The organism is Dyadobacter flavalbus, from assembly GCF_006149045.1.
Taxonomy (GTDB): Bacteria; Bacteroidota; Bacteroidia; order Cytophagales; family Spirosomataceae; genus Dyadobacter; species Dyadobacter flavalbus.
The window spans coordinates 288357-403699 of the sequence record NZ_VBSN01000049.1; the positions used below are offsets into that span (position 1 = coordinate 288357).

Below are 115343 nucleotides of genomic sequence, written 5' to 3' on the forward strand. Positions count from 1 at the left end.
CCTCACTGAAAAACTGACCCGTAGGCCCTTCTTCGCCGATCATGGCATATCGGGCAATGCGCATGCCGCCTTCTTCTGCGGTGCCCGTGCCACGGTGCCCGTTGAAATCAGTCGCTACAAAGCCGGGGCACACGGCGTTGACCTTAAACGGTGTGCCGCGCAGCTCGTAAGCCAGCGTGATGGTGAACATGTTCAATGCAGCCTTGGAAGCCGGGTAAACGGCCGCCTTGTGGCTGTAATATTTCCAGCCGGGATCGCTGTGCAAGGTTAAAGAGCAGCCGCTCGAAGATACATTCACAATACGCGGCTGCGGCGAGTTACGGAGCAAATCGATAAATGCCTGCGTTACCCGCACCACTCCATACAAATTGGTATCGAATACCTCGCGAAACTGATCCATATTGGCTTCCAGAGCCGACTGCGGCAATCCGCCGTTGATCCCGGCATTGTTAATCAGTACATCCAGCACCTGCGTCTTTTCTCCGATTGCAAGGCGGGCAGCCTGCACCGATACCGAATCGGTTACATTCAGCTGTATTGCCTCAGCATTTTCCAGACCTTCCTCTTTCAGCATTTCCAATGCTTTCAAACCGTTTTCCAGATTGCGGCTTCCCAGATATACATAATATCCCTGCCGAAGAAGCTGGCGGGCTGTTTCGAAACCAACACCTTTGTTGGCCCCGGTAATCAGAACTGTTTTCATAATTCGGATGAATTATTTATGGTATTCTCTTGCAAACTCCTTGATAAAATCCGTCAGCTTTACTTTGCCCAGCTTCGGTCTGTTGCGGTAATAATCTTCGTACAGACTGCCGCTTTGCTGCGCTGCCTGCATTTGAACCATACCGTTAGCGATCCATTCGTTCATACCGGCATCCAGCATGCCTTTCAGCATTTGTTCAGGCGGAATGACCTTCCATTTCAGATCAGGCATTCCGATTGCTTTTCCCAAGGCCGCGGCGATTTCATTCGGGGATATTTCTTCACTGGCCAGATAATGGACTGTTCTTCCTTCAAAAGGCTTTTCCATTTCTTCAGTGATGACGGCGGCAATGTCCAGCGGAGAAACCCAGGGCTCTTTCTGATCCCCTCCGTAGCTCTGAACAATAGCCCCTTGTGTTTTTATGGAATGTACGTATCTGTAGAGGTTGGTAAAAAAACCGACCGGCCGCATGAATTTTATGGCAGTGTCCGCAGGCAACTGTTTCAGGATGTTCTCGACGGTGTTGTGTAAATGAAGGCTGCCTGTTCCCTGATCCGTATGGGCGCCGATGCTGCTTAAATGTACAATACGCTTTACTCCTGCCCGTTCCACTGCCTGCCGGTAGTTATTTCCGATCCGGGTAAAAGCGGCAACAAAATCCACATCTTTGTCAAACAGGCTGCCGATGCCTTCCCATGCTTCCATCAGGTAAACGATGTCGGCCTCCTTGAAGGTGGCTGCTAGAAAATCTGCATCCTGTATGGTACCGATGGCTGCCTTTGCGCCTAGTGCTTCAATAGCTTTTTGCCGTTCAGCCTTGCTGCTGATAATGGTTACTTCATGTCCTTTTTGTATCAATTGCTCCGCCAGAGGCTTACTGATGTTCCCGAGGGAACCTGTTATTACAATGTTCATTTTAATGCTGTTTTTTGATGTTGCAAAGTTGTGCAGTCGTCAAAAAACAGATTTAACCAAATTGAGGAAGTTCATAACAAAATTGAAAAAAAGGTGCCCATAACAATTCTCGAACGACTTTCGCAGGCCGGTGCTTCCAGCAATCCGTTATGCCCGGATTCATCAGAACGTACGATACACAACCGGGCTCCGTTACACCGGATGATGATTTTACCCGGGAAAGCAGACTCATGCTTTTGCAAAAAAAGGCGGTGCAGATTTTTCCAAATCTGCACCGCCTCAATAAATTCAGTCAATGATAATCCAGCCTGGTCTTAACCGATTTTATGGGTATTGTGTTCGAAAGCATGACGGGAAGTAAAAAGGCCCGCACCCATCTCGAATATCCCCAGAATCAGGTGCGGAAGGTACACCTGGTCCGCAAAGCCAAGCAGCCAGGGCGACGCAGCCAGAAACAAGCCGGCGATCAGATCCATTGTCAGGTGGGTTGACATGGCCACTTTCCGGATCAGGCCGCCTTCATAGTCAGTCAGGGCCGAAAGCAGTATAATCATAAGCCCGATAATGATCATAACCCATGATGCATTCTCAATTTCATTGAAATGAAACAGCCAGGGCGACGCAATAAAAAGTACTCCGCTCAGATAGTCGAGTACGCCGTGAAATTTTGTGTTGATGAATCTCATAGTCAATTTGATGTTTAAGAATTAACAGTTAATCCGTTTCAGAAAAAAGCTGCTTTTAACATACTTGTTTTTCCAAGTGCATCTCGACTATAAATTACATGCCAGCGCATGACGATCTCATCAGGAAAGCATGATTTGCAACAAGATTTTTCATTTATCAGAAAGAAAATAAAAAAATTCAGCTTACGCCGTCACATTCCCGACCATTTCCAGCTTGGTTTTAACAAGTTCCGTAATTTTACAGGTTGCCTTCGGAAACACCTTTCTAAGGTCAATATCTTCGTTATACGTCAGTTCGGCTTTCAGTGAAGCCATAAATATATTTTTGATTTCAGTCGCGAGGTTTACCTTGCAAATTCCGTTGGAAATTGCCTGCTGTACCTGATTATGCGGCACGCCTGAGCTTCCGTGCAGGACAAGAGTTGCCGGGGTTTTCTCGGCAATGCTTCGCAGAAGACTGATATCCAGCTTTGGTTCCTGTTTATAAAATCCGTGTGCCGTACCGATTGCCACAGCAAGTGCGTCCACGCCCGTTTCTTCTACGAACGCCGCGGCTTCGTCCGGCTGCGTAAAACCTGTTGTGTGATGCGACTGGCCCAGTTTGGCAACGTATCCCAGTTCCGCTTCCACATGTGCATCATACCGTTTGGCACGCTCGACAACTTCTCTGGTCAGGCTGACATTCTGCTCAAAGGGAAGCTCGCTGCCATCAATCATCACTGAATCAAAACCCGCATCCAGACAACGCTGCACAAGTTCCACCGACCCGCCATGATCCAGATGTATCCAGCCTTCCACGCCAAATTCTTCCAGTCCGTTACGTCCGAGGTTCACTGCCGTTTTAAGGCCCATGTAGTCAATTGAGCTCTGGGTAAGTTGCAGAATAACAGGCTGTTTCATTTCCGCCGCCGCCTGCAGAACACCGTGCAGGGTTTCCAGATCGTAGTAATTTGTGGCCAGTAAGCCCTTTTTCAGCTGTGTTAGTTCGCGTAGTTTCTCTTTCAGTTTCATGACAGGCTTAATTCTATTCCCCAATAATCTTTTATGTTCTCATTTATTTTGTCAAGGTTACAAAATGCACCCGTGCCTCCGGCAGCCGTTGTATTCAGGGCACCCATCAGATTGCCTTCCCGCAGGCAGTCTTCCAGCGCAGCACCGGCCATGTATTTCTGGATAAATCCTGCATTAAAGGAATCGCCTGCGCCGATGGCATCCACAAAGTGCGTTACTTCAAAGGCCGGCATCGTTATCTGCTGCGTACTGCTAATACCGATACTGCCCTTTTTACCCATTTTCAGGGCAAGCGTATTCAGGTATGGCCTTATCTTTTCAATGGCATCGCTGATCGAATCCGTCCTTGTAAGTGCCATTAACTCCGATTCATTCGGCATGAACACATCCACGTACGGCAGGCAACGGGCATAATCGAACGCCCATTGCTCGGCGGGGTCCCACTGCATGTCCAGCGAAGTGGTCATGCCGGCACTCCGGGCTTTTATAAAAAGCTGCTCAATATCATTCTGAATCCCTTTCTGAAGAAAAAGACTCGATACATGCAGATGCTGGTAACCGACAGGCTCGTCAAAGGGAACATCGCTGATCGTCAGTGCATTCATGGCACCTGGATACGTTACATTGGCGCGATCCTGTCCATAGTTCAATATCAGGGTACATCCTGTCTTCTGATCCTGAAGTCTTTTTATATGGCGGCAGCTGACGGATTTCCGTTCGAGTTCCCGCAGTATGAAATCACCGAAATAATCCTGTCCCACAACCCCGCAAAAAGTAGTATCCGCACCCATTGCGGCACTGTTGGCAGCCATAATGGCCGACGAGCTGCCCAGGCACAAATCCATTTCATCTGCGATGATCTCCTTTCCCAATTGCGGAAAAGTCTGAATTTGATTTAAAAGAAGATCGACGTTCAGTTCGCCTACGACGAGTAATCTGGGATTTGCCATATGCTGTTCCTAACTATTGTATTCCGTATAAATATTCACTCCCTGCACGACCCTGCTGATGGATCCGGACAAGGACGGGCTGTCCGGATCAATGCCCCGGTGTACCGCGCTGTAATAGCCCAGCAACTGCCCGACAAGCGTTGCCGGAACGATCTGATAAGGGTTTTCCGGATCAATGTCCAGTTCTATCTTACTGCTGTGCGGCAATGCCAGCTCGTTTACACCCCCGATCTGCAGAGACTGGATTTCCCGTGCATCCCTTGAAATATCTTCCACCAGGTCCCGCTCGTAACGCATGATGTGCGGCTTTCTCGAAAACAGATAAACCATAAGCGTATGATCATTTACAATGGCCCTTGGTCCGTGCCTGAACCCCAGAAAAGAATCCGACATACACACCTGTTTCCCGTCTGTGAGTTCGAGCAGTTTCAGCTGACATTCTCTGGCTATGCCAAGGAATTCTCCCGAGCCCAGAAATACGACCCGTTCAAAGCCTTTCAGAACCAGCGCTTCCAGCAAGGACTTTTCTTCCAGAATTGTATTTCCCTGATCCACAATGCGTTGGATTTTATCCAGTTCCTTATCAAGAACGTCTACGTGAGCGACCAGCAGCACGCTTAGCAGCATACATGTAAAACTGCTTGTCATGGCCAGGCTCTTGTCATTTGTAGCCTCCGGCAGGATAATCCGGTATATAGTGCCAGGGGCTGCTGCGTTCATGTTTGCCAGCGCACCCTCGCTGTTACAGGTAATAATCAAATGATAAATTTCATCACAGAAAGCATCGGCCAATCTGACCGTTTCAACACTTTCGGGGCTGTTTCCCGAGCGCGCAAAAGAGATCAGCAGCGTAGGAACCGACCGGAGAAAAACCGTTTCCGGCTGAGTGACGATCTCCGTTGTCGGCACGGCCTGAACAGGTCTGCGCCATACTTTCTGCAAAGTTCCCTGCGCTGCATCGCCGATGTATCCCGAAGTGCCGGCCCCGGTCAGCAAAACGCGGAGGTTTTCCTTCTGCAGAATAGGATTTAGAAAACCGGCTATGCCTGCACTTTCCTGCCCGACTAAGTGATATACCTCTTGCCAAAGCTCGGGCTGTGACAGAATTTCTCTTTGCGTGTGTGCTTCCCCACCGCTTGTAAACTCACTTACTTGATTTTTTTGCATTATTCCTGCGGTAATTAGAAGACGGTTATTTTGTTCATAACTGAAAACTTTGTTACGACATTTCAAATTAAACATCATAAAACGAAAGTAAAAAGTATTTTTAAAGCTTTCATTTAATTTATTTATTCTTACTTATATATTGCGAGAAAAATAATAGCGTACTTTTAGCATGCAAGCGGCCGGAATGCCGGAATATCTTGCAAAAACAACTGCTACCTAAACCCCTTTTATGACCCCGACGGAATTGAATGCCTCATCACGAGGCCTCGTGACAGAAGACTTGTGCAAAATCAGAAAAGTAGGCGCAGCGTTGCTGTCTCCGGCAGGCAACAATCTCGTATACCACGTATCGGTAGCCGACATCGTTCAAAATGATTATCAAGACTTGATCATCCTATTGTCAGAGGACAGATCCACGAAAACTGTTTTAGGCCGGGGCACCGCACATGCATGGTCGCCGGACGGCAGCGAACTCCTGTATGAAACCGACAACGGAGAACTGCATATTTATACGGTACAAACTGCAACAAGCCGGTTTCTTGCACAACGCCATGATTCTTCATTCTTTTCCAATCATCTGGCACTGAAAAACTGCATCTGGTCGCCGGACGGACAGTATATTGCCTACCTGAGTGCTGACCTTTCACTAGCTGAGACAGAAAATAATGATGTCCGAGTAATTGATGACCTGCTCTACAAATCCAAAGGCGGACGGGGCAGGCCGGCATATTCCGACCATGCCTGTACGCACATATACCTTGTTCCGGCTGCGGGAGGATCACCGGCACTGCTCACTCCCGGTCCCTTTAACGAGCATTCCATTACATGGGCACCCGACAGCCGTCACATTGCATTCATCAGCAACAGAACAAGCCGGCCCGATGACATTCAGCAGAGCGATGTCTGGACGGTTGCTATCCAGACACTGGAAATCACCCGCCTTACACAACATACGGGCATGACTTACCAGCCTGCATGGTCGCCGGATGGCAGCCATATTGCCTTTCTGGCAGTTTCGGGGTACCTGGGCACCAATGACAGTACCGCCGAGGATACGCACATAGGCATGATTTCCGCTGGCGGCAGCCACTTCCGGTACCTGACCAAATCATTGGACCGAAGAATCGAGCATATCCGCTGGCACCCATCAGGAAAGCACCTTTTTTTCATAGCAGGCGACCACGGCGATACATCCATTTATCAGGTAAACATTGACAAAGAAGAAATCACAATGGTTCAGGGCGGCGCAGGCTGCATTTACGAGTTCTACCTCAACGGCTCCGGTGAAGATCTCGTGTTTATAAAGGCTGACACGAACCGGCCGGCCGAAATTTTTGCAACAAGCAGCCAGGGTACCGTCATTGAGCAGATAACGCAGGAAAATACAGCATGGATGGAAAATAAAACCCTGCAGCAAGCCGGAACTTTCCGGTTTCAGAGCTTTGATAACCTTTCCGTGCAAGGCTGGCTGATACCGCCTGTTGGCTTTACAGAAACACAAAAGTACCCGCTTATCCTTGTTATCCACGGCGGCCCGCATAATATGTTTGGCCACGATTTCGACGAACGCATGCATTTGCTGTCACAGGCTGGCTATGCCGTTCTGTACATCAATCCGCGAGGCAGCCACGGCTACGGACAATCGTTCTCAAACGGCACCATTATGAACTGGGGCGGCGGCGATTATCAGGATTTGATGGCCGGCGTTGACTTTGCATTGAAAGAAAACCCGTGGCTGGACGAAGAAAGACTTGGCGTGACAGGCCAGAGCTACGGCGGCTACATGACCAACTGGATCATTACCCAGACTTCCCGTTTCAAGGCAGCGGTGACGGACGGCGGGATAAGCAATCTGGTAAGTTTTGCAGGGACATCCCTGTATCATTCCCTCATGGAATCGGAATTTGGCGGCCGCGCTTACGAACGGTTCGATCTGCTGTGGCAGTGGTCGCCGCTGCGGAACGCAGGCCGGGCAGGCACGCCAACGTTACTCCTGCACGGCGAGACCGACAACGAGGTGCCTTTTTCCCAGGCCGAAGAAATGTATACAGCCCTTAAAAAACAGGGTGTGGACACCATACTTGTACAATATACAGGCGAAGGGCACGGCTGGCGGCCGGATTTGAGCCCCCGCAGCAAAGCCGACCTGAACGAACGCATGATCCGCTGGTTTGACACTTATGTAAAAGCAGCGGTATCCTGAATTTCAGGCTGTCATTTCAAATTTTACCCGACAAGAAATTTACAAAACAGAAGGAAATCAGCATTTCATGAGCAGCAGCAAAAACCATTGGCCAATTTACGTAATCATTCATGTCCTATTCATCGGAATATGGGGCGCAGTTACCGAAATTCCTGAGAAAAACGGCTTCCCTCCTACCCTTGGCTATGTCGTTTGGGCATTAACCATGATTCCGGCTGCCCTTGCCGCTCTGAAACTGAAGAACTGGAAGCTGGATTTCAATAAAGGCGCTGTGCTCTGGGGCAGTGCTGTCGGCCTTCTGGGAGCTGTCGGACAACTGGTACTTTTCTTTACCCTGCGCATTGCCCCCGCTTACCTTGTTTTCCCGATCCTCTCGCTGACGCCGGTCGTAACCATTCTGCTGGCGGTCGTGTTACTTCATGAAAAAACGGGTAAAAAAGGCTGGATCGGGATCATACTGGCGCTGCTTTCCATTTTCATGCTTTCCTACCAGCCTGCCGGTGCTGCACGTGCGAGTGGCTACACCTGGCTGCTGTTCACGGCCATACCGTTGCTTGCCTGGGGTGCACAGGGATGTATCATGCGGTTTGCCAATGAAATCATGTCTGCCGAAAGCCTGTATTTTTATATGATGGTATCCTCCATACTGCTTATTCCATTTGCTTTATACATGACCAACTTTGATCAGCCGATCAACTGGGGATTCAAGGGGCCTTATTTATCGGCCATCCTGCAATCGCTCAATGCCTTTGGAGCCCTGTGCCTGGTTTATGCCTTTCGCTACGGCAAGGCTATCATCATTGCGCCCATCACCACGGCACTTGCGCCGGTACTCACGGTTACCTTGTCGCTGGTCTTGTACCAGACCATTCCTCATCCAGTCATTATTGCGGGTATCGTACTCACCATTGCAGCAGCCCTGCTCATGGGATTTGAAGAAGCCAGCAACGCATAACGCGATTTAGACCAAGGTTGTTTTTTCGCGGCAAAAAAGGTTAATTAAAGGTCACAAAATTCGGCAATTATTACTATTAAAGCTATAATGAAAGAAAAAAGAAATAAAATGAAAATAAATACATTTCATAATTATTTCATTTTCGGCAAGTTTTATTTACATTAGCATAATCATAATGCAATGTATTCCTAAACCCTTATCCTTCATGGCATGTACCTCACTTATCCGGCCGTTTTTTACAAGCGCCGGATTGAAATGGCTTGCGGAGAAAGCTACTTTGTCATCCTTTCGGCTTTCCGGTACCCGTCTTGTACAACGATTGATCAATGAAAATGCCCCGTTTCCGGGTGAGGCCGCTTTTGCGGATGCATGGATCGTTGTAAAAGTCCCAACGCACAAGAAGTTTTCAGTAATGTAAATCTTCCGGATACCCCGGAAGCCTTATTGCATTGTTGTGACAAGATAAAACCAGTACCCGTTACCTAAACCCGCTTTTTATGAATTTTTGCTTTCTGAATGGATTGCGCTCAGCATCCTGGATTGCTGGCCTGCTGCTGATGGCAGGAACGGAAATGCTTTTTGCCCAGGCGCCTGCCGCTACCGACAAGCACGTTGCTTTTATTGAATACCCGGATTTTCCGGAGGCGCATTCCACCTGGGGTTCAATCGGGTACAATGCAGCTTCCAACACCGTACATATCGGCGTCACCAATCACCGCAACAACGTAGCCCTGTATACGTTTGATCCTGCGAAAAACACGATGACGCAAAACGGGTTCATCCGGGAAATGGCCAATCTGCGCACGTTTCAGTGGCAGGGAAAAATCCATTCCAAGATCGTAGCGTCACCCGACGGTTCCATTTATTTTACAACCGATGGCGGCGAGTCGCGTGAAGAATACCTGATGGAGCATCCGCAGGGCTACGCCGGAGGTTTTTTCATGAAATGGGACCCCAAAACGGGCGATCTGAAAAACCTTGGGCTGGGCATGCAATACGAAAGTATCAAGGATATTGACATAGACCCAAAAACAGGAACGCTCTATGGCATCACTTATCCGCAGGCGCATTTCCTCGTTTACGATCCGGCCAAAAACAAACTGCGCGACATGGGCCGCCTCGCCAGTTCGCACGTCCCCCGCGTACTGTTTACCGACTGGTGGGGAAACTGCTATTATGTAGACTGGCGGCAGCGTCTGGTCAAATACGAAAAAGACAGCGACAGCCTGGTATTTGCGCGGGAAAGCCTGCCTGCTTTTGAAGGCACACCCGGCTCAAAAATCATTACCGGCGTAACGGCTTATGCCAAAGACGAAGCGAAGGGAATCATTTACCTCGTCACCTACGGCGCCAAAGTAATCGCATTTCATCCGCAGAAAGAAGGCATTGGCAAAGTGGAAGACCTGGGCGGCGTCATCGATACCGGCAAGGGAGCAGCATGGGGGCCTTATGTGCCGAACCTGAACATCGGCAACAATGGCAAGCTGTACTACGTCATCGGCGGGCATGGCAACTATGTCCTGAAAGATAAAACGGTTTTGGTAGAACTCGATCCTGCCACGAAGAAAAAGACCATTCTGAGAGAATATCCGATCACTTCCATGACCGAAGCAACGGGCTCTGATATCAAAGACAAAGACGGGAATATGTACTTCGCCGGCCGGCGCGTCATTTCTGTCAAGGACGATTCCAGTGCACCCTTTCTGATCAAGTTCAATCCTGAAAAAGACATCCGGAAATGAAAAACCTGACTAAAAAAATACTTTTGCCGGCTTTAACTCTGACCTGTTCGGGCCCGCTGCTTGCCCAGTATACCTTTTTCACGCCCAAAGACGCATTTGCCATTGAAATTTCGCTGCCTAACAGTGCCGAAAAACGCTTGCCGATGTACCGCAATGCAATTACTTCCCTGCACGTGGATGGCGACCGGGTGCTGGGCGGGACTACTGCAAAAGAGGGACTATCGCCGTATCTGTTCATTGCATCCATCTCAAAGCGGACACTTGCAACCACGAAAGATCTTGGGGAAGCAGTTCCGGGCCAAAAGAGCATTGCCACGGGTTTTTGCAAGGGAACCGGCAATCAGCTGTATGCCGGCACACTGGCGCATCTGAAAAACAATCAGCAGACCGGGCATCTTTTACAGATCCGTATCGGCAACGGGGATGCCATCGAAGTGAAAGACCTGGGCACGCCTGTTCCGGGCGAAGGAATTTTTACGCTGCTCAGTAACAGCCAAGGCACTGAACTGTACGGGATCAGCTATCCGGGCGGACGGTTTTTCACCTACAACATAGCTTCGGGAAAAGTGCAGCTGTTTGACGAGATTTCCCCAAAAGCAGAAGAACTGAAAAACCTGCATGACTTTGCTTCCGAGCCGGACGGTTACCTGTGCAAAGCCCTTGTTCAGGACAATCAGGGGCTTGTTTACGGAAGTGCGCCGGGCAACAGGATGTTTGCATTCGATCCGGCCAAAAAGAGCTTTCAGTTTCTGGAAACGCCTTTGCCAAGCGTATGGGGACGGGAAGTACTCGGACAGGTGGAAGCCTGGGCCAAAGCACCCGACGGAAAACTGTACGGCGGCAATGCCGGTGACGGTCAGCTGTTTGTGCTGGACCCGGCCACCAAAAAAATCAAAAACCTGGGCAAACCGGTTATGATGAACCGGTTGCGGGCACTGGCTTTCGGGCGCGACGGCAAGCTGTACGGACTGGCCGGCGGCGCACCGGGTTACTCGCATTTGTTTTATTATGATGAAAAAGGCGCCGGTTTTGTGGATCTGGGCAATCCTGAATTCAAAATGGTGGAGCCCGGTATCGAGCAGGGCATATTGTGGCGCGGCTTTCAGTTGAGCACCCTGGCTGCCTCAGCCGACGGAAAATACATGGTTATAGGCGAAGACGAAGCACTCAGCCAGCTCATGATCTTTCCTGTTGCACAGTAAAAGCGGTAAGTCAAAAATTCCTGAACCAATTTAAATATGATCCGATTTGCAAAAGTAATCCTCTGTTTTATTGCCCTCACCGCATTAAACTGCGGGAATAAAACTTTCGGTGCTGATCCGTGGCGCCTGCGGGCACTGCCTTCGTCTGTCCGGCTCGATCCTGTCAACAATGAAATCATTGAACACCGTTTCAAAGGGGTTCCGTCCGGCCAGTCCGGGAAAAACAACCTGCTGGATAAAAACTGGATATACGACGGAAATGAAGTTGCACTGCACGGTGCACGCGGGGAATATGTGTCGTTTCAGCTGGTACTGACGAATGAATCAAACGAAGAACTGACCGGGATCAAACTCGATATGGCGCCGTTTAAAAACGAAAATACGGAGTTAAACATCAAGCCGGAGCTGTTTCTGGAATGGTCGGTGAATGTACAGAGCACCAGCACAGGATATCCCAAATCCACGCTGGGAAAAGGCTGGTACCCCGACGCTTTGATCCCGTTCAAATACATTCAGACCGACTCGGCGAATGTCCGGGGACGCTGGGTTTATCCGTTTACTTTGCCCGATTTCAACAACCGGATCAGCAACCAGCGTTCACAGATTATATGGGTGGATCAGTTTATTCCGCTGGATGCGCAGAAAGCACGGCCCGGTACGTACAAGAGCGTCATTACCGCTACTATCGGCGGCATGTCAAAACAGATTCCGGTCAGCCTCACCATCTGGAATTTCGAACTCCCGAATGAGAATCTTTTCAAAGCCAGTCTGCAGCACGAAGGTTTTCTGAGCCGGATGGATGAGAAGCAGGAACTGGCCGTTTATCAGCTGTTCAAAAGAAACCGCATTTCGCTCATGGACCCGACTTACGACCCGGAAATACAGGTGCTGAAAAACGGCAAGGTGGAAATACAATGGGAAAAATTTGACAAACGGCTGAAAAAATACCTTACCGGCCAGGCATTCACCAGGGCGCACGGATACAGCGACGGCCCGGGCTACGGCGAACCGCTTGAAACGTTTGCGCTTCCGTTCGACGTATACGGCAAGCACGACACAAAGGGCTGGCCGGATACCGGCAAACCGGAAGTAGAACGCAACGCTTCCAATCTGGCCATTTACACGAGCAGCATCCGGCAGGTACGACAGCATTTGTTGCCAATGGTCAATCCTGAAAAAACCGAACTGATGGTTTATCTGAACGGCCTGGATGAATCGTATTTTCCCGAAGCGTGGTCACGGATGGTTTTTTACGGTGATCTGTTCAAAAAGGAATATCCCGAAGCCAAATTCCGGGTGGACGGCGGTTACACCAAAGAAGCCATGGACGTAATCGGGAAATCCATTACCGACTGGGCATCCCATACGATCAACTATAATATCGACGAGGTAAAACAATATCAGCAAATGGGCATCAAAGACTGGCTTTACGGTCCGTTGCTGTACGAACACAAACTCAACAGCTGGGTGGGAAGCTCAACATTCATCGATCTGCCCCTGATTAATGACCGCGCGATCAGCTGGAGTTGCTGGAAATACAAAACCTATTCATGGATCAGCTGGGGTGTCGGCGCTGGCTGGGAAAGAGGCTGGTACGATCCCGAATCCTGGAAAGACTTTTACAAGGAAGCATCCGAGGCAGACGCAGAATTCACTTACCGGACATTCAACGGAAACGGTTCTGTCATCTACAAGCCCGGCATGGTGCCCAACGTATCGGAACCTTGCCCGTCCATCCGGCTGAAAACGATGCGCGACGGTGTGCAGGACTATGAATACCTGCGTCTGCTTGCGAAACTGGACGGCAATTCCAAACGTGCCGACGCGCTTGTCGATCAATTAATCAAAGAGCCGTTTGGCGACAAATCAATTGGGCAGCTGGATGTATGGAGCTACGATCAGGAACAATGGTACAAAGTCCGTATGGAACTGGCCGGGCTTATTTCCGAAAGCAAAAAATAACACAGACAATATTCCTAAAACCTCCATTTTTCTGCGTGAAGGCCCTTTCTCATTTCTCATTGTCACCATCAACTGCCGGAGTAGTACGTTCTGTACTGGCGCTGCTGGTCTTTTCACCTGCTTTACAAGCGCAAAAAGCCAGCATTACGGAAAAAGTACAGGTTATGAAAACCTACCCCTTTTCGGACCCGAACCCGGTGCCGGTCATGGGTGTTGGCAAAAAAGTCTCGCCTTTTTACCCTTACTACGTTTTTGATGGCTACACGGACAAGGGCACGGCCAAAAACTGGAAAATAGTAGAGCTGGAAAACCCCTACATCAAAGTTCAGGTACTGCCGGAAGTAGGCGGTAAAGTCATGGGTGCAACGGAGAAGTCGACCGGCGAGGAATTTGTTTATACCAATCACGTCATGAAATTCCGTTCCATCGGCATCCGCGGGCCCTGGACGAGCGGCGGCATCGAGCACAACTTCGGACTGGACCTCGGCCATGCGCCGTGGGCAGCCGCGCCGGTCGATTATGTCATGCAGAACAACCCCGACGGAAGTGTAACCTGCGTGGTGGGCGGCCTGGACCTGGCATCGCGTACGCAGTGGCGGGTTAAAATCGTATTGCCGAAAGACAAAGCTTATTTTGAAACGCAAAGTCTCTGGTATAACCCCTCGCCGCTTCATGACGCTTATCTTTCCTGGGAAAATGCGGCGTTCCGGGCTTCGGACGATATGCAGTTTTTCTTCCCGGGTACGCACCATATAGGTCATGACGGAAGTGCCGGCACCTGGCCGATTGATGAAAAGGGCGTTGATTTGTCGTATTACAAAAATGTCAATTCCGGCGGTGACAAGTCGTATCACGTCATGGGCACGCATACCAACTGGTTTGGCGGATACTGGCACGATCGTAAATTTGGTTTCGGTCACTGGGCTCCTTATTCCGATGCGCCGGGCAAAAAGTTGTGGATCTGGTCACGGGCACGGGAAGGTGCCATCTGGGAAGATCTGCTTACGGACAAAGACGGACAGTACATTGAGGCCCAATCGGGAGTAACATTCAATCAGGCCGCAGAAAGAAGCGGGTTTCACAGCCCGTTCAACCAGAAATCACTCGGGCCTTTTTATTCTGAAACAAAAACCGAATACTGGTTTCCGGTAAAAGCCACAGGCGGAATGGTCGATGCTTCGCCTTACGGCACGCTCCATGTCGAAACGCACGGTGACAGTATGAAAATCATTATCAATCCAATTTCCGCTATTCAGGATACCCTCAAAGTAACTGTGTCCGGGCAAAGTGTTTATCAGTCTCCGCTTGAACTCAAACCGATGGAACTGTATGTTAAAACAATTGCATTGGCCGGCAGTCAGAAACCTGTGAGAGTAACTGTTGGCAAAGACAGACTTGTCTATTCCTCGCAGCCGGAAAAAGTACTCGACCGCCCGTTGCTGTCTGCCGACAAACAGGATTTTCGCTCAGCGGAACGCCTTTTTGAACTCGGCGAAGATGCGCGGTCCATGCGCGATTACGTGCTGGCGCGTCAGTATTATCTGGATTGCCTTGAAAAAGAAGCCACGCACAGCGGTGCACGGATCCGGCTGGCCGAATTTCATTACAGAAAAGGAGATTATGCAAAAGGGCTGGAATTTGCCCGGCAGGTACTGGCCGAAAACACTTACCACGGGGGCGCCAATTACCTTTATGGTGCACTTTACCGCAAGCTGGGTGATCTGACAAAAGCGGAAGAAGCCATGGCGGTTGCCTCGTGGACCATGGAATACCGTTCAGGCGCCCATGCACAGCTGGCAGGTATCGCATTGCAGAAGCAGGATTTTGAAAAAGCCGAAAACGACGCCCGGAAAGCGCTGGACTACAACCGCAATAATCTTGTTGCATACCAGCTGCTGGGTACCGCGCTCCGGAAGCTGCATAAAACGGATCAGGCGGCACAGGTCTGGACGGATCTGCTGCATGTGGACCCACTGAATCATTATGCCCACTTCGAACAGTATTTACTTCAACCGTCCAAAGAAAAGCAGGCTGTTTTTCAGGATGCGATCCGCAACGAGCTGCCGCATGAAACGTATCTGGAACTGGCCATGGATTACATCAATCAGGGACAAAATCAAGAAGCGATGAAGGTGCTGCAACTGGCTCCCGCCTACCCTACGGTTTCCTACTGGCTGGCGTACCTCAACCGGGATTCGGCACCAGCAGAAAGCAGAAGATTCCTGAAACAGGCTGTTGATATGTCGTCTGAGCTGGTTTTTCCTTTTCGTCTGGAAACCATTCCGGTTCTTCAGTGGGCAGAAAAACAACTTCCTTTCTGGAAAAACCGCTATTATCTGGGACTGATTTACTGGCACATCGGCGATCCGGAAAATGCAAAAATGCAGTACATGGCCTGCAAAGACGAGCCGGACTATGCGCCTTTCTACATGGCCAGAGGGATTTTATTCCAGAACGATGCAGCCGCTGCGGCACAGGCGCAGCTTGATTTTGTAAAGGCCAATCAGCTTGATCCGAAAGAATGGCGCAGCTGGCATTATCTTACCGGTTTTTTCAATGCCCGGAAAATGCAGGACAAAGGACTGGAAAACGCCAGAACAGCTTACGAAAGATTTACGGAAAATCCGGTCATCGGGATCGATTATGCCAGGTCTCTGCTGCAAGCGGGTAATTTCAAAACCTGTCTGCAGGTGCTGGATAAAATCCGGGTCCTGCCGCAGGAAGGTGCGCGGGAAGGACATAACCTGTACGTCGTGGCCAACCTCGCGAGTGCGCTTGCAATGGCAGAAAACAAAAAATACACCGATGCCCTGAAGTCACTTGAAAAGGCGCGGTTATGGCCTGAAAACCTCGGCTCCGGCAAACCGCATGCACCGGACAACCGGCTTATTGACTATCTGGCCGCTTACTGCGAAACCCGGCTCGGCCACATACAGAAAGCCGGCCAGCATGCACAGGAAATTATGGATTATACGCTGAATCCGGATAAAGAGAGCAACCGCAATGCGCTGAACAATTACCTGGGCATACACTTGCTTCAAAATACAGGCAAACAGGCATTGGCAACCGAATTTCTGAACAACTGGAAAACGGAACAGGATTCACTGCGAAACTGGGAAATCACGCCGGGAACGGATGCGCCGGAAGTGAAATGGGTGATCGCCAGAGCACAAGACGACAACGTGCATGCGGACAGGCTGAAACAGGAATTATCGGAAAATAAAAAACTCAGCCTGACCACGCTCTTTTTCAGCATACTGGATCTGTCGGATACCGGCAAAAAGGAAGATTAAACCGTGCATCATGATTTTGACAAACCGCTTTACTAATTTGATAAAAAAGTGTAAATATCACCTGAACCGGAGCTCGCTACTCACGGGTTTGATGTTTGCTTTAGTGCTCGTAAATGCGCATGCCCAGCAGCTGCGGCCCAAAGGCATCATCGAAGACGGAATGCATTACAGCAAGGTATTCAGGGAAAACCGCCATTTCCGCCTGATCCTTCCGGCTGATTATCACCGGCATCCCGAGCGGCGCTATCCTGTGATTTACTATTTTCATGGCAATGCAGGCCGGTACAATGGCCCCGAAGAAGGCGAAGTTTCCCGTTCCGGCGAAGCACGCTACTATGATGATTTTAACGGAAATTTTGAACGCTGCGGGCCCGATTCGCTGGATAATTTTGCAAGTTATGTAGCCGATAATGATGTGATTATTGCCAAATGGGACGGATATGTGCCCGCGCAGTATCCGCGCCCGTACGACATTGCGCCGGTGAAAGAAGACAGGCAGTTTGCAGATTACTTTCCTGAATTCGTACAGTATGTGGATTCGCATTACCGTACAAAAGCTTACCGGGAAGCGCGGGCGGTGTCGGGACTGAGCATGGGCGGGTTTATGTCCATGCTGATTGCTTCCAAATATCCGCACCTGCTGTCGAGCGCTTCGTTTTTCTGTCCTTCTGCTTCGTTTACCGTCGGGCCGAAGGCTTTGCAGGTTTACACACCGTTCAAAGAAATGGGCCGCAATTTTGTGGGCTTGCCGATACGGATGCATCTGGGAAGCAAAGACTTTCTGCGGCAGCACGATCAGGAGATTGATCAGGCCTACAAAACCCTCGAACTGAACTACGAAAGCTGGCATTACGGAATAGGTTATTTCAGAGGTTTTCACAATGCAGTCAATATCAAAGGGCAGTTTGATTTTCATATGAAGTATTTCCGGATGCCGCTCGCGCGGCCTGAGAAATGGCATCATATTGATCTGTACCCGAGTTTCTCGGTCTGGAATTATGATGTAAGTACAAACCGGGACATCCCCGGATTCACCGTTCTGGACGATGTGCGAAAGGAAGGGTTCAGCTTGCAGACCAGAAAGTGGCTGCCCGACGGCCCGGCGGTTCCGAACCTGTCCGTACAAATCACAACCGACAGCATTTATCCGGCCAACACTCTTTTTGAATTGATCCAACTGGATGTACCCGTACGCAAAACCTTCCGGACAAGCGTGCGCAGCGACAGGAAAGGACGCATTCAGTGGCAGGGAACCGGCCAGCACAGCAACATCGGATTGTACCGTGCCGGCGATCCGGGCCACATCACCATGGCTGCCTATACGCTCGACTGGAAGATGCCGGGCATCGGCGATATAGTTTCGATTAGTCCGTTACTGTTTAATAAAGGCGGCGCTGCCGTAGACTCCGTCCGTATGGAACTGATCGCGCAGGATGAAGACGTGGAAGTAATGGACCCGGCCATTTCTGTCGGAAAACTGGGCCAGGGCGCCTTGCACGAAAAAACCGCTTTCCGCATTCGTTCCCGGCATGCCGGTCTGGATCGGGCCAAGCTGAAATTGCTGGTGAGTTATAACGGCAGAAAAGATCTGTTTTTACTGGAAGTACCTTTTTATTCGCCGGAAGCAACACTGTCCCATTTTGAAATTGCCGATGGCCGTCCTGTCAATCTGGAAGTGGAAGGAAAAACGCAAGTCGGAGAAGGAAATGGCAACGGGATCGCCAATCCCGGCGAATGGATCAGTATTTTCACCAGATCCGAACTGGATTCGCTGCATGATTTCGGGCTGCAGTTGTATACGGAAGATCCATATATAGCCACGGACGACCGGCAGATGCGCTACTTCGCCCGCAATGACTGGTCGGGCGCACAGCGATTGACTTCGCAGGTCAGGATCAGACCGGATTGCCCGGACGGACACGAAATCGCCTTTTACGGCACTTATGAATACCCTAAAAACGGCAACACGCGGCGCGACAGCCACGGGGCACATTCGTTTATCCGCGAGACAAAACGGGTTTCATTGATCGTAAAAGTGAAGAAATAAATCAGCCGGTTACGAATGCCGATTTCATGCCGGAACTAAATTATTGATTATGAAAAACCAGTTTCCCGATACATGCCGGATATCGGTTTATGCTTATGACGAAAACCTTGTGCTGGCCAGGATCTTGCAGATGTTCAGTAAAAGCCGGTTTGCGGTCAACTACATTCAGATTTTTGATATACAGGATGAGGAGCTGAAACTGATCATGATAGATGCGTCTTTTCCGAAAGAAATGGTGCCACTGATGCTGGAACGGATCGAGAAAATCATGGAAGTTCACAAAGCAGTTCCGCATTATTTTGAACAGAAAAAACGGTTCCTGGGACTTTACACGGTGCCCGCAGACTTCCGGGAAACGGCTCTTTTTCTTACTTTAAAAAACAGAGGCGTACAAATAAGCGCTGCGGCGGAGCATGTACTGGTTTTGCAACGGATTGGCGACGAAGAAGAAATAGCGGAAATATATCAGCTGCTGTCGGATGCCTGTGCAACCGTTTTTCACAAAAGCATGTGGCCGGATCTCGCCCGGCTTCCGGTCATTTCCGCCGGGCTGCCCGATGGCGCCGGAAGCTAGGCACACAAACTGCCCGTAGGCAAAATAGTAATATTATTGAATGTTGCTACCTTTACAACCTGGTCCGGGCAGCCGGAAGTTTCAGGCGCAAAAGATCAGTGAATTAATAAAAAGTAACCGAATAAACGGGTTGGTACCATGAAAAAGACTGCGCAACGTCGTTCGCTTATACTGCAGAAACTCGATGAGCTGGGCGAAGTGAATGTGAATGATTTGAGTGAGTTGCTGGAAGTAAGTGAAGTGACTATCCGCAATGATCTGGATAAGCTGGAAAACAGCAATTTACTGGTGAGGGCACACGGCGGCGCCTTCAAAACCAACAACATTGCCCTGACGGTTACTGAAAAAAGGAAGATCAATCATGACATCAAGCGGCTGATCGGCAGAAAGGCCGTGTCGCTGATCAATGAAGATGACAGCATTATACTGGATTCCGGCACCACTACTTTTGAAATTTCGAACAATCTTGAAAAATTCAAGAACCTGACGGTGATCAGCAATGCGCTGGACATTGTCAATAATCTGGCTCAATACGAAAACCTGCAGGTGCATATGCCGGGTGGATACCTGAAAGAATTTTCCATGTCGCTGGTCGGACCGATGGCCGAAAGGAATTTCAAGCAACTGTACTGCAACAAACTTTTTCTGGGTATTGACGGCATGAAGGCGAACACCGGTTTTTTCACCCACTACATGGAGGAAGCTCACCTGAACCAGATCATGATCGACATTGCCGAAGAGGTCATTATCGTCACCGACTCATCCAAGTTCAAGAAATCCGGCCTGGCGTTCATTTGCGGTTTTGACAAAATCAACAAAGTCGTTACCGACGACAAGATTGAAGATGCAGACGTAAAAATGCTCAGGCAGCACAATGTGGAAGTAATCATTGCGCATAGCTGATCTGAAATACGGTTTTAAAACCTGCAACTGCCGGTGTTATATAAAAAGGGATACAGCCCGGAAAATAGCCGTATCCCTTTTTGATTTACTGTCCTGCTGCCGCTTGTATGGATAGACGCATTATACACCAATCCTACGGATTTTATAACAATGATTCTTAACGGCACTAGGCATTTATATTTCCGGACTGTATCTTGAAGCGAATAAATAAATACAGAACAGCTACTGCTTATGATGATCGAAAAGGCTATACGGGACTATCTTCAGGCTTATAACGACAAAAATGTTCCGGCCATGCTAGAAGTTCTGGATGAGAAGATTGTTTTTGAAAATATCTCCAACAGCACAGGAATTGTTATCACAACAACCATTCAGGAATTTGAACAACTGGCAACGCAAAGCCTTGATTATTTTACCGAACGCCGGCAATTGATCCGGTTTCTGGTGATTGGCGGAGATTCGGCTGCGGTTGAAATTGATTATCAGGCTCGTTTGGCTGTGGATTTTCCGAACGGAATGAAAGCCGGCGATATGCTGCAACTGCGGGGCGTAAGCATTTTTGAAATGAAAAAGAACAGATTCACCCGGATCAGTGATTACAGTTGAGCGCAAGCGGAACAGTCATATTCCGCCTGAACAACATCATGCTCATTCCGGATGGTTAAAACCTGCACTGCACAAACCGGCTGTACTTCTTCGGCACTGCTGCTGTATACACGACTTTTGCGGTTGGTCAGCTGACGTTCATGGCTGATCGTTTGAGCAACAGGACCTTTACAACCTGTCATGAAAATTCAGGCATTCATGCCGCTGATGTTCACATACTCATAACATTGGGTGCATGATACCTTAATATACGGGATCTAGCTTTGCATTTTTATTCCATGTAAAAACAGACCCTATGATTAAGTATTCTACCATTCTAAAGGCGGGAATTCTTCAGATGCTGCTGCTCGGTACCATTCAGGTAATGGGACAAATCAGCATAAGCGGAAAAGTCACCGACCAGCAAACCGGCGAAGCCATTCCCGGCGCAAGTGTCATTGTAAAAGGAACCAGTTCAGGAACCGGAACCAATGCAGAAGGAACCTATGAACTGTCGGTTCCGGATGCCAGATCTGTGCTCATTTTTTCTTTCGTAGGATTTTCTACGCAGGAAATTGCGGTAAACGGGCAGTCCAAAATTGATGTCGCACTGAGTACAGACCTGAAACAACTGAATGAAGTGGTGGTAACGGCACTTGGAATTAAAAAAGATGTACGCAGAATAGGCGTTGCCATTCAGACCGTGGATGGAACGTCAACTGTCAAGGCCAGGGAACCGAATGCCATCAATGCGCTGGCGGGTAAAGTGGCTGGGCTTACAATCGGAGCGCAGCCTGAACTGCTGAGAAGGCCCAATATTCAGTTGCGCGGAAATACCGATGTATTGTTTGTCGTCGATGGGGTTCCTGTAAACTCGGATACCTGGAACGTAAGTCCGGATGATATCGAAACCTATTCGGTTCTGAAAGGAGCGAGTGCATCCGCATTGTACGGTTTCCGTGGAAAAAACGGCGCCATCCTGATTACGACCAAAAGAGGCACAAAAGACAAGCGCGGGTTCTCCGTGGACGTCAATTCATCCACGATGATGGACAAGGGTTTTTATTCCATTCCCAAAGTTCAGGATGAATACGGGCCGGGCGACCACGGCCGTTATGCCTTCGTTAACGGAGCGGGCGGCGGCCTGAATGACGGTGACTATGACGGCGGATGGGGCCCCCGGTTTGAAGGACAGCCGATTACGCAGTACGACAGCCCTGTGGACCCGGTTACGGGAGTAAGATCGCCCACGCCCTGGATCAACCGCGGAAAAGACAATTTGAGACGGTTTCTGAGACCCGGAATTCTTTCAACCAACAACGTGTCCGTTTCATCCACAGGCGACAAGTACAACCTCCGTTTTTCTGCATCGAATACTTTTCAGAAAGGGATTGTGCCCAACACAAAGCTGAACATTACAAACTTTAACGTTACCGGCGATTTCAGGTTTTCAAACAAACTGAGCTTTACTTCCAATCTTCAGTACAACCGTCAGTATTCCCCGAATATTCCGGACGTGAATTACGGGCCTAATTCCATCATATACAACATGGTATTCTGGGCAGGCGCCGACTGGAATGTGGACGATATGCGCAACTACTGGCAGCCGGGCAAAGAAGGCGTACAGCAGATTTATGCAGAATACCAGCGTTACAACAACCCGTATTTCATGAGCTATGAATGGCTGCGCGGCCATCAGAAATCGGATATTATCGGGCAGGCGGCCATGACTTACAAGATCAACGATTTCCTGGAAGCGACATTGCGGACACAGATAACCACCTGGAATTTATTCAGAAATGAAAAGATGCCTTATTCTGCCGGGTCTTACGGACGCGAGGAACGCAGGGGCGATTACCGGGAAGACCGCCGGAACCTGTTTGAGAACAACACAGACATTCTTGTAAAATTCGACAAAGACCTTTTTGAAGGTTTCAATACCAAGATCTGGGCCGGCGGAAACATCCGCAGCTTTGAGTACAGCTCGCAGTACGGCTCCACGGATTACCTGAACGTGCCCGGCCTTTACAATTTCAACAACTCGTACCGGCCGGTTAAAACATCCAATTTCAATTCCGCCATGCGAGTGAATTCTGCGTATTACTCAGCGGATTTTACCTTCAGGGATTATTTTACCGTATCCACAACCGGACGTGTTGACAAGCTTTCTACCCTGCCCGCAGGAAACAACACCTTCTTTTATCCGTCTGTGGCCGGCTCTACCGTACTTTCGGATTACCTTCCTGTTCCGGAAGTTATTTCATTCCTTAAATTACGCGCATCTTATGCCAACGTAAAAGATGGTCTGACCCGCTCAACGATCGGTACCACGCCTGCTTTGGGCGACGGCAATCCGCTCGGGTACGGAGATCAGTACTATTCGCCTTATGACGGTCCTACTTACCAGAATGCCGCTGTATATTCCACGCCGTTTGCTTACAACAACACCCCGGCGGCTTATTTTACCAATACGCTTAACAATCCGGGCCTGAAACCAAGCACAACTTCCCAAACGGAAATCGGACTGGATGTGCGTGTGCTGAGAAACAGGCTCGGGCTGGATATGACTTATTTTGTATCGCACGAGGGCCCGAGAATATTTGCCTTGCCGATATCTTCCACAACCGGCTACGAATCGTATCTGGTGAACGGTATCCAAACCAAAAAGACCGGCTTTGAACTGGCATTGACCGGCTCCGTTCTGGCAAACCCCAACGGCCTGAACTGGGATGTGGTGGCAAATTATTCCACTTTCAAGGAAGTACTTACGGACATTTATCCGGGTGTCAACGCATTGAATACGTTCTTCAGGGCAGGTGACCGGCTGGATAAATTCTACGGCAGGGCATTTGCCAGAACGCAGGACGGACAAATCATCAATGATGAATCGGGAAGACCTGTTTATCTGCCTGTTAACCAGTATCTCGGAAATATCAATCCGAAGTTTGTTTTCGGTATCAACAACAAGTTTGCCTACAAAAATGTAAATGTAAGCTTTCAGTTTGACGGCCGTATCGGCGGCGTTATTTCCAATTACGTGCAGAAACAGACTTTCCGTGGCGGCAGAAACGCCAAACTGGCTGAGGGTGCGCTGGGAGATGCAAGATACCAGGACTGGCTCGGGTTCAAAAACGGAGATCCTGACAATAAAAACTACATCGGAGAAGGCGTTCAGATCAGTAACGGCAAAGCGCTCAATTACGATGTGGACGGCAAAATCACCAACCTTGCCGAACTGCAGTTCGCTCCCAACACAACCAAACAGTATGTTCAGGACTGGGTAAGCCGGTATTACAACTCTGATGAAGGAAACCTGATGAGCCGTTCGTTTGCCATGCTGAGGGAAGTCGTTATCGGATATACCATTCCTTCCAAATGGCTTGTAAAAAGCAGGTTCATCCGAAATGCTTCCGTTTCGCTCGTCGGAAGAAACCTGCTATATTTTGCTGAAAGCAAGGATATTGACCTGAATCAGTATATATCCGGCGGAGAGTCCAGCCCGCAGACGCCTTCCATGCGCCGCTACGGAGTCAACGTTAATTTATCATTCTAATCAAGAATCAAAGAAAATTGAAATACTATGCTGACCATACGTGGAAACAAGATAAAATACCTCCTTTTTACACTGACTGCCCTCATAGCGACCAGTTGTAACCGGAGTTTCGAAGAACTGGAAAAAGATCCCAACCGGGCCATTTCGGCACCCGCTTCTCTGATCCTGCAGGGAATTGAATGGGACATGTACAACAATACCGGAAGACCGTTCTCCGCAGAAATGCGCTGGAACCAGTTTTATGCCATCAATTACAACTATTACGGCAACAATGAGTACCAGTGGTCATCGTTTACAAACCATTATTCCACGCTGAAAAACGTGGTGCAAATGGAGCTGGAACATAAGAAAACCGGCGCGGCAGACGTCAACGGGTATGCTGCACTGGGCAAATTTTTCCGGGCATTTTTTATGGACCAGATGTCGGCCAGAGCAGGTGATCTTCCCATGACCGAAGCCCTGACCGGCAGGACGAACCTGAATCCGAAATACGATTCCCAGAAGCAGATTTATACTCAGATCCTGTCCTTGCTGAATGAAGCCAACAGCGACATTACCGCACTGATTGCCAAAGGCGAAACAACAGTTGAAGGTGACTTTTACTTTGCCGGAAAACTCGCCAACTGGCAGAAAGTGATCAATGCCTTCAGACTGCGGATACTCATTCGCCTGAGCAAAAAACAGGCGGATGCCGATCTGAACGTGAAAGGACAGTTTGCAGAAATCATAAACAACCCGACCCAATATCCGTTATTGTCCGGCATGAACGACAATCTGCAGTTCGTGTCAAACAATTACAACAAGTATCCTTCCAATCCCGACAACTTCGGTTTTGATGCAACCCGCCAGAATATGGCTGCCACTTATGTCGGATTATTGTCTGCCCGCAAAGATCCGCGGGTGATGATCACCACGGAGCCGGCAGGAGCCCAGCTGAAAGCAGGAAAATCTCCGTCGGATTATTCTGCTTACGTTGGTGCGAGTTCCGGTGAAGACCTTTCAGACATGTCTGCAAAGGCGGGGATCAACAATGGTCCCGGGTATGCGCCGGGAGCCTATTCGTTTCAGAGCCGGTCGCGTTACTATTCCACTTACACGGGAGAAAATGTATTCATTGTGGGTTACCCTGAAATGTGTTTCAATATTGCAGAAGGGATCAATCGTGGCTGGACAACCGGTAACTCCGAACAGTGGTATCAGAACGGGATAAAAGCCTCCATGAATTTTTATGGCATCAAGGATGGCACCAACACGATGCAGTATTCGCGTACCGGAGGCAAGGAAGCCGGTGATTTCACAAGCTATACGGTTGATTTTAATTTTGATACTTACTATGCGCAACCTTTGGTGAAGTACAGCGGAAACAATGTGGCCGGTCTGGAACAGATCATAACGCAAAAATACCTTGCTTTCTTCATGAATTCGGGGCTGGAAGCCTACCTGAATTACCGCCGGACCGGTTTTCCCAAGTTCATGACAGGCGTTGGAACAGGCAATTCAGGAAGGATCGCCACGCGCTGGCAGTACCCGATTTCTGAACGTACAACCAATGCTGCCAATTACAAAGCGGCCATCGACAGCCAGTACGGAGGCAAAGACGACATCAACGATGCGGTATGGCTGGAAAAATAGCCGGTTAAAGTATAGAAAAATGTTGTCTCAGGCGCAGCTTTTCAAAGGCCTGCCTTGGACAAGCCGAAATACAGCAAACGGATGCGTTTGCTGTATTTTTTTGTAATAAAAGGCAAAAACTGATGATCACAAATACGTCTCAGTAGCATCAGAAAGCCCTTACATTGAAAAGCCGGTTTAAACTTTTCAGCAGGAAAACCCGGGGCCAGCTCAGTTGTCGTTCAGTGATTCAATTCCCTGTTCTTTAAGTTTCGCCAAAGCGTCTTTCATGACTTTTACTTGTTCTGCCGGATGGGATTGCCATACGGTAACTTCACCCACGACTTTAAACGGATGTTGCGAACGATACGATTTTGTCGGATTTCCCGGAAATTTTCTGTCCGTGAGATCCGGATCGTCTTCAATGGGCCCTGTTGCCTCCACCAGATAAATTCTCCCGCCCCCTTCTCCAAAGGCCAGCTCAGCGCCCCAGACAGCCGCATCCAGCGTTGCTGTCAGAAAAATATACGCGGCATTTTTTCTCTGGCCAAAGTTGGAATTAAAACCGGTTTGAATAAAGTCCCCGATTTTCAGGTCCGCTTTGGTTCCGTGAAAGTAGGTCTGAACAAACGGGCTTTGGGCATTTTTGTGTTCACCATTATTTTGTTCCATAGTCATTCAGCTGTTCCTGTTTGTTTTGTAAAACTAAACCATTTCATTTTGTTCCCGGCCAGAACTGCGCACATACAAGCCTTTATAATCCCGGAATTCATTTGTATGTTCCAAGTATAAGTTCGGTCACATAAATACCCTATCTTGCACTCAGATCCGGATAGTACCTGTTAGGAACATCAAAAAACCGCTTCAAAGCAAAGCAGCAGTAGATTCAGGTGCTGCGGCCTGTAACTTTGCAGCTGGCTCACCCGTTTCATTTGTATGAAGATCTTATTTTCAACAGTAATCATCATGATCATGCTTGCCTGTAACAAACCTGCGGATAAAGCATCAGTCAACACGGATACGACCGCTTCAGTTTCTGTAGAATCTGAAGTAAAACCGGATCAGCTGATAACGCCGGGAAAAGGCATCGGGCACCTGACGATCGGTTTGCCCGTTGACAGTGCCATTACGAGGCTGGGCCGTCCGGATTCATCGGACGCAGCCATGGGCAGTGCGCTGATGGCGTGGTATAGCAAAGATGCCGGCAAACATCGTACAGCCGTTTTTGCAGGCCGCAATATGGGCAACGAAGACATTAGCCGCATAAAAAAGATCATGGTAAGCTCGCCCTGGTTCAGAACCGGCGATGGCGTTGCAACCGGTACATTACTGACTGACATAAAGAGAAGTTACACGCTGAAACAAGTAGACGATCTCACTGCCCGGCAGAAAGGATTACAGGTTTTTGATGATAATGAAAAAGGAATCACCTTTGATATTGACAGTGCCAGCGGGAAATGTACGGCAATAACCGTGCATACAGCACACGAAAGCCCGCAAAGCTACATCAACATGCATTGAAATGCATTCTATTTATTTCAGCAAAATATGATTGGGCAAACTGCTTCCGGAAAGTGTACGGCTTTTTCAGCTTCATTCAGGTAAGCGTAAGTTTATTTTCAATTTACTAAAAACCCGTTAAAAAAGCACCCGGATGATTCCGGATGCTTTTTTAACGGATATGCTAAACTGCTTTATTTCACCACCACTACTTTCAGTACTTCCGACTTTGAAACGGACTGTACTTTCAGAAGATAAATTCCTTCATTCAAGGAAAGATCCGCAATGCTGATTTCGGCTTTTGTTCCTGCGTGCAGCAACTCATGCATTTTGATGTTGTACGCCCTTCCGGCTTCATTGAAAAGCTGCAAAGCAACAGCTTCCTGATGCTGGTTTCCGACCTGAAGCGTGAACTGTGTACGCACCGGATTGGGGTAAATGACAGAACTTTCCGCGCCTGATTCAGCAGTATTGTTGTCCACTTCTTCCGCGGCCAGCCTTGTAACAGAACTCACGGGCTCACTCGTATTGATGACCAGTTCCGGCCTGAATTGGGCATTCTCCCTGCTGTTGAATATGATCCTTTTGCCGCCGAATGTCTGATCAATCCGCAAGGTCAGCGTTTTGTCCCGGGCAAGCTGGGTTTTGGCAAATTCCGTTATACCGACTTCAAAGTATTCCGGTTTGCGGGTCACGCTCAACGTTCCCAATGCAGTTGTCACGCCGGTTGGCGCATTACTGGCAGTGATGCCGGTCTCGGTCCAGTCGTCATTATCCAGTCCTGCCACATTCAGACTGACCCTCGTATTCGCCTGATGGTTATAGCCGTAGATGCGAAATCTTGCACTGGTTATATCGCTGAAATTAGCCAGTGAGAATTTGAGAAATGATACCCGCTGCAGCTCCGGAACGCTCGTAGCTTTGACACTTAATGTAGGTTCATTTCCATAATTGGTATTGGCATTGATGCCATAACTTACATCCGCATCCGCAACCGGCGATAAAGTAGCTGTTGACATCGATCCAAGAAATTCCACCTCAATGGCCGACACGCGCGGCTTGTCACGCCTCTCCGATGTGGACCTGAAAGCCAGATTAAGAACACCGTCCATCACTTCTACTTCGAAAGTTTCCTGTACGGCACGCAAAGCCCTGCCTGCACGGCCGATGATGCTGTAATTGTTCAGTTTTACCGCTCCTTCGGCACTCACATTGAACAGGCGCCTGTTTATCTCGGCCGGACGGTTGGCATATACGCCCCAGTATACTTCGGCAAAATGGAGTGTCACTTTGACGATGCCGTTTGTAACCGGAATGTTGTAGTTGAAGTAATCCGAACTGCGTCCCGAACGGTACAGCTCGTCGTCCGTCGTGTTCAGAATGTCCACGTCAGCAATCGTGCTGGTGCGGTCTACACCGTCATAATAATTGTCCGCCTCAAAAACACGTCCGTCCGATGCAGTGTAAGCACTACCGCCTGCATTGATGCGGACGGAATTTACACCGCCCGAATTCACGACTTTCACCGTAACGGTTTCCTCATCATATAATTCCGGTACAGCAGCAACGCTGATTCTGACTACAAACTTGTAAATACCCGAACTTTGAGGTACCCAGCTGAAAACGCCACTGGATTTCCCGATCGTTGCACCTTTCGGTGCGCCTATCAGCGAAAACCGTTTTGTTTGTCCGATAGCCATTGTAGCCCTTGCCGTAAATGTAAGTGTATCGCCGGCTTTCAATTCCTGGTAAGGAATAGGATTCAGTACTGGCGGTGTGGTTACATCATTCACGTGAAGATTGACGTTCAATATTGCCCGTGCATAACCGGGAGAAGTTGCCGCCACATAGGAGGTATATTTAGCGGGTAAAAGACCTGCCGGATCCACTGTAAACGGTAAAGAACCACGCGAAGGTGCAGGAATCGTCAGCCAGTCAGCCTGTGACTTCCTGAGCTTTACAGCAGGCGTTCCTGTGTTGGCTGAAAGATTAACAGATTGCTCCGGCGTAGTGATGTTACCGTCATTGGTAAACTTGAGTAACCTGGAAGAAAATGCCAGTGCCTTGGTGTTGGTTTCTGAAACCAGCTTCACTACCCACAATTCCGTTTCATTGGATAAAGCCTCTATTCGGTCATTACCGGCAATGATGCCTGCCGCAGTTCCGCACAGCAGGTATCCGCCGTCCCATGCAGGAAAAGCAGCAATCAGCTGACTGTTGGTTTCTTTTGCTCCGCCAACGGTTTTGTCCCACACGATGGTTCCGGCCGGGTTTAGTTTTACAATCCAGTAGTCATTGAGTCCTTTTTTTGCTTCTGTCTTGTTGCCGCTTGCATTTGATGGGGAATTGCCACCGACTATATAGCCGCCGTCAGGAGTCTGCTTGACTGATTTAAGAACCTCGACCATTTCTCCTCCAAGCGTTCTGTCCCACTCTTTCTCTCCGTTTGCATTTATTTTAACGACCCAAAAATCATTGAAGCCGTTTCGGGGTTCGGTTTTGCTCATGCCAGCATTGGAATTAGAAATGCCGCCCAGGATGTATCCGCCGTCGGAAGTACGGTCCATAGACTGTAATGTTTCATCATTGGGACCACCGTAAGTCTTGTCCCACAGTTTCGCACCGTCCGGTGCCAATTGTACGATCCAGTAATCACTATATCCTTTGGCATCTGTTTTATCTCCGCTTTTCATGGAAGAAGAGGTACCGCCCAGGATGTAATTTCCGCTGGCAGTCTGATCCACATAAACCAAAGCATCTCTTCCCCTTCCTCCAATGGTTTTATCCCATTCTTTGGTGCCGTCTGACGCGACTTTAATAACCCAGTAATCGTAATCGCCTCTTCTGGCTTCAGACTTCATACCATCATTGGATGAAAGAGAAGTTCCACCAAGAATGTATCCGCCATCTTTTGTCTGCCTCAATGAATTCAGCGCATCTTCATTTTTTCCTCCATAGGTTTTGTCCCATTGTTTGGTGCCATTGGCCGAAATTTTGATAACCCAGTAATCTATAGAGGATGAATAAGCATTATTTGTTTTATCCTGGCCGTCATTGGAGTTGGAAGATCCACCCAGTAAATAGCCTCCGTCTGTGGTTTGAATAATTGCCTTCAGAATATCCTGTTTATTTCCGGAAAATGTTTTGTCCCACTCTTTATTTCCATCTATATCATATTTCGCAACATTGTAGTCTGAAAAGCTGATATAAGAAAGTGATCGTCCCACAATGATACCGCCATCATCCGTTGCGCATACGATGCTAGGTATGAAATCAGGAACAGGCCCGTAACTTTTATCCCATTCAATGGCAGGCTGTGCTACGAGTGAAGATGCGGCAAGCAGCAAAATGCCTAATTTTATCAAACAAAAATTCCAAAATCCGGATTGCTTTTGCCTGTGCCCGACAATTTCAATAATCCGTAAGTCAATGCGCCCGATGATCTGACTCAGGTCGGGAAAACAGAAAGTTGGTAAATGTAAATGCATAAATATTAACCGGTTATAATTTCAGGTGAGTATGTAACCATCATAAAGGCAAGCGTAAGTCTATCTCTGTTTACTACAAATCAATGAATAAAAGCACCCGGAAAATCCGGGTGCTTTTGAAAGAAAATAATCATTAATTTATTTATTTCACCACCACTACTTTCAGCACTTCCGACTTGGATACGGACTGTACTTTCAGAAGATAAATTCCTTCATTCAAGGAAAGATCCGCAATGCTGATTTCGGCCTTTGTTCCTGCGTGCAGCAACTCAGTTGTTTTGATGTTATAAGCCCTTCCGGCTTCATTGAAAAGCTGCAAAGAAACTCCTTCCTGATGCTGGTTTCCTATATTTAGCGTGAATTGCGTACGTACCGGATTCGGGTAAATAACAGAACTTTCCGCGCCAGTTTTAGCAGTTTCATTTGTCATTTCTTCCGCAGCAAGCCTTGTAACAGAATTCACGGGCTCACTCGTATTGATGACCAGTTCCGGCCTGAACACGGCATTTTCCCTGCTGTTGAATATGATTCTTTTGCCGCCGAATGTCTGATCAATCCGTAAAGTCAGCGTTTTGTCACGGGCAAGCTGGGCTTTGGCAAAATCGGTGATACTGACTTCAAAGTATTCCGGTTTGCGGGTCACGCTCAACGTTCCCAGTGCAGTCGATACGCCGGATGGCGCATTATTGGCAGTGATGCCGGTCTCGGTCCAGTTGTCATTATCCAGTCCGATCAAGTTCAGATTAACCCTGGTGTCGGCCTGGTAATTATAACCGTAGATGCGGAACTTTGCATTGGTTATGTCGCTGAAACCGGCCAGCGAGAATTTAAGAAAGGATACCCGGCGAAGCTCCGGTACGCTCGTCGCTTTGACATCCAATGTGGGCTCTTTTCCATAATTTGTATTGGCATTGACGCCATAACTGACGTAAGAATCCGCAACCGGCGTGATGATTGTTGGTATGGAATTAACAAATTCCACTTCAATGGCCGATACCCGCGGCTTGTCGCGCATTTCAGCTGTTGACCGGAAAGCCAGATTAAGAACACCGTCAATAACCACTACTTCGAAAGTTTCCTGTACGGCATTTAAAGGCTGGCCTGCGTGACCGATGATACTGTAATTGTCCAGCTTCACCACACCTTCCGCACTTACATTGAACCGGCGCCTGTCCTTATCGCCCGGACGGCCGGGATATACACCCCAGTAGGTTTCTGCAAAATGGAGTGTCACTTTTACAATGCCGTTTTTGACCGGAATGTTGTAGTTGAAATAATCCGAACTACGGCCTGAACGGTACAGTTCATCGTCCGTTGTGCTCAGAATATCCACGTCAGCACCAATCGTGCTGGTGCGGTCGATGCCACTGTAATAGTTATCCGCCTCAAAAATACGCCCGTCGGAGGTGGCGTAAGCACCGCCGCCTGCATTGATGCGGACGGAAGTTGCAGCGGCCGGATTCAGTACTCTTACGGAAATCGTTTCCTCATCATACAGTTCCGGTACCTGAGCAACGCTGATCCTGACTACAAACTGGTAAGTGCCCGCAACAAGAGGAGCCCAGCTGAAAACCCCGCTGGATTCGCCGATCGTTGCTCCTTCAGGCGCGCCAATCAGTGAAAACCGTTTGGTTTGGCCGTTTGCTGTTGTAGCCTTTGCTGTAAATGTAAGGGTATCCGGGGCAGTTACTTCCTTGTCTCCGATGGAATGTAATACAGGCGGTGTCGTTACATCATTAACATGCAGATTGACTTTCAGCAAAGCCCGTGCATAACCGGAAGCCGTTGCTGCAACGAGGGAGGTATATTTTTCAGGAGAAAGACCTTCGGGATTTACCGTAAAAGACAAAGAACCCCGTGCAGGTGCAGGAAGCGTCAGCCAGCTGACTTTGGAATTACTGAGGGTTACAGCAGGCGTTCCGGTATTTGCCGAAAGCGTAACGGATTGCGTTTGAGTCGTGCTGTTTCCGTTGCTAATAAACTTGAGTGAGCCGGAAGAAAATGCCAGTGCATTGGTGTTGGATTCTGAAACCAGCTTTACGACCCATAATTCGGTTGAATGGGTCATAGCCACCGTTCTGTCATTGCCGGGAACTATCCCTGCCGAAGTTCCGCACAGCAGGTATCCGCCATCCCATGCAGGAAAAGCACCAATCAGCTGATTGTTGGTATCCCTTGCCCCGCCAATGGTTTTGTCCCAGGCTATGCTGCCATCCGAATTTAATTTTACAATCCAGTAATCCGTAGATCCTTTACGTGCTTCTGTCTTGTTGCCACTTTTATCTGAACTGGAACTGCCCCCGACAATATAACCGCCGTCCGGGGTTTGCTTCACTGAAGCTAGAAGCTCTCTCCCTGTTCCTCCGAGTGTTTTGTCCCACTGTTTGTCTCCGTCTGCATTGATCTTTATCACCCAGTAATCAAGATAACCGAATCCATTTTCCGTTTTGTCCCCGCCGATCGGGGAAGCAGACTCGCCGGCGATGATGTAGCCTCCGTCGGAAGTACGGTCCATAGATTTCATGTTATCATAATTATAGCCGTTAAATGTCTTGTCCCATAACTTCGAACCGTTTGGTGCCAATTGCACAACCCAGAATTCATGATTGATTGCGTCACCATCCGTTTTATCTCCACTGATGCCTGAAAGTGAGGTACCGCCCAGAATGTAATTTCCGCTGGCAGTCTGATCCACATAAACCAGGCTGTCCGCCATATTTCCTCCGATGGTTTTATCCCATTCCTTGGTGCCGTCTGAAGTAGTTTTAATAACCCAGAAATCATGAGCACCTCTGCTGGATTCTGACTTTACGCCATCCCTGGATGAAAGAGAAATACCGCCAACCAGATAACCGCCATCCTTTGTCTGCTTCAGGGATCTTACATTATCAGCACGGCTTCCGCCATAGGTTTTGTCCCACTCTTTGCTGCCATTGGCCGAGATCTTGACAATCCAGTAATCCACAGAAGATGCAAAAGCATTATCGGTTTTATCCTGGCCACTATCCGAGTTGGAAGAGCCGCCAAGTAAATAGCCTCCGTCTGTGGTCTGAATGATTGTGTTCAGATTATCCCGTTTATTTCCGGAAAATGTTTTGTCCCATTCTTTATTTCCATTTACATTGTATTTTACAACAATGTAATTTGCATCGTCTGAAGGATACAGTGCCCGCCCTACAATGATACCGCCGTCATCGGTAGGACATACAATTTTGGGCTGCAGACCCGGAACGGGTTCATAAGCTTTGTCCCATTCAATGCCGGGCTGTGCCATAAGTGAAGATGCAGCAAACAACAGAACGCCTGATATCATCAAACACAGATTCCAAAAACCGGACCGCCTTAGCCGGTACACGGTGCTTTTTATCATTTGTAAATCAGGCTGCTGCCGGCTGATCAGGCCCGTATGGGCAAAACAGGAAGTTGATAAATGTAAATACATATTGATTAATTGGTTATAATTTCAGGTGAGTACGTAATGATTATAAAGGTAAGCGTAAGTTTATCTTTGTTTACTACAAATCAATGAATAAAAGCACCCGCAAAAATTCGGGTACTTTTAAAGAAAACAATCATTAGTTCATTTATTTAACGACCATCAATTTCAGCACTTCCGACCTGGAAACGGATTGTACTTTCAGAAGATAAATTCCTTTATCCAGCGAAAGATCCGCAATGCTGATTTCAGCCTTTGTTCCTGCGTGCAGCACTTCAGGCGTTTTCAGATTGTACGCCCTTCCGGCTTCATTGAAAAGCTGCAAAGTAACAGCTTCCTGATGCTGGTTTCCGATGTGAAGTGTAAACTGCGTACGAACCGGATTGGGGTAAATGACAGAACTTTCAGCACCAGCTTCGGCAGTTTCTTTTGGCATTTCTTCCGCGGCAAGCCTTGTAACGGAGCTGACTGGGCTGGTTGTTGCGATGATCAGCTCTGGCGGATAAACCGCATTTTCCCTGCTGTTGAATTCTACCTTAAATTCTCGATTCTTGTTATCCTGTACTCTGAAAGTTACTGTTTTATCACTTGCAAGTTGGGCCATGGCAAAAGTGGAAACATCCAGTTCAAAATACTTAGCCTTTCTCGACAAGTCAATCTGACCTAATGTTGTCTGAACACCTTTTGGCGCATTGTCCCATGTAATGCCTGTTTCTGTCCAGTTGTCATTATCCAGACCGATTACATCAACAAATAAGTTATTTCTGTTCACAGCACTTTGCGTGTATATACGAATCTTTGCACTGGTTATGTCAGTAAAAGCAGCTAATGAGAATTTGATATAGGCATGTCGTTTTTCAGAAGGTATGTAATAATATGATTCAACTTGTAAATTAGGCTCTTTGCCAAAATTTGCACCTCCTTGAGTACTTACTACATAGGAATCTGCAACCGGAGATAAGGGTGTTACATAAAGCGGCTGAAGCATTTCCACTTCAATGGCTGAAACACTTGGCTGGTCACTGATTTTAATAAAATCAAGGTTCAAACGGCCATCTGTAACAATAACTTCAAAAGTCTGCTTTACGGCAATCAACGGCCCTCCTGTTTTGGTTAGAATACTGTAATTACTAATTCTGCTCAGTCCTTCGGCAAGTACGCTAAACTTACGCCGGTCTGGCCTGGCAATACGTCCTGGATAAACGCCCCAGTATATTTCCGCAAAATGGAGTGTCACTTTCATTTTACCGCTGTAAACCGGAATGTTATAACTGAAACTTTCTGAACTGCGTGCAGACCGGTACAGTTCGTCATCCGCCGTATTCCGAATATCCACATTTGCAACGGAACTGGTGCGGTCAACTCCTTCAAAATACCGGTCGGCTTCAAAGAAATGGCCGTCGGCCGTCGTGTAGTCACCACCGCCTGCATTGATCCGGATCGGGACTACTTGCTCTGGTTCTGTTACTTTTACAGTTATCGTTTCCTCATCGGTTAATACCGGCGTAGTGTTACTGCTTACTTTAACGTTAAACTGATAAGTGCCTGAAACCTGCGGAGTTACCCATCTGAAGACACCGGTTGATGTATCGATTGCTGCTCCTTGCGGCGCATTTACCAATGAAAACTTTTTTGTTTGCCCCAAAGCCGACGTTGCCAAAGCTGTAAATCTCAGCACTTGTCCGGCGAGCAATTCTTTATTGCCAATCGGATCAAGCGTCGGCGGCGTAGTCACATCGTTAACCTGAAGATTGACCGTAATGATGGCCCTTGCATATCCGGGTGCTGTCGCATGAACAACCGCTTTGTATTTGCCGGGCTGAATACCGGTAGGATTTACTTTAAAAGGCAAAGAACCCAGCGACGATGTCGGCACAGGCAGCCAGCTGGCCAGTGATTTGTTAAGGGTTACAACGGGCGTGCCGGAACTGGCCCTGAGATTGACGGATTGCGTAGGCGTAGTCGTGTTTCCAGAATTGATAAATTGCAGTGAAGAAGCAGAAAATATCAGCTTTTTGGTGTTTGATTCCGAAACCAGCTTCACGATCCATGCACCAGATCCGGATGCGGTTTTATTGTTACCAAAGTCATAAATGTCTATATTTCCAATTAACAGCAACCCGCCATCCTTTGCCGGAAGCACCGAAACCAGATTGCTGGAAGAACGGGCAGCGGCACCAATAGACTTGTCCCATATCTTAGTGCCGTTTGCATTCAGTTTTACCAGCCAGTAATCCGTTTGCGATTTGAGCACCGTAGTTTTATTACCATTTTTGCCTGATACCGAATGGCCAGCAATTATATATCCGCCATCAGAAGTCTGTCTGGCTGTTCTCAACGTTTCATTATCGGTTCCTCCAAGCGTTTTGTCCCATTGCTTGATCCCGTCTGAATTTATCTTGACAATCCAGAAATCTGTTTCACCTAATCCCGGTTCTGATTTATCTCCTCCTTTTCCGGAATTCGAAGTTCCGCTCAGTAAATAGCCGCCATCGGTGGTGTGTTCCAGTGATACCAGCCGATCCTCATAGTTTCCACCGATTGTTCTGTCCCATTGCTGAGAACCATTCGGGGATAATTTTACAATCCAGTAATCTCCATAGCCCTTGGAATCTGATGTTTTGTCTCCGCTTCTTGGGGACATGGAAATTCCTCCAAGAATATACCCTCCGCCGGCAGTCTGGTCTACAACGGACAATTCATCATAGTTTGATCCGCCAATGGTTTTATCCCACTGCCTTGCTCCCGTTGAACTGATTTTAATTACCCAGTAATCCTGGTACTCCCCTTTTGGATCCTCCGTTTTAACATCGCTAGGTCCTGAGATAGAACTGCCACCAATGATATAGCCGCCGTCCGTGGTCTGCTTCATTGATTTCAGGATATCGGTACGGGTGCCGCCATACGTTTTGTCCCATTGCTTGGTACCGTTGGCGGAAATCTTTATTATCCAGAAATCGACATCCTCGTTGGAGTACGCATTTTGCGACTTGTCAAAACCGGCGTTCGAACCCGAAGTGCCGCCAAGCAAATACCCGCCGTCGGAAGTCTGGATAATGGATACGAGTTCGTCCGTACGGTTTCCGACAAATGTTTTTTCCCATTCCTTTACACCCGCCGCATTAACCTTGGTAATAAAATAATCGGTATCCGTTACACCAAACTGCACATTGCTTCCCAGCATGGCTCCGCCGTCGGAAGTACTGCATGAAGTGACAATGCTTGTTCCCGCAATCTTGTCCCATTCAATGGCAGGCTGTGCCAGTAGCGAAGATGCTGAAAGCAGCAAAATGCCTAATTTCATCAAACAAATATTCCGGAATCCGGATTGCTTTTGCCTGTGTCTGACACTCTTAATAATCCGTAAGTCGATGCGCCGCCGACTGATCAGGCGCGTATGGGTAAAACAGGAAGTTGGTAAATGTAAATGCATCATAATTAACCGGTTATAATTTCAGATGAGCATGGAATGATTATGAATGTAAGCGTAAGTTTATCTCTGTTTACTACAAATCAATGAATAAAAGCACCCGAAAAATCCGGATGCCTTCACAAGGAAATTTTTATTAACCTGCTTATTTGACCACCACTACTTTTAGCACTTCCGACTTTGAAACGGACTGTACTTTCAGAAGATAAATTCCTTCATTCAAAGAAAGATCCGCAATGCTGATTTCGGCTTTTGTTCCTGCGTGCAGCGATTCATGCGTTTTGATGTTGTAAGCCCTTCCGGCTTCATTGAAAAGCTGCAAAGCAATGGCTTCCTGATGCTGGTTTCCAACATGTAGCGTGAAATGCGTACGTACCGGATTCGGGTAAATGACAGAACTTTCCTCGCCGGATTCAGCAGTTTCATTTGGTACTTCTTCCGCAGCAAGCCTTGTAACAGAACCCACAGGCCCGATTGTATTGATGATCAGTTCCGGTCTGTTCACAGCATTTTCCCTGCTGTTGAATATGATCCTTTTGCCGCCGAATGTCTGATCAATCCGCAAGGTCAGCGTTTTGTCACGCGCAAGCTGGGCTTTGGCAAATTCTGTAATGCCGAGTTCAAAGTATTCCGGTTTGCGGGTCACGCTCAACGTTCCCAATGCAGTTGTCACGCCGGCTGGGGCATTACTGGCAGTGATGCCGGTCTCGGTCCAGTCGTCATTATCCAGTCCTGCCACATTCAGACTCACCCTCGTATCCGCCTGATGATTATAGCCGTAGATGCGGAATTTTGCACCGGTTATATCGCTGAAACCGGCCAGCGAGAATTTAAGAAAGGATACCCGGTGAAGCTCCGGTACGCTCGTCGCTTTAACGCTTAATGTGGGTTCATTTCCATAGTTTGTATTGGCATTCACACCATAACTGACATCCGCATCTGCAACCGGCGATATTGAAGTAGTATTGACAAACTCCACTTCAATGGCCGACACGCGCGGCTTGTCGCGCATTTCAGCTGTTGACCTGAAAGCCAGATTGAGAACACCGTCAATCACTTCCACTTCGAAAGTTTCCTGTACGGCACGCAAAGCCCCGCCTGCACGGCCGATGATACTGTAATTGTTCAGTTTGACCGCTCCTTCCGCACTCACATTGAACAGGCGTCTGTTTATCTCGGCCGGACGGTCGGCAAACACGCCCCAGTATATTTCGGCAAAATGAAGCGTAACTTTGACGATGCCGTTTGTAACCGGAATGTTGTAGTTGAAATAATCCGAACTGCGTCCCGAACGGTACAGCTCATCGTCCGTCGTGTTTAATATATCCACGTCAGCAATCGTGCTGGTGCGGTCGATGCCTTCATAATACTGATCAGCTTCAAAAACACGCCCGTCCGATGCCGTGTAAATACCGCCGCCTGCATTAATGCGGATGGCGGGCAGACTGGACGGGTCCGGTACTTTCACCGTAATGGTTTCCTCATCGGATAATTGCGGCAAATTGACGATACTTACTTTAACGACAAACTGATAAGTTCCCGGACTTTGAGGTACCCAGCTGAATACGCCGCTGGATGCCCCGATCGTTGCACCTTGCGGCGCGCCCACCAGTGAAAACACTTTTGTTTGCCCAAATGCGGAAGTAGCATTGGCCGTAAATGCAAGTGTATCGCCACGACTCAGTTCTTTGTCACCGATGGGTTCGAGCACAGGCAGCGTGGTTGCATCGTTTACGACAAGATTGATTTTCAGCAAAGCCCGCGCATAACCGGGAGACGTTGCCGTAACTACAGTTGAATAATTACCTGTTGAAAGACCTTTCGGTTTAACCGAAAACGGCAAAGTACCCCGTGAGGGTGCAGGAAGCGTCAGCCATTCGGCTCTGGTCTTTTTAAGGTTTACAGCAGGCGTTCCTGTATTGGCCGAAAGGGTTACGGATTGCGGTGGCGTAGTTGTACTTCCCGTATTCACATAATCCAGTGCTCCGGAAGAAAAAGCCAGGGCTTTGGTGTTGGTTTCCGAAAGCAGCTTAACCACCCATAAACCGCCTCCTGTCGAGAAAGCCGTTTTATCATTGCCTGACACTTCACTCGTCGTATTTCCGCACAGCAGGTATCCGCCGCCCCATGCAGGAATGGCGGCAAGCAGTTCACTGGAAGAATTTGCTGCACCACCAATGGTTTTTTCCCAGTCCAGTTTACCGGCCGAGGTTAGTTTTACAACCCAGTAATCACGGATTCCTTTCAGTCCTTCCTTCTTGTTGCCGCCTTTGCCCGATTCTGAGTCGCCACCAATAATATAACCTCCGTCAGATGTTTGTTTAATTGATTTTAGCAAATCATTCGCTTTTCCTCCAATGGTTTTGTCCCACAGCTTTTTCCCGTTTGCGTTTATCTTAACTACCCAGAAATCATCCCCGCCTATGCCTTTTTCCGACTTGTCCAAGCCAGGGCTTGGTGAAGCAGACTGGCCGCCCAATATGTACCCTCCGTCTGAAGTGCGCTGCATGGAAGTTAGTATGTCAAGATCAGGGCTTCCAATGGTCTTGTCCCAAAGCTTCAAACCATCTTTGGACAATTGTACAATCCAGTAATTATAATAATAGTACTTATTACCCCCTGTATAATCCGAGTTTTCACCACTGCTGGAAGAAACAGAGTATCCGCCCAGTATATAATTTCCGTTTGCAGTCTGGTCAACATAAACCAATTGATCATAATTTGATCCGCCAATGGTTTTATCCCATTCCTTTGTTCCGTTTGAAGTGATTTTAACAACCCAGTAATCGTATTCTCCTTTATTAATTTCTGATTTTACGCCACTTTCAGGTGAAAGGGAACTGCCGCCAACAATATAGCCGCCATCCGTTGTCTGTTTTAATGTAGTTAAATTATCTATACCGCTGCCGCCAAGCGTTTTGTCCCATTGCCTGGTACCATTGGCCGAAATTTTGATGATCCAGTAATCAGCACCTGAATAGCTGTTCTCAGACTTATCCGGGCCTTTGTTGGAGCCGGAAGTGCCGCCAAGCAAGTAGCCTCCGTCGCTTGTCTGAATAATCGCACTCAGCACATCGCGTCCTTCCCCTCCGTATACTTTATTCCATTCCTTTTCACCAGCAGCATTGTATTTGGTGACGGCATAATTCGAGGCCGTCGAGTTAACTGATTGCCCTACAATGATACCGCCATCATCGGTAGCGCATACCGTATTGGGTGTAAAATCAGAGCCGGGTTCATAGGTTCGGTCCCATTCAATAGCTGGCTGCGCAATCAGAATGGATGTTACAAGAAAGAACAATGCAACTGTTAAGAGCAATTTCTGCTTCTTTATTGCCTTGATGCAGACCGTTCCGCAAAGCTCTGAATAACGCAATTTTTCATGGAAAAGTAGATTCATAAGACAGGTTGAGTTTGATAACGAAAATAATTAATCGTAAAAAACATTAAGCTACAAGCATTTACCCATAATTGTATCTTTCCGTTTACTAAACGGAGCAAATACTACAAATATATTTTTGACATTAGAATGAGTTGGTAAAAGCTTTAAAAGGAGTTTAAGCTGAAAGCATTTTTCATTGCTGATGCGACTAGAAGTCTTTTCATTGGTTATCCATTGGGTTCAAGTAAAACTTGAAAGATTCCCGGCATGTCAAGAATGGTTCCGCTACCTGCATTACATGTTCAGGCGGCCCCGCCGGGGCCAACAAAGATCAAAAATGCATATTGCTACAAACAGGGAGCCGCTCTGCAGCCAGGCTGGATTCTTTTTGTTGAATTATATTCAAAAGATGCCAGTGCTTGTCCCGTAAACTTTTGGCACTTCTAAACAGCAGAAAATCAGCTTTCCTGCTCCGCAGGAGCTATCTGTTTGTAGAAAAAACAAGGCAACGGATTTTGTTGGCTCCTGCGGAGCCTCCTTGAATTTACCAGCCAATCAGGCGGCCCCGCCGGGGCCAACAAATACCAAAAATGCACATTGCTACAAACTGGGAGCCGCTCTGCGGCTGGGATGGATTTGTTTTGCCAAATTATATTAAACAAAACGCTGGTGCTTCTTTGAAAACATCAACAAACAATTTCAACTTCATGGCACTTCTAAACGCAGGAAAACCAGCTCCCAAGCTCCGCAGGAGCTACCTGTTTGTAGAAAAAACAAGGCAACGGATTTTGTTGGCTCCAGAGGAGCCTCCTTGAATTTGCCAGCCTATCAGGCGGCCCCGCCGGGGCCAACAAATACCAAAAATGCACATTGCTACAAACTGGGAGCCGCTCTGCAGCTGGACTGGATTTGTTTTGTACGCTGGCATTTAATGACTAGTATAGCTGCATAAGCTGCGATTTGCTCCAAAATTCTAAAGCCAGTTTCAAGCCGCTACTCACCCGATTATTGAACACAACAAACCGACTTCTGAATACAAGTTGTTTTGCGGTAGCGCGGACCTTTGCATTATCAAATCAATGCAGAAAAAAATATGAAATACACGTTAATAACCGGAGCATCGGGCGGGATTGGTGAAGCCCTGGCCAGAAAGCTGGCAGCAAGAAAGCACAACCTCGTGCTGGTTGCCCGCAGTGCACAGAAACTTGCTATACTCAGTAAAGAATTAATGGAAAAATACGGCATGCAGGCAGAATTTATAACCGCTGACCTCACCAAGCCGGAAGCCTGCTTTCAAGTTTTTGAAGAAACCCAGAGACAAAACTGGGAAATTGAAATGCTGGTAAACAATGCAGGAGTCGGTTCAGGCGGCGAATTTGCAGCACTTTCTCTGCAGTCGGAACTGGATTTGCTGCAATTGAACAATGCATCATTACTTGCGATGACACATCTTTTCCTGCAACCCATGCGCAGGCGTAAAAGCGGAACGATCATCAATGTTGCTTCAATGGCCTCCTTTATACCTGTTCCTTACATGGCTACCTATGCAGCCAGCAAGGCATTTGTGCGTTCGTTCACAGAGGCATTAACGCAGGAATGCAAGCCCTTGAACATCCGGGTTATGCTGTTTGCGCCCGGACTGACCAGAACAAATTTCAATGAATCCGCCGGTATCAATAATGAAAAGGGAGCTGGTCTGAGTTCTGATTATCAGACAGCTCCGACGCAAACACCGCAAGAAGTTGCTGACGAATTGCTGAAAGCTCTGGATTCAAAAAAACAGTTTCACATTTCCGGAAGCAGGAACCGTTTTGGCGCACGTCTGGCCGCATTACTGCCTAATTCGCTGATTACCCGTTTTATGGCCCGTTCGTACAGGAAAAAGTTGGGTTATTTGTAATTAACTTTGATGCACATGGAAACGACAGCAACAGTTCACATACAATCGATCAGTCAGCTGCACCAGCTTTTGCAGATGCCGAAGCCCAGGCACCCGCTGGTCAGTCTGATCCGGTTTGAAGATTTTCCGGAAATAAAAATTGAACAGCGGACAAGGCTCATTACGGATTTTTATCAGGTGACATTGAAAACAGAATGCCCCTGCAAAATACAATACGGCCAAAGCATATTCGACTTTGACGAGGGCGTGATGTCGTGCTTTGCGCCAAAGCAAGTAAGCTTTATTGAAAAGGATTTCACTTTTGCCAAAGCGGGCTGGCAGCTATCCATCCATCCGGATTTCCTGAGAACGTTTCCGTTAGGCAGCCGGATCAAATCGTATGGCTATTTTGATTATGCTGTCAATGAAGCGCTAATCCTTTCCGAAGATGAGCAGGAAACGATGAAAACCATTTTCCGGCAGTTACAAAAAGAATCCTTGCTGCCGATTGACAAGTTTAGCCAGGAAGTATGGATTGCCAATATTGAGCTGATGCTGACTTACTGCGATCGTTATTACAACAGGCAGTTTATCACACGCAAAGCCGCAGGCAATGATCTTCTGGAAAAAGTGGAAAAATTGCTGAACAGCTACTATGAATCCGACCAGCTCAACACCGGTTTGCCAACAGCCCAATTTGTAGCCGAATCATTGCATTTGTCGTCAAAATACCTGAGCGACTGCCTGAAGCAGCTTACGGGCAGCACCACCCAGCAACTGATCCACGAAAAACTGATCGAGCGTGCCAAGGAAAAATTATCGACCACGCAGAGTTCTGTCAGCGAGATTGCCTATGCATTGGGATTCGAGTATCCGCAATCATTCAGCAAGCTTTTCAAGACCAAAACCCGGCAGACTCCACTGCAATTCAGGGCGGGGTATAACTGAAACGTAAATAGTCCCGAATCCCCACTGTATTTGGTCAGAATGACTTCTTAAAACGGTGTTGCGCTGACTTATTTTTGCTGTGTTCCAAAGTGTATTCACTAAATGCAAACAGGATGAGAAAAATAGTTGCAGCAATCAACATGACACTCGACGGGTATTGCGACCACACGGCAGGATTATTTTTCATCCGGCAAAAAACGGTTTGCCGTTTTGATTACTAAACGCTGTCGTTTAATTTATTTCCCAGAAATAAAAATCAGGAAACTTGTAACGGATATTTTACCGAAATAAATCCCGGCATGCGAAGACAAGATGAACGTTTCACGACAGTACTTTGAACGTTTCAGGAAAACTTCCTTTTGGAACCCAAACTAACTTTGCATCATACAAAATTCAAAAGAAATATGACAAAGACAGTTTTGGTTACAGGCGCTTCGGCAGGGATCGGTAAAGCAACCGCTATTTATCTGGCACAAAGCGGTTACAACGTTTATGGTGCTGCTCGCAGGACAGAAAAAATGCAAGACCTTGTAAATTACGGCATCAAGCCCATTGCGCTGGACGTTACAAAAGATGAAAGTGTTGTCGCCTGTGTTGAACAGATTTTTAAAGAAGCCGGAAGCATTGACGTTCTCATAAATAATGCAGGCTTCGGTTCGTATGGGGCTATCGAAGACGTTACGATGCAGGATGCAAAATATCAGCTGGATGTAAACGTATTTGGTGCAATGCGATTGACTCAGCTGGCACTTCCGAAAATGCGGGAAAATAATTACGGCAAAGTTGTAAATATTTCTTCTGTCGGCGGCAAAATCGCTTTTCCGTTCGGCGGCTGGTATCACGCAAGCAAATTTGCGATGGAAGCGTTGAGCGATGCCATGCGGGCAGAAGTCAAACAATTCGGCATCGACGTCATTGTTGTGGAACCGGGCGGCACAAAATCGGAATGGGGCGATATTGCGGTTGAAAGTCTGATGCGTGTTTCGGGCAAAACAGCATATGCAAGGCTGGCAGCAGCTTTCAGGAAATCATTTACGCAAATGGCAGGAAATGTTCCCGGCCCGATTGTCATTGCAAAATTGATCAAGAAAGGAATAGAAGCAAACAAGCCGAAAACACGGTACGTCGGCGGTTATATGGCAAAACCCATGTTGTTTTTAAGAAAAATCCTGTCCGACAAAATGCTGGAGAGCGTAATCATGAGCCAGGTAAAATAAAGTATCTTTATCGTCATGCAAAAAGAGCAGACCAACCGTAATATCATACTGCAGGCCTGTGAAGGCGAAAACTATTTCGGACACACCCAATTTGTGCATGAACATGTACTGGGACTGATTACATCGGGTGTTGCTGAACACTATACGCCAGACGGTGTTACCATTTACAGCGAAGGGACATTATGTCTGTTCAGGCGGACCCAGCTCATGAAAACGATCAAAAAACCTGCTGAGGGAAAACCTTTTACAACCATCAATATTTTTTTAAGCCAGGAAATCCTCAAAAGATACAGCCTGGAACACCAAGTAAAAGCCGACCGGGTTTACCTCGGCGAATCAAATGTAATCCTGGAAAACGATGCGTTTATGAAGGGCTATTTCAATTCCTTACTGCCCTATTTTGCACAGCCTGAAAAGCTGACGCCGACATTGGAATACGCCAAAACCATTGAAGCTATTGAGCTGTTGTTACGCAATCCTGCCTTGAAAAATTACCTGTTTGATTTCAGCGAACCACATAAAATAGACCTGGAAGCATATATGAACAGGTATTTTTCCTACAATATTCCGCTGGCACAATTTGCAAAACTGACTGGAAGGAGCCTTTCTTCATTCAAAAGGGATTTTGATAAAATCTTCCGCTCAACGCCTGAAAAATGGCTGCAAAAACAAAGACTGGAACACGCACATTTTCTGATGAAGCAAAAAAACAAACGCCCGTCTGAAATATACCTGGAAGTCGGTTTTGAAAGTTTTTCACATTTTTCTCATGCTTTTAAAAAGCAGTTTGGAATAACACCGACGGAGCTGCATAATAAATAAGGATGTAATCGGACCGGTTCTTCACCTGCCGCCGTGCTCTTTCAACACCCATTGCTAAATATCCGGTCGGCTTGTGCCCGTCAATTATTTCCGGCGGAGCGGGCCGGCCTTTGCCGCAATGCTCTGCGGTTGGTTGCTGTGCATCTGCGATTTGCATCCGGTTGCGTTAAAGTCAAAAAAATAGCAGGCGCACCTCATCAGTGTTCAGACTTTTGTCATGATAGCAATTTAAGTCCAGCTTTTTTTATATTGCTGCCCTGGATAATTCACTTCACCTTAAACCCGCACACCATGCTACGACTTCGAACCGGCTTCTCAGGTTTTTTGCTAAGCTGTATGCTGCTCCTTTCATGCCAGAACGACCAGAGAGAACAGCATCTTGCCCGGCGTGAACAGGCCATCAGCAGGAAGGAAAGTGAATTTGCACTCAAGGAAGCTGATTACAAGTCTCTGGTAAGAATGCGGGACAGCCTGCGGACCAGCAAGGACACTGTTGTCATCCAGAGCTGGCCGGAGACAATTGCCGGTGTCTGGAACAGCAAGGCCGTGTGCCGTGAATCCAATTGCAGTGAATATGTGATCGGCGATCAGCGTGCCAACGTTTGGGAGTTCATAAGCGACTCGACAGGTTTGTTCACCCGCGTTCTGGATGCAGACAAAAAGCTGGTCCGTGTTTATACCGCCCGGCTGGACAGTTCCGGTATCCGATTGCATTATCTGAGTGACTCGTCGGCAACCAAAAAACTGGACATCCGTTTTGATCTCAGCCAGGTAAATCCCGAATTGTTAAAAGGAACACAGGCCATCACGATCAATCAGGCATGTAATGCGACATTCATTGTAGAACTTACCCGGACAACCACACGCTGAGCTATGCAGTTACTGAATATTCCTGTTGGCAGCCTGCCCATTGAAGACCCTGTTTTGAAGTTTCTGCTTGAACTGGTGATTATCCTGAGCGCGCCGCTTCTGCTTAACAAAATCAAGGTTCCGCATTTACTGGGACTGCTCATTGCCGGCGCAGTAGTGGGCCCGAACGGCCTGAACCTGCTCGCCCGCGACAGCAGCGTTGTGGTCACCGGAACAACCGGGCTGCTCTACATCATGTTTCTGGCCGGACTGGAAATTGATCTGGGAGATTTCAAGAAGAACAAGTGGAAAAGCCTCACTTTTACGCTGTACACCTTTGCCATTCCATTCATTCTGGGCTTTACGGGTGGCTACTATCTTCTGCACTTCTCCGTTTTAACTTCCGTGCTCTTTGCCAGCTTGTTCTCTTCCCATACCTTGATCGCATATCCGCTGGTCAGCAAACTTGGAATTGCCAAGAACCTTTCCGTCAACATTACAGTCGGTGGCACCATGATCACCGATGTATTATCCCTGCTGGTACTGGCCGTTTGCGTGGGAATGACACAGGGCGAGGTCAACACGGCCTTTTGGACACGTCTGACATTGTCCATGCTGGCATTCAGCCTGACTGTCCTTTTTGTTTTCCCCATCATAGCAAGATGGTTTTTCAAAAAAGTGGATGACAAGATTTCCCAATACATTTTTGTACTTGTCATGATTTATCTGGCTGCTGTCCTGGCGGAACTTGCCGGCATTGAGGCCATAATCGGCGCCTTTTTTGCGGGCCTTGCCTTAAACAGGTTAATTCCCCACGCTTCGGCCATGATGAACCGCGTCGAGTTTGTCGGAAATGCTATTTTCATTCCCTTCTTTCTGATCAGCGTAGGCATGCTGATAGACTTTACGGTATTTTTCAAGAGTCTGGAAACCCTTTTAGTTGCATCCGTCATGCTTGTTGCTTCTATCGGCGGAAAATACCTTGCGGCCGTTTTAACGCAAAAAACATTTCGTTTAAGCAAAGACGAAGGCATGCTCATTTTTGGCATGAGCTCCGCCTCGGCTGCTGCCACCCTTGCTGCGGTTCTGGTAGGTTACAATATCATCGTTTCTGAAACGGCCAGCGGTGAATCGGTCCGGCTGCTCAGTGAGCACGTTCTGAATGGCAGCATTCTGCTCATCCTGATTTCCTGTACCGTCTCCTCTTTTGTATCCATGTCGAGCGGCCAGCGTATTGCCGAAGCAGACCGGGAGGATACGGCATCGGGAATCAACCGTGAAAATGAAAACATACTCATAGCCGTCAACTACGAAAAAACAGTTGAAAAGCTGGTGAACCTGAGTCTGCTTGTGAAAGCAAGACATAACGACGACCGCCTCTGGGCATTGAATGTGGTCAATGATGAAAAAAATGAATCTTCAGTCAAAAACGCAAAGAAAAACCTGCACATCGCAATGGATACCGCTGCCGCAGCCGATGTGACCATACTGCCGCTTACACGTTACGATAATGATGTGGCTACCGGTATCAGCAATGTGATTAAGGAACAGCAAATTACGGATCTGATCATCGGATTGCAACCTGACAAAGGCCTGACACCTTCATTTGTTTACAATCTGCACAATGGTTACCTGCAAAATGAAAGTGTAAACACGCTGATCTATCATGCCGGACAACCTATTTCTACTGTAAAACGCTACGTTGTACTGATACCGGCAAGAGCCGAAAAAGAAGCCGGCTTTTTCAGTTCATTGCTTCGTGTCTGGAATATCGCCAAGAATTCCGGTGCGAAAATGAGCTTTTTTGCCAACCAGCAAACCATTGAGATTTTAAAGAAAGTCGTCAGTAAATCCGCTATTGATTTATCGCTCCATATCATTGACAACTGGAAGGAAGCAGAAAAAGCAGCAACCGGTCTGCGGAATGATGAAGGCCTGATTGTGTTTATGGCCAGACGCGGGATGATTTCCTACTTTCCGCAAATGGGGTCCATACCGGATTTCCTGAACCAGCATGTGCAGGAAAACAATTTCCTTCTTATCTATCCTTTTTGTGACCAGACAGCAGAGCAGTCCGAAAAGCGGTCGGTTAACAGTCATGACGACTTTGCCGAAATCGGGCAGATCATCGGAAAGGTTTTTGCCCGTTAAGAAAAGCGGACCCTTGCTAACGGAACATCACAGAGATTTAATTCAACGATGAAGATCTATTTGACTTTAATCCTATTCATTACCTCTTTCGCTGCCCATGCGCAATGGAAAGGCCTTACCGGTATTGCGGACACATCTTTTACCGTTCGTAGCGCATTTCAGAAAGCAAAAAAAGATTTTCCGGACATCCAAATGCCGGCCGGCACCTTACCCGCAGATGTAACTATAGTAAAGGATCTGGAATACAAAAAAACGGCACAGCGGAGCCTGAAGCTGGACGTTTTTTCACCTGTGAATACAAGCGGCAAGCGGCCTGCGGTGTTACTGATATTCGGAGGCGGATGGCGGTCGGGCGATAAGACGCAGTTGCATGCGATTGCCGCACAACTGGCAAAAAACGGCTTTGTGTCATTTACCGCAGATTACCGGTTGTCTACGGAAGCATTGTATCCGGCGGCGGTCGAGGATTTGAAAGAGGCTGTCATCTGGATCAGGGAAAATGCTGAAACATTCAATGTTGATACCAGCCGCGTTGCAACGCTGGGCTTTTCGGCAGGCGGGCAACTGGCCGCACTGGTGGGAAATACCGGCCATTCCGGGATTTTCAATACGGGCCGAAAACAGAACGGACCGTCCGATGCCATTCAGGCGGTTGTAGACATTGATGGTGTGCTGGCTTACATTCATCCGGAGTCGGGCGAGGGCGATGACAGCAAATCGGTTTCGGCAGCAACCAACTGGTTTGGCGGAAACAAAGTGGAGAAAAAAGCGATGTGGGAACAAGCTTCACCGCTCCGTTATGTAACGGCCCAAAGTCCGCCGATCCTTTTCATCAACAGCTCCGTCGAGCGTATGCATGCCGGCCGCGAGGACATGCGCAAGAAGCTGGATGCTTTCGGCATTTATTCAGAAGTACGCACTTTTCCCGAAGCGCCTCATGTGTTCCCGCTGTTCCATCCCTGGTTTGAGCCGACTGTTGGATATGCTGCGGGATTTTTAAAGAAAGTCTTTGGTGAGTAAAACCGGATTTACGGAATATACGGCCTTCGGATTTATTACAGATTGCGGATGATTGCTTGTATTTCCAAGGCCGCAGCCCGGCCCTTTTCAATGGCTTGCCTAACGGCGCTTTACAGAAGTTACTTCAAATGGCAAAGGAATCAGGTTCATTCCTTCAAGATCGTCAGAAGTCAAAAAATATCCGGTTACAAATATGGGCAGGCTATCCTGTAAAAACGGCTCAGGCAAATGGCATCCACCCCAACTTACACCATTTGAAGCAACTAACTGGCTGCCAGCAGCCAATCCACCACTCATTTGCACGATTACAGGCGCATCAACTATGTATTGGCCCCGCCTCAAACCTTTAAACCCGGAGTAGCAATCCGATGCTGTGGTGCTGATTTTATCCTCCCGGCAGCTCAGTAAAGCCAGTCCAAATGTGAAAAACAGGAAATAGCGTATCATAGTTGGCTGTTTGTTATTTTTGATTAATCAAAGTATAGGCATGTCCCGGTTCAACTCTGTCTTTTGTACTGACATTTTAAGCAGAAGTTTCGTTGGAAGCCTTTTTACGGAATGCTTAAGAAACAAATCGGAAAGGAGATGCTTCGAGCTTCATGACACGACGCTTTTAAAAAGAAATCAATTATGAACACCTACCATTTACCCGAGGATCTGCTGGAAGGCTCCTCTGCCGGACAGAATGAAATAATCATCCGGCATTATACTTCCGGTCATGACTCCGTCAAGAACAGGATCATTCTGAACCGGAATATGATAAACCTGCTGATTAGCGGAACCAAAACAATTGTTTATCCCGATTCGACCGCAGTTGTCCGGGCAGGTGAACTGGTGGTATTATCTACCGGCAATGTACTGACCTCGGAACTGCTTGCCGGAGCAGAACATTTTACCAGCATCCTTTTTTATTTCAGCAACGAAGTCTTCAATCAGTTCCTGATCAAATATGATCACCTGCTGAACAAAATTACACCGCAGCGTACCAAACAGCCTTTTCTGATCTTCAGGCAGGACAGTTTCATAAAACAGTTTATTTTATCGATACAGGCATTAATGCACAAAGGAAACATCTTGTCCGCCGAAGTCCGGCTGCTTAAAATTGAAGAGCTGTTGCTGTATCTGCTGCATGCCGACCCCGAGCGCTTCTGTTCCATCCAGATACTTACCAGCGACAAGCAGGAATTACAAATCAGGAAAGTAGTGGAAAGTCATGTCGGGCAGCTGATTACCGTGGAGGAACTGGCCTTTCTCTGCCATATGAGTACCTCTACTTTCAAAAGAAAGTTCAACGACATTTACCAGACCACGCCCCGGAAATGGCTGCTTGCCAGAAAGCTGGAACTAGCGGCAGAAATGCTGAGAATATCCGATGAGAGTCCTTCGGCTGTTTATATGAAAGTGGGTTATCAGAACCATTCCAGCTTCTCGGAAGCATTTCGCAACCATTTTGGCTGCACGCCCAGCGATTACCAGCAAATGCACTTGAACGTTGTGCCGTAATACCTGAACGTCTATCCTTAACACTGGGCTTCACATTGCAGCTACCTTTGGGTCATTAAACATGATAACAATGGAAACAATGACCGAAAACAACAAAGAAGTAGTACGCCGATTTAACCGGGAAGTGATCGCGGAAGGAAATCCGGAAAGTTTCAATGAACTGATGGACCAGCATTTTATAAACCGATCTGCTCCTGCGGGAATGAACAATGGACCGCAGGGTATGAACTATTTTTTCAACCAGATCTTACGTCCGGCCATGCCTGATATCAAGGTAACCATTCACCACCAGGTTGCGGAAGACGATCTGGTAACTACCCGCAAAACCATCAGCGGCACACACACGGGATCTTTGCTCGGCATCGCGCCGTCAAATCAGGCAATCAGCATTGATGTGATTGATATGGTCCGGGTAAAAGATGGAAAATACTTTGAGCATTGGGGGATTACCTCATTACCTGAAGTTCTGGCCAACTTGCAGAAATAATCCCGTTTTAAAAGCTTTCACAAGCCATGCATTTTGACGATTCTGTTTACGGCGGGGCCAGGATTGAAGAGCCTGCGCTGATCAATCTGATAAATACAGAGGCATTTGAAGGCTTGGGCCACTTAGGGCAGCATGGCATTACCGGTTTTCTGAACATCACGCAGCCTGTTACGCGTCAGCAGCATTTTGTGGGTGTCATGCTGCTCACTCGCTTTTTGGGGAGCCTCTTTAAAAGAACAGATTGCCGCGTAGCTTCCTGGTACCAGCCACACCGCTTTTTTACTGATCGCCAGCTGTAAGTGTTTTTTGATGACCTACTTCACCCAAATGGGTATATTTGAACCCTTTGCTGTATTTCAGGCCGTAACCCATCATGCGATCCATGGAAGAGTGACCGAAAAGAAGAATACCGGCGAGCATCAAATAATCGTTGTGAAAAAACAATCCGGTAACGCCGGTTAAAACAGCCAGGGCCTTGTGATGAAACAGGTTGTATGTCAAGGCACCCACTCGGTCATTGATCAGATAACCGATCATACTGAGGTCAGGCAGTAAAAACAAAGCTGGATACAGCCACCAGCTAAAGGGCAGTTTACTGAATAAAATAATGGAGAGAGCAAACTCAGCTGCTTCTTCGGTTTTAAGGAGCGTTTTCATATTTGCAAGTGGTTTGTTTTAAGTACTTGACAAAGGTATCGTAATGACCACGTGCAACTTCTTAACAAAAGATAACGAATCAGGAAGAGATGATCCGACGACGAATACGGCTTAATGAAACAGGAGTGATGCCCAGATAGGAAGCGATGTACTGCTGAGGAATGCGTTCTGTAATTTTACGTTTGGCCGGCGATCCGAGGAATTTCAGATAACGTTCTTCAGGGCTTAACATAAGCTGTTCGGCCAACCGCACATCGAGGCCCATAAACAGGTACTCGGCCAGTTTACGGGCAAATGTTTCATAAACCGGAAACTGCCTGTAAAGTGCTGCCAGAGTCTCGTACTTGAAAAAAAGAAGTTCGCAGTCTTCCAAAGCCTGGATATTCAGCGTGCTGGGCTGGCCGGTCAGGCAGCTTGCGTAAGCGGCAACCAGGTTGTTCTCAAAGCAGAAATAAGTAGTCCACTCCTCTCCGTCTTTATCATAGAAAACCCGGCACGATCCACTCAGCAGAAAACCGATTTCGGTAGCCTTTTCTCCTTGTTGCACCAAAAAATCTTTCCGGCTGATTGTCTTGACCTGCAGATGACTTTCCAGAGCCTGCCATTCGGGATCGGTCAGATCAGTAAAGAATTTGAGGTGCTGACGCAGTCTGTCCGTCATAGGTTCAGGTTTTTGGGTCAGTTTAAATACTTGTTTGTAACATAAAAGTACATGAAGCCGGTAATATCCGGTGATCCCTGTTGCAATATTTTACATACTACGTATAAAACCTCCCCTTTTCTGCTCCTTCCGGGCTACATTTCCAGCTGACATGCCGTTTTCATTTTCTATTTCCTCCTTTCTGTTTTGCTTTTCAGCCCGGCTTGACTCTCAGGCAAATAACTTACTGCTACCGATAGTCTTTTTTCATCTTGCCTGATTGCTGTTGCTGGATTAACTATGAACCACCGAAACTGATGCCGCCCGGGTTACGGTCAGTTTTTGACAATAATCGGTCAAAGCATTGTCGGCAAAGTCATTCAGGCAAATGAGCAGCTGTTCATTCAGGAACCGGCCCGGCAAATTGGCAGCCAGCCACGGATAGGTATTGCTGTCAAACCGTGCTTTGGTCGACATCAGTGGAGATGACGCGTCGCTCATGCTTGCCACAGAGCCGAAAATTCCGCCGCCGGCTCCGGAGGCGGTTCCCTGCAACTGCAGCACGGTATAGTCATTTCCGTTTTGGCCTGCCGCGTTCATATTGTTCAATGCATTCATGATCACATTTACATCCGTGGTTTGGTAACTATCGGCGTAAGAATCATATTTGGCTGCATCGTAAACCAGCGCCGGCTCAGGGCTTTGCGACGGATCGGAAGGGAAGCCGTACTGGCCGAGGATAATCAGCCGTTTGTTGCTGGCGATCAGGTCGTGATACGATGAATTCAAATCCAGTTTGTTCCCGATGGCCACGTGGCTGCCCGTCGCATTTAGGGCATTCCTGACATATGATTCCAGTGTTGCAGTTGAAGGCTTCATGTAATCCTGGTAAAAACCGGAATGTCCCAGGGCAACGACCACAACCTCGGAAGGGTGCTGCCCCAGATAGGACAGGATATCATTTAAAAAGCTGCTGAACGGGTATCCGGGGATGAAATTATGCTGATGGTACAATGGCCCCGTGGCTCCCTGATCGGTGGCGCAGTATCCGGGGCGGAAATCAAAGTACCGGATGCCCAGGTTCAGCATGGTTGATATGGTGTCCTTTTGCGTCATGGACAAGTTGACGACGATCCTGGTGATTACATCCGGTGCCAGTGCCTGGGCAATGGTTATCCCGATTCCGGCAGCAGTACTCAGCACATTCAGGAATGTGTAATTGTTCTGGATCGTTTTCACACAGGTTGTATCGAACATGCCGGCATCATGCGCTCCCGGAAGTACAAAGCTGCTGAAAGGTGCGTTTCCGGCTTGTCCTGCGATGTCGCCCATCCAGTTAGCCTTGCTTCCCGTGGCATAAACATATGACTGGTCCTGATTGGTAAGCGAGCCTTCCCCGAAACTTGAATCATAAAATCCGTAGGAAACGGCATAGTCATTAGTCCCGAACGATTGTGTGTTAAACATGCTTGTAAGGTTTGAATCACCGATCACACCGTCGGAAGGGGCAATTTCCGCATACTTGTTTACCAAAGGATTGCCTTCATAATCCAGCGTCCATTGAAACCTTCCGGTATGTGATGTAAACCCGATATCGCTTTCCGATATCTGCAGGTTACCCACCAGCATCTGATTCGGGCTTCCCCAAGAAGTTGTGTCGGTGCTGTCGCCCCAGCTTTTGGGCTTTTGAAACCGGACACTGAAACGATTATCGCCCAGATAGGCATAGTAATCAACTCCTTTGCTTGTGCTCATGTTATGAGAATTTAAATGATGATAATCGCTTGAATTTTTTCGTTAAAAACAGTAATACAGGTAGGCTTTCACGGAAACATCACTGCCGTCGACAATGAATTTGAAATGATTGATCCTGCGGTACAAATGCGTTACCTGCCGCTGGTGCAACTCAGAGAGCTGCCTGGCATCAGAAGGTTCAAGCAGGGTACGGCCGCTCCATTTCAGCAGCAGCTCCTGCTGCTGGCCGGTGATCATACCCGAAGCAGCAAGATCAGGAACAATACGGTGCATACCGGCACCCAGCATTTCGATTCCGATCCGCTGGCTGCACAGCCCGCCGTAATCCACGGACAGAAGCATTCTTTCCGTACTACGCGAAAAGTTGTCGAGAATGCCGGATACGATGCCGAAGTCACCCTGCCAGCCAAGAAGCTTCAGTGCTTCCGTCAATCTCCCGCCCTGCACATTGTCAATGGTCATCCTCACTGCCTTTGCTGCTCTTGAAAACATCAGGCCGAAATGGATGGCATTAAAATCATGAGCATCGAGTCTGGCCAGCATTTCGGAAAACGCTTCTGACAGCGGATATTCAAACAGGCTGCAAACTTCGAGCAGATCATGCCTTTTTGCATCCGCACGGATGCCCGTCCGTTTATGCAGGTCAAAAAATACCGCAGGATCATTGAGGACCGGGAAATCGTATTCGAAAAATACGTTTTCAATGCCATACCGGAACTGCGTCCTGGCGTCATTAACCAGCTTCCTGTATCCACGGCTGATCACCGCATCCTGTCCGCCGGGCAGGGGATCAAAACTTAGCAAGGGCGTATCATAAATGGTATTGATGCGGTAAATGTAGTCGAGGACACCGGTCGTTTTGCCCAGATGCCATTCCAGAAAGTTGCCCGAATACGCCGGAATGCTTTGTGCCAGTTCCAGGATCGGGTCCAGGTGGCCGGCCAGCAGTCCGCCCGGATCCTTCCGGATGGTTTTCAGCAGCGTATCGGCCCGGACACCACTTGTGGCGCAGTACTTTTGCACAACGGGCATTACCAGTTTGACGGATTGATTTTGTTCCAGACCTCCGACGCAAAGTTTGCAAAATCGCCTCCGAGCGACTCAAAGGCATTTTTGATGTCGTCAGCCACATAACCAGCCTGTTTCATGGCATCCGAAACGGCACTGACACTGATGTTGAAGGTATTTTTGATACTGGAAGCTACGTCCTGAGCAGCATAGCCGGCAGTTTTCATTGCCGAAGTAATATCGTCTACACCGCTGTTGAACGTTGCCTGCAAAGCATTGGAAGCATCCTGTGCAGCGTAGCCTGCATTTTTAAGTATAACCGCCGTACCTGCTGACGCCTGCCCGTATACGCTCTTGGCCACACCGGCTACATCATTGGCCGTATACGATAAAGCTTTATAAGCATTGGCAACATCCTGATCGGCTGCATTGAAAGCCTTTTGCATTCCTGCTGCGATATCCTGCGGCGAAAAGCCGGCGGCGCGCATGGCGTAAGTGACGTCGGTAATTCCGCACTTCCAGGCATTTTTGATATTACCGGCAATTTCGTCCGCTGCAAAGCCGGCTGCTTTCATAATGCCGGCAACCACTGATGCGTCATCCTTTTTGAATGCGCGGTACAGCACCGTGCCCACTTCATCGCATCCTGTAATGAAGCCCGATTTGACCCTGGAAGCCCATTTCCCTGCATCGCCCAGAAACTCGCCGAAGAGCTGTGTAGCCTGCGCTTCAATCCAGGAAATGCCCGCCCCGATCAGGTCTGTCATTTTTTTGATGTTTATGTCCGCATTGAAGTCTCCGAATGTGCGCTTCAGCCCTTCGAAGTCGAAGCTGCCGCCGAATTTCATGGTGATATCGGACAAGGATGTTTGAATTGCCAGATGCGCCTCCACGTCAGCAGCCAGCGTAAATGAGCCCATCTTTACGCCTCCGACCGGCGGGATCGTAATGGTTGTGTTCATATAATATTCAAAAGAAGCAGCCAGGTTATGGAAATCCGACAGCGTTACAGACATTTTTTCCTTCAGAACTGCCCCGTAATCCAGCAAAAATCTGATGCCCGTTTTGTCAATGTCCGCCTCGATGGCTACGCCGGCCAGTTCAAACAGACTTGCGTTTGCCTTGACATGCAGAAAGGGAGAAGAAAAAGTCTGGATGGCCAGAACCGGTCCGCCGGGCGCGACCATCTGCTTGTCCACAGCAGCGGCAAGTGCGTCCTGCAGCACTTTCGAGTCACGGATCTGGTTGTTTTTGATCGGGTTGCCGCTGGCGTCTACCTTTATCGTTACGCCCGGCCCGTCGCCCGATAGCTTGAATACATTGCCCAAGGCAACCGGAGACGCCTGAATATTGGCAGTGAGGCCATTGTTCATGTCGACTTCCACATCACCGAAGAACTGAAATGCAAACACGCTGGCGGCTGCACTGAACCCATAGGCCATTTCCGACAGCGTTCCGTCGGGGAGCACGAAAGGCTCCATCGGGTTTTCAGCCCATTTAAAAGAAAGGTCGGTAAAAGTTACAGGCACATCCAGATTGGACCCGGCATTGGTAAACATGGCCAAAACCTGATTGATGTCCATTTTGGGAACATAAAAAGACGCGTAAACAGGCTCAGGCACTTCCGAGTCAAATTTGCAGACGACCGCAAAGGTATCGTCAGCGATGTCGACCGGCATGTCAGCTCCGTCACCGATGTGAAATTTACCCTGTAAGCCCAATGCAAATGCAGGCGGAGAGAAAATGATGCCCATGCCCACCCCGAATTCATTGAAATGCACACCTTTGATCACCGGCGGCGCAGGCAGCGAGGCATGATCACCTGCAATAACAACCCCGATGGCAGCTTCCACGTTGTCAACGGTCAGAGAGAGGTTTGCATCAAATGATTTGCTGAATACATTAAAGGGAATGGTCCCGGTCAGGGTAAAAACCACGAATTTGAACAGCGGATTGATGTCTATCGTAATCGTTGGTTTCGTGATGTGTACCTGGCTGCTGCCCGCAGGAATGTCAATCGTATCCAACAACAGGATAAGCCTTGTGCCGAATATGCCAACGTTGACACCGTGGTTGAAAATCAGATCGAAGGTCAGTACTTTTTTGTCACCCAGTATCCTGGCGACATTGGCTGATATTTGTGGCGATTCAAAACTCAAAGTGCTGATGTCGATGTCGCCCGATATGACGAGTACGCTGTTTTTGTCGGTAACCTTGAAATTCGATACGGCTACATCCGGTAATCCGCCCGGCCAGGTGGCGCCCATCATTGCAGCCATTTTGCTGAGCGAATAATAAGTTACGGCTGGCGTCGCCGGAGCCGGCGGCAGGGTGGCCAGGTAAGTTACCGCCATCATATACGTCTGGAAAGTACAGCTTGCATAAGCAGGTTGCTGCTGAAAAAAAGCGTTCATATCCGTAACGATATCATCGCTGCTCAGGATCTTTTTGAATGCAGCCGCAACAGGGTCAGCCGGCGTATTGTTGACCAGATTGATCAGCTGGAAGGTAGCTGTCATGGCATCTTCGTCGGCTTTGGCAATCTCAAAGGAAGTAAGCGTTTTGTTGCTGCCCAGCTTGGTACAGCGCTTCACCGGCTTTTTGTCGGCTGCACTTTCAATGATAAATGCAGATGATCTGTGAATAGGCTGAATGTTGACCGTGGAGTTGGCACCGACGGTCCCAAGCGAAGTGAGTGTACCGAAAAAACTGGCATTGGCGTCGTCGTCCGAGTCTTCGTCATCGAAGGAATCATAAATGACGATATCATACGTCAGGTCGTTTTTGAACGCAATGGTTGGAATGGAGGTATCTGCCATGATAATTGCTTTGGGGATTGGAGAACAGAGTGCAGCTGCCTGAGCAGCTGCACTCGTTCTGGTGGAAGTTTCGGGATTAAGCATCGAATTCTTTGGGTTGTGTAAAGTCGGTCTCGCTTTCTTTCGTGTCACCGGTTTCAGCCTGCTCGCCCTCCTTCTCGATATTATCGGCCTCGCTTTTCGCATCGTCACTGATTTTTTTGCCCTCGGCCAGTTCTGACGCGGCATCCCCCTTCGCATTCTTGATAGCAGTGCTGTAGGTTACATCCACTTTAATCTTCAGGCCGCCAAAATCCAGCGTAATGGAATCGAGCAGGCCCGGCAGTTCCTCAGCTGATGCCGAGTCAAGGCTCGTCAGGTCACTATCGATCGCGTCATCTTCATTATCGAGGTCTTTGTTGTTCACGCCTGCATCCAGTGCCCCCTGCAATTCTTCTTCCATGGCTTCACCCTCGTCTTCCAGTTCAGCCTTTTTATCCTGTTTAAGCTGTTCCTGGATCTCTGCCTGAGTGGCTTTCATGCTTTCCAGCAGATCCTGGTTAAGTTTGTACTCGGACTGGATTTTGTCGAGCATGGCCTGCATTCTTGTTTCGACCGGCGTCATCTCCGTTTTAACATCGGTTTTTGCATCCTGAACCTGCTGCGGTGTCAACTCCACATCATCTGGACTGTCGAGTCCCTGCTGGTCGGCCGTTTCCACTTTCTTGTCAAACAGTTTGTCTTTGAGCGCTTTGGCATACTTCTCAATCACCTCGACGCCCATTACGAGCCCGATAAAGGTAGAGAAAAGGGCCAGGTAGCCTGCTGCATTTTTAGGGTGCAGAAGCGAGTACAAACCGGACCAGTCGCCATCCGGGTTCTGAGTTGCTTTGGTTTCATAACCCAGCACTTTGGCATTGTTGATTGTGCCAGTCAGGATCGGAATGATCGTGTTGTCAGTTGCTACCTTGGTCAATGTGCTTTTCAAAGCAAACAGTCCGCTCAGCGCGATCGCCGGCACATCCGAGGTTTTGTCGTCCACAAACATGCCGTTGACGAAATACAATGGTTTGGTTGCGTTACTGGCATCCGTGAATGTGAACGAGAAGCCCGGCAGACTTTTGTCGACCGAAGCGGCAGCCGGAACGGTTATCGTGATTGATCCTTCATAGGTGACATTGGACCCATCGCTGGAATAGAAGTACAGCGTTTTGCTAGGCTGGTAGCCGGTCCATACAAACGGGTAGGTCTTGTAATAAGTGCTTACGGTTGTAATCGCATCCAGCGTAACACTTTGAAAACCGTTTGTTGCCGCAAAAAACCTGGTTACCGCATCATCAACATCTGTGTCGGAACTGGCTGCATTCTGCGCGGCCTGCATGGCTGCGGCATAGTTCTGAGCCAGCGTCGATGTGGGATTGGCCATGATCGTTTGCAGGAACTGCTCGGTTTGCGTCATTACGGCCGCATCGTCGTCTGTGACGGTAACCGGCGCAAAGTCCTGCGTTTTGAATGCGAGCAGTGAACCTTTGATTTTTACCGGAAAAAGGTTGGACGGCATCGCATAGATAATACTGTACGCCTTCGAGTAGGTAGGCGTGCCATTGTTATCGTGGGTGTCGTCGAGCACAATGGTGCCGGTGCCTTTTGCCGGGATCGATTTCTGGCCGTCGGCAGTTGTGTACTGCGTCAGGTTTTGTTCGTAGGCCATCTGGCTGTCGTCCGTACCCACACCGTCCAGCATGGTGATTGCAACGGACGAGCTGTTGGTGATGGAGAGGTTTTTATTGATCGCAGGGGTAGTACCCAGCAAGGTTGGAGATGCTGTTGATTGTGACATTTTATTACGTTTTTTGTATTACAGTTTAAAAATTCCTATCAGCGTTCATTTTGGCCGGCTTCTTCCAAATTCGCTTCAACGGCCTCACGCTGCTCCCTTTCGGCATTTTCTCTTGCATCTGCCATTTCTTCGGCCCGGGTCGTATAATCAAGCGCGACGTCACGTGCCGCATCCAGGCCCTGGCTGTTTTGGTCATTGATCTTGCGTACATTTGCCTGCTGTATACCCTGCAAAGTGTAAGTGTTCTGGCGTAGTATATTAGATACCTGCCCTATTTCAGGTAAAAGCTGCTCATACGGCAATTCCAGTCTTGTAGCCAGCAGATCAAGCGAATCAGCTACGGGCTGCACTGCATTTCCATTCAGCGCTGCTACTTTCTCGAGATACAGGGATTGGTTGTTCAGGAGTTCAGTTAGCGTAATACGTTCTTTTTCAATTGCGATCCGTTTGTTGCGGGCAGCAACGCGCACCTGCACACTGGGTATTTCGTCAGGTTGAGGAATCTCTGCTCCCAACGCGTCAGGAGCATTTGCAGGCACCGGCGGGCGCAGCTCATTGATCCGGCGCAAAACAGTTGTCATATCCTGACCAATCTTATTCTTTATTTCTGTCAGCGCCGTTTCGATTTTTTCCTGATCGGACGGTATATCATTCTTCCAGTTTTTATATGCAGTCTTGATTTTATATCCGATGACAATCAGGAATTCCAAACCGATTGCCAGCCCGATCACATAGGCGAATACGTCGCAATAATCCCGAAAGTTGTCAAATTGCATCAGATCGTAAAATCCAGCGTCCTGATCCTTGGGGTCCGGTTCCTTGTCGCTGATCCCGAACATCTTATTTCCATTAACAACGCCCATAAAGCAACTTACCATTTTGTCATCACTGCTCCGCTGAGTCAGTTCACCCAAAATCCGGAATGAACCGGCAAGCATGATTTTGGGCGTCTGATTGTCTGCACTGTCGACAAACATTCCGTTATGATAGATAAGCTTGGTGCCATCGTATTCGGCCGTGAAGTCCGGCAACGCTTTATCATAATTCATGGGGGAAGTCCCGGTGTAGTTCAATTCAAACTTTGCAACGGGCTTACCTGTCTTTTGATCAATCTCATAGAAGTTGTAAGTTTTGCTGTCCTGATAATCCAGCCAACCAAAAGGATAGACTTTATAGTAGCTGCTGACAACGACGACCGATTCGGACGTAACGTTTTTAAAATCAGTAGTCGTTTTGAACCAGGCATCGGTTTTTGTCTGGTCCTGCAATTGCAATACGTCCGCATATCCCGTTCCAAGCTCCGAAGTGGGAAATGACTCTACGGTCCGCTTGAACGTCTCTGTTGCAGTATAGATTTTAGCATCACTTTCGGTTACCTCTGTCTGGGCAAATGAGCCCGGATTGCCGGCCATAGCGAGCGTCACAACCTTCACAGGAAACAAAGTGCGCGCTTCGGCGATAATCATCAGATAGTCCAGGCCGGCCTTGGTATCTTTATCGGTATGCACTTCTGTCAGAAGTATCTCAACGGTCTTGCCATTAGGTATGATTGTTTGGGTCTGGGTAACCCCGCTGATTTGATAGAGGAGCGTCTTTAAGGAAAGGCCATAAAAATGTTCTGCCGGCAGCGTTACATCAGCATATGCGTCCAGGACAATCAGGTCTTTTCCACTGCTGTTTTTTACAGACCAGGTTTTACTTAAATCAGGCATGATTTCTCTTTTTTAAAGTTTGAATAGATTGTTATTTGAATTTTTCAGGTCATGCACTGCTCAGCTGACGAGTTGTGGCGCAGCTGCGGGTGCCGGCGCGGCAGGCTGGCTTTCTGGTGCGCTTTGCGGAATTTGCTGCGCGGGCGGACTGTTTTCCTGGCTTTTCAACGTCAGGTAAGTCGCGCTGCTGATGCCGGTCAGTGCAAGCAATGTGTCGCTTAGTTCGGGAAGTTCGCAACCTGTCCTGATCTCGGAAACTTTGTAGAGATAAACAGTAATTGCAATAATGGTCCAGGCAAAATTCTGAAACCGGTGCAGGCTGATCCCATTGTCGTCAGATAAAATATCCACGAAAAAACCCTGCGACGGCGTATTCTGGTGGCGGTCGCGGTTGTCGTTCATTTCATTTTTATCAATAATCGTCGAGGCCACAGCGGTTCCTGCGAAAATTCCCATGAGCACCAGCGCCGTTTTGTTGATCGTTCCGACGGCACAGTCGCCTTTGATCAGTGACAGGTAAATGTAAACCGACGATATAATCACCGTCCATAGTCCAAACTGCACTTTGGTCAGGCTGAAGGGCGCGGTTTTGTCCAGTGGCATCCACTTACGCGTCTGCTGTAACTGGGCGGCATTCGCATTGAAGGCGGCCAGGTCACTGATTTCGTCCCGGATCAGGTTGCTGTACCTGGCAAGTCCCAGGAACAGAAGGCTGATAAGTCCGATGACTGAATAAGCGATGATATGGCGATCGTCATAGCCTGCAATGCTGCTGCAACCGGTCATGGATATACCGCAGGCCATCAGGCCCAGAATTTTGATTCGATTTTTCATAATCACTCTGCCATTTTATCGTTTTCGGTAAATTCTGTATCCTTGGTATCACCAGTCTCTTCCTCTTCCTTCTCTTTTTCAATATTGTCTTCTTCGGCTTCCATCTCTTTGAGCTCGTTGCTGACCTCGGTCAACTCCGTCTTTGCATCACCTTCTGCCTCTGAAAGCGCTTTCTTGTAATTGGCGTCCACATCAGCCTTCACTTCATCCATGGATGGCTGCTCGGTCTGCAGTACGCCGGCAAGCTCTTCCGGAGTCGCCGCATCGATTTTTTCAAGCGCGCTTTCGATGGTATCTTCGTCATCCTGAAGTTCGGTGCTGTTTACGCCGGCATCCAGCTCCTCGCCCAGTTCCGTCTGGATAGTCCCGGCCTCATCTTCAAAAAGGTTTTTTTCTTCCTCGTTATACATTTTATCAACTTGCGGCTCATATTCTTTAAAAAGATCCGCGAGTTCGCCGTCCAGCCCGAAATCGGCCTGTACATCATCCAGCTGTTTCTGCAGCTTTTCTTTCAAGGGCGCGGTGTCCGATTCGGCTTCTGATTTTAATTCGGCAAGCTTTTCTCCGGTCAGCAATTCCGAAAAGTCAGGATCATCTGATTCCGAAGATTCTTTGACAGACTCTTTGTATTCTTCGATTTTTTCCTTGATTGCCGTTACGACGCTGGCGCCCAGCGCCAGCGCAAAGGAAAGCCCGAGCCATGAGCCGATGGCAATTAAAAATATATCGAAGCCGTCAAGCCCGGAATGAGGGCCGCTGCCATCCGTGCCGTTACTTGCAGTTGCTACGTTGTCAGCAGCATATCCCAGCACCTTTTTATTGCTGATCACGCCTGTCAGTACGGGAACTATGGCATTGTCTGCCGCCACCCGCGTAATAGTGCTTTTCAACATAAAAGTCCCTGACAGGCAAATGTCCGCAGTTCCACTTTTGCTGTCTACAAACTGACCGTTGATAAAATACAGCGGCTTCGATGCTCCGGCCGGGTCTGTGAAGGTCAGCCCGTATCCCGGCAGACTTTTATCAGCCGATGCAACAGCAGGCAAAGTTATGGTGACGGAGCCGGCATAATCTGCAGTGTTCTTGTCGTTGCTGCAATACAGGTCATGCTTCATGCTGGGCTGGTATGCTGCCCATACATTCGGAAACTGGGTGTAGTATGTTCCGACGGCGGAAATTGCTTCCATGCTGACTTTCGGATAGCTGGTCGGCGCGAAAAACCGGGCGAAAGCCGAGTCAATATCCGTGTCTGTGCCGGTCGCATTGCGGGTATCCTGCAACAGTTGCGCATAATTCCTGGCGAGTGACGATGTCGGGTATGCCGTAATGGTCTGAAGAAACCTTTCCGCCTGCGCCATGGCAGCAGCATCGTCGTCCGTAACGGTAACCGGATCATATGCACCGGAACGGTAAGAAGGTGCGGAACCTGTGATTTTAACAGGAAAAAGATTGGACGATCTGGCAAAAATGGTGGTGTAAACCTGCGAATAGGAAGGCCCAATTCCCGTTGTATCCAGCGCGACAGTCGCCGTACTTCCCGCCGGAAGGCTTTTCCGGCCATTCGTATCAGTCATCAAGGTGAGATTTTCTTCATAGGCATGAAGGCCCGGGTCCTCCGAAGCGCTGTTCAACAGGACTATCTCAGCGGACGAACTGTTGGTGATCGAAAGCGTTTTGACGATAGGAATGCTTCCCACCTGCATGGCGGATGTATTGGTTTCAGACATTTTATAAGGGATGTTATGTGGTTAATTAGAGGAAATATCAGGTTTGCGTCACTGCGGGCTGCGTTGCATTTACTGGCAGCAATGCCGCCGCACCCTGAATATACCGGTGCAGGCGGTCGGGCAACCCGTTGTACCCGCCGTTAACGCCCTTTGTTATACGTTTAAAAAATTCGAGGTTCGCGCCGGAATCAACGGGTTGTTTTGAATTGATTTTGTCGGCAAATGCATTCAGCCCGGCGCGGTCCCAGAACCAGCCCGCACTCAGCGCGGCATATCTGAGCTGATCCGGACTGCAGAGGGTTATGTTTTTACCGCCAAGCAGCTGCGGATGCGTTATAAAATCGGCTTGCAGCGCCTCGCTGACCAGGCGGTAGTTGTTGCGGCCCGTGATCTGGATCAGTCCGCGGCCTTTGAATCGGACCCCATCGCCCGGCTGGGTATTTCCCAATGATTCGCGGCCTTCGTAAGCCGCACCGGTTGCGAGCTCTTCGGTATAAAACAATCCCCCGCTTTCATGCGCCACCTGCGCCATAAAACACAGTTGCCGCTCGGGCGTATTGATCCCGTACCGCTCGAACGCCGCGCTTATATAAGGCAAAAAAATCCTGGCATTGGCCGCAGTGGAGCATGCCACGGCCTGTAATTGTGAACTGGTCATACAATGGGTAAGGATTATAAATTGACAGCGTAATATTGTTCGAGGTTCATCAGCACATTGGCATAGGGCTGCCGGCTTACCTGGATCACTTTTCCAAACGGACGGTCGAGGGTATAAATCAGGAACATGCACATGGCCAGATAGCCGGTGAAAAAGCCCAGACTGACCCTTTTGATCCTGCCTGAAGGTGCTGTAAGAAAATAGGAAAACACGATCAGCATCATGCTGCCCACCTGCAGTGTAAACCAAACCAGGTCCGGAATGTGCGATTTGGCATAACCCAGCCGTTTTCTCCTGAGATCGCTGATGCTGCTCAGTTCCTGGTCCACCACCGTATAAATATTTTCTTCCCGCTTGCTCGAAGGCTCCACGCGCAGCAGCGCCAGCCGCAGGCTGGGGATTGCACTCGGGCGCTCGGGGACGTTCCTGCCATTCATTTGCCACTCTTCCTGTAAAACCTGTCTGCAATAGGTGATCATGGCTGTTTTCATGGAGATTTGCATGTCCGCGGGCAGGGTACCCGTATGTGCCATAATCCCGTTCAGCTTATCCGTTTCTTCTTCGATGGTCTTGCTCAGGTCATCATAATCGTCCCACACTGCAACGATTACAAAGGCCAGGATCAATGAATAGATCAGTCCTATGGTGCTGAACATGATTCCGGTAAGGTCATTGTCGACAACATCCAGGTGTAATCTGAAAAACTTTTCGAAGAGGGTCAGGCCGATCTGGCCCAGCACCACACATAAAAGCACAAAAAGCAGGCAAAGTACAGGAGCAGGCAGCCATCCGGCCACTTGCGTTTCTAAGATATAGCTAACCATGGTGGCTATACTTTAACGGAACCGGTAACCGTACTGATGATCATATTAATCAGTCCATTGCGGAATTTGTCGATCTGCACCGCTGCAAGCCCCGCCTCTTTCAGGCTCGTCAGTTCATCGAGAGCCGTTTCTTCCTGCAGCAGGAACTGAAGGTCTTCCTTGGTTAGCGCGCCGGTTTCCACCTCGACCGCCCAGCGCTGAAGGTTTGTCTTAATATCCTGCAAGGCATTTTTTCCGTCTTTGGTCGCCTGGCTGACGTAGCTGTTCAGCGATTCTTTGGCGACAGTCTCCACACCACTTTTCAGACTGTCGTAGAGCTGGTTAAAATCAATAGCATTCATTTTTATAGCTGGTTTTATAAGAACCTGAAGGGATTAATTGGCAACCTGTTTGATCTTGCCGCTTTCAAGCTGGGAAATCTGGTCAAATGATTCGCTTACAAGCTGTTGCGACTCCTTGATAAATGCGGGATCGAGTGTTTTTTCCGCTTGCCATCGTTTGATAAATCCGCCGAATGAATGCCCGCTTGAATCACGGACCACAAGCCACATCTTTTCGGAAATGACATTTTTTGGACGGTTCTTTTCGTACTCGTACATCTTATCAATGGCTGTCTTGACTTTATTCACTTCGTCCAGGTGATTGTCGAATGGCTGAGTGGCAGTGGCCATGAGGTTTACGGCATCCACTTTTAACGAAGTGGCCTGTGCATACGAATACTGGTCAAATCTGGAAATCGTAGAGCAGCCGGTGCCTGCCAGCATTAAAACCGGAATGCAAAAAGCCCCCAGTTTTGCCGGAACAAAATTTTTCATACAGCAAAATGTATTTAAAAAAATTAGAAAAATCTGTGATGAAGTGAACAGAGCAGCGCCAGGCTGTCACCTTGTTTCTTATAGTTACTGATTATGCAATACTGTAATTGATGATACAAAAATAATAGTACCAATTCATGTACACAATCCCCTATTTAGGGTATTTTTCAATTTATTTTGACAAACAATCCGGCAAATGATTCCATGCCGTCATGGAAAATAATTAACATTCATGATGAGCCCTGAAGCCTTTTATCAAACATTTGAATTTTAAATAGAAAGTAGGCTTTAAAAGATTTATACAGCTGCATTTTTATAAACAGAAATAAACCAGGCGCAGCAAATATGGACTTTGGCAAAATGTAATTGGCATTCAAAAAAAGGCAATAGTACAGGGTTATCAACAACGTACTATCGATGTAATAACGGAACATTTCATGGATGATTATTCCTATTCATCAAATGCTAAATAATCTGGTTTTGTAAAGCTATTGCAACTGCTTCGGACGCGCTGTGCACGTGCAGTTTCCTGTAAATATTCTTGATATGACGATCGATTGTGTGTACTGACAGCAGCAGCTCATATGCCATTAATTTATGGCTCATTCCCTTTGATAATCTGGTCAAAATATCGAGTTCCCTCGGTGAAAGTTCATACTCCGCTCCTTTCGTCACCGGCTTTCTTTTGTTGAAGTAATTTAAAACCCGGGCTGCAACATACGGGGTCATCGGCGCTCCTCCATCCATGACTTCCAGTATCGCCTCAATAATTTTTTCATTCGGTGCTTTTTTTAAAATATAGCCGTGCGCACCGGCAAGTATGGATTCAAAGATGGATTCGTCATTCTCAAATACAGTCTGCATAATTACACAAGTATCCGGAAAATGTTTTCGCAGAAGCTTTACACCGTCAATTCCGCCAACCCTCGGCATATTGATGTCCATTAATACAACTGACGGTATATTTTTAGCCAGATCGCGAACAAGATTTGAGCAATCTTCGTAAGCACCTGTGCATATCATACCGGGCTGAATATTGACAAGTAATTCAAGCGCTTCCCGTCTGGATTTATGATCGTCGAATACAACAACTTTTATCATAGCGTTTTGTAAAGGGTCTAATTGATCCCAAAATTACTTCGCAATGAGGTAGATTGGCAATACCCTATTTAGGGTATTTTTAGGCTGAAACAACTTTCCTTTGCGCTCGCCTGCAGTATGGTTTGCAATCGGTTCCGGCACATTCAAAAACTTAATCTGGTTAACAATAACTTTCACAGACAAAACCGGAGACATGAATCCATGTATTCTTACCGACAAGCAGGTTATTCCAGTAGTTGAATTATATAATTCCAAATGAATCAGCAGCTGAATTTAAAAAGAATTTTAAATAATAACTTCCGCAATAACCAATGCTACATCAACGAGGGCTATAATGTCCGGCGTGTTTTTAAAATGACAAAAAGTTTAACAGAAAAACCAGAACAGGCAATTGAATTCATTTAACTATTATTTTACAGAAAGCTCCGTTATAATACACAGTATCTGAGTTGTGAAACGGGATCTCTTTTGCGCGGCTGCATTCAGGAATTTACGAAATTTCTACTCCCTATTATGATCAGCTGAGCAGGAACGAAACAGCTTCTGATGCCAAGAAAGCATTCCATTGTTTTTACCTGTTAAATCTTTAACTTACGATCTCTAAATTTTCCTGCCCCGGACAAACTTAAACATTGAACTATCCCTGAAATGGAATCATTCTTGCCACTGCCTAAACAAAGTTATGTAACAGGAATAACTGAGTCCAACAGGCAGATCATTCGTAATAATGAAAGCGGAAAGGATAAGCATAAAGCGTTCACAGGGGTTTACAAACCTAAACTGCTCAAAACACCTGCTCTTAAAAACAAATCTTCTGCTATGAATGGCAAAATTCCAACAGAAAAAAACTCCGATTCTTCCGTAAAATTTCGCACAGTATTCCCCGGGGTAATCCTGACCATTATACTGCCTGGGCTGTTCAAGTTCCGGCCGGTATTATAAAAGACGTATTATTTTCAGGTTGCATATCAAACTTTAATCATTCTGATCATGAAAAAGAAAAAACCATCTAAATTCTGGATTAAACTTGCCAGTGCATCCTTCGATATTCTAAGCCTGATCAAAATGGCTTTTTTCTGAAAGTCGAAGACAGGTATATTCCAAATACTTTCCGGTAAATGAGTATTAAAAAGCATCATCTTTAATCTTCAGGTTTTGTCAGTGCGTACGGTTATGGATGGTACAGACAGTGAATTCACTACATATGGAGGTTACTGCCGTCAATGTGACAGTTATTTCTCATAATTTCTCGGCTGCTTCCCTTTAATCTGACTTATCATACCAAGTATTATTCCAAGATAACACATGATTGATCATTCAGACTGAAACTTACTGGATTTTAATGCTGATTCCCCTGAGTGTTTGCCAGCCTTCCTTGTCAGTCAGCCGGATCATAAAATGGTAATCGCCGGGATCGATGTCGGCTGGCACTTCAATTTCCTGAGTTGCTGTGTAAGCTCTCTGGTTTTCGGGAATGTCGAAGCTTTTGATTAACAGAAAAGGGTTAACCGGCTTTTTGACCGGATCGGTACTGCAGTCGCTTACCTCTGTACTGTGGGTATGGTGATCAAAGTTGTGATGAATGTCCAGACTGTAAGATCCCAGTGCCATGTTGTCGGAAAATGCAGCCCTGAACGTGAATTTTTCACCTCTTTTCACCGTGCTGCATTGAACCGGAAAAGTGCCTGCGGCCGTGGCATCAATAACCGGATATGCGGTATCGACCGTCGGTTCGTCCTTGTCACAAGCGACGGTGAATAATGCAATGACTGTCAGCAGAATAAATTGGCTTATTTGTTTCATCGTATTTTAAAATCAGGCCGGCACATGGCTTGCCGGCCCGACGGTTTTTGTTATTGCTGATTATTGAAGTAATTCCATTTAAACAAAGCTTTTAATTGTAGTCGATGCCGAATGGAATCGTCTTGTGAATTGTCTGGCCTGACGTGAAATTTTTATAAATCACCACCAGATTGTATTCACCCGTCTGCCATGCCTTGCTGCCGGTAATCGCATTTTTGTCTGGTGCGTTGTTATCCTTTTCTGCCCCGATGACCAGATCCGGAATGTTCCGGATCACCGTATAGCTTTCCATATCAAATTCCGAATTGCCGAAATCATACACGCTATGCTCATTTTTGTGTTCATGCACGTCATAGACAATGGCTTTGCTTAAATCCACTTCTTCCATCGTCTGCGGGTTGTAACTGGCCGACTTTCTGATCAGCAGCAGATACAGTTTTCCATCGCCTTTTACGTAGGAGATATTGGCCTGCACCTGAATCGTATCGCCTTTTCCGTAACGCTGGGTTGGATAATTGTCCTTGTCAGCATGAAAATCGTACATGGGCGTCCAGTTTTTATGCATCCATAATCCCGAAATCATGGGCCTTACCGGCAGGTTGGCACGGGCGTAAATTTCAAAATCCCTTCTGACTTCCAGTCTTGAGCCATTCTCATCATAGACAATGACCCAGAAGTCGTACTGGCCCTCGGCCGCATCCTCAGGAATGTTGAAATGCTTGTGTATGTTCGCATTTTTCAGGCCCTTGTACTGGTCCCAGGTGATTTCATGTTTCCACGGCTTGCTGTATGTTTCACCTTCTTTGGGCAGGATCTTTACTTCTACTTTGTCGATCTTGTCAACGGCCAGCATGTCGCCCTCAAAGTGAAAATCTTCTCCGATTACGCCGATTCCGGCATTGCCCAGGCCCAGTTCCAGATTTTCCAGAACCGGTTTGGGCAGTTCGGGTTCCGGCATCGGCTCCGGCTCTTTTTTATCACAGGCCGCCAAGGTGAGCAGGATCAGGATTAAGGCTGCCAGCAACACGGACCGGCTTTTCGGCTTCCGATTCCCTACATCATTAGCTTATTTGTCGAAATGTTCTTCGTATTCATTTTTCTTTCCGGCCTGGTCCGTCACTTTCAGGTGCACATGATAATGACCGGCAGGTGCCGCCGTGATGTCCAAATGCTTGTGAAAGTCAAAGGCCGTTTGCCCGACCATGGCGGCGTCTTTGAACTCAAACTCCTTTTCCCATTTTTCGCCATGCACTTCCACGGTCACAGCGGCAATTTTGTTCGGTGCAGCAATAGCAGCCTCCAAATGCAGGCCTTTGCCGGCATCTTCCGCTTCCACGGCAAACCCGGTTACCGCAGGCAATGACGGGTCGTTGGTCACATCCAGCTCCGAGCCGATCTCGGCTTTGTTGCCGTTCTTGTCCGTTACCGTCAAATGAAGGTCATATTTTCCCAAAGCGGCACTGGCGGGCACGTCAATATGCTTGTGAAGCTCGGCATTTTTCAGTCCGGCCAGCCCTTCGGTGTAAACCGTGTCCAGTTTCCAGCCACTGCCATTTACAGGATGGATTTCCAGCTGCACACGCTCGATGCTGCCCGGTGCCACGATCTGCGCCTCGATGTGAAAGTCACTGCCCGGATGCGCTTGTTTGTTGTTGCCCGAACCGATTTCCACACCAGAAAGGGTCGGTGCGGCCACGTTTACATCGTCGTCATCGTTACAGGAAGCAAAAAGGGTCCCGGCCAGCAGCAGGGCAAGCATTGATTTGATTTGCATGGTATTAGAAATTATGGTGAGTATTCGAATTTGCAGGGTATCAGCTTGTGGATTTTCCTTTAATGAAAAAAGGTATCTTTACAGCCAGGATGACATTGCGGCCTGCTTCGGGCAGGCCGATCAGCCGGTAAAAACTGGTATGGCTCAAATAGCGTGTGTTCAATGCGTTCTGCACCTGCAGGCTCACTGAAATGTATTGTGCGCCTGTTTTCACTTTGCCGCCTGCACTGAAACTGAAAATCTGGTATGCAGGCGTGGGCCTTTCCGGGGGCACGATCCGGTTCTGGCGTGCGGTAAGCCTGCAATCCAACGTGAAATAGGCATCCGTCAGCAGCCTTTCCCAGTTTGGCTCGTAGGTCATGCCGGCCAGTGCAGAAGCCGGCGGCGAAAAAGGCAGTGCATAGCCCCGTTTGGCACCCGAAAGCTGGCGGGTATACAGGTATTCGCCGGCCAGTGATGCATTCCAGTTATTCAGAAAACGGTATGACAGCTGCAACTCCGATCCGTAACGCAGCACACGGCTTTGGGCATAGTTGAAAACCTGGTTGCCGGCGCCATAGAAATAATCGTGACGTGCAGTTGGGTTCAGGTAAATGTAGCTGGGAAAATAATTCAGAAACGGCGTAAGTGCTACGGTAAACTTTTCAGCATTGATGCCTGTTCCCAGATCGAGCTGGTAAGACTTTTCGGCTGACAGGGAAGGATCGCCTTTTTCATACCGGAAATAATGATAGTTGACCCCGTTCGCAGCCAGCTCTTTGGCAATCGGCATCCGGAAACCACTGCCTGCATTGAATTTCAGAAAGAACGCTCCCGGCGTATAATTCAGTCCTGCCGACCAGTTTACATTCTTGAATGTGCGTGTAATCGCTTCCGCGCGCGTCAGATATGTGCTGTTTCCGTTTTCAGACTGCGAAGTAAACCAGTCTTTATATTCCCTGATACTGATTCTTCCCAGATCGTACCGCAGCGCGGCTTGCAGAAGCAGCTTTTCACTGACTTTCAATTTATCGAATACAAAAGCACCGGCACTGGTCTGCGTGAATGCCGGGATCAGAAACCCCCAGCCGCCGATGGTATTGTGCTGCTGCTCGCCGCTTGCTCCAATCGTCAGCGTGTGGTTTTTATAAACCAGCTCATTTTTGATATTGGCCGAAAAAACCGTTTTGTCATACTCACGTTCCAGCGTCTGGGGCGCAGACTGCTCCGAAGGATAAACCGGCGGCATATACCCGTGATTGACATACCGGCTGTGCTCCTGACGGAAATTGCGCTGATAACCCAGCTCCAAATCGAACCTGTTTTGCCCGTAGCGGAATTCATTTTGGCTGATGATTTTAGTGTGTGAAACCTGCTGGGAAGGCAGCTGCCTGTCTCTTGAAGAGCGGTCATGCAAGTCCAGATCAACGCGCCTTGGTTCCAGTCCATGTGCATTGGCAAAAAAGCCGCTTTGGCTGAATGTCTGGCTAAGATAAAATACCGATTGAAACTGCGATGTAAGCCATCCTGTACGCAGGTGCACGTTCCGCTCCTGCCCTGTCGTATTGCGCAGGCGGTTTTCATGAAGCGGCACTGCATAGTCGTACACAAAAATGGTATCGGCCGGCACGCCGTAATCGCCGTACTCCTGCCAGGTCATGCGGGAATCGGCAAAGACGCGCTGCTTGCGGGCATACAGATTCACTGATCCGCCGTAAAGCCCGTTGTTGCTTTTGGCCGTAAGGTCTGCACTGCCGCCTGCCGTATGTGCGGCCGGCAGTGCAGCAGGCTTGATGTCAATGGCGCCGCCTATGGCTTCGGAACCATACAAAAACGCGGACGGACCTTTGATGACCTCTACCCTGCCGGCAGCAAACTGATCGATTTCCAGCGCATGGTCGGCGCCCCACTGCTGGCCTTCATGCCGGATGCCGTTTTCCACGACCACCACCTGATTGAACCCCAATCCCCGGATCAGCGGTTTGGAGCCGCCGGAGCCGATGCCGATGGTTTTGATTCCGGACAGCTTTTCCAGCGACTGCATCAGGCTTCCGCCCAGATTGCGCCGCAGGTAATCAGCGCCGACAATATCCATGCTGAGTGAAACCTGCTGCCGGCGCAGCTGCTGGTAATCTTCTTTGATTGTAATTTCCTGCAACTGACCTTCTTCTGCCCTGAGTATGATATCTTTCAGAAGCAAAGAATCCGAAGACATGATAAACGAGCTGGCGACGGTTTTGAAACCCACAAAAGAAATCCTTAAACTGTGCCTTCCCTTCTTCACAGCCTCAAACCGGAAAGTGCCGTTGACACCGCTTGGCCGGGTAATTTTTTCAGGCATCACTGTGATCGTTGCACCGGTAAGCGGCTGACCTGTACTGCTGACGACCTTGCCGGATAACGTTTGTCCCACCAGCTTCGCAGGAAGTGCAAACATCAATGCCGCCAAACAAACAAGTACACGTATCTTCATCAAACCGGTTTTCTGACCGGCAAAAGCACCGGCCTACATGAAACAATGTTGCAAATAAAGGATTAACAATTTAAACTTGCAACCATGTTGCAAAAAAAAATATTAGATTAGCAGTCCAGTCAGTTATCGTTACGCATCATGAAATACTTCACCTTATTTTTATCCGCCGTATTGTCCATGCCCATCTCAGATGCGGCAGCCCAGCTGGCGGAAAAACTGGATTTTAACATACAGTCCGCTTCAACTTCCGAGCAGGTATTGGCAGTAAGCAATGGCATTGACACCGCCAGTTTGCCAGTTAAAATCATCAGAGGGAAAATGGACGGGCCTGTTTTTTCCATCGTTGCCGGGATTCATGGCTACGAGTACCCGCCTATTATGGCAACTCAGCAGATCATGGCCGAAATTGATCCTGACAAACTCAAAGGAACACTGCTGATTGTGCCCGTTGCCAATACCGCTGCCTTTTTTGGCAGGACTGTTTTCTACAACCCTGCGGACGGCAAAAACCTGAACCGTGTATTTCCCGGAAAGCCGGAAGGCACCGTTTCCGAGCGGCTGGCCCATTTGATCACCACACAGATCATAGTCCGGTCGACGGTTTTCCTGGATGTGCATGCAGGCGATGCAGGAGAAGACCTGACAGACTTTGTATGTTACTATGACAATCAAAATACGCCCGAGCAGACTGCCCTGGCCAGTCGTCTGGCGGAACGAGCAGGGTTCCCGCTTCTGGTGGTTTACCCTTTTAATTTATCAAAGACAGAGCCGGCTGAATACGCTTTCAAACATGCTACCCAGCAAGGCATCACTGCGCTGAGTATGGAAGCAGGAAAACTGGGCGGTGTTCAGCATAAATCCGTGCAGCGAATCAAAACCGGCATTTATAACATACTCCGGGAGCTTGGTATGTATCCCTCTGCGGACAAGCCTGCACCCCGGCCCGTCATTCTGAACAGGCAGCATTACATCAAATCGCCGGAGAAAGGAATATTTTACAGTGATCTGAAAAGCGGGGATACCGTTTCGAAAGGACAAAAGATCGGCATGATAACCGATGTATTCGGCAAAATCATAGCTGATGTAAATGCAGAACAGGCCGGGATCATCCTGTACAAGATCGGGACGCCGCCGGTCAACAAAGGAGAAACCGTCTTATGCATCGGATATCATGCCAGAGTCAAATGACAGAGGGCTTTGAAGTACATTTTAACCTGCATTGGAATGATGTAACCGAACCATAATGTACTTGAAGCGAATGGCTGTTGATCAAATCGGGACTCACATGAATGCTGATTTGGCCACCTGTTTTTTCAGCATATAAAAGTTCAGTTCTGACATCAGTTAACAGCCGGATCTACTTGTCCGGCTGTTAAAGTTTACATTTTGTTAACATAGTATTTCTGCTGACATAACAGTGGAAAAGTACTTTTGTGCCAAAATCCGGCTCTTTTTGTCGTGTGCAACCGGTTACCAGCGCAAGAGCCCCTGTTAAACTTTTAACTTCCACCCAGTTTATGAAAAAAATTATTTTACCGATCATTCCCGCAATGATTGCCGGCTTGATGGTTTTCAGCCCGTGCTTTGCATTGAAGGCAGCACCGGCCAAAACCCACATTCCGGACTATTACCCGGAAAGCCGGCATGCGCCGAAGATCACCATTACCGGAAAGGTTGTGGACGAAACCGGCGAGCCGCTTCTGGGCGTTACCGTTCTTGAAAAAGGCGACAGCAGCAAAGGGTCCGTCACAAATGAGTCGGGTGAATTCACGATGGAGACCGAAGCAGGCAGAATACTTGTTTTTTCGTTTGTGGGATTCATAGCACAGGAAGTAACCGTTTCGGATGACAAGCCTTTGAACATCCAGCTGAAGCAGGATGCTTTAATGCTCAACGAGGTCGTGGCAGTAGGTTACCAGACCTTGCGCAAGAGCGATCTGACGGGGGCAATTTCCAGTGTGAAGGCCAAGGAACTGAACCTGACCACACCCACAGTCGGACAGGCACTGGTGGGTAAAGTTGCCGGCGTTCAGATTTCCCAGGTGAGCGGCGCTCCGTACGTGGGTACAAAAATCAGGGTGCGGGGCGTGGGCTCGATCAATGCGAGTTCAGACCCGCTTTATGTCATTGATGGCTATCCTGCCGGCAATGATATTTTTATCAATCCCAATGATATTGAATCCATTGATATCCTGAAAGATGCCGCTTCGGCTGCCATTTACGGCTCGCGTGCCGCTGGCGGCGTGGTGCTCATCACCACCAAACGCGGAAAAGAAGGAAAAGGCAAACTCGAATATGATTACCAGTTCGGCGTACATCAGCTGAGCAAAAAGATAGACATGCTGAATGCTTCGGAATTTGCTCAGCTGCTGATTGACGGCCGTAACAATGCGTACCGTGACTTAATGGTGAACGGAGGAAAAACCTGGAACGATGCCATGTTTTCGGACGATAATGCTACACGGATCAAAAACCTGGGCGGCAGCGCCGGTTCCGTAAGCATCCCGACGGATCTTTACGATTTTGCAAACCAGAAGCTGATTACGCCTAAATACAACACCGACTGGCAGGACGAACTTTACCGCAATGCGCCGGTAAGCAGGCATAACCTCAGTTTTTCAGGCGGACAAAAAGGACTGCGGTATGCGATCAGCGGCGGATACCTCAGCCAGCAGGGTATTATACTCAGTACCAATCAGGAACGCACCAACTTCCGGGCCAATATAGATGCGGATGTAAACCGTAAAGTAAAGGTAGGTGCAAACCTTGCCTTTACGTATAATACCAACCGTGAAGTTCAGGAAGGACGTTTCAATCAGGGACCAATTCTTGGCGCACTGGTTTACATGCCGATATTCAGGGCGTATAATGAAAATGGAAGCCTGGTAAAAAACGAGGCTGCGGCGCTGAGTTCCGGTTACGGCCTTCAGTCGATTGAAAACCCGGTAGCGCTGGCCACTGAAACGCATATCAACCGCAGGGGCCAGCGCGGCACTTACAATGGTTTTGCAATTTTTGAAATTGTGAAAGACCTGAACTTCAAGGTCAACCTGGGCTTGCAGACTTACAATGAAAAGTACGAATACTACCTGCCGACCAGCCTGAGCAGCGGCGCCAATCCGCCGGGATCACCGCAGGCAATCGCGGCTGCCAATGCGCTGGCGAGAACGGTAAACTACATCGATAAGCTGGCCGAATTTACGCTGGATTACAAAAAGACATGGGGAAAGCATCACCTTGACGGGCTGATCGGTTACACCGCACAGGAAAATAACCGCGATGTGATTTCTGTAACGTCACGCGGTTTTCAGAACGACCGTATTGAAGAAATTACAGGAAAAGGAGCTGATGCCATTTACTTTTCGCTGAACTCCGGCAATCCGGAAAACGAAGGCACAGGAAAAACCAACTGGACACTGCTCTCCTATCTGGCACGTGCTGTTTACAATTTTGACAACAAATATTACCTCACGGCATCCTTCCGTACCGACGGATCTTCACGCTTCGGGCCACGGAACCGCTGGGGTAATTTCCCTTCCGTTTCGGCAGGATGGAATATCTCCAACGAACCATTTTATGGTGATTTCCTGGGCAAGTCCTCTACCATGAAGCTGCGTGCAAGCTGGGGACTGAGCGGCAACAACAACATCGGAAATTACAGCTTCCTGCAAACGATGGCTGCGCCGGGCGGAGTGGTTTTGGGAAATGGAACCGTCAATACGGCTTTGTGGGCCGAAAGTGTGAAAGATCCGAACCTGGGCTGGGAATCAACTTCTCAATACAATGTAGGACTTGACCTTGGCTTGCTCAACGACCGTCTGTCGATCATGGCCAACTATTATCTGAGCCGTTCCTTTAATTTATTGTTCAATCAGCCTTTGTCAGCCATTTCGGGAACTACGACAATCCTGACAAACCTGAGCAATTCGAAAGTCCAGAACACCGGATTTGACATTCAGGCCGATGCAAGGGTCATTTCCAGAAGTGATTTCCATCTGAATATCAGCGGTAACTTTTCATTGAACCGGAACAAAGTACTGGATATGGGCGGGGCCAATACCATTTTGTCCACCGGCGCCGAGCGTTCCTACATCACGCATGTTACACAGGAAGGTCAGCCGATTGGTATGTTCTATGGCTTCAAGGTAAAAGGAATGGTGCGCGAGTCGGACATGGAAAACCTGGCTGCTGATAACGCGGTATACAATGCTTCAACCCAGAAGTTTCCACAAGGCTATGTCATCAAAGGCCCAGCCCGCAGCACGGCTTCCACCAACCCGCTCCGTCCGGGTGATCTGTATTTTGAGGACCTGAATGGCGACGGTGTTGTAAACGATGCGGACAAGGCTGTGATCGGCAGCCCGATGCCGAAATTCACCTATGGCTTTGCCGTTTCTGCCAGCTACAAAAACCTGGATTTCAGCTCTTCGTTCAACGGAGTTTATGGCAATCAGGTGCTGGACGGACAGGATTACTATATTTTCAACATGGAAGGTTCCGGAAACCAGTATTCCAAAGTGCTGAACCGTTACCGTTCGGAAGCTGAGCCGGGAGATGGAAAAATTTATCGTGCTTCCCGCGGAGGAACGCAGAGCAACAGCACACGCCTTTCCAGCTTTTATCTGCAGGACGGCTCGTTCCTGAGATGTACGAACCTGACACTGGCTTACAATTTTCCGCAGATTGCGCAGATCAGCAAAAACGCAATCAGCAATCTGAGGGTTTACGTCGGCGTTGACAATGCATTTACCCTGACCAAATACCTGGGATACAACCCGGAAGTAGATTACAACAATGGTTCCAACCTGACCCCGGGAGTAGATTACGGTAAATATCCGCTTGCCCGAGCCTACAACATCGGAGCCCGTATCACATTTTAATCTGAAGCAATATGTTTTATACCAAATACAGACTGAACCACATTTTTACCGCACTGGCACTTTCCCTGCTTGGGGCCTGTTCTTCCGACTTTATTGATCTGCAGGATCCCAATGCTGTATCCAGCGAGTCTTATTACCAATCCGAAAGCGATGTCCAGGCTGCGGTAAACGGGATTTACAATGCATTGCGGAACGGCAACGGCGTTGGAGAAAGCAGCGGGCTCTTCAATGAAGAACGCTCGGACAATACCGGAAGAAACGACAACCAGTCGAATGCCGGCGAGCCTTTTCAGTTCAATGATTTTTCACTCCTGCCCAGCAACACTTATCTGAAAGCCCACTGGCTGGCGTTATACCAGATTATTTCCCGCAGCAATCAGGTACTGGCAGGAATCGAGCGCGTGACTTTTACCAATAATGATCTGAAAGAGCAGTACAAGGCGGAAGCCAAGTACCTGCGTGCCATGATCTATTTTGACCTGGTCCGGAAATGGGGCGATGTGCCGCTTGTAACCAAACCTTTAAACTCGCTGGAAGACGTAAAAGCAAACACGTTCAGGGAAAAAAAGGAAGTGGTTTACCAGCAGATCGTAGCCGATTTAAAAGATGCTCTGGCAAGTACTTTACCTGATGTACAGACTGCCGCGACCAAAGGCAAAGTGACAAAGGCAGCCGCCAATGCATTGCTCGGACAAGTATACCTGACAATGGCCAGTACGCTGGATGCTGCCAATCGAGCCGCTAACCTGAATGAGGCAAAAACGTACCTGATGGCCTGCTACAATCTCCGCACTTTCGGGTTATTAAAAGAAATCCCGTACGCGGATGTCTTTGATGTAGCCAAGAAATCGACCGTGCCGGAGATTATTTTTCAGGTTGTAAACCGTCAGGGCGACATTAACTTTTCCTCGGCGATTGCACGGAACAACCAGGCCAAAGGCGAGACGATCAATTCGCTGGTAACATCAACCGGCGCAGGCGGCAATGTTACGCCTGACCTAGTTTCGGACTATGAAGAAAAAGACGTCAGAAAAGACTTTTCGGTCAAGTTTGCCAATGATCCGATTGTCCGTGATTACTTTATTACCAAGTTCAGGGATGCGAGCCCGGCTGCCACGACAAACGGTTACGGCGGCAATGACTGGATTCTGATGCGTTATGCAGACGTAATCCTGATGCTTGCAGAAGTGAACATGCATCTGGGCAATACGGATGAAGCAACCGGTTTTCTGGATCAGGTCAGGGAAAGGGCCGGCTTGCCCGGATATGCCGCTTCCATGCAGAATGCCGCTTACCGGACCAAATACCCAACCTTGAAACTGGCTATCTTACACGAGCGCCGGGTAGAACTGGCATTTGAAAACCAGCGCTGGTTTGATCTGCTCCGCTTTTTTACAACCCAGGAACTGGTAACCTATTTTAAAAGCAAGGACCAGGCCAGCTTCGGACTTGCCAAGCTATCCAACTTCGGAGCAAAAGACAGGTACTACCCGATTCCTTTTGACGAGTACAAACTGGATCCTGCAAAAATGTATCAGAACGAAGGCTATTAAGCCGGAAAAAGAAAGAAAGAAAGGCTGTCCGGAACTAGATCTCCGGGCAGCCTTTCGTGTTTCAGACCCTTGAAACTGACTTTTGTGATCTGTCAGGCATTTTACTGCAACTTTATTTCTCTACCTACCCAACCACGCAGCCATATCGTGCAGTTAATTAAATTGACAGATTTCCAGTCTTTTAATCAACCTCAATCATTTTTGTCATGAAAACAGAGAAGTTAGTAGTACTATGCATGATCCTGCTGTTTGTGCAATTGGTAGCTTGTGAAAAAACAAGTATTGAAACCCGCAATCCTGAAAAGTCAGGGTTACGCAGCAGCAACGACTCCATTGATGATCAGTCGCAGACGAGATACATCACCACGGACACAATCAGGGATATCAGCCAACAAAGCCCTGCCTTGTTTACGCTCATTAATGGCATCAGCCCGTATGTCATGTGGCGCGTAATCCCGTCGGCCAGCGTTAACAACAACGGTACCAGTGCGATCATATATTTCCAGAAAGAAGGCAAGCACCGGGTATTTGCAATCGACAGCATGAGCTTTGATACCACTTACATTGATGTGGAAGTTGCTCCTTTTCGCGTTGTTGAGCCCAAAATTCACGAGCAGTCGTTTTATAACGACGATGAAGTGTACATAACACCGTTTGCCGATGCAGATACGGCCGAGGTCCTGCAATTGAAATTTGTTACCAAAAGAAGTTATGATTGCACAAATAACCGACTGATCATGAATACACTGCAGAAAGGAAGCAACTATGAAGTCGGTTTTGAAAAGGTAGCTTCCGGCACGTATTGTTCTCCCGGCGAGAAGAAGGCACAAAACAGCACCACTTACCTGACAAAAGGTAATAAGGGAAATATTCAGATTACTTTCAACGGAAAAATATACAACGGTTCTTTTGAACGGAAAGGATTCAAATACACCTTCAACTGGCCTTATGAATCAGGCGCCGTATTTACCACAAAAAGCCTTTAAGCAGCATCAGATACGGAACAGTTGGCCGGCTTGCAGTTAACTGTTCCCGGACCGTACTGACCTGTTTTCAAGCGGATGGAGCTTGTCCGGTCATAAAAGGCGCAGCTGTCAGGGCCGCTGCGCCTTTTCTTTTATGTTTTGATACGCATGTAAAATCCTTTATCCTGAACTGAAAAGACCGGAAACTGTATCATGCTTAACCGACGGCAGGAATCTTATTTATTTCCTGATCATTGGTTTTGTTTGGCATGACATAAGTATTTCTCAGATATTCCAGCCTTCCCTGCCTGGTGGCATAATCCGCAAGCAGGCGGAACAGAGGTTCAGCTACTTTCTGCAAGCCAATCATATGTGAATCATTCAGGCGGATAAACAATGCCAGGTCCAGCAATTTTTTCGGTGTTCCGCTCTCACTCGCCAACCCGTCTCCGGCCAGTCCCTTTGAAATGAGCAGGGCTTCTTCGAAATCATGGTTTCCGGGTGAAATCGTTACTTTAACCAGACATTCCTGACCGGACGTATTATGAAAAAAGTGCTTTTGTCCCGGCTGGATCGTGGCCGTCTGCCCTGCACTTAATACAAGCGTCTGCTCACCCCGGCCAACAGTCAGTTCCCCTTTCAGCACCTCGAAGGTTTCTGAAAATAACCGGTGATAATGCCAGGGCGTACTTTCCCCGGGCAGAATGCTGAATTCCAGTACACTATTTTTTCCTTCAGATACCGACGAGATCCGTTTTACGTAAGCATCGGCATGGACCGATGTGCCGGTTTTTGTTTCCGGCGCTGACTGTCCCAAAAAATAACAGAGTATCCAAAGCATAAGGACTGTACCGCCATGAATAAGCATGGCCCACAGGTTACTGCCGGGCGTATGCCAGACCGTGAGCATATCGGCAAAGGGAATAATGGAACCGGCCAGTAAGGTCAGGAACAAGGGCCTGCGGTAATGATGCCAGGCGAACAGCACAATGATCAGTCCCGAGAAAAGATCCCGGATCCCTTTAATCGTGTGAAAAGCGTAGTTGGGCTGGTTATAATCAAGTCCGAATCCGGCTTCACCCTGTTCAGGAGCCAGCAAAAAACGGGTGCCGATAAAGAGCATCCCCAAACCAATCAGCAGGCTTGTCAGCCTGAGCGAAAACGAAATATGCTGCGTTGTCATCATCTTGTGCGTTTTAAAGTACAGCACAAAATTCAGCAGCAGGAAGCACCTGTGCATTCACTCAGGTGAAGAAAGCAGGATTTTTGAGTCAGCTGTAATCCTTACCTGCCCATCGCGCCCGGATGCGGCTTAAAGACTGCGGCTTAACCCCCACGTAAGAAGCAATGTGATATTGGGTGATCCTGCCCGGAAGCGCAGGATATTCATCCAGAAATGCCTGATAACGAAGCTCCGGAGAATCCGTGTAAAGGGAAACCAGCTGCCCGATCGTTTTGACGAAGATCTGTTCAATCGCGACCCGGCCAAAGCGTTCACCGTGCGTCAATTCGGAAAACAGACGTTGCAGGTTTGACCATGAAATCACCCATAAGCCCGTATGCTCGATAGCCTGAATAGCTCGTCGGCAGGGCCTTTGGGGAAGAAAGCTTTCGTAGTCACAGACAAAATCATTTTCCAGACCGAAATCGTAAATTTTTTCATTCCCATCCTGATTGACAAAATACCGCAACAGGCCGGAATGTATAAACCCCACATACTGGCAAACCTGCCCCGGCTGCACAAAATAATCGCCCTTTTCCAGTACCCGGGGCTGGAACAAATGACCGATCAGCTGGATGTCTGTTTCACTAAGTGGCACAAAATAACGTATCGTTTCAATAAGGGCAGTCAGTGGATAATGCATGATGGTTTCTGTTGAAGAATAAAGCAAATGCAAGGTAGACAACTAAATTCCTATTTCCTTTTCAAAAAACCACACTCCTCCCGAATCAATAAATATTAATTAATTATCAAAAAATATTTATTGATTATCAATAAATTTACTTTCCTTTGTGGAGTTAACAAAATCCCGATGCACATGGAAACCAAGTCACCTTACTGGGTATTTCCTGCCGTCAAGCGGCTGGTTACCCTTTTCTATTATCTGGTGCTGGCCGCTCTGGTCATTTTTGCAGCTATGAGCAGCCTGAAACTTTTGAACGCACAAACCGGTCCTTTTCCACTTGGCGAGGGACAACCCAACTATGTATCTGTCCCGGTAGCCTGGGCACCGCAGAGCGATAAAACCATCGTGACCGCCGGAGAACCTCGATTGTTTTTAACTCCCCAAAAACAGACAGGCCAGCTTCAGGTCCCGATCCGGTCCGGGCCCGGTCTGTTGATGAGCATTCTGGGACTGGTCGGTTTGGCAGGCGCCTTATGGATGTTCTTTTTACTGCGCCGGATTTTTAGCTCGGTTCAGGCCGACTCGCCTTTCCAGCCGGCTATTGCCCGGCGAATTGCTGCAATGGGCTTCCTGTTTTTAGGCCAGACGGTCGTTGAACTGCTTATCAAACTGGCGCTGTGGCAACAAACCAGACCTTATTTCAAGCAGATAACAATCGCCAGCCAAACATCGCTGAGCGTGGACATTCAACTGGACAGCCCCTGGTTGCTGGGTTTGATTATGTTGGCACTGGCGCAAGTTTACCGGCGGGGAATTGAAATGCAACTTGAAAACGAATTAACCGTTTAAACCATGCCCATAATTGTTAACCTGGATGTGATGATGGCTAAACGGAAGATGTCGCTTTCCGAGCTCGCCCAGAAAGTAGACCTTACCCTTGCCAATCTCTCGATTTTGAAGACGGGCAAAGCCAAAGCGATTCGCTTCAGCACCCTGGAAGCGATTTGTCATGCGCTGGACTGCAAGCCGGGGGACATCCTCGATTTTGAATCCGACAGCCGCTCCCCTTCCGTTCCGGCCGAAGAAAACTCCTTATAATGAATTATTGCACACGGCTTTATTACCGGCAGATTATTACCCGGCAAGACGTCAATACGGCGGTTATAGAAAGGTTTGAGGTCCTGTTAAAAATTATTTTCAATCCGAGAAGCCGCAAACCATTGGTCTGCTGCCTGTACGTTACGGCGCCGATCAGCTGCATTTTTCAGCGAATTATTTCGCCAAATGATTACCGGATGCTGAATTAATCATCAGGCAGATTCCTTCTAACAAACAGCGGAGTGTGTTCATGCACTGTATGAAAAAATCAAATCGCAAAATGAGTCAGGCACAAGAATAGCAGTGACCGGAAATATTACAGAACCGGATTACAACTTGCTGGAACATTAACTGAGGACTCAAATATGAAACTGATTGCAATAGGCGATATTCACGGAAGAAACGCATGGAAAGAGATCATCAAATCAACAGATGCAGACAAGATTGTTTTTGTAGGGGATTATTTTGACTCCAAGGATCTTGTCCTGGCAAAAGAACAGATTGACAATTTCAATCAAATACTTGCATTGAAAAGAAATAATCCGAATAAAGTTGTGCTCCTGTTTGGAAACCATGATTTTCACTACCTGAGCGAAGCAGGCGAACAGTATTCAGGGTTTCAGTTCGGAAATCAATATGAAATTAAAGAAGTGCTCAACGAAGCTTTCCGGGAAAAACTGGTTCAGATGGCCTATATCCGGAACGGATTTCTATTTTCTCATGCCGGAGTAACAAATACCTGGCTGACAAAACATGGGTATGCTGGTCAGCCACTTGATGAATTTATTAATGATTTATTCTATTTTCAACCCCAACGGTTCCGGTTTCAGGCCGGGAAAAACGGCTCGTCATCCGGTGATGATGTCACGCAAAGTCCTATATGGGTGCGCCCGGAGAGTTTAAGAACAGATGCAGTGAATGGCTTTGTTCAGGTGGCCGGCCACACGCAGCAAAGATCATTAACAATCACTGACGATCTTGTCCTGATTGATACATTGAGAACATCAGGTGAATATCTGGTAATAGAAAATGATCAACCAGCTGCTGTACATATTGGCTAAAAAGGCATGTCACATTCTGGAAGTACTTTTAAAGTAGTGATTGCCGGTCAAAAGCATGCGGATCAGTAAATCAGGGCGAGATATTGCCCGTGGTGACTTACGCAGGCCGGATTTTTTGAAGCATATGCCGGCATCTCGCCAAGGTAATGAATGATTTCAATCCTTATATCAGCCAGCTGACCGGAATGAAGGGCCGCAGTTGTATGGATGTAATTGTCGGTAGTATCCGTACAGGTATAAAATTTCAAACCATCCGTCAGTACGGTTCCGTAATGGTGCTCACCCGGGGTGCAGCAAAGTTTCGGCGGCGCAAAATTTCTTATGCCTGTCATCCGGGAATATATTTTATAGGCTGCTTCTTTCATCGTCCAGTACTTCCATACCTGCAGAAACGGGTCTGCACCGGAATGGATATGTGCTTTTTCGGTGGCTGTAAAAAGCTTGTCGAGAAAGCCTTTTCTTTCCCAGTTGCTTTCGATGGAAGCACAGTGAAGATCGACAAGGTCATTGCCGATCATTTTTCGCTGAGCTTGGCTTCGATAACTTCCATGGAAGCTTTTACCGTAAGCATCTTTTCCATCGCATCGTTATCGATGACGATATCAAACGCCTCTTCCACATCGAGAATGACATCAACCAGATTTGCTGAATTTATTTTCAGGTCATTGATAAAATCAGTCTCTTCATGAATGGAATCCAGCGCTTCCTTGTTTTGGGCATACGGACTTACAATAGTTTTAAGCCGGTTTATCAAATCTTCTTTAAGCATCAGGTTCAGCATATTTTTTTAAAACAACACAAGCATTGATATCACCAAAGCCAAAGCTGGCTTTGATCAGGATACGCGATTGCCGGTTCAACGTTTCCCTCGGAATTTTCTCACTGTCTATCAAATTCAGGATTTCAGGATGCGGCTCTTCACAGTTGACATTTGGAAATACAAAATTGCTGTATAACTGTAAAACTGAAGCTACACATTCGATGCTTCCTGCGGCCGTCAGACAGTGCCCTGTCATTCCCTTTAATGTATTAATGAGCGGAAAATCCGTTCCGCATCTGTCGAGTGCCTCCACCCAGTTACGGATTTCCAGAGCGTCCATAGCTGTTGCAGTAAGGTGCCCGTTGATCAGATCCACTTCATCTGCCGAAACACCTGCATGGTGCAGTGCCTCCCGGATGCAACGCTGAACAGCCACAGGATTGGGTGCGGTCATGGAACCTTTGCCACGTTGCCCGCCGGAATTTACATGTCCGCCCAGCACTTCTGCATAAATCCGGGCGCCTCTTGCCAGTGCATGATCCAGTGATTCCACCACAAGCGCGCCGGCACCGCTGCCGGGGACGAAACCGCTGGCATTGCTGCTCATCGGTCTGGACCCGTGTTCAGGTTCCTGGTTATATTTATAAGTACATACTTTCATGGCATCAAATCCGCCCCAGATGTAAGGACCGCTGTCACTCGTAGCGCCGGAAAGGACCACACTGGCTTTCCCGCTGCGGATGCGTTCATAGGCCATTAACAAGCTTTCTGTACCCGTGCTGCATGCTGAAGAATTGGTAATCACCTGATTGCCAAGCCCAAGCTTTCCGGAAAGATAGGCAGATACGCCACTGTTCATCGTCTGAAGCACAACGGTACTTCCCAGCCTTCTGACATTGAGCGCATCGATGTCGTAGATAGCTTCCCTGAACCTGTCTATTCCGGATGTTCCGGAACCAAATACCATACCATAGTCCCACGATGGCTCATCCTTCTCAGAGAGCGGCAATCCGGCATCTTTCCAGGAGTCCATACCGGCCATTACACCGTACATGATCCCCTTGCTGTTGAAATTACGGAGTTCCAGTGTGCTGAAATAAGGTGCAATGTCCGGCTCACCGAGCTGGGGCTTACCGGAAATCTGACAAGAAAATTTAAGTTCTTCCAGTTCCCTGTCGAACCGGATTCCCGACCGGCCTGCGCGCAGTGCTGATTCAAACGCTTCCAGCCCGACACCATTTGGCGCTACAACACCCAGTCCGGTAATAACCACTCTGTTATCCATTGAGCTTTGAAGTAACCATTCCAGAGAGTGTACCATTACATACGGTTTCTCCCGCGGCATTGGTCATGCTAACTGTGCAATGTAGTTTTTTGAACCTAAAATACACCTTTTTAGAAACAACCGTAACCTTTTCGCCCGGAAAAACAGGTTTCAGGAAATCGATAGCTGCCGAAGTCAGCATAACCTGGCCAGTTTCCTGTTCTTCCGCATCCCCTGCCAGGTAAATTCCCAGACAGACCAGGCCAATCTGTGCCATTGTCTCGATCAGGATCACACCCGGCGTTACAGGTTTATCCTTGAAATGGCCTTTATAAATTTCCAGCTCCGGATTGAATGTATACGACCCAGTTGCCCCGTTTTCATGGACTGCTGTTAACTCGTCTACAAACAGGAACGGATGGGAATAAGGCAATGCTTCAAGTATTTCTTGTTGGTTCATATTACTGTATTTTTTCGCCGCCGTCCACAGGGATTACAGCCCCGTTTATCCATGCAGCTTCGTCTTTACACAACAGGTAAACAACATCGGCGACATCTTGTGGTGTAGTCAGGCGTTTAAAAGGGTTTTTGTCCTGTGTATGTTTGATCAACTGCTCATTTCCGGGAATTTTACGCAGAGACGGCGTATCGGTTACACCCGCCTGAATGCAGTTGGCACGGATTCCAAACGGCGCATATTCCAGCGCAATCTGCCGGCTGATTGCTTCAAGTGCGGCTTTTGCTGCGGACACTGCCCCGTAATAGGGCCATGCACGGGATGAGCCGTTGCTCGTAAAGGAAATTACCCTGGCATCCTGCGCAAATAATCCTGCCCGATGAATATCGGCTACCCAGTCGACCAGACTGAATGCCATGTTCTGGAGAGTTATCATCATGTCTTCGGAAGACAGGAGCGGTTCCGTTACCATTGATTTCAGGTTTCCTTTGGCAATGCTGTGGACCAGGCAGCGCAACTTCTCGCGTGTTCCCAGCCGCTCCCGGAGCGCAGACAAGACTACTGCCCTGTTTTCTGTTTTCACCACGTCAAGGTTAAAGGTGATCAGTTCGGCACCGGCAGCTCTGATGAAGCCAAACTGCTGTTCAAGTTCCGGTATGTCCATCCTGGGGTTCCGGTGCAGGATACAGATATGCATTCCTTTTTGCGCAAGTGCAAGGGCTGTTGCAAATCCAAGACCGCTGCTGCCGCCCAGAATCAATGCCCAATATCCTTTTCCTTCAAACTCTTTTATCATTATAATATAATCTGCCAAGCAGAAAGCACCGGCCGTAATTTCAGTTCATCATCGTCATATGCAGGTTAGGAGACAATAATCGTTCCATCACGTTGCCGGCAACATGTATCGAAAAATGGAAACATCAGTCAAAGTTTTCTTTAAGGAAATTCAAATGAAGCATTTAGCACTATTTCGGATCACCTGACTATTTTTCCTGCTGAACAAATAGAACACTGAACTTTATTACAAAACAAATGCAGAGCATATTTATACCGATTTTCCGGGGTAATTTAAACGAATGCATGCAGATCTTTCGGTTATTGCGTCAAAATCAATTTACGAATTACTGCTTTCTGTTTTGAGCGAAAATAATTTCAGATTAAGTTATGCATCGGTGAGTTCGGGACCGCCCAATATGGGCTGGATCAATATTTATAGGATGTTGTACATATTCCCTGCTGTATCGCGCCCCTTCAGAATGCTATATTCTGACGACAGTTGATTCAGCACGCTTAATGAATTCCCGATGCGGCAATAATGCGTATGGGCATAAAAAAACTATTTCCAACAGCATCCTAAATGATCATCAATACAACAAGAAGAAGCAATAAGGCAGAAATCATGGATGACTTTTCCATGGAAGGTGAAATACTAAGAGATGCGCTGGACAAAATTGCCAATATCAACCAGCTTCTTGGGGGGAACAAAGTTACCTTGCAAGGGGTCAAGCTGTTAACCAAAGATCTGGATGCCGGTAAAGTGCTGACCATTGCGGATTTTGGCTGCGGAAACGGAGACATGCTGAGAATGCTTGCAGATTTCGGCCGGAAGCAGGGATTGAAAATGAAGCTGATCGGAATAGATGCCAATGATTTTACAGTTCATTATGCAAGGTCACTTTCCACAGCTTACGAGAATATCAGTTACCAATGCTCCGACATATTTTCAGAACATAGTCCGGAAAATGAATATGACATCATCCTGTGTACACTGACACTGCATCATTTCAGTGATCAGGACATAGAACAATTGATTTCCGGGTCTTTGTCAAAGGCGAAAATCGGATTTGTAGTGAACGATTTACACAGAAGCTCCATCGCCTATTATCTTTTCAAGGCGCTTTGCCTTGTGTTCGGTTTGAACGAAATGTCTGAAAAAGATGGTTTAATCTCTATATTGCGGGGATTTAAGAAAGAAGACCTTGAACGTTTTTCAAAGAAATTCAGGTTTAAAAATTACAGCATCAAGTGGAAATGGGCATTCCGGTACCAATGGATCGTTAAGACAGTATGAGCGTAAAAGTCAAAGCAGTAAGCAAAGCAATACCGGATTATTCAAAAACCACCGGAGAAATCATTGGATTTCTGGACATTTGGCTGGCAGGACAAGAGGAGCGTTTTATCCGGAAGGTCAAAAAGATATTTGAAAATGCAGCCGTAGACAAACGATACTCGATTATGTCTCCGGAAGACGTTTTTACTTCGACCTCTTTTGAAGACAAAAACAACATCTACATCAAGGAAGGTATCAAGCTCGGAACAAAATGCCTCGAAAGCGCATTGCATAAAGCAGACTGGGAACCAAAAGATATTGATTACCTGATCACGGTGAGTTGTACAGGGATTATGATTCCTTCTCTGGATGCTTTTCTGATCAATAAGCTGGAAATGCGTCAGGATGTAGTTCGTTTGCCTGTAACGGAAATGGGCTGTGCGGCAGGTATTTCCGGCATGATTTACGCGAAAAACTTTCTGAAATCCAATCCGGGCAAAAGAGCGGCCGTGGTTGCCGTTGAATCGCCAAGCGCAACTTTTCAGCTTCATGACTTTTCCATGGCAAACATTGTGAGTGCTGCCATCTTCGGAGACGGAGCGGCGTGTGTGCTGCTTTCTTCCTGTGAAGAAGACGAAGGCCCGGAGATAGTTGCCGAGGAAATGTATCATTTTTTCGATGCCGAACATATGATGGGCTTCAATTTAACCAACACGGGATTGCAGATGGTGCTTGATATTGAAGTTCCAAATGCCATTGCGTCCCATTTTCCTGACATTATTCATCCGTTTCTGGCAAAACAAAATCTGGACATTGCGGATGTTGATCACCTGATTTTTCATCCGGGAGGAAAGAAAATCATTCAGGTTGTGGAAGAACTGTTTGGTAAAACGGGTAAAGACATCAACGAGACCAAGGAAGTTCTGAAACAGTACGGAAATATGTCCAGCGCCACCGTTCTGTACGTTCTTGAAAGATTCATGAGTACGGTCAGAAAGCAGGGCGAAACAGGACTGATGCTCAGTTTCGGTCCCGGCTTTTCAGCACAAAAAATATTACTGCAATGGTAAAATCCTGTCGCCGGATCAGGATCCGAACAGGCAGGAAATACCTCAGCACTTTCATAAATTCCTGACGGCAGCATTTTGTTTTCACCGACGGCTTACGCATCCGAAGTAAATTGTATCGACTTCATGGAACCGGAACATGCTGAATCGTTTGTACCGGCCAAACCTGAGTTTCTGTAGCCGGCACTTCCAACTCATCTTTGGCATCGAAATGCGGGACATTGTATTTTCCTATCCGTGCTGGCATCTGCCGGCAAACCATACACCTCACGAACTTTCATATCCAGAATTCCGCCCCTTGAAAATGGCCTGTTTTACATCTGTAAACCAATTTTTTGTCATTGCCTGACATAAACTGCTTTGATTACCCGGGATAACCTCAAATAGACAGGAATATGCAATTGCAATGATCCGAAACACCTGCTGCACTGCCAGACCGCCGGTTTATCCGGCCAAGTTCCGTACCGGCTTTTACCTGATCGAAGAAATCAGTTTGAAATTCCTGACAAAATTAATTAATTCGCTTTATAGTAATAGTAATTTGATAATTCATGAATCGGTATCAGGAAATTGAAATTGCGGTGGATAAAACCGAAGTTGAAAGATTAAAAGCAGTTCACTCGTTCCTGGAAATTGATTTCGAAAAGCGAAAAGAATTTCAGGATATCGTGGATCTGGCTGCCAGATTATGCAACAAGCCAGTGGCGCTGATCACACTTCTGGATGAAAATGAAAACTGGATCAAAGTCAGATCAGGGGTAAACCATCAGGTTATGCCCCGCAGGACATCATTCTGCCAGTATGCTATCAATCAGGATGAGATGACGATTATTCCGGATACTGTACAGGATCACAGGTTTGATGACAATGATCTGGTGCACCAGGACCCAAACGTACGGTTTTATGCCGGAGCACCGCTGGCACTTGGCAGCGGGTTAAAACTGGGAACGCTTTGTCTTTTTGATGTCACGCCGGGCAATCTGGATGAAATACAGAAAAGTACCCTGACTGTTCTTGCAAGGCAGGTTGTATTTTTGATGGAACTGGAACTAAGCAGGCAATTGCTAGAAAAGCAAATGCAGGATATCAAGGCAAAAAATGAGTCTCTGATAAAAATAGCCTATATTCAGTCGCATAACATCCGGCAGCCGCTGACATCGATTATGGCGCTTGTAAATCTGATCAAGGACGGTTATCAGGAAGTCAACGAGGAATGGATCCATATGATCTCTGAGGCTACCAATACGCTCGACCAGAGAATCCATGAGATTGTCAAGGAATCCCTGGCTGAAAAAGATATCAAAGCACTGCGTTTCAACAAAATGGTGGAAGAAATTGAAGATTATGCCATTTTGCTGCTGGACAGGAACGGCAATGTGGAGAACTGGAATAAAGGAGCCGAAATCCTGAAAGGCTATAAGGCCCACGAGATTATTGGCAAGAATTTCAGCGTGTTTTATACACATCCTGACCTGGTGAATAAAGTGCCTGAAAGCCTGATCCAACAAGCAGTAATGTCCGGTGTTGCAAAGAACGAAGGCTGGCGCTTGCGAAAAGACGGTTCCAGGTTCTGGGGCAGCATACTGATTACTGCCATTCACAATGATTCAGGCGAGGTTATCGGATTTACCAAAGTCACAAGATTGCTGGCAAACGATAACAGTGATACTGGTTTATAAACCTGTGTTATGCGTCATGTTTTTAGCACAGCCTGCATGTAAAAATGGCCATCTGGCAAGTAATTCCAGGAATACACATGATGCTTGCCTTCATCCTGAAAACATAAATCATTTACCTTATATGATATGCCGGATTGCTGAACCGGGCACCAATCACGGCTGACTTTAAGGGTATTGCCGGTTCAGGTGGCAACAGTTGTTGTTTTAAAAACATGTATATGAAAGTTCAGTTCGGTTCGGGCATTGCTTTGCTGGTTATGCTGCTAACAAGCGGTGTCAGCAAAGGCCAAAGTCTTCTCAAATACGTTGATCCTGATATTGGAACAGCACACAGCCGGTGGTTTTTTTACACACCCGCCGCAGTACCTTATGGCATGGCGAAGCTGGCGCCGTCCACAAACGGGCATTATGGCAACCCGTCGGGATGGGAAGCGGTCGGCTACGATACCCGGCAAAATTCAATTGAAGGCTTTGTACACTTTCACGAATGGCAGATAGGCGGTGTAAGTTACATGCCAACCACAGGTATAATAAAAACCAGGCCCGGAGATCTGGAAGGGCCTGAGACGGGTTACCGCTCCAAATTCGACAGGAAAAACCAGGTGGCAGAACCCGGTTACTACAAGGTCCTGCTGGACAATTACAACATTACCGCAGAGCTTACCGCTACCAGAAGAGTGGGCTTTCAGCGCTATACTTTTCCTGAGAACGATCAATCCCATATCATCCTGGATATTGGCAACAAGCAGGGAGAAAGCGATATAGTTACCGATGCCAGCATAAAAATGCTGGATGATACCCACTTTGAAGGCTATGTCATTACATATCCGAAATATGTAAAAATATACGATCCGAAGGGTAAGATAGCCATGTACTTTTATGGTGAAGTCAGTAAAAAGCCGACTTCCGTTACCGCCTTTACTGCGGATGATCTGACAAATAACAAAGACAGTTCAACAGGCAAAGGTGCAGGGCTGGTACTGAACTATCAAACCATGGACAAGGAAAAGGTTGAAGTTAAAACCGGCCTGTCGTACACTTCCATGACCAATGCAAAACAGAACTTTATGGCCGAAGCCAGCGGCCTTTCGTTTGAGCAGGCAAAGGTTCAGGCACAAAATACCTGGCAGCAGCAGTTAGGCAAAATACGGGTAGAGGATGGGGATGAACCTGACAAAATCAAGTTTTATACTGGCCTGTTCCATGCCTTGCTGGGCAGAGGGATCGCCAGCGATGTGAACGGCGCTTACCCGAAACACGGCGTAAAAACAGGCCAGTTACCAGTCCGGAAAGGCAAAAACCCCGGCTTCGAATTCATGAACACCGATGCAATTTGGGGCGGTTTCTGGAACATCACCCAACTGTGGGCACTCGCCTACCCGGAATGGTACGGCAGCTTTGTGAATACACAGTTACAGATTTATAAAGATAAAGGCTGGTTTGGGGATGGCATTGCCAACAGCGAATATGTATCGGGCGTAGGGACCAACTTTGTCGGTCTCGCCATAGCAGGCGCTTATCAGGCAGGCATCCGCAACTGTGATGCGGATCTGGCTTATAAAGCTGTAAGAGCCAATGAACTGAACTATAAAAACCGTCCTGTAGGTGCGGGCAAGCTGGATACGAAAGCTTTTGCAGACTACGGCTATGTGCCTTTTTTCGACCAGAAAGGCCAGGACTTTGTCACCGATTCTACCGGGTCCAACTTTGCAGGCTCACATACTCTGGAGTATAGTTACAGTGCATTCGCTGCCGCGCAAATGGCCAAGGCAATGGGTAAAATTCAGGATTATGACAAGCTGATCAAATTATCAAACGGCTGGCGGCAACTATTCAATCCGGAAAACAAGCTGATGCAGCCTAAAAGGGCCAATGGCAGCTTCATAGAGAAGTTTGACCCGTATCAGCCATGGAGAGGTTTTCAGGAGGGCAACTCGGTACAATATACTTTCTATGTACCTCAAAACCCGGCAGGACTGATTGATGCGATCGGTAAAGACCGGTTTAACTCAAGACTGGACAGCATCTTCACCGTATCTGAAAAACTGGGCTTTGGCGGAGGTAAAACAATTGATGCATTTGCAGGCATCCATTCGATATATAATCATGGCAATCAGCCGAACCTGCATACCAGCTGGCTGTTCAACTTCTCCGGAAAACCCTGGCTAACCCAGAAGTGGACAAGGCTGATCGGAAGTGAATTTTACGGAACGGAGCCCATACACGGTTATGGCTATGGACAGGATGAAGACCAGGGCCAGCTTGGGTCATGGTATGTGATGAATGCCCTGGGCCTGTTTGATGTGAAGGGCTTTACGGATCTAAGGCCAGTCATCGAACTGGGCATTCCGTTGTTTGACAAGGTGACCATTGCTTTGGGCAACGGGAAAACACTGGTGATTGAAACGAAAAACAATTCAAAAAATAATGTTTACATCCAGTCGGCCAGGTTCAACGGAGCCGCGCTTGATAACTGCTGGCTGTACCGGGATAAATTGATGAAAGGGGGCACGCTAACGTTTGTAATGGGTGAAAAGCCCAATACCAGCTGGGGCACCAAAACGCCTCCGCCTTCCGTGCAGTAAATACGCGAATGCGGCTGAAAGGAGCTGCTGATCCGGGCAATCCATTTTGAAGGGCAGGAAAATAACTGCTGGAATTGAAATCAAACCTTTTGCCCGGGCAAAACGGCACGTTCCCAGTACCCGCAAATAGAGCCAAGCTGATCTTTCAAGCCCTCGTAGCTGGGTGCTTTTACATAGAATCCTTGTACCAGTGACATGTAAGCTTCTTCCACATCCTTGGAGTTAACAGATTCTGACAGAAAAATAAACGGAATGGAGTACTTTTTCAGTTTGGCATCCGCATTGATTTCTTCTTTCAGTTCCATACCCGTCATTCCGTGAAGATGAAAGTCGCAAAGGATCAAAAAAGGCCTGTTTTTGATATTGTTAAGATATGCGATCAATGCTTCGCCGTTATCAAAGTTAATCACCTCGTTTGTGCATCCGACATCTGCCAGCGCGGATGTAACCAGATGACGGTCATCTTCATCACCACCAACATACAATATGGTTTTATTTGTCATTTCGTTTTCAGGAATTATGTTAAAAATACATGTCCTTCTTGAATGTATTCGGCCGCATGCTTTTCACCGGAAGATCAGTCTGCTAATGAGTAACCAAAATATCTTCTATGGAGTTGACGAGTAATAATCAGGCCAGAGCAAGGAATTCAGCAGCCTTTGCTGCTGAATCCAGCTGTTTCCAGCCAAAACTTTAAAACAAATGGCTCAGACAAACCTGAAAAGTTATCATACCGGTATACTATAAACTTTCACGCTTGTAAAACAGATATGCACTGCGAACTAGTTTGATGATTATATTCCCTGTATTTTACACAAAATCTTTCTTCAACTAGTAAATTTGTCTACAATACGATTGGAACAATAAGTCTTTTTAAACTGACTTTATACAGATACAATCGGTCCCAATTCCACCTACTAACCAAATCGTTCCGGCAAAACACAAAGCTGCCAGTACTTTAAAATAGTGGACAAATCATCTTTAAGCTTCTTGTAATTATTGGATTTGACAAAGTAACCCTGAACGGTAAGCCTGTAAGCCTGCTGCACGGTAAGTTGATGATCCGAGGTTGTAAAAAACAGGAACGGAATAGATCTTTCTTTTAAAACCGGTGAATTTTCTATGTAATCCCTTGTTTCCAAGCCATTCATTGATGGCAGATTAATATCGCAGATGATCAGAAAAGGCTGCTGCATGCTTGATCCCAGGTATTTGATGATCTCGACGCCATCCTGAAAATACATAACCCGGTTTGTGACACCCAATTCTCTTAAAGCCTGTGTAATAAGCAATTGATCATCTTCATCGTCTTCAACTAAAAAAATAGGTCCTGAATGTGGCATAAAAAACAAATAAGCACTATGCTTTGCTTTAAAAATTATGTTATCAATTAATAGCTCGGATATAATTAAAAAAAACAGCAATCCGGATTACGGTTGTTTCCTGGCTTTCTGTTTCAGCAAAAGGACTTTTTAAGCCCTGATCACGTATTTTGCCTGCCTCACTGCCGCAAAAGCAGCTGTAACTGTACCGGATTCATTTTATCTGCTAGTGTGATATACCGGACTTGATGTCGTCAAACATGCATGACCTTTCTACTGAAACCAGACACCCGCTTGCAGCGCTTCTCAGCAACAGGCAGTGAATGCGTAAGCATTGGTCAAACAATGTATTTTTTGTAAAGTTTTACATCATCATGTTACCTTCTGAAACAAATACTTTGACCCGGTTGCCAATACAATCCGGCAATTCTGTCAACTGGGCATATAATGCAGTCCCGACATCTGCTCTGTCTTATTTTTAAATTGAAATAAAATGCCATGCCAGAAATCACACCGGGCAAATCAGCACAGCAGCATTACTTGCGGATGCATTGCTGCCAAGGCTAGGTTACAGACGTATAAACACAGGATGATGAGAACACATGCAGATCAACGCTTTGCAGGAAATGAATTTATTTGTTTTACGAACACCTGCTTCCTTTTGTTCCGGCCTGCCCGTGAAGGTACTTATGAAGTCCGGATAACCATTGCCGGCAAAATATTTCTTCATTACACAGAAGAAATAACCAGTGCTTTCGTGTCATGCATTTTCAACTTTCCATGAAGGATGACCGGCGGCATAATCTTTTAATGAAGCACCTTAGAAAATTTTTACATTCATAAGATTTTAGGACGTATTCTAAATGAAGGATTTACCCGGCAGTAGTAGTAGTAACATACTGCTTTTTTCCGGATCAGGGGAAATGCAGACGGTTTGCAGAACACTGAACTGGTCTCAAACCAGCCTTGGTCCGGTTTCTTTGTGGCCCGCAAGCCTGCAGACCATCGTTCAGACGGTCCTGGCTTTTCCACTGCCCGGCATTGTTTTATGGGGTTCTGATCTGATCCAGATCTACAACGATGGCTACCGGAAACTGATCGGAAGTAAACATCCTGATGCACTTGGCCGGTCAGCACGTGAATACTGGCCTGAACCCTGGGATGATCTGGTTTCAATTTATCAACGTGTACAAACCGGAGCGTCATTTCTGGCCGATTCCTTCGTCCATGCAGAAGAACACGGTGAAAATCCGGCAGCCGGAAATTTTAAAGTTGTTTACAGCCCGGTATATGTTCAAAAAGGAGAAGTGGGTGGCATGCTGGTCACATTTTCTGAAATAACCGCCCAGGTTCCTGCACAAAAGCAGTTACAGCCAAGTCCACAAAGCAAGGATTTTCTGCTTCTTTTAAGCGATGTGCTCCGGCCACTGGCCGATCCGCAGGCTATCCAGTTTGAGGCAGTCCGTGCATTGGGTGAGTTTTTGGGCGCCAACCGTGCAGGCTACGCAGAAACCCAGCAAAACAAAGAACTGGTTGCGGTCACAAAAAATTATACGCATCAGGTTCCAAGCCTGGAAGGCGTGTACAGTTATGCCGATTATGGTGCTGACTTACTGGAACAACTGATGGCCGGGCAGACTGTGGTCCGTCCTGACATTGCCAATAATCCGGACCTTACCGCGGATGAAAAAGAGGCGCATGCAGTTCTGCAACTGGGTGCTACGCTGAATGTTCCTCTGGTTAAAGAAGGCCATCTGATAGCCATTCTGTTTGTACATTTTCAGCAGGCCCGGAATTTCACGGCACAGGAAGTGGCGCTGGCCGAAGAGACCGCAGAGCGTACGTGGGCTGCCGTGGAACGGGCACGCCTTGAAGCAGACCTGCGCAAATCGGAGCAGCAGTTAAGCGCCATCGTTAATCAGGCAATGACCGGACTTGCGCGCGGCAACAACGACGGCACACTCACTTTCGTCAACCAAAGATACTGTCAGATGCTGGGTTATGACGCTTCCGAAATCCTGGGCAGGAAAATGCAGGATCTTACCCACCCGGACGATAAAGAACGAAATGTTGAGCTGTATATGAATCTGGTGCGTACCGGCGAGCCTTTCAATATCGAAAAGCGTTACATTCACAAGAACGGCACGGCATTCTGGGTGCACAACAGCGTTTCAGCTTTACGGGACAGTGATGGCAGCATTAATCAGTTACTGGCGGTATGTACCGATATTACAGACCGGAAACATGCAGAATCGGCTTTAAAGGCCAGTGAGCAAAAATATCGCCAGTTGACGATACAGCTTGAAGCCCGGGTTGAGGAACGCACCAGACAGCTGGAATCCATGGTCACCAACTTGAAACAATCCAATGATAACCTGCAACAGTTTGCCTTCATTGCCTCTCATGACTTGCAGGAACCGCTGCGCAAAATCCAGCAGTTTGGCGATCGCCTGAAAGCCGCCTACGCCAATTCGGAGAAGAACGGAATACTGTATCTGGAACGCATGTTGTCTGCTGCCGGCCGCATGTCAACGCTGATCAATGACCTGCTGAATTTTTCGCACGTCAGTACCCAAGTGAGTCATACTGCACTTGTTCCATTGGATGATCTGGTAAAAGATGTACTGATTACGCTGGAATTTACCATTAACGAGCAAAAAGCGCAGGTTTATACAGGTGCCTTGCCAACGATTGCCGGAGATGCTTCACAGTTGAACCAGCTTTTCCAGAATCTGATTTCGAATGCGCTCAAATTTCATCGTCCGGGCATACCGCCGGTCGTTGAAATCAAAGCTGGTCAGGTAAGTGCCAGCGAACTTCCTGATTGGGCCAGATCATCTACGTCAGCTTCCAGCTATCACAAAATCGAGGTCACAGATAACGGCATAGGGTTTGACGAGCAATATTTGGACCGCATCTTCAAAATGTTTCAGCGGCTGCACAGCAAAAGCGAGTTTGAAGGCACGGGAATCGGTCTGGCCATTTGCGAAAAGGTAGTTGTGAACCATGGCGGTGCCATATTTGCCCATAGTTCGCCGGGTCAGGGTTCAACATTTATCATTTTTTTACCAGTAACCGGTACGGAGTATACGGGTAGTTGAAGCAGGAAACGGAGACATGAAGTTCTTGACATGCCCCGGAAATCTGTTGACAGTTATTCCGTTTTTACAGATCCGGCAGGATGTTGCACGTTCCTCAAACGGACTTTTTATCCGGGTACCGCTTTACAGGGAATATTCTGGTGATAACCTTTATAGCCAGAAGTTCGTTAATTTTTCTTTCAGCTTTCCGTTCTGGTCGTACCGGGAGTCACCGGTTGCCTTAGCCATAACAGCACCCCTAGCAGAATCAGGGCCACCAAAGCCGGAATGCCACCAGCAAGACCACCCGGAATTTTCGTTGCATGCATAAATACGGCGCCAACCATGATGATAAGCAGGCCCATTGCAGCCAGCCGGGTCAGGCGGGGCACCAGCAGGCCGATGCCGCCCAGTAATTCGGCACCTCCCACCACGTAGGCTAATAAGCCGGGCAGCCCCAGGTTACCAAACATGTTTACCGTGGCAGACATGTCACGAAGTTTGTTAAAGCCTGCAAAAATGAAAAACAAGCCGAGTAATACTTGTAGAATCCAGGCAATTGTGTTGCGAAGAGAAGCAGACATCGTTAAACCGGTTGAAGTTATTTATCAATTTGAAAGATACTGAAATAAAAATTATGCTGAATACGATCAACCGAAATTTATAACTGTGTTAAAAGTTAAAACATACGCAGGAACCAGAAAGATAATCTGGCCGCAGGAAACAGGAGCCGTTACAGGAAATCAGAAAGTTTCACAACCATGCAGAAGATGCCGGGAACCCAGACTTCAGAAACGAATCTGCCGGTACAACTTCAGTGACGCCGGTAACCTGAAAATTCTGTTGATTGTCAACCCGGATTATTTGTCAGCTGAATTTATGCTTTCAAAAATGTTCAGATTAAAACGGCAAGTAAACGTGTTTGAAGACAACACGGTTTTATTGCAGGCTGCATCCATGTAACGCTGCCAAAAATTCAAATAAAAATAATAGGTACTCAAACAACAGGTAAAGCCTTGCCGGTTTGATCTTCTTAAGCTGGAATCCCAAAGCTGACAACGTTTTTCACCTGATCCGATCCAGCGCTTATGAATAAAATTTATTTAATTCTACCGGGTACTGTATTCCTGGCTCTGATACTCAGTATTTCTTCTCTGGCACAGAAAGCAGGGACCAGCCACCTTCCCATTATTGACGTACACGTACATGCGATGAAGGTGAATCCGGCTTTCAGCGCCGATTTATGTCCCTGGTTTTTGAGTAACATGCCCGGCGCTAACCCGAACAGTCCGGCGCCGCCTCTTTTTAATACGGATTGTGCCCAGCCTCTCAAAGCGGCCAGATCCGATAAAGAATTTCAGGATTCCCTGATTGCCACCATGAAGCGGCTGAATATGGCCATTATCGCCAGCGGAGATGCAGGTATCATCCGTAACTGGCAAAAAGCAGCGGCACCGGGCCGCGTCATTCCCAGCCTCAGTATAAGTTCTTCCGAGGAGATGTCCGTCGTTGCATTTACCGATTCATTGTCCAAGGGATTTTATAAAGTAATGGGCGAAGTAGCCCCGCAGTATCAGGGATTTTCACCCAGTGACAAATCGCTGGACGGCTATTTTGCCGCTGCCGAAAAACTCAATATTCCGGTGGGCATTCACATGGGTACCGGTGGCAATGGCAACATCAATATCAACAATCCAAAATACAGGGCATCACTGGGAAATCCGTTTTTGCTGGAAGACTTGCTGGCCCGTCATCCCAAATTGCAGGTGTGGGTAATGCATGCCGGTTATCCTATGATGGATGAAATGCTTGCTTTAATGGGGGCAAATGCTTACGTGTATGTAGACATAGCGGGTATGATCTGGAGTTATCCGTTAGAGGAAGTAAATAACTATATAAAGCGGCTTGTGCAGGCAGGTTTCGGCAAGCGGATCATGTATGGTACCGACCTGATGGTATGGCCCAAACTTCTGGAAACATCCATCGGGGTCATTGAAAATGCTTCTTATTTATCCTTCGACCAGAAACGCGATATTTTATTTAATAACGCCGTCCGTTTTTTCCGGCTGGATGAAAGCAAGTTTAAGTAAATGAATCGGAAACATTGGCCGGCTGACGTACTGCGCTCGGATCCGGCCGGGAATTCATATGCTTGGACGGATAAATCAGATGAGGGTTGCATCGGCTCTGAAGATTGTCGGAAAAGCCCTGTATGGAAGCATTGTTGGCCTACAGGTTGATCTTGTTGCTTTTTGTGGATTTTTTACGATGCGGACGGCATAGCAGGCATCGTAGTATATATCCTGAAAAACTGGTCCTCTTTCTTTGATTGTAAAATCCAGTCGTTGGTTTAAAGCCTGCTGAATGGAAACGAAAAGAGCTGCCTTATTCAAGACAGCTCCTGAGGATACATTCCCGGATTAAGATTTGGCAATATCTCTCAAAACTTTGATCCTGTCATGTGCCGCATTGATTCCGGTTGCCTGGCTGCTTAGTATTGACTGCGCATTATGGTCAAGTTCGTTATTCGCCAAAGCATCTTTATAAGCCTTTTTGATTGCATCTTCGCCTCGTTCAGCTTCGGACAAAATGCTTGCACGGTCACTGCCGCCGAATAGCGACTTCACATCAATCCAGACGCGGTGCAGGGTGCCACTTACACTTTTATCCGTTTCAAGATGCGGCGCAGAGCCTGTTACAGCGGATAGTTCCTGCACGTTTTTACGGCTTTGCTGGGCATATTCTTCAAATAACTCCTTAAGATCCGTGTTTTCATCCTTGATGTCGGCGATGGCCTTTTCAAAACCAGCTACACGGTCGTTATTTATTTCAATCAGATCATTGATTATACCGGTTGTATTTCCTGTACTTGCCATAGGGATTATTGAGGTTTGTTTAAAAAATACTTTTAAGAAAACTGTGCCATAAAGCCACAGAGCTCCTCAGGAAATACCGGACGTCACTTGCCGGCAGCCTTTTTCAGGATACCGCGTTCCGGCTGTGCAACATGGAGTTTTTTCCTCGGTTCAATGCGCGCCAGTTTGAACTCCTTAGCGGATAGGTTTTTCTCCGGATATTAAGTATCAGGTTGTAAAATTTTCTATTAACGCAATGTTCAATTAAAAGCAGCAGGTAAAGACCACTACTACCTTCCAGAATTGGTGGTGTGTGAAAGGGTAGCATAGTTTTTTAAGGCAGAATGCGGCGGTTGCAAAAGCGGCCGTAAAATCAATATTATCCATGCCAATCATTTATTTGCGGATATCTGTGCTTTTGTCGAACTCGAATGCTTAAATTAGTGGGGAAAACAAACCACTTTGCCCCGAAAACCAAACTTTATATCAAGGTTACTCAGACTGCTCTCAAAGAATCAGCTTAGTTTAAACTCAAACTTGTGTAACATCAGTTACAAACTCAACTTTCCCAAACTTCAAACGGATTACATGATGGATAAAAACTTTACTGCCGTACCACAACAAGAAAAGCTGTTATCTTTTAAATGGTGGGTGCTCCTGATCATTGGTTTTTTAATCAGTAGTCACGGGCAAGCTCTGAACCTGGCTTCGGTTACTGCAGAACCTGTCCATAAAAAGGATGTCTCCGGAACAGGTCCGGATAATATCCTGGCAGGTGAGCAGATCACGAGCTTTACTTTGATTAACTCAGTCACAAAGGCAACCATACAAACACTAACCAATGGCAGTACGCTTAATTTAGCTGCCCTGCCTACTAAAAATATCAATATCAGGGCAAATACCAGCCCTGGTGTTGTCGGAAGTGTTGTATTCACCCTAAGTGGTACCCAAAGCCGGACACAGATTGAATCGCAGGCCCCCTACGATTTGTTTGGCGACGATCTGGACTGGACCCCGGCGGTAGGAAGCTATAACTTAAGCGCGACTCCTTATTCAGCGGCCAAAGGCCTGGGCACGGCCGGCACAGCCCGATCCATCTCTTTCAAGGTTGTAAATCCGCAGACAGTCCAGGTAAACTTTCAGGATCCCGCCACAGTTCCGCCTGCGGGCTGGGTGCGGGATTATGGCCAGGCTTATGGCCTGCGGACCGGCACCAACCAGGGAAAAAACCTGCGCTATGGCTGGAAAAAACGTCTGGATGGCAGCTTGCTTGATATTTCTGTTGGCGGCGACACGCCCGGCAACGGCAGAAATCGCAACTGGTCGGCCAATGTACTGCAAGGTACTTTAATGCACATGCAATCCGATGATATTGTCGGCAACTTCAATGGTATCAAGGCAGAAGGTTACTGGGAGATCGAAGTACCCAATGGCCCCTACGACGTAACGGTTTCGGCGGGTGACGCTGGTATCTATCCTTTTCCCGAAAAACACAGTCTGAATGTAGAGGGAGTTGAGGCAATAAACGACTTTATTCCCAGCGGATTGGCTAATTCTGCCACACGCTTTGAATCGGCTACAGTACGGGTAATGGTTTCGGATGGCAACCTGACCATTAATGCGGATGGCGGTATCAATACTAAAATCAATTCTGCCCGCATTGTGCCCGCTGCCAGTGGTCCTTATGCGTACTGGTCTGTAAATGAACAGCAGCTGGCCATCGAGAAAGGCAGCTCCACCGTCAGCAAAACCTTTTCTCTGGAACTAAGCAACTCTGGAAACACCAATGCTTCCTATACCTTATCGGCGGCATACGAGGCAGGCGGCAGTGGCTGGCTTAGCTTCAGTACCACGCATGGCGGCACGGAGCCGAACGTTACGTTTAATTATGCTGCTGCCGAAAAGCTGCCGGTTGGCACGTATAAAGCGACGGTCAAAGCGGTGGCTGCAGGTATAGACAGCGGTAACTTCAGCGTACAGGTAAAAGTAACTGCTCCCCGCCCCTACGTAATTTCCTCCACACCGGTGGATGGCGCCACCAATGTAAGCGTAAATACTTCCAGTATTGCCGCCAATAACCTTTTTGTTCCCGAGGTTGAGGGATATACAGGCGGCGTAGACAACAGTACGATTACAAACAGCACGGTAAAGCTGCTGAAAGTAGTGGACGGCACGACCACCCAGATTCAGGGCGTGGTACAAGGTACCGGCGGCGGGGATGCCATCAGCTTTTCGCCTACGTTTGCCCTGGAAGCGAATACGACTTACAAGTTTATGGTAACGGATGGTGTAAAATCATATAGTAAAGCTTCTTTTGTTCCGTATACGGCTACTTTTACCACAGGTGCCGCCCTTGAGCCAACCGATCCTCTATCCGTTGAATTCACCAAGGTGGCCATTGCCGGAACCCAGCATAAAGTATATGCTTCTTTGGTTATTGGTCCGGACGACAAGTTTTACGCCCTGCGGCTGGATGGTGTAATTGAAAAATTTACAATTGACCGCACCAGCGGTATGCTTGGCAATCCGCAGTTAATTACCACGCTGGTGAATAAATACGGAGCCCGTTCGGCAATAGGATTGGTCTTCGATCCGGCTTCTACTGCCACCAACCTGATCGCTTATGTTTCTCATTGCTCTTCCAAACTGGTAAATGCGCCCGAGTTTGATGGTAAAATTTCCAAACTGACGGGAACAGGCCTGGCTACCGAGCAGCTACTGGTCACCAATCTGCCCCGCTCCACAAAAGACCACCTGGTGAACAGCCTGGCGTTTGGTCCTGACAAGGCTTTGTATTTCAATCAGGGCAGCAACAGTTCCATGGGGGCTTATGATGGCTCCTGGCAGCGCACGGAAAGCTTGCTTTCCGGGGCGATACTGCGTCTGGATTTAACAAAACTGAACGGAACCACGCTGAATGTTAAAACAACTTCCAATCAGAGCTTGATCAATTCAGCCGGTACAAGCCAGCTGCATCTCTCCGACAGTACTTATAATCCGTATGCTACAAATGCTCCGCTTAAAATCTATGCTTCAGGTATCCGAAATGCCTATGATCTGGTGTGGCACACTAACGGACAGTTATATGCTCCGGCTAACGGCTCCGCAGCCGGGGGCAATACGCCCGCTTCCATAGCAGGAACCCGGCGGCCGGATGGCACTTTCTATAATGGCCCGTCCATACCCGCTACTTCGGGGGTTCAGGTCCAGAATGACTGGTTATTCCGTATCAAGCCGAACGGTTATTATGGTCACCCCAATCCGCTGCGCGGCGAATACGTTTCCAACCGGGGGAATAAAGACAACAGCAAATACCCCACTACCGTGGGCGCGGATATAAATTACCGGGGAGCAGCCTTCGACTTCGACCTGAACCGATCACCTAATGGCGTTATTGAATACAAGAGCAATACCTTTAATGGAGCCTTGAAAGGTAAATTGCTGGTGTGCCGCTTCAGCGGAGGAGGCGATATCATTGTGCTGGAACCAGGCTCGCTGGTGAAAGGCAGTACGGAAAGCCTTTACGATATCAAAAGATCCTATACAGGGGCTGGTACCAACGGTTTGGTGGGGATGTCCGGTTTTATCAATCCGCTGGATATTGTGGAAGACGTGAAAACAGGAAACTTGTACGTAATTGAGTTTAACTGGAACAACATACCCGACAGAACTTCCCAGATTACGTTATTAAAGGTGAGCAGCCTGTCTGACAGCGAAGGGTTTGCTACCGCTTTCCCAAGTAAAATATCGGCAGTAGAAGTAGTAGGAGTTACTTCCACTGCTACTTCCACGACAAACACTGCTACCACCTCCAGCTTCGCCGCAAGTCCTTCTCAAACCATTGCCATGAGAACAGCCGGCGGTGATGACGACAATAACGGTAATGATGATAAAGACGATGATGATGATCACAATGACGAGGATGGTATTATACGTGATTTCTCCACAGTGGCGCTGCACACCGTTACGATCTCCAATACCGGCCGGGGCAACCTGGTACTAAAAGGACTGGCCATTACCGGTGCTGATGCCGGCGAATTCAAGATGTTTGGTGAGCCTGGTGTTAACCCGAATAAACCTGTAAAAATCCGAAAGAACAGTTCTGTAACTTTTAACATTGCTTTTTATCCAAAATCCAAAGGAGAGAAATTGGCAAAACTGGAAGCTGTCGGCAAGAAAAAGAAAAAGGATCAGGTGGTATCCGTCGAGCTGTCCGGCCTGGGGATTTCTTACGAAGCTGATTCTTCCATGGCCGGTGCTCGGCAGGCAAGTACCCAAAAGCAGGTTACCGCCAGAACCACCGATCAGACAACGGCAGACGCACCCGTCCTGAAGATTTATCCAAATCCAATACAGAACGGAGAGAAAATCTATATTGACCTGTCAAATTTCGCAAAAAACGAGCCGGTAACCATCACCATGCACGACCGGTATGGACAGCTGTATCAGGCAAAAACCGTTGACACCGATGCACAAGGAGGTACATCCGTGGAAATGCCTGTTATCAAGGCCATGAGACCGGGTATTTACATTATTAAAGCGCATACCGCCTCCGGTGTGGAGCAGTCGAAATTTATTATGGAGTAGTTTATTCAATTGCTGTATAAAAAACAGGGTGCCTCATTTTTGAAATGAGGCACCCTGTTTTTTATACTATTGCTTTATCAGGAAGGCACCTTTCTTGGTTTTTCACGTTCCCAGAAACGGTGCATGGCAATGGCCAGAATGAATTTATCCGCCAGTTCAGATGCGTTTTCACTGATAACAATGCCTTCTCTGAGCACGTTTTTATCAGAGAAGTCTGCCGGCAGTTTACTGCTGAAATACGTCGCTTCAATCACCTGCATGGCCGAGCTGTCTGCTGCTATGGGTTTGCAGTGCCGGAACGCTTCATTAAGAAAATGTACAGCATCTGCTTCGGCTTCAATGCTGGCGACACTGTTTGTTCCTCCCGGTACATACACCGCATCATATAAAACCGATGCAGCATTCAGAAAGCTGTAATCAACGGCAATTTGTGTATCATTTTCAGAAATGATAAATCCCTGATGCGGAGCAATGATTTCAACTACGGCCCCTGCACTGGTCAATGCGGACCTGACTGCATTCAGGGACTTTTCGTTCACACCGTCAGCCGCCAGAAATGCTATTTTTCTGGTTTTGATGCTGTCCTTTGGTGTATTGGCCATGCTCAGGGCAGCAGAAGCTGTAAGCTTTCCTTCTGTAATGACCGGCTGATAGTCCTTCGGATCTGCGTCGGCAGGATAGCTGTGGTTTATGGGTTGTTCAGGCTGCTGAGGCACGGTCAGTCCCAATGCATATCCAACGCCGGAAGCAAGGGATTTATCAATAAGGGACAAAATCCCCAGCATGCGCTCACGGATTGCAACCGTTTTAACCTTGCCAAGTTCAAAGCTCAGTGCATCAATGATATGATTTTTTTCAGGATCGGACTGGCTGTTGAAAAACAACCTGGCCTGACTGAAATGATCAAAAAAGCTCTTGCTTCTTGCACGCACTTTACGGGCATCAATTTTCTCCGGATAGGATGTATACCCACCTTCCTGAGCCTTTGCCTGGTACGGCGCGCCATCGCCAAGAGAATTGGGACTGTAGCTTACCTTCCCGCGGTTGATGGTCTGGCGCATGTAGCCGTCCCTTTGATTATTATGTACGCTGACAATCGGCCGGTTGATCGGGATCTCCTGAAAATTGGGGCCACCCAGACGGATCAGCTGTGTATCGGTATAGGAAAACAGCCTTCCCTGCAACAGGGGATCATTTGTAAAATCAATACCCGGAACAACATGTCCGATATGGAATGCAACCTGTTCGGTTTCGGCAAAGAAATTATCCGGGTTACGGTTCAGTGTCAATTTGCCCACGCGCTGTACCGGCACAAGTTCTTCGGGGATGATCTTGGTGGAATCAAGCAGGTCAAAATCGAATTTGTGCTCATCGGCTTCCGGCACCACCTGAATGCCCAGTTCCCATTCCGGGAAATTTCCGCTCTCAATCGCATCCCAAAGGTCCCTGCGGTGAAAATCGGGATCCTTGCCCGAGATTTTTTGTGCTTCGTCCCAGGCTACGGAATGTACGCCCAACAGTGGTTTCCAGTGGAATTTGACAAAGTTAGACTCGCCTTTGGCATTGATCAGCCGGAATGTATGTACGCCGAAACCTTCCATCATCCGGTAACTGCGCGGAATAGCCCGGTCGCTCATCACCCACATGATCATATGTGCCGATTCCGGCATAAGGGAGATAAAATCCCAGAACGTGTCGTGGGCAGAAGCTGCCTGTGGAATTTCGTTGTCAGGTTCAGGCTTTACGGCATGGACAAGGTCCGGGAATTTGATGGCATCCTGAATAAAAAAGACAGGCATGTTATTTCCCACCAGGTCAAAATTGCCTTCCTGTGTGTAAAACTTGACGGCAAATCCCCTTACATCACGTGCCAGATCCGTAGAGCCCCGCGATCCGGCAACCGTTGAAAAACGGACAAATACCGGTGTTTCCAAAGAAGGGTCTGAAAGAAAATGCGCTTTTGTAATTTCTGACAATGATTCATATACTTTAAAGACGCCATGTGCGCCGGAACCACGCGCGTGCACAACACGCTCCGGAATCCGTTCGTGGTCAAAGTGCGTAATCTTTTCTCTCAGTATGAAGTCTTCCAGCAAGGATGCGCCGCGTTCACCGGATTTCAGTGAATTCTGATCATCATTGATTTTTACGCCGTGGTTTGTAGTCATAAACGCACCCGCTGCTTCCTCCTTGTGAGGTTCGAGATGGTCTAATTTATCATTATCAGGTTGGTTAACTGGTATTTCGGAGTCTTTATTAGTCGCCATTGATAGGTATTTTTAATGAGATTTTTCAGGCTTCATGGGAAGCTTTGTAGTTTACATTGTTTTCTGCAATTTCGGTCAGCAGGCTGTCTGCCTCTTTTTCCTCACTTAATGTCTGGGCCAGTATTTCTGCCACATCATCATGGCCGAGTGTCTGAGCCAGCTGCGTGAGTCCTCCGTATGTTGCAATTTCATAATGTTCTACTTTCTGAGATGCCAGGATGATTCCCACATCCCTGGTAGCAGTGCCGGCCTCGGTGCTCTCCACAATGCTTTCACCTTCTTTGGCCAGACCTCCCATCGCATCACATTTCTTGGCAATGGCTTTTTCTCCCAGTATGTCAAAAATCTGTTCAAGTCTTTTCACATGCGTTTTTGTAACTGTAAGGTGTTCCTGAAGCGCACTGCTTAAAGCACTGGAAGTTGCGGAAGAAATCATTTTGGGAAGGGTTTTTACCAGATGGTTTTCTGCCCAGTATATGTCCCGGACAGAATCCAGAAACAATTCATTTAATGCTGGGTCTGCTTTACCCGAGGTTTTGGTTTTGAACTTTGGTTCTGTTCCAGATTCGTTTTTCATAAATTTTGGTATTAGGATGTTAATTTTTTGTAACCGGCAAGAACTGTTTTTGGGGAATGACACTTTTAAATTGGCCATTCAGTGGTTACAGTCAGTTGTTCAATTATTGTACCAGATGTACTTTGGTCTTTAAAAATTACCTCTTCATCCCATCCCGGCTATGACATAACAGTCCATACGGACGCCTGTTTCTTGCGACCGGTTCTTTACAGGCATTGACTGCACGAACGCAGTGCTGCCGCTGTTTGCAAAAAGCATCAAAATCAACAGAAAGCTTGTTTACGAGATCGGGGTTTCAAAACAATACCCTGCAATCTGCGATTTGCCGGGTATTGTTTTGAAATTTTGCTGCGTAGAATCTACGGTGCGGCAAACTCTAACTTCTGCTTGTCTTTGAGAAGCTGTGCACGCAACCGGGCATAATCCACGTCCTGCACGGCGATTTTGGAATCAATTGCCTGAACAGCAGCCGATGCGGCGCTTTGGCCCAGTATCATAAATACAGGTTCCATCCGGATTGATCCGTAAGCAATGTGTGAAGCCGAAAGGCAGACCGGCACGAGCAAATTCTGGCATTCTTCCTTTTTCGGCACCAGCGATGCATACGAAATCGCATAAGGCGTTTTGGGGTGCACGCCGATGTCACCTTCATTTTGCACAAAGCCATCCTCTTTTACATAACGTTGTGCATTATGTGCATCCAGCGAATACGAACCCATTCCTACGGACTGATTCACCGCTTTTTTTCCCAGCGTTTCATTTTCGGTCATTACTTCCTTGCCCAGCATCCGGCGCGCTTCCCGAACGTAAATCTGGTGCGGCCAGCCGCCATTGTCTTTAAATTCATCCTTCGGCAAGCCCCATTTCTGCATTTCCGTACGTACATCCTGCGGAACGTGTTCATCATTTTGAAGATAATACATCAGGCCTTTCTGGTAAAGCTCGTGCTCCCGGATGATCTGCCTGCGCCTTTCATAGGTAGCATCGGGATAGTCGTAATTCTGTCCGATAAAATCCGTGCTGAACGGACCGTGGTTGTTGGTGTCCGTTTTTTTGTTCGGGATCGGGTCATATTTATTGAAAGTCTCCGTCCAGCCGGCCTTGTAAACGCGTGCCAGCAGTTCGTACTTCGAAGGATCGTAACCAACCGGTCTGGCAAAAGGAATGCGGTTTTCAGGGTTTTCAGAAAGGCACATCCGGAAGCAGTAAGCCTGAATTTTGTTATCGCCTTCACCGTTCCTGCCGATTTTCTCAGCATTGACATAAGGCAGCAGGCCGCTTTTCGGATCGCCTTCAATTTTGTACGGACTGATATTTTTCTGGAAATAGTGCCCGTGTTGGAAAACCCCCGCCTGAATGCCGTTCCATTCTTCACCATAAACACTATTGGCTTCCCGTCCTACGTGGTATTTCACGCCTGCCGCCGCCATGAGATCGCCCTCGTAAGTGGCATCAATGAACACTTTTCCGGTAAAGGTTTTACCCTTTAAAGTTTTGATGGAAACAATGCGGCTGTCTTTTTTCACGACGCCGCTTTGGCGGTCGAGCCATTCATCGCGGTAAATTTTCAGGTTATTTTCCTTGACAAAATCTTCAAATACCTGCTCGGCAACGTGTGGCTCGAAAATCCACATGGTCCGCTCGGCTCCGTCCATGGCGGGCGTGCCCTGCCCTTTGTTGCCGTACGCTTCCTTTTTTTGCCATTTCCAAGTTTCCGGCTTGTCGTAATACATGTAAATTCGGTGGTAAAACTCACGCGCAAGTCCGCCAATTACGGACTTGTTGCCTGTGTCCGTAAAGCCCAGCCCGCCGGATGTAAGTCCGCCCAAATGCTTGTCGGGCGAAACAACAATAACCGTCTTGCCTTGCCTGACCGTCTGTACAGCCGCCGTAACAGCCGCGGAAGTGCCTCCGTAAACGATTACGTCCGCCCGGTATTGATTTGCGTTTTGTGCATTCGCGGCAAAAGCAATTGCGCACGAAAACAGCATGAAGATCATTTTTTTCATTCCAAAAAAATTAAATGGTTAGGTTTAGTTTGACTGCGGCACAAGCATCACGGCATCCGCCAGGATCTGTCCGTCCGCACCCTTTGTGGAAACTTCGACATAAGCCGCATTGCCTTTGCGCAATGCATAGGTCCCGATGGATACCCACTCGCCCGAAGTCTGCCCGACGACCACGATATCCGACGTTTTCAGACTTGCATCCCTGCTGTTTTTTCCGTCAAAGAATGTGATCGGGTACTTGGAGGACAGGCCGGGTTGTTTGGCAAAATAGTAATAGGCTGTATAAGTTCCATCGGCTGGTACTACTGGCGTAAACCGTACGGTCTGCACCGTCTTGCCCGTACTGTCCGACAAAAGCAGCGAAGGTCCGTAACTGCCGCGCTTCCCCGGTTGCCAGTTGCCTGTCGTCTTTACATTTGTTTTGTTCTCGTTATCAACTACTACCTGCTGAATTTTACCCGTCGCAAGCGGATCGGCGGCCAGCTTTGCAATCAGCTTTTGCGTGTCGACTTTCTGCACAGGCACTTTTGCATCAATTGCCATCACAGCCGCAGCCGCTGCCGATTGACCCAAAACCATGAATACCGGCTCCATCCGGATCGATCCGTAAGCGATGTGCGTGGCTGAAAGACATACCGGCACCAGCAGGTTCGTACATTCTTTCTCTTTCGGGATGATGGAGCGGTAAGATACCGGATAAGGCCAGAGCGGCCCGATTTCCACATTGCCCTCATTCCGGGCCTGGCCGTCCACTACAAGCCGCTGAATGTTATGCGAATCCATCTGATACGCTGCCATGCCTACGCCGTCGTTCACCGTTTCCTTACCCTGGCAATGCGCCTGTGTCATCACCAGCTCACCCACCATCCGGCGCGCCTCGCGGATGTAAAGCTGCGGCGACCAGTTGCCTGTTTCCACGTATTCATCTCTGGGGTAACCCCATTTCAGCATCGACTCGCGCAGCTCCTGCGGAACACGCGGATCATGCCCAATGAAGTACAGCAACCCTTTAGTATAAACTTCGTGCTCCCTGATAATCTTCTCGCGCGTGGCATAATCCGCATCCGGGTAAGCATGGTTCATCCCGATCATGTCTGACGAAAATCCATTTCTGTTATTGATGTCCGTTTTTTTATTGGGCATGCCACTCCATATGAAATAATCGTGAAGCGACGTGCGGTTTGGCTGCTGCCGCATCAATCTGACGAGCAATTCGTAGCGGGTTGAATCATAACCTTCCGGGCGTGTAATATCAATACGGTTGGCAGGATCGGACGTCAGGCAGATGCGGTAATTATAAGCCTGTACTTTTTTGTCACCAGAACCGGCCGGCGCAAGCTTTTCATTAGAAACACCCCATACCAGTCCGCTTTCGGGCTTGCCAGGAACCTTATAAGGATCAATGCCGTGCGGAAGCTGGTGACCTTCCATGACCTGTACGCCATTATAGGTTTCATTGTAATCCGAATTGGCTTCCCGGCCTACGACATAGGAAACGCCCGCTTTGGCCATCAGGTCTCCTTCGTAAGAGCAGTCGATAAACATTTTGGCGGCCACCTGCATTTGATCCGCTTGTCCGGGCTTTTCACTGTTTTCCAAAACAATGGACGCAATCGCCTGTCTGTCTTTTTGGGCCGAAACAATCCTGCGGTTGTAAGTCACTTTAATGCCGGCTTCATCCAGATATTGCTGTAAATACTTTTTAGCTACGTGCGGCTCAAAAATCCATTGTTCAAACTTGCCGTAATGCTTGCCGAGGCGCCGGTAAAAATCGAGCGATAGACCTGTAATCGCGTATTTATTCCCGATATCCGTCTGTCCGAGTCCTCCTGACGTCATGCCGCCCAGGTGCCCGCCCGGCTCGATCAGGATCACCGTTTTACCCATTTTCCTAGCTGTGTAGGCAGCGATTACGCCCGAGGCGGTAGCGCCGTAAATGCACACATCAGCTTGTTCCGCAGCAGCCGGCCGCACTTCCGGTCTGAATCCGGATATGATGGAGGCCAGTATGCAAATGCTGAACCCCAGTACTTTTTTTATGATCATGTCTCTGTAAAATATGGACTCGTTAACATTTCAATAGCCCGGATTCTGCTCCGATGCTGTGATAGCTTTGTTATACAAAAGCTCCGAATTCGGGATCGGCCAAAGCATGTGCTTGTCGGCCACCACAATGTTTTTTACTTCCAGAATACGCTGCTTGGCGATGCCCAGGCGTTTGAGGTCGTTCCACCGCTTGCCTTCATACATGGTTTCATACCCGCGTTCCTGCACTACTTTGTCGATGAAGGAAGCCAGCGTAGGAAAGTCAGAAAGCTTGAAATCAATGGCAGAAACAGCATTCGAGTTCATGCCGTAGGCGCGGCGGTGTACTTTGTTGAGGCTTTCCAGTCCCTCGGCAGTAACTGCTTTGGCTGCACGCGCGTCGGCTTCTGCATGAAAAAGAAGCAGGTCGGCATAACGGTACCAGGGATAATCGTTGCCCGCTCCGGCTGTAGCCAGCGGATCGCGGTATTTGCGGAACAGGCAGGAAGTTGCACCCAGACCGATGTCCACATTGTACAGAATGTGCGGCTTTCTGAGGTCTTTATAATCCCAGTTTTTGATTACGGAGTTGCTTACAGAATCGGTGTACTGCGCGTAGACGCCGCCGGGTCCATAGTAGTTGTAAGGACCAATTTTCCGGTGCGCATAACTCACCAGCCCGAAACCCTGCTGACGCGAGAATTTGAAATAGAAAATCTCTTCGCTCGTGGTGACCACTTCGGGCCCGTATATTTTCTGGAAATCCTCAGCAACAGCTACTTC

89 protein-coding genes (2 of these 89 cut by a window edge) are annotated in these 115343 nt (G+C 47.8%); 42 read left to right on the plus strand and 47 right to left on the minus strand.

Annotated elements, in window-relative coordinates:
* The 6 genes from FEM33_RS17015 to FEM33_RS17040 all read right to left on the minus strand — a co-directional run.
* A protein-coding gene (locus tag FEM33_RS17015) for an SDR family oxidoreductase (protein ID WP_139013194.1) crosses the window boundary here: on the minus strand, positions 1-703 show its 5' portion. It extends 35 nt beyond the left edge of the window; only the first 703 of its 738 coding nucleotides appear in the window; the start codon lies at positions 701-703; its stop codon lies off the left edge, out of view.
* A gap of 12 nt (positions 704-715) precedes the next feature.
* Positions 716-1618, minus strand: coding sequence for an SDR family oxidoreductase (locus tag FEM33_RS17020; protein ID WP_139013195.1), 903 nt, complete (start codon positions 1616-1618; stop codon positions 716-718).
* A 314-nt stretch (positions 1619-1932) separates the two neighbouring features.
* Complete coding sequence (locus FEM33_RS17025; protein WP_139013196.1) at positions 1933-2304, minus strand: SPW repeat domain-containing protein; 372 nt, start codon at positions 2302-2304, stop codon at positions 1933-1935.
* 183 nt (positions 2305-2487) lie between these two features.
* On the minus strand, positions 2488-3315 hold the full coding sequence (locus FEM33_RS17030; protein ID WP_139013197.1) for a class II fructose-bisphosphate aldolase: 828 nt from the start codon (positions 3313-3315) through the stop codon (positions 2488-2490).
* Positions 3312-4265, minus strand: coding sequence for a carbohydrate kinase family protein (locus FEM33_RS17035; protein ID WP_139013198.1), 954 nt, complete (start codon positions 4263-4265; stop codon positions 3312-3314). Before FEM33_RS17035 ends, FEM33_RS17030 begins: the two co-directional genes overlap by 4 nt.
* Before the next feature lie 9 nt (positions 4266-4274).
* On the minus strand, positions 4275-5432 hold the full coding sequence (locus FEM33_RS17040; RefSeq protein WP_139013199.1) for an SIS domain-containing protein: 1158 nt from the start codon (positions 5430-5432) through the stop codon (positions 4275-4277).
* A gap of 229 nt (positions 5433-5661) precedes the next feature.
* Between FEM33_RS17040 and FEM33_RS17045 the strand changes: the two genes are divergently transcribed.
* The 11 genes from FEM33_RS17045 (at position 5662) to FEM33_RS17095 (ending at position 20919) form a co-directional block, all read left to right on the plus strand.
* Positions 5662-7635 carry a S9 family peptidase gene (locus FEM33_RS17045; RefSeq protein WP_139013200.1) on the plus strand — a complete coding sequence of 658 codons (1974 nt, stop codon included), beginning with the start codon at positions 5662-5664 and terminating at the stop codon, positions 7633-7635.
* Between the two features lie 67 nt (positions 7636-7702).
* Positions 7703-8590, plus strand: coding sequence for a DMT family transporter (locus tag FEM33_RS17050; protein WP_139013201.1), 888 nt, complete (start codon positions 7703-7705; stop codon positions 8588-8590).
* A gap of 205 nt (positions 8591-8795) precedes the next feature.
* Positions 8796-9008, plus strand: coding sequence for a hypothetical protein (locus tag FEM33_RS17055; RefSeq protein ID WP_139013202.1), 213 nt, complete (start codon positions 8796-8798; stop codon positions 9006-9008).
* Between the two features lie 79 nt (positions 9009-9087).
* The gene (locus tag FEM33_RS17060) at positions 9088-10332 is read left to right on the plus strand and encodes a hypothetical protein (RefSeq protein ID WP_201747779.1); all 1245 of its coding nucleotides are present in this window, start codon (positions 9088-9090) and stop codon (positions 10330-10332) included.
* A complete protein-coding gene (locus FEM33_RS17065) occupies positions 10329-11534 on the plus strand; it encodes an NHL repeat-containing protein (RefSeq protein ID WP_139013203.1) in 1206 nt (401 codons plus the stop codon). The genes FEM33_RS17060 and FEM33_RS17065 overlap by 4 nt, the downstream gene beginning before the upstream one ends.
* Before the next feature lie 36 nt (positions 11535-11570).
* Positions 11571-13496, plus strand: coding sequence for a glycoside hydrolase domain-containing protein (locus FEM33_RS17070; RefSeq protein WP_139013204.1), 1926 nt, complete (start codon positions 11571-11573; stop codon positions 13494-13496).
* Between the two features lie 164 nt (positions 13497-13660).
* The gene (locus FEM33_RS17075) at positions 13661-16789 is read left to right on the plus strand and encodes a DUF5107 domain-containing protein (RefSeq protein ID WP_161597171.1); all 3129 of its coding nucleotides are present in this window, start codon (positions 13661-13663) and stop codon (positions 16787-16789) included.
* A 91-nt stretch (positions 16790-16880) separates the two neighbouring features.
* Positions 16881-18836, plus strand: coding sequence for an alpha/beta hydrolase (locus FEM33_RS17080; RefSeq protein WP_161597172.1), 1956 nt, complete (start codon positions 16881-16883; stop codon positions 18834-18836).
* Positions 18837-18885: 49 nt separating this feature from the next.
* The gene (locus FEM33_RS17085; protein ID WP_139013207.1) at positions 18886-19410 is read left to right on the plus strand and encodes an ACT domain-containing protein; all 525 of its coding nucleotides are present in this window, start codon (positions 18886-18888) and stop codon (positions 19408-19410) included.
* A 138-nt stretch (positions 19411-19548) separates the two neighbouring features.
* Entirely contained in the window at positions 19549-20313 is a 765-nt protein-coding gene (gene agaR, locus FEM33_RS17090) for a transcriptional repressor AgaR (protein ID WP_138282241.1), read from the plus strand.
* 231 nt (positions 20314-20544) lie between these two features.
* On the plus strand, positions 20545-20919 hold the full coding sequence (locus FEM33_RS17095; protein ID WP_229214287.1) for a nuclear transport factor 2 family protein: 375 nt from the start codon (positions 20545-20547) through the stop codon (positions 20917-20919).
* On the opposite strand, the gene FEM33_RS17100 is transcribed toward FEM33_RS17095, so the two are convergent.
* On the minus strand, positions 20910-21101 hold the full coding sequence (locus tag FEM33_RS17100; protein ID WP_139013208.1) for a hypothetical protein: 192 nt from the start codon (positions 21099-21101) through the stop codon (positions 20910-20912). The genes FEM33_RS17095 and FEM33_RS17100 overlap by 10 nt on opposite strands.
* Positions 21102-21214: 113 nt before the next feature.
* Here FEM33_RS17100 and FEM33_RS17105 point away from each other — a divergent pair, with 113 nt between their 5' ends.
* On the plus strand, positions 21215-24451 hold the full coding sequence (locus FEM33_RS17105; RefSeq protein ID WP_139013209.1) for a SusC/RagA family TonB-linked outer membrane protein: 3237 nt from the start codon (positions 21215-21217) through the stop codon (positions 24449-24451).
* Positions 24452-24478: 27 nt separating this feature from the next.
* Positions 24479-26083: a SusD/RagB family nutrient-binding outer membrane lipoprotein gene (locus FEM33_RS17110; protein WP_139013210.1), complete on the plus strand. Its 1605-nt coding sequence runs from the start codon at positions 24479-24481 to the stop codon at positions 26081-26083.
* A 210-nt stretch (positions 26084-26293) separates the two neighbouring features.
* On the opposite strand, the gene arr is transcribed toward FEM33_RS17110, so the two are convergent.
* Positions 26294-26734: an NAD(+)--rifampin ADP-ribosyltransferase gene (gene arr / locus FEM33_RS17115; protein WP_139013513.1), complete on the minus strand. Its 441-nt coding sequence runs from the start codon at positions 26732-26734 to the stop codon at positions 26294-26296.
* Between the two features lie 264 nt (positions 26735-26998).
* Between arr and FEM33_RS17120 the strand changes: the two genes are divergently transcribed.
* Positions 26999-27583, plus strand: a complete 585-nt coding sequence (locus tag FEM33_RS17120; protein WP_139013211.1) for a hypothetical protein — start codon at positions 26999-27001, stop codon at positions 27581-27583.
* Between the two features lie 173 nt (positions 27584-27756).
* On the opposite strand, the gene FEM33_RS17125 is transcribed toward FEM33_RS17120, so the two are convergent.
* The 4 genes from FEM33_RS17125 to FEM33_RS17140 form a co-directional block, all read right to left on the minus strand.
* Complete coding sequence (locus FEM33_RS17125; RefSeq protein ID WP_139013212.1) at positions 27757-31050, minus strand: CBM96 family carbohydrate-binding protein; 3294 nt, start codon at positions 31048-31050, stop codon at positions 27757-27759.
* A 142-nt stretch (positions 31051-31192) separates the two neighbouring features.
* Entirely contained in the window at positions 31193-34363 is a 3171-nt protein-coding gene (locus FEM33_RS17130; protein ID WP_161597173.1) for a CBM96 family carbohydrate-binding protein, read from the minus strand.
* Positions 34364-34634: 271 nt separating this feature from the next.
* Positions 34635-37790 carry a CBM96 family carbohydrate-binding protein gene (locus tag FEM33_RS17135; protein WP_161597174.1) on the minus strand — a complete coding sequence of 1052 codons (3156 nt, stop codon included), beginning with the start codon at positions 37788-37790 and terminating at the stop codon, positions 34635-34637.
* A gap of 271 nt (positions 37791-38061) precedes the next feature.
* Positions 38062-41316: a CBM96 family carbohydrate-binding protein gene (locus FEM33_RS17140; RefSeq protein WP_139013215.1), complete on the minus strand. Its 3255-nt coding sequence runs from the start codon at positions 41314-41316 to the stop codon at positions 38062-38064.
* 572 nt (positions 41317-41888) lie between these two features.
* On the opposite strand from FEM33_RS17140, the gene FEM33_RS17145 reads away from it, so the two are divergent.
* From FEM33_RS17145 to FEM33_RS17185, 8 genes are all read left to right on the plus strand, one after another.
* Positions 41889-42113 (plus strand): hypothetical protein, encoded by a 225-nt coding sequence (locus FEM33_RS17145; protein ID WP_139013216.1) that lies wholly within the window; start codon positions 41889-41891, stop codon positions 42111-42113.
* 278 nt (positions 42114-42391) lie between these two features.
* Positions 42392-43198, plus strand: coding sequence for an SDR family NAD(P)-dependent oxidoreductase (locus tag FEM33_RS17150; protein ID WP_139013217.1), 807 nt, complete (start codon positions 42392-42394; stop codon positions 43196-43198).
* 15 nt (positions 43199-43213) lie between these two features.
* On the plus strand, positions 43214-44125 hold the full coding sequence (locus FEM33_RS17155; RefSeq protein ID WP_139013218.1) for a helix-turn-helix domain-containing protein: 912 nt from the start codon (positions 43214-43216) through the stop codon (positions 44123-44125).
* Between the two features lie 404 nt (positions 44126-44529).
* Positions 44530-45342, plus strand: a complete 813-nt coding sequence (locus FEM33_RS17165; protein ID WP_139013219.1) for an oxidoreductase — start codon at positions 44530-44532, stop codon at positions 45340-45342.
* Between the two features lie 15 nt (positions 45343-45357).
* The gene (locus tag FEM33_RS17170; RefSeq protein WP_139013220.1) at positions 45358-46164 is read left to right on the plus strand and encodes a helix-turn-helix domain-containing protein; all 807 of its coding nucleotides are present in this window, start codon (positions 45358-45360) and stop codon (positions 46162-46164) included.
* A gap of 291 nt (positions 46165-46455) precedes the next feature.
* Positions 46456-47034, plus strand: coding sequence for a hypothetical protein (locus tag FEM33_RS17175; protein ID WP_139013221.1), 579 nt, complete (start codon positions 46456-46458; stop codon positions 47032-47034).
* A gap of 3 nt (positions 47035-47037) precedes the next feature.
* On the plus strand, positions 47038-49164 hold the full coding sequence (locus tag FEM33_RS17180) for a cation:proton antiporter (RefSeq protein WP_139013222.1): 2127 nt from the start codon (positions 47038-47040) through the stop codon (positions 49162-49164).
* A 48-nt stretch (positions 49165-49212) separates the two neighbouring features.
* Positions 49213-50184, plus strand: a complete 972-nt coding sequence (locus FEM33_RS17185) for an alpha/beta hydrolase (RefSeq protein WP_139013223.1) — start codon at positions 49213-49215, stop codon at positions 50182-50184.
* Positions 50185-50283: 99 nt separating this feature from the next.
* On the opposite strand, the gene FEM33_RS17190 is transcribed toward FEM33_RS17185, so the two are convergent.
* Positions 50284-50631 carry a hypothetical protein gene (locus FEM33_RS17190; RefSeq protein WP_139013224.1) on the minus strand — a complete coding sequence of 116 codons (348 nt, stop codon included), beginning with the start codon at positions 50629-50631 and terminating at the stop codon, positions 50284-50286.
* Positions 50632-50814: 183 nt separating this feature from the next.
* Between FEM33_RS17190 and FEM33_RS17195 the strand changes: the two genes are divergently transcribed.
* From FEM33_RS17195 to FEM33_RS17205, 3 genes are all read left to right on the plus strand, one after another.
* Positions 50815-51687 (plus strand): helix-turn-helix domain-containing protein, encoded by an 873-nt coding sequence (locus FEM33_RS17195; RefSeq protein WP_139013225.1) that lies wholly within the window; start codon positions 50815-50817, stop codon positions 51685-51687.
* 70 nt (positions 51688-51757) lie between these two features.
* Complete coding sequence (locus FEM33_RS17200) at positions 51758-52174, plus strand: ester cyclase (protein WP_139013226.1); 417 nt, start codon at positions 51758-51760, stop codon at positions 52172-52174.
* Between the two features lie 26 nt (positions 52175-52200).
* Positions 52201-52473, plus strand: coding sequence for a hypothetical protein (locus tag FEM33_RS17205; RefSeq protein ID WP_139013227.1), 273 nt, complete (start codon positions 52201-52203; stop codon positions 52471-52473).
* Here FEM33_RS17205 and FEM33_RS17210 read toward each other — a convergent pair.
* From FEM33_RS17210 to FEM33_RS17275, 14 genes are all read right to left on the minus strand, one after another.
* Entirely contained in the window at positions 52454-52831 is a 378-nt protein-coding gene (locus FEM33_RS17210) for a DUF4260 domain-containing protein (RefSeq protein ID WP_139013228.1), read from the minus strand. The two genes, FEM33_RS17205 and FEM33_RS17210, sit on opposite strands and share 20 nt — an antisense overlap.
* Positions 52832-52910: 79 nt before the next feature.
* Positions 52911-53492: a Crp/Fnr family transcriptional regulator gene (locus tag FEM33_RS17215; RefSeq protein WP_139013229.1), complete on the minus strand. Its 582-nt coding sequence runs from the start codon at positions 53490-53492 to the stop codon at positions 52911-52913.
* Positions 53493-53765: 273 nt separating this feature from the next.
* A complete protein-coding gene (locus tag FEM33_RS17220) occupies positions 53766-55226 on the minus strand; it encodes a PI-PLC domain-containing protein (RefSeq protein WP_139013230.1) in 1461 nt (486 codons plus the stop codon).
* A 42-nt stretch (positions 55227-55268) separates the two neighbouring features.
* A complete protein-coding gene (locus FEM33_RS17225; RefSeq protein WP_139013231.1) occupies positions 55269-56249 on the minus strand; it encodes a hypothetical protein in 981 nt (326 codons plus the stop codon).
* A gap of 8 nt (positions 56250-56257) precedes the next feature.
* Complete coding sequence (locus FEM33_RS17230) at positions 56258-59137, minus strand: phage tail tape measure protein (RefSeq protein WP_139013232.1); 2880 nt, start codon at positions 59135-59137, stop codon at positions 56258-56260.
* Positions 59130-60872 (minus strand): hypothetical protein, encoded by a 1743-nt coding sequence (locus FEM33_RS17235; RefSeq protein WP_139013233.1) that lies wholly within the window; start codon positions 60870-60872, stop codon positions 59130-59132. Before FEM33_RS17235 ends, FEM33_RS17230 begins: the two co-directional genes overlap by 8 nt.
* Before the next feature lie 38 nt (positions 60873-60910).
* Positions 60911-62584: a hypothetical protein gene (locus FEM33_RS17240; protein WP_139013234.1), complete on the minus strand. Its 1674-nt coding sequence runs from the start codon at positions 62582-62584 to the stop codon at positions 60911-60913.
* A gap of 60 nt (positions 62585-62644) precedes the next feature.
* Positions 62645-63418, minus strand: coding sequence for a hypothetical protein (locus tag FEM33_RS17245; protein WP_139013235.1), 774 nt, complete (start codon positions 63416-63418; stop codon positions 62645-62647).
* A 2-nt stretch (positions 63419-63420) separates the two neighbouring features.
* Positions 63421-65145 (minus strand): hypothetical protein, encoded by a 1725-nt coding sequence (locus FEM33_RS17250; RefSeq protein ID WP_139013236.1) that lies wholly within the window; start codon positions 65143-65145, stop codon positions 63421-63423.
* 37 nt (positions 65146-65182) lie between these two features.
* Positions 65183-65803, minus strand: a complete 621-nt coding sequence (locus tag FEM33_RS17255; protein WP_201747780.1) for a glycoside hydrolase family 19 protein — start codon at positions 65801-65803, stop codon at positions 65183-65185.
* A 14-nt stretch (positions 65804-65817) separates the two neighbouring features.
* Positions 65818-66627: a bestrophin-like domain gene (locus FEM33_RS17260; RefSeq protein WP_139013237.1), complete on the minus strand. Its 810-nt coding sequence runs from the start codon at positions 66625-66627 to the stop codon at positions 65818-65820.
* A gap of 5 nt (positions 66628-66632) precedes the next feature.
* Complete coding sequence (locus FEM33_RS17265; RefSeq protein WP_139013238.1) at positions 66633-66968, minus strand: hypothetical protein; 336 nt, start codon at positions 66966-66968, stop codon at positions 66633-66635.
* A gap of 33 nt (positions 66969-67001) precedes the next feature.
* The gene (locus FEM33_RS17270) at positions 67002-67442 is read right to left on the minus strand and encodes a hypothetical protein (RefSeq protein WP_139013239.1); all 441 of its coding nucleotides are present in this window, start codon (positions 67440-67442) and stop codon (positions 67002-67004) included.
* 465 nt (positions 67443-67907) lie between these two features.
* A complete protein-coding gene (locus FEM33_RS17275; protein ID WP_139013240.1) occupies positions 67908-68543 on the minus strand; it encodes a response regulator transcription factor in 636 nt (211 codons plus the stop codon).
* A gap of 648 nt (positions 68544-69191) precedes the next feature.
* Here FEM33_RS17275 and FEM33_RS17280 point away from each other — a divergent pair.
* A complete protein-coding gene (locus tag FEM33_RS17280) occupies positions 69192-69485 on the plus strand; it encodes a hypothetical protein (RefSeq protein WP_139013241.1) in 294 nt (97 codons plus the stop codon).
* 387 nt (positions 69486-69872) lie between these two features.
* Here FEM33_RS17280 and FEM33_RS17285 read toward each other — a convergent pair whose 3' ends face one another.
* From FEM33_RS17285 to FEM33_RS17300, 4 genes are all read right to left on the minus strand, one after another.
* Positions 69873-70346 (minus strand): DUF4625 domain-containing protein, encoded by a 474-nt coding sequence (locus FEM33_RS17285; RefSeq protein ID WP_139013242.1) that lies wholly within the window; start codon positions 70344-70346, stop codon positions 69873-69875.
* A 91-nt stretch (positions 70347-70437) separates the two neighbouring features.
* The gene (locus FEM33_RS17290) at positions 70438-71370 is read right to left on the minus strand and encodes a DUF4625 domain-containing protein (RefSeq protein WP_139013243.1); all 933 of its coding nucleotides are present in this window, start codon (positions 71368-71370) and stop codon (positions 70438-70440) included.
* Positions 71371-71412: 42 nt separating this feature from the next.
* Positions 71413-72120, minus strand: a complete 708-nt coding sequence (locus FEM33_RS17295) for a DUF4625 domain-containing protein (RefSeq protein ID WP_139013244.1) — start codon at positions 72118-72120, stop codon at positions 71413-71415.
* Positions 72121-72160: 40 nt separating this feature from the next.
* Positions 72161-74572, minus strand: a complete 2412-nt coding sequence (locus FEM33_RS17300) for a TonB-dependent receptor (RefSeq protein WP_201747781.1) — start codon at positions 74570-74572, stop codon at positions 72161-72163.
* A gap of 177 nt (positions 74573-74749) precedes the next feature.
* On the opposite strand from FEM33_RS17300, the gene FEM33_RS17305 reads away from it, so the two are divergent.
* From FEM33_RS17305 to FEM33_RS17320, 4 genes are all read left to right on the plus strand, one after another.
* Positions 74750-75760, plus strand: coding sequence for a succinylglutamate desuccinylase/aspartoacylase family protein (locus tag FEM33_RS17305; protein WP_161597175.1), 1011 nt, complete (start codon positions 74750-74752; stop codon positions 75758-75760).
* A 329-nt stretch (positions 75761-76089) separates the two neighbouring features.
* The gene (locus FEM33_RS17310; RefSeq protein WP_139013246.1) at positions 76090-79452 is read left to right on the plus strand and encodes a SusC/RagA family TonB-linked outer membrane protein; all 3363 of its coding nucleotides are present in this window, start codon (positions 76090-76092) and stop codon (positions 79450-79452) included.
* 11 nt (positions 79453-79463) lie between these two features.
* Complete coding sequence (locus FEM33_RS17315; RefSeq protein ID WP_139013247.1) at positions 79464-81005, plus strand: RagB/SusD family nutrient uptake outer membrane protein; 1542 nt, start codon at positions 79464-79466, stop codon at positions 81003-81005.
* A 206-nt stretch (positions 81006-81211) separates the two neighbouring features.
* Positions 81212-81991 (plus strand): hypothetical protein, encoded by a 780-nt coding sequence (locus tag FEM33_RS17320; protein ID WP_139013248.1) that lies wholly within the window; start codon positions 81212-81214, stop codon positions 81989-81991.
* A gap of 196 nt (positions 81992-82187) precedes the next feature.
* Here the strand turns inward: FEM33_RS17320 and FEM33_RS17325 are convergent, their stop codons facing one another.
* Together FEM33_RS17325 and FEM33_RS17330 are read right to left on the minus strand one after the other, a co-directional pair.
* A complete protein-coding gene (locus FEM33_RS17325) occupies positions 82188-83156 on the minus strand; it encodes a DUF4267 domain-containing protein (RefSeq protein WP_161597176.1) in 969 nt (322 codons plus the stop codon).
* Between the two features lie 85 nt (positions 83157-83241).
* Positions 83242-83835, minus strand: coding sequence for a Crp/Fnr family transcriptional regulator (locus FEM33_RS17330; protein WP_139013250.1), 594 nt, complete (start codon positions 83833-83835; stop codon positions 83242-83244).
* A gap of 174 nt (positions 83836-84009) precedes the next feature.
* Here FEM33_RS17330 and FEM33_RS17335 point away from each other — a divergent pair, with 174 nt between their 5' ends.
* The 4 genes from FEM33_RS17335 to FEM33_RS17350 all read left to right on the plus strand — a co-directional run bounded on the left by FEM33_RS17335 (position 84010) and on the right by FEM33_RS17350 (position 85976).
* Complete coding sequence (locus FEM33_RS17335; RefSeq protein ID WP_161597177.1) at positions 84010-84666, plus strand: DUF2975 domain-containing protein; 657 nt, start codon at positions 84010-84012, stop codon at positions 84664-84666.
* Positions 84667-84669: 3 nt separating this feature from the next.
* Positions 84670-84915, plus strand: coding sequence for a helix-turn-helix domain-containing protein (locus FEM33_RS17340; RefSeq protein ID WP_139013252.1), 246 nt, complete (start codon positions 84670-84672; stop codon positions 84913-84915).
* Complete coding sequence (locus FEM33_RS17345; RefSeq protein ID WP_139013253.1) at positions 84915-85124, plus strand: hypothetical protein; 210 nt, start codon at positions 84915-84917, stop codon at positions 85122-85124. Before FEM33_RS17340 ends, FEM33_RS17345 begins: the two co-directional genes overlap by 1 nt.
* 156 nt (positions 85125-85280) lie before the next feature.
* Positions 85281-85976, plus strand: coding sequence for a metallophosphoesterase (locus FEM33_RS17350; RefSeq protein ID WP_139013254.1), 696 nt, complete (start codon positions 85281-85283; stop codon positions 85974-85976).
* 62 nt (positions 85977-86038) lie between these two features.
* Here FEM33_RS17350 and FEM33_RS17355 read toward each other — a convergent pair whose 3' ends face one another.
* From FEM33_RS17355 to FEM33_RS17375, 5 genes are read right to left on the minus strand one after another with little or no spacing between them, the layout of a single operon-like run.
* Positions 86039-86494, minus strand: a complete 456-nt coding sequence (locus FEM33_RS17355; RefSeq protein WP_139013255.1) for a 4'-phosphopantetheinyl transferase superfamily protein — start codon at positions 86492-86494, stop codon at positions 86039-86041.
* Positions 86491-86745 (minus strand): acyl carrier protein, encoded by a 255-nt coding sequence (locus FEM33_RS17360; protein ID WP_139013256.1) that lies wholly within the window; start codon positions 86743-86745, stop codon positions 86491-86493. Before FEM33_RS17360 ends, FEM33_RS17355 begins: the two co-directional genes overlap by 4 nt.
* Entirely contained in the window at positions 86738-88021 is a 1284-nt protein-coding gene (locus FEM33_RS17365; RefSeq protein ID WP_139013257.1) for a beta-ketoacyl-[acyl-carrier-protein] synthase family protein, read from the minus strand. The genes FEM33_RS17360 and FEM33_RS17365 overlap by 8 nt, the downstream gene beginning before the upstream one ends.
* Entirely contained in the window at positions 88014-88460 is a 447-nt protein-coding gene (locus tag FEM33_RS17370) for a 3-hydroxyacyl-ACP dehydratase FabZ family protein (protein WP_139013258.1), read from the minus strand. The genes FEM33_RS17365 and FEM33_RS17370 overlap by 8 nt, the downstream gene beginning before the upstream one ends.
* A gap of 1 nt (position 88461) precedes the next feature.
* Positions 88462-89253: an enoyl-ACP reductase FabI gene (locus tag FEM33_RS17375; protein WP_139013259.1), complete on the minus strand. Its 792-nt coding sequence runs from the start codon at positions 89251-89253 to the stop codon at positions 88462-88464.
* Between the two features lie 561 nt (positions 89254-89814).
* Between FEM33_RS17375 and FEM33_RS17380 the strand changes: the two genes are divergently transcribed.
* The 4 genes from FEM33_RS17380 to FEM33_RS17395 all read left to right on the plus strand — a co-directional run bounded on the left by FEM33_RS17380 (position 89815) and on the right by FEM33_RS17395 (position 95838).
* Complete coding sequence (locus tag FEM33_RS17380) at positions 89815-90528, plus strand: methyltransferase domain-containing protein (protein ID WP_139013260.1); 714 nt, start codon at positions 89815-89817, stop codon at positions 90526-90528.
* Positions 90525-91577, plus strand: coding sequence for a type III polyketide synthase (locus FEM33_RS17385; RefSeq protein WP_139013261.1), 1053 nt, complete (start codon positions 90525-90527; stop codon positions 91575-91577). The genes FEM33_RS17380 and FEM33_RS17385 overlap by 4 nt, the downstream gene beginning before the upstream one ends.
* Before the next feature lie 548 nt (positions 91578-92125).
* On the plus strand, positions 92126-93253 hold the full coding sequence (locus FEM33_RS17390; RefSeq protein ID WP_139013262.1) for a GAF and PAS domain-containing protein: 1128 nt from the start codon (positions 92126-92128) through the stop codon (positions 93251-93253).
* Positions 93254-93471: 218 nt separating this feature from the next.
* Entirely contained in the window at positions 93472-95838 is a 2367-nt protein-coding gene (locus FEM33_RS17395) for a GH92 family glycosyl hydrolase (RefSeq protein WP_139013263.1), read from the plus strand.
* A gap of 80 nt (positions 95839-95918) precedes the next feature.
* Here the strand turns inward: FEM33_RS17395 and FEM33_RS17400 are convergent, their stop codons facing one another.
* Positions 95919-96341, minus strand: coding sequence for a response regulator (locus FEM33_RS17400; RefSeq protein ID WP_139013264.1), 423 nt, complete (start codon positions 96339-96341; stop codon positions 95919-95921).
* A 414-nt stretch (positions 96342-96755) separates the two neighbouring features.
* Positions 96756-97181 carry a response regulator gene (locus tag FEM33_RS17405; protein WP_139013265.1) on the minus strand — a complete coding sequence of 142 codons (426 nt, stop codon included), beginning with the start codon at positions 97179-97181 and terminating at the stop codon, positions 96756-96758.
* Between the two features lie 842 nt (positions 97182-98023).
* On the opposite strand from FEM33_RS17405, the gene FEM33_RS17410 reads away from it, so the two are divergent.
* Entirely contained in the window at positions 98024-100261 is a 2238-nt protein-coding gene (locus FEM33_RS17410) for a PAS domain S-box protein (protein ID WP_139013266.1), read from the plus strand.
* A gap of 179 nt (positions 100262-100440) precedes the next feature.
* On the opposite strand, the gene FEM33_RS17415 is transcribed toward FEM33_RS17410, so the two are convergent.
* A complete protein-coding gene (locus tag FEM33_RS17415; protein ID WP_139013267.1) occupies positions 100441-100824 on the minus strand; it encodes a DoxX family protein in 384 nt (127 codons plus the stop codon).
* Positions 100825-100909: 85 nt separating this feature from the next.
* Between FEM33_RS17415 and FEM33_RS17420 the strand changes: the two genes are divergently transcribed.
* Both FEM33_RS17420 and FEM33_RS17425 read left to right on the plus strand, forming a co-directional pair.
* Positions 100910-101203 carry a hypothetical protein gene (locus FEM33_RS17420; protein ID WP_139013268.1) on the plus strand — a complete coding sequence of 98 codons (294 nt, stop codon included), beginning with the start codon at positions 100910-100912 and terminating at the stop codon, positions 101201-101203.
* A gap of 125 nt (positions 101204-101328) precedes the next feature.
* Positions 101329-102330, plus strand: a complete 1002-nt coding sequence (locus tag FEM33_RS17425) for an amidohydrolase family protein (RefSeq protein ID WP_139013269.1) — start codon at positions 101329-101331, stop codon at positions 102328-102330.
* A 330-nt stretch (positions 102331-102660) separates the two neighbouring features.
* Here the strand turns inward: FEM33_RS17425 and FEM33_RS17430 are convergent, their stop codons facing one another.
* The gene (locus FEM33_RS17430) at positions 102661-103116 is read right to left on the minus strand and encodes a ferritin-like domain-containing protein (protein WP_139013270.1); all 456 of its coding nucleotides are present in this window, start codon (positions 103114-103116) and stop codon (positions 102661-102663) included.
* A 567-nt stretch (positions 103117-103683) separates the two neighbouring features.
* On the opposite strand from FEM33_RS17430, the gene FEM33_RS17435 reads away from it, so the two are divergent.
* Positions 103684-107682, plus strand: a complete 3999-nt coding sequence (locus FEM33_RS17435) for an Ig-like domain-containing protein (protein ID WP_139013271.1) — start codon at positions 103684-103686, stop codon at positions 107680-107682.
* A 77-nt stretch (positions 107683-107759) separates the two neighbouring features.
* Here FEM33_RS17435 and FEM33_RS17440 read toward each other — a convergent pair whose 3' ends face one another.
* The 5 genes from FEM33_RS17440 to FEM33_RS17460 all read right to left on the minus strand — a co-directional run.
* Positions 107760-109949: a catalase gene (locus FEM33_RS17440; protein ID WP_139013272.1), complete on the minus strand. Its 2190-nt coding sequence runs from the start codon at positions 109947-109949 to the stop codon at positions 107760-107762.
* A 25-nt stretch (positions 109950-109974) separates the two neighbouring features.
* The gene (locus FEM33_RS17445; RefSeq protein ID WP_139013273.1) at positions 109975-110526 is read right to left on the minus strand and encodes a YciE/YciF ferroxidase family protein; all 552 of its coding nucleotides are present in this window, start codon (positions 110524-110526) and stop codon (positions 109975-109977) included.
* Positions 110527-110885: 359 nt separating this feature from the next.
* Entirely contained in the window at positions 110886-112517 is a 1632-nt protein-coding gene (locus FEM33_RS17450; protein ID WP_229214310.1) for an FAD-dependent oxidoreductase, read from the minus strand.
* A 42-nt stretch (positions 112518-112559) separates the two neighbouring features.
* Positions 112560-114581, minus strand: a complete 2022-nt coding sequence (locus FEM33_RS17455; protein WP_139013275.1) for an FAD-dependent oxidoreductase — start codon at positions 114579-114581, stop codon at positions 112560-112562.
* A 30-nt stretch (positions 114582-114611) separates the two neighbouring features.
* Positions 114612-115343: the 3' portion of a RagB/SusD family nutrient uptake outer membrane protein gene (locus tag FEM33_RS17460; protein ID WP_139013276.1), read on the minus strand. It continues 708 nt past the right edge of the window; only the last 732 of its 1440 coding nucleotides appear in the window; the start codon falls outside the window, past its right edge — the gene reads right to left on this strand; the stop codon is at positions 114612-114614.

Excerpts from the sequence above, each read along its gene's own strand:
- FEM33_RS17020 (WP_139013195.1), bottom strand. The coding sequence starts at position 1,618 with ATGAACATTGTAATAACAGGTTCCCTCGGGAACATCAGTAAGCCTCTG.
- FEM33_RS17025 (WP_139013196.1), bottom strand. The coding sequence starts at position 2,304 with ATGAGATTCATCAACACAAAATTTCACGGCGTACTCGACTATCTGAGC.
- FEM33_RS17030 (WP_139013197.1), bottom strand. The coding sequence starts at position 3,315 with ATGAAACTGAAAGAGAAACTACGCGAACTAACACAGCTGAAAAAGGGC.
- FEM33_RS17035 (WP_139013198.1), bottom strand. The coding sequence starts at position 4,265 with ATGGCAAATCCCAGATTACTCGTCGTAGGCGAACTGAACGTCGATCTT.
- FEM33_RS17040 (WP_139013199.1), bottom strand. The coding sequence starts at position 5,432 with ATGCAAAAAAATCAAGTAAGTGAGTTTACAAGCGGTGGGGAAGCACAC.
- FEM33_RS17045 (WP_139013200.1), top strand. The coding sequence starts at position 5,662 with ATGACCCCGACGGAATTGAATGCCTCATCACGAGGCCTCGTGACAGAA.
- FEM33_RS17050 (WP_139013201.1), top strand. The coding sequence starts at position 7,703 with ATGAGCAGCAGCAAAAACCATTGGCCAATTTACGTAATCATTCATGTC.
- FEM33_RS17055 (WP_139013202.1), top strand. The coding sequence starts at position 8,796 with ATGGCATGTACCTCACTTATCCGGCCGTTTTTTACAAGCGCCGGATTG.
- FEM33_RS17060 (WP_201747779.1), top strand. The coding sequence starts at position 9,088 with ATGAATTTTTGCTTTCTGAATGGATTGCGCTCAGCATCCTGGATTGCT.
- FEM33_RS17065 (WP_139013203.1), top strand. The coding sequence starts at position 10,329 with ATGAAAAACCTGACTAAAAAAATACTTTTGCCGGCTTTAACTCTGACC.
- FEM33_RS17070 (WP_139013204.1), top strand. The coding sequence starts at position 11,571 with ATGATCCGATTTGCAAAAGTAATCCTCTGTTTTATTGCCCTCACCGCA.
- FEM33_RS17075 (WP_161597171.1), top strand. The coding sequence starts at position 13,661 with ATGAAAACCTACCCCTTTTCGGACCCGAACCCGGTGCCGGTCATGGGT.
- FEM33_RS17080 (WP_161597172.1), top strand. The coding sequence starts at position 16,881 with ATGTTTGCTTTAGTGCTCGTAAATGCGCATGCCCAGCAGCTGCGGCCC.
- FEM33_RS17085 (WP_139013207.1), top strand. The coding sequence starts at position 18,886 with ATGAAAAACCAGTTTCCCGATACATGCCGGATATCGGTTTATGCTTAT.
- agaR (WP_138282241.1), top strand. The coding sequence starts at position 19,549 with ATGAAAAAGACTGCGCAACGTCGTTCGCTTATACTGCAGAAACTCGAT.
- FEM33_RS17095 (WP_229214287.1), top strand. The coding sequence starts at position 20,545 with ATGATGATCGAAAAGGCTATACGGGACTATCTTCAGGCTTATAACGAC.
- FEM33_RS17100 (WP_139013208.1), bottom strand. The coding sequence starts at position 21,101 with ATGACAGGTTGTAAAGGTCCTGTTGCTCAAACGATCAGCCATGAACGT.
- FEM33_RS17105 (WP_139013209.1), top strand. The coding sequence starts at position 21,215 with ATGATTAAGTATTCTACCATTCTAAAGGCGGGAATTCTTCAGATGCTG.
- FEM33_RS17110 (WP_139013210.1), top strand. The coding sequence starts at position 24,479 with ATGCTGACCATACGTGGAAACAAGATAAAATACCTCCTTTTTACACTG.
- arr (WP_139013513.1), bottom strand. The coding sequence starts at position 26,734 with ATGGAACAAAATAATGGTGAACACAAAAATGCCCAAAGCCCGTTTGTT.
- FEM33_RS17120 (WP_139013211.1), top strand. The coding sequence starts at position 26,999 with ATGAAGATCTTATTTTCAACAGTAATCATCATGATCATGCTTGCCTGT.
- FEM33_RS17125 (WP_139013212.1), bottom strand. The coding sequence starts at position 31,050 with ATGCATTTACATTTACCAACTTTCTGTTTTCCCGACCTGAGTCAGATC.
- FEM33_RS17130 (WP_161597173.1), bottom strand. The coding sequence starts at position 34,363 with ATGATATCAGGCGTTCTGTTGTTTGCTGCATCTTCACTTATGGCACAG.
- FEM33_RS17135 (WP_161597174.1), bottom strand. The coding sequence starts at position 37,790 with ATGAAATTAGGCATTTTGCTGCTTTCAGCATCTTCGCTACTGGCACAG.
- FEM33_RS17140 (WP_139013215.1), bottom strand. The coding sequence starts at position 41,316 with ATGAATCTACTTTTCCATGAAAAATTGCGTTATTCAGAGCTTTGCGGA.
- FEM33_RS17145 (WP_139013216.1), top strand. The coding sequence starts at position 41,889 with ATGCACATTGCTACAAACTGGGAGCCGCTCTGCGGCTGGGATGGATTT.
- FEM33_RS17150 (WP_139013217.1), top strand. The coding sequence starts at position 42,392 with ATGAAATACACGTTAATAACCGGAGCATCGGGCGGGATTGGTGAAGCC.
- FEM33_RS17155 (WP_139013218.1), top strand. The coding sequence starts at position 43,214 with ATGGAAACGACAGCAACAGTTCACATACAATCGATCAGTCAGCTGCAC.
- FEM33_RS17165 (WP_139013219.1), top strand. The coding sequence starts at position 44,530 with ATGACAAAGACAGTTTTGGTTACAGGCGCTTCGGCAGGGATCGGTAAA.
- FEM33_RS17170 (WP_139013220.1), top strand. The coding sequence starts at position 45,358 with ATGCAAAAAGAGCAGACCAACCGTAATATCATACTGCAGGCCTGTGAA.
- FEM33_RS17175 (WP_139013221.1), top strand. The coding sequence starts at position 46,456 with ATGCTACGACTTCGAACCGGCTTCTCAGGTTTTTTGCTAAGCTGTATG.
- FEM33_RS17180 (WP_139013222.1), top strand. The coding sequence starts at position 47,038 with ATGCAGTTACTGAATATTCCTGTTGGCAGCCTGCCCATTGAAGACCCT.
- FEM33_RS17185 (WP_139013223.1), top strand. The coding sequence starts at position 49,213 with ATGAAGATCTATTTGACTTTAATCCTATTCATTACCTCTTTCGCTGCC.
- FEM33_RS17190 (WP_139013224.1), bottom strand. The coding sequence starts at position 50,631 with ATGATACGCTATTTCCTGTTTTTCACATTTGGACTGGCTTTACTGAGC.
- FEM33_RS17195 (WP_139013225.1), top strand. The coding sequence starts at position 50,815 with ATGAACACCTACCATTTACCCGAGGATCTGCTGGAAGGCTCCTCTGCC.
- FEM33_RS17200 (WP_139013226.1), top strand. The coding sequence starts at position 51,758 with ATGGAAACAATGACCGAAAACAACAAAGAAGTAGTACGCCGATTTAAC.
- FEM33_RS17205 (WP_139013227.1), top strand. The coding sequence starts at position 52,201 with ATGCATTTTGACGATTCTGTTTACGGCGGGGCCAGGATTGAAGAGCCT.
- FEM33_RS17210 (WP_139013228.1), bottom strand. The coding sequence starts at position 52,831 with ATGAAAACGCTCCTTAAAACCGAAGAAGCAGCTGAGTTTGCTCTCTCC.
- FEM33_RS17215 (WP_139013229.1), bottom strand. The coding sequence starts at position 53,492 with ATGACGGACAGACTGCGTCAGCACCTCAAATTCTTTACTGATCTGACC.
- FEM33_RS17220 (WP_139013230.1), bottom strand. The coding sequence starts at position 55,226 with ATGAGCACAAGCAAAGGAGTTGATTACTATGCCTATCTGGGCGATAAT.
- FEM33_RS17230 (WP_139013232.1), bottom strand. The coding sequence starts at position 59,137 with ATGCTTAATCCCGAAACTTCCACCAGAACGAGTGCAGCTGCTCAGGCA.
- FEM33_RS17235 (WP_139013233.1), bottom strand. The coding sequence starts at position 60,872 with ATGTCACAATCAACAGCATCTCCAACCTTGCTGGGTACTACCCCTGCG.
- FEM33_RS17240 (WP_139013234.1), bottom strand. The coding sequence starts at position 62,584 with ATGCCTGATTTAAGTAAAACCTGGTCTGTAAAAAACAGCAGTGGAAAA.
- FEM33_RS17245 (WP_139013235.1), bottom strand. The coding sequence starts at position 63,418 with ATGAAAAATCGAATCAAAATTCTGGGCCTGATGGCCTGCGGTATATCC.
- FEM33_RS17250 (WP_139013236.1), bottom strand. The coding sequence starts at position 65,145 with ATGTCTGAAACCAATACATCCGCCATGCAGGTGGGAAGCATTCCTATC.
- FEM33_RS17255 (WP_201747780.1), bottom strand. The coding sequence starts at position 65,803 with ATGACCAGTTCACAATTACAGGCCGTGGCATGCTCCACTGCGGCCAAT.
- FEM33_RS17260 (WP_139013237.1), bottom strand. The coding sequence starts at position 66,627 with ATGGTTAGCTATATCTTAGAAACGCAAGTGGCCGGATGGCTGCCTGCT.
- FEM33_RS17265 (WP_139013238.1), bottom strand. The coding sequence starts at position 66,968 with ATGAATGCTATTGATTTTAACCAGCTCTACGACAGTCTGAAAAGTGGT.
- FEM33_RS17270 (WP_139013239.1), bottom strand. The coding sequence starts at position 67,442 with ATGAAAAATTTTGTTCCGGCAAAACTGGGGGCTTTTTGCATTCCGGTT.
- FEM33_RS17275 (WP_139013240.1), bottom strand. The coding sequence starts at position 68,543 with ATGATAAAAGTTGTTGTATTCGACGATCATAAATCCAGACGGGAAGCG.
- FEM33_RS17280 (WP_139013241.1), top strand. The coding sequence starts at position 69,192 with ATGGAATCATTCTTGCCACTGCCTAAACAAAGTTATGTAACAGGAATA.
- FEM33_RS17285 (WP_139013242.1), bottom strand. The coding sequence starts at position 70,346 with ATGAAACAAATAAGCCAATTTATTCTGCTGACAGTCATTGCATTATTC.
- FEM33_RS17295 (WP_139013244.1), bottom strand. The coding sequence starts at position 72,120 with ATGCAAATCAAATCAATGCTTGCCCTGCTGCTGGCCGGGACCCTTTTT.
- FEM33_RS17300 (WP_201747781.1), bottom strand. The coding sequence starts at position 74,572 with ATGAAGATACGTGTACTTGTTTGTTTGGCGGCATTGATGTTTGCACTT.
- FEM33_RS17305 (WP_161597175.1), top strand. The coding sequence starts at position 74,750 with ATGCCCATCTCAGATGCGGCAGCCCAGCTGGCGGAAAAACTGGATTTT.
- FEM33_RS17310 (WP_139013246.1), top strand. The coding sequence starts at position 76,090 with ATGAAAAAAATTATTTTACCGATCATTCCCGCAATGATTGCCGGCTTG.
- FEM33_RS17315 (WP_139013247.1), top strand. The coding sequence starts at position 79,464 with ATGTTTTATACCAAATACAGACTGAACCACATTTTTACCGCACTGGCA.
- FEM33_RS17320 (WP_139013248.1), top strand. The coding sequence starts at position 81,212 with ATGAAAACAGAGAAGTTAGTAGTACTATGCATGATCCTGCTGTTTGTG.
- FEM33_RS17325 (WP_161597176.1), bottom strand. The coding sequence starts at position 83,156 with ATGATGACAACGCAGCATATTTCGTTTTCGCTCAGGCTGACAAGCCTG.
- FEM33_RS17330 (WP_139013250.1), bottom strand. The coding sequence starts at position 83,835 with ATGCATTATCCACTGACTGCCCTTATTGAAACGATACGTTATTTTGTG.
- FEM33_RS17335 (WP_161597177.1), top strand. The coding sequence starts at position 84,010 with ATGGAAACCAAGTCACCTTACTGGGTATTTCCTGCCGTCAAGCGGCTG.
- FEM33_RS17340 (WP_139013252.1), top strand. The coding sequence starts at position 84,670 with ATGCCCATAATTGTTAACCTGGATGTGATGATGGCTAAACGGAAGATG.
- FEM33_RS17345 (WP_139013253.1), top strand. The coding sequence starts at position 84,915 with ATGAATTATTGCACACGGCTTTATTACCGGCAGATTATTACCCGGCAA.
- FEM33_RS17350 (WP_139013254.1), top strand. The coding sequence starts at position 85,281 with ATGAAACTGATTGCAATAGGCGATATTCACGGAAGAAACGCATGGAAA.
- FEM33_RS17355 (WP_139013255.1), bottom strand. The coding sequence starts at position 86,494 with ATGATCGGCAATGACCTTGTCGATCTTCACTGTGCTTCCATCGAAAGC.
- FEM33_RS17360 (WP_139013256.1), bottom strand. The coding sequence starts at position 86,745 with ATGCTTAAAGAAGATTTGATAAACCGGCTTAAAACTATTGTAAGTCCG.
- FEM33_RS17365 (WP_139013257.1), bottom strand. The coding sequence starts at position 88,021 with ATGGATAACAGAGTGGTTATTACCGGACTGGGTGTTGTAGCGCCAAAT.
- FEM33_RS17370 (WP_139013258.1), bottom strand. The coding sequence starts at position 88,460 with ATGAACCAACAAGAAATACTTGAAGCATTGCCTTATTCCCATCCGTTC.
- FEM33_RS17375 (WP_139013259.1), bottom strand. The coding sequence starts at position 89,253 with ATGATAAAAGAGTTTGAAGGAAAAGGATATTGGGCATTGATTCTGGGC.
- FEM33_RS17380 (WP_139013260.1), top strand. The coding sequence starts at position 89,815 with ATGATCATCAATACAACAAGAAGAAGCAATAAGGCAGAAATCATGGAT.
- FEM33_RS17385 (WP_139013261.1), top strand. The coding sequence starts at position 90,525 with ATGAGCGTAAAAGTCAAAGCAGTAAGCAAAGCAATACCGGATTATTCA.
- FEM33_RS17390 (WP_139013262.1), top strand. The coding sequence starts at position 92,126 with ATGAATCGGTATCAGGAAATTGAAATTGCGGTGGATAAAACCGAAGTT.
- FEM33_RS17395 (WP_139013263.1), top strand. The coding sequence starts at position 93,472 with ATGAAAGTTCAGTTCGGTTCGGGCATTGCTTTGCTGGTTATGCTGCTA.
- FEM33_RS17400 (WP_139013264.1), bottom strand. The coding sequence starts at position 96,341 with ATGACAAATAAAACCATATTGTATGTTGGTGGTGATGAAGATGACCGT.
- FEM33_RS17405 (WP_139013265.1), bottom strand. The coding sequence starts at position 97,181 with ATGCCACATTCAGGACCTATTTTTTTAGTTGAAGACGATGAAGATGAT.
- FEM33_RS17410 (WP_139013266.1), top strand. The coding sequence starts at position 98,024 with ATGAAGGATTTACCCGGCAGTAGTAGTAGTAACATACTGCTTTTTTCC.
- FEM33_RS17415 (WP_139013267.1), bottom strand. The coding sequence starts at position 100,824 with ATGTCTGCTTCTCTTCGCAACACAATTGCCTGGATTCTACAAGTATTA.
- FEM33_RS17425 (WP_139013269.1), top strand. The coding sequence starts at position 101,329 with ATGAATAAAATTTATTTAATTCTACCGGGTACTGTATTCCTGGCTCTG.
- FEM33_RS17430 (WP_139013270.1), bottom strand. The coding sequence starts at position 103,116 with ATGGCAAGTACAGGAAATACAACCGGTATAATCAATGATCTGATTGAA.
- FEM33_RS17435 (WP_139013271.1), top strand. The coding sequence starts at position 103,684 with ATGATGGATAAAAACTTTACTGCCGTACCACAACAAGAAAAGCTGTTA.
- FEM33_RS17440 (WP_139013272.1), bottom strand. The coding sequence starts at position 109,949 with ATGGCGACTAATAAAGACTCCGAAATACCAGTTAACCAACCTGATAAT.
- FEM33_RS17445 (WP_139013273.1), bottom strand. The coding sequence starts at position 110,526 with ATGAAAAACGAATCTGGAACAGAACCAAAGTTCAAAACCAAAACCTCG.
- FEM33_RS17450 (WP_229214310.1), bottom strand. The coding sequence starts at position 112,517 with ATGCTGTTTTCGTGCGCAATTGCTTTTGCCGCGAATGCACAAAACGCA.
- FEM33_RS17455 (WP_139013275.1), bottom strand. The coding sequence starts at position 114,581 with ATGATCATAAAAAAAGTACTGGGGTTCAGCATTTGCATACTGGCCTCC.